Origin of the sequence: Salipiger bermudensis, assembly GCF_017309175.1 — a bacterium.
GTDB lineage: Bacteria > Pseudomonadota > Alphaproteobacteria > Rhodobacterales > Rhodobacteraceae > Salipiger > Salipiger bermudensis.
In genome coordinates this window covers 1-112,308 of record NZ_JAEKJV010000001.1, presented here as the reverse complement: position 1 = coordinate 112,308, position 112,308 = coordinate 1, and the positions used below count along the sequence as shown (strand labels likewise).

The following is a 112,308-nucleotide window of genomic DNA, read 5'->3' as shown; positions in this document are numbered from 1 at the left end:
GGTGCCGGGCGAGGTCTCGAAGGTGGTGATGACGGTCTGGCAGGGGCTCGGGCTGGTGATGTCTGGCCCAGTAATCTTTGGCCCTGTGATCTTTGGCATGTGTCTCCTCCGTTCCTGCCCCAGTCTGGCACGGAACCCGCCGGCGGCCAAAGCTTTCCACCACGGTCGGAAAATCGGTTCAGTCCTTTCGCATGACAGGCAGCGCCCGACCGATGCGCAACAGACACGCGAAACCGGGCGCCACCGTCGAAAAATGGCGCGCAATCCGCGCATCGCCCTGCTAGGTTGCCGGCAAACAACAAAGAGGCGGGCATGAGCAGACAGTCCCAGACCATCGACGAGTCGCTGCGCGAGGAGATCATCTCGCGCCCCGACATGATCCTCGACGATCGCGACCTGATGCAGGCGCTGATCGCCGCGAACGAGCGCGCGATGGGCGGCAACATCGTCGACCTGCGCGGCATCGCCATGGATCGGCTCGAGGCCCGGCTGGACCGGCTCGAGGACACCCATCGCAGCGTCATCGCAGCAGCCTACGAGAACCTCGCCGGCACCAACCAGATCCACCGCGCCATCCTGCGGATGCTCGACCCGCTCGAGTTCGAGCCGTTCCTGCGCGATCTCGGCGGCGAGGTGGCCGACATCCTGCGCGTCGATAGCGTCAAGCTGGTGCTCGAGTCGGTGCAGAACGACAGCGATCCGGCGATCCGCCGGCTGGGCGACGTGCTCTCGGTGGCCGAACCCGGCTTCATTGACGCCTTCCTCGCCGATGGCCGCAACCACGCGCCGAAGCGGCAGGTGACGTTGCGCCAGATGAGCGAGGGAGACCCGGCGATCTATGGCGAGAGCGCCTCGTGGATGCGCTCGGAAGCCTGCCTGCGGCTCGATTTCGGCCCCGGTCGCCTGCCCGGCCTGCTGGTCATGGGCTCGGAAGATCCGCATCTCTTCACCCCGCAGCAGGGCACCGACCTGCTGGCCTTTTTCGCCGGGGTGTTCGAACGCGCCATGCGGCGCTGGCTGGCGTGACGCTCGAGATCTCCCCGGCAGCGCGCGACGCGCTGGAGAGCTGGCTGACGGCGGCGCGCGCGCTCAAGGGCAATTCCGAGAACACCATCACCGCCTACCGCGCCGATGTGCTCGAGTTCATCGTCTTCCTGACCTCGCACCACGCCGAGCCGCAGGGGCTGGCGCCGCTGGCCCGCGTGACGACGCCCGACATGCGCGCCTTTCTTGCCCATCTGCGTGGTCAGGGCGTGGGCTCGCGCACCATGGCGCGCAAGCTCTCGGCGGTGAAGAGCTTCTACCGCTGGCTGGCCGAGCGTGAAGGCTTCGAGCCCACTGCAGTGATGATGGCCCGCGCGCCCAAGTTCCAGAAGAAGCTGCCGCGCCCGCTCGCCGAGGATGCCGCCAAGGCGATGATCGACACGGTCGAGATGCAGGCCGCCGACAGCTGGATCGGCGCCCGCGACGCGGCGGTGGTGACACTGCTCTACGGCTGCGGGCTGCGGATCTCCGAGGCGCTGGGGCTCAGGGGGCGCGACCTGCCTCTGGGCGAGAGCCTGCGCATCGTCGGCAAGGGCGGCAAGGAGCGCATCGTGCCGGTGCTGCCGATCGCACGGCGCGCGCTCGACACCTACCTGCGGCTCTGCCCCTATGATCCCGAGCCCGACGCGCCGGTGTTCCGCGGCAAGCGCGGCGGCGCGCTGAACCCGCGGCTGATCCAGAAGGTGACCGAGGCGGCGCGGTTGCAGCTTGGCCTGCCCGCCACCGCAACCCCGCACGCCATGCGCCACAGCTTCGCCACCCACTTGCTCGCCGCCGGCGGCGACCTTCGGGCGATCCAGGAGCTGCTGGGTCACGCGTCGCTGTCGACCACGCAGGCCTATACCTCGGTCGACGAGGTGCACCTGATGAAGGTCTACGCCGCGACCCACCCGAAGGCGGGCTGACCGGCGCCGGACGACACCGAAGCTCCGCACATCTTTCCGAAAAGATTTGCTCCTGTACGCGTCGCTGCCTAGGTTTCGCGACGAACCACCCCGGGGCGCCTCTCCGGGAACAGCAAGGAGCAGACCCATGAAACTGCTGAAGGCCGGCCCGTCGCCTTTTGTCCGCAAGGTGCTCGTCACCCTGCACGAGACCGACCAATACGACGCGGTCGAGCAGGTGCAGGTCACCGCCTCGCCGCTGACCCCCGATCCCAACCTGATCGCCGCCAACCCGGTGGGCAAGATCCCGGCGCTGATCCGTGACGACGGCCCGACCCTCTATGACAGCCGCGTCATCTGCCGCTTCCTCGACCATCGCGCCCAGACCGGGCTTTATCCGGAGGTCCGCCAGTTCGACACGCTGACGCTCGAGGCCACCGCCGACGGCATCATGGATGCCGCCGTCCTGATCGTCTACGAAGAGCGCTTCCGCCCGGCAGACAAGGTCTCGATGGAGTGGATCGAGGGGCAATGGGCCAAAGTATCGCGCGCGCTCGACGCGGTAAGCACGCGCTGGATGAGCCACCTGCACGGGCGCATCGACATCGGCCATATCGGCATGGCCTGCGCGTTGAGCTATCTTGATTTCCGCCATGACGCGCGCAAGTGGCGCACCGGTCGCGACGCATTGGCGGAATGGCATGCGGGCTTTGCCGCAAGGCCCTCGATGATCGCAACGGAACCGGACACGTAATGCCGCGCGGGCTTGCAACGGCCCGCGATGCTCCGTAAGCCACGGCAGTTTCCAAGACACGCGGGAGGATCCCAGCCATGCGGATGCGCGACACCTTCATCAAGCCCATGCACCCCGAGGGGCGCAAGTTCGTCGCGATCTTCGCCGCGATCACCCTGATCCTGTTCCTGATCTGGGAGCCGTTCGGCTGGATCGGCGTCGGTCTCACGGTCTGGTGCTACTACTTCTTCCGCGATCCCGACCGCGTCACCCCCGTCCGCCCCGGCCTCGTCATCAGCCCCGCCGATGGCGTGGTCTCGCTGATCGAGCCCGCCGTGCCGCCGGCCGAGCTCGGCATGGGCCCCGAGCCGCTGACCCGGGTCTCGGTCTTCATGTCGGTGTTCAACTGTCACGTGAACCGCGCACCGGTCGCCGGTGAGTTGGTCAAGCTCGCCTACCGCCCCGGCAAGTTCCTCAACGCCTCGCTCGACAAGGCCTCCGAGGACAACGAGCGCAACGCCCTGCGCCTGCGCATGCAGGACGGTCGCGAGATCGCGGTGGTGCAGATTGCCGGCCTCGTGGCGCGGCGCATCATGTGGTGGAAGAAAGAGGGCGACTGGCTCGACCGTGGCGAGCGCTTCGGCCTGATCCGCTTCGGTTCGCGGCTTGATGTCTACCTGCCCGAAGGCGTCGCCCCGCAGGTGCGCATCGGCCAGACCATGGTGGCCGGCGAGACGGTGATCGCCGACCTGACCAGCGGGGCCGGCGATGACCACTGATCCCGAGACCCCTTCCGAGCCCCGGCCCGAGGCGGAGGCCCCCCAAGGGCACCCGAGGGAGCCCGGCACCGAGAAGCTGACGATCATCCAGCTCCTGCCCAACATGCTGACGGTGGTGGCGATCTGCGCCGGCCTGACGGCGATCAAGCTCGGGCTGCAGGGCTCCTACACCTTCGCGGTGCAGCTGATCCTGCTGGCCGCGGTGCTCGACGGCATGGACGGGCGCCTCGCCCGCGCCCTCAAGTCCGAGAGCGGCATGGGCGCCGAGCTCGACAGCCTCGCGGATTTCCTCAATTTCGGCGTCGCGCCGGGGCTGCTGCTCTACACCTGGGCGCTCGAGGACAGCCGCGGCTTCGGCTGGCTCGCGGTGCTGGTCTTCGCGGTCTGCGCGGTGGTTCGCCTCGCGCGGTTCAACGTGCAGCGCAAGTCAGAGGACAAGAGCCACGACAACGCCTATTTCACCGGCGTCCCCTCCCCTGCCGGGGCGCTGCTGGTGATGCTGCCGATGTTCCTGAGCTTCGCGCTCGGTTCGGGCCCGTTCCTGCCGGACTTCGTGTTGGCGCTGTGGATGGTGGCGATGGGGCTGCTGATGATCAGCCGCATCCCGACCTGGTCGTTCAAGACCACCCGCATCCCGCGCAAGAACGCCAAGTTCTTTCTCGTGGCCGTCGCCTTCGCGCTGGCGGCCGCGGTGAGCTATGCGTGGATCACGCTGGTGCTGTTCTGCATCGGTTATATCGGCACCGTGATCGTGATGCTGCCGCGCAAGCCGCGCATCGGCACGGGCGACTAAGCGCCCCTTGCGGGCGAATGACGGGAAGGACAGGCGATGGCCAATCAGGATGAAGAGTGGGTCTATGACGAGGCCAGCGGCGAATGGCGCCCGGCCTCCGAGCTCGCAACGGCGAATGCGGTCGAGATCCGCGACGCCGCGGGCAACCTGCTGGCGGATGGCGATTCCGTGGTGCTGGTGAAGGATCTGAAGGTGAAGGGCGCCGGGCAGACGCTGAAGCAGGGCACGGTGATCCGCAGCATTCGCCTGACGGACAACCCCGACGAGATCGACTGCCGCCACGACACCATCAAGGGCCTCGTCCTGCGCACCGAGTTCGTCCGCAAGCGCTGAGGCCCCCGGCCCGGCGGCGCGCGGGAACAGACCCCAGCAACGAAAAAAGCGCCCCGAGGGGCGCTTTTGCGTTTCCAACCGAGGCCGTGATCAGAAGTTCAGCGACAGGCCGACGTTGATCGCGTTGGTCTTGATGTCGGTCTCGAGCGAGCCGCCGCCGTCGAGATCGGCCTCGTTGCTCGAATAGGTGAACTGGTACTCGCCAAAAATCGAGACCCGCTCGCTGATCGGGTAGCTGACGCCCGCCAGCAGCCGCACGGCGGGACCGGTCAGCTGGTAGCCGAAGGTCTTGTCGCCGCCGGTGGTCTCGACATCCACATGCGGGAAGGCGATGCCGAGGCCCGCGCCGGCATAGGGCGTCGCGGTGCCCCACTGCTCGGGCCAGCGCCGCATCGCGTTCAGCGTGAGCAGGTTGTGGCCGTCGGTGAACTCCATGCTGTCGAAACCGATCGCCTCGCGCTCGTCGTCGGGAGCATAGACCTTGGCATGGGTGAATTCGAGCGCCACGCCGAAGGTTTCAGAGCGCCACCACGTGCCGCGCAGACCGTAATAGGGCGGCATCTCGAAGCTCTTGCCGTCCCAGCCGATCAGGGCGTCGTAATCGCCGCCGCCGGGATAGTCGCCCGACACGCGGCTGTGCGGCGCGGTCTGCCAGCCCGAATAGATCGACAGTTCGTAATCCTGCGCTGCGGCCTGCGACGCCGCTGCTGCGGCGACGGAAAGTGTCGCTGTGAGAATCAGTGCTTTCATGGATGTGCTCCGCGCGCTTTGCATGGCTTCGGCGTCACATAGTCCTGCAGGCAAAGCGTTTCAATTGCGACAGATGCGCACTTTGGCACAATGTACGTTCATGATTGCTTTACGGACACATGACAGATCGCTAAACACGCGAGCGGAAAAGCCGTATCGGGACGCGGCTATCTAGCTATTATGGCCAGCAAAAGGCCGTGAGGAATGGAGATTACCCCGTGACACAAGCAGAAGATCACGAAGGCACTCGGAGGGACTTCCTCTACTATGCCACCGCCGGTGCGGGCGCCGTCACTGCCGGCGCAGCCGTCTGGCCGCTGGTCAACCAGATGAACCCGTCCGCCGACGTGCGCGCGCTGAGCACGATCCGCGTCGATGTCTCGGGCGTCGAGACCGGCACCCAGCTGACCGTTCAGTATCTCGGCAAGCCGGTGTTCATCCGCCGCCGCACCGAGGCCGAGATCGAGGCCGCGCAGGGCGTCGAGATGAGCGAACTGGTCGATCCGGTGGCGCGCAACCCAAACATCCCCGAAGGCGCTGACGCGACCGACGCCAACCGCGCGCTCGACGAGACCGGCGAATGGCTGGTGATGATGGGTGTCTGCACCCACCTCGGCTGCGTGCCGCTGGGCAATGCCGGCGAATACACCGCCGGTGGCGTCGGCGGCTGGTTCTGCCCCTGCCACGGCTCGCACTACGACACGGCCGGTCGCATCCGCAAAGGCCCCGCCCCGCAGAACCTCCCGGTTCCCACGGCGGAATTCGTCGAAGAAACCACCATTCTGCTGGGATAAGGGAGGCATCTAGATGTCGGGTATTCCGCACGACCATTACGAACCGAAGACCGGCCCCGAGCGCTGGCTGCACAAGCGCCTGCCGATCGTCGGACTTCTCTACGACACCATCATGATCCCCACGCCCAAGAACCTGAACTGGATGTGGATCTGGGGGATCGTCCTCACCTTCTGCCTGGCGCTGCAGATCATCACCGGCATCGTGCTGGTCATGCACTACACGCCGCACGTCGACATGGCCTTCGCCTCGATCGAGCACATCATGCGCGACGTGAACGGCGGCTACATGATCCGCTACCTGCACATGAACGGCGCCTCGCTGTTCTTCGTCGCGGTCTACCTGCACATCTTCCGTGGCCTCTACTACGGCTCCTACAAGAGCCCGCGCGAGGTCACCTGGATCATCGGCATGCTCATCTATCTGTGCATGATGGGCACCGCGTTCATGGGCTACGTTCTGCCCTGGGGCCAGATGTCGTTCTGGGGCGCCACGGTGATCACCGGCCTGTTCGGCGCGATCCCGTTCATCGGCGAGCCGATCCAGACCTGGCTGCTGGGCGGACCGGCGGTCGACAACGCCACGCTGAACCGCTTCTTCTCGCTGCACTACCTGCTGCCCTTCGTCATCGCGGCGCTGGTGGCGGTGCACATCTGGGCCTTCCACTCGACCGGCAACAACAACCCCACCGGTGTTGACGTCCGTCGCGGCTCCAAGGCCGAGGCCGAGAAGGACACGGTTCCGTTCTGGCCCTACTACGTCATCAAGGACCTGTTCGCGCTCGCGCTGATCCTCGCTGTGTTCTGGGCCATCGTCGGCTTCATGCCGAACTATCTCGGCCACCCCGACAACTACATCGAGGCCAACCCGCTCTCGACGCCCGCGCACATCGTTCCGGAATGGTACTTCCTGCCGTTTTACGCCATCCTGCGTGCCTTCACCTCGGAAGTCTGGGTCGTGCAGATCGCCTCGTTCCTTACGGGCGGCATCATCGACGCCAAGTTCTTCGGCGTGCTGGCCATGTTCGGGGCCATCATCGCCATGGCGCTGGCGCCCTGGCTCGACACCTCCTCGGTGCGCTCGGGCAAGTACCGCCCGCAGTTCAAGTGGTGGTTCTGGCTGCTGGTCATCGACTTCATCGCGCTGATGTGGCTCGGTGCCATGCCCGCCGAAGAGCCCTATGCCAGCTTCTCGCTGATCGGCTCGGCCTACTGGTTCGGCTACTTCTTCGTGATCCTGCCGCTGCTCGGCGTGTTCGAGAAGCCGCTGCCGCAACCCGCGACCATCGAGGAAGATTTCGAGGCCCATTACGGCAAGACCTCGGAAACCGGCTCCTCCGCCACGACCCCGGCAGAGTGAGACAGAAAGGACAGATGACCATGTTCAAGAAACTTGCCCTTTCGACCGCGATGGCCCTCGGCCTGGCCACCGGCGGCGCCTTTGCCGCCGGCGACATGGGCCATGTCGAGGATTACAGCTTCTCCTTCGAAGGCCCGTTCGGCGCCTTCGACCAGGACCAGCTGCAGCGCGGCCTGCAGGTCTATACCGAGGTCTGCTCGGCCTGCCACGGTCTTCGCTACGTGCCGTTCCGCACCCTCGGCGACGAGGGCGGCCCGCACTTCTCGGAAGACGAGGTGCGCGCCTACGCGGAGCAGAACTTCGAGATCTATGACGAAGAGCTCGAGGATTTCCGCCCGGCGATCCCGACCGACCACTTCCCGGTCAATGACGGCGTCGGCGCCCCCGACCTGTCGCTGATGGCAAAGGCGCGTGCGGGCTTCCACGGCCCCTACGGCACCGGCCTGAGCCAGCTCTTCAACGGCATGGGCGGCGCCGAGTACATCGCCTCGATCCTCACCGGCTACACCGGCGAAGAGAAGGTCGAGGCCGGCACCACCTTCTACGAGAACCACGCCTTCCCGGGCGGCTGGATCTCCATGGCCCCGCCGCTGATGGGCGAGGACGTGGAGTATAACGGCGGCCACCCGAACTCGCTCGAGAACGAGGCGAAGGACGTGGCGGCCTTCCTGATGTGGACGGCAGAGCCCAAGATGATGGCGCGCAAGCAGGCCGGTTTCGCCGGCGTGATCTTCCTCGCCGTGCTCTCGGTGCTGCTCTACCTCACCAACAAGCGCATCTGGCGCCCGATCAAGCACAAGCACGACTGATCGCGCCTGCCGCACAAAGAGAAAGCCCCGCGCATCGCGCGGGGCTTTTTTGTTGGCCGATAGAGCATCCGCAGGCGCCTGAGGCGCGCACCGCTCAGCGGCCGAGATAGCGCCGCAGCGCCTCCGGCGGCTCTTCGAACAGACGTGTCGTGGCCACCGGCGCCGCGGCCACGCCGTCGGCCACCAGAACCACCTCACCGGCAAAGCGCTTCGCATCCTCGGGATCGTGGCTGACCATCAACACCAGCGCCCCCAGCTCCTCGGCAACGCCGCGCACCAGATCCAGCATCTCACCCTTCAGCGCCGGCCCCAGCGCCGCGAAGGGCTCGTCGAGCGCGATGATCGGCCGGGCCTGCAACAGCACCCGCGCCAGCGCCGCCCGGCTCTGCTGCCCGCCCGAGAGCGCCCCGGGCTTGCGCCCGGCATAGCCCTGCAGCCCGACGCGGTCGAGCGCGCGCTCGATCTCGCGGCGATCCTTTGCCCGGAGCCGCCCGCCATCAGGCCGCAGCGCGAGCCCGAGATTGCGCGCGAGGTCGAGATGCGGGAACAGGTTGTTCTCCTGGAACAGCATCGCCACAGGGCGCCGATCCGGCGGCGCGGCAGTGATGTCGCGCCCCTGCCAAAGCAGCCGGCCCGCATCGGGACGGCGAAACCCGGCAATGAGATCGAGCAGCGTCGACTTGCCCGCGCCTGACGGGCCGATGACCGCCACGCGGCCACCGGGGGACAGGCTCAGATCCGCCGCGAGCGAGAACGCCCCGTCGCCGTAGCGTATGCCCTCAAGCGTCAGCATTGACCCGCCCTCCCCGGTCGAAAATCCAGAACGCGCCGAAGCTCAGCAGCAGCAGCAGCAGCGCCGCACCCGCCGCCGCCTGCATCTGGTAGGAGCCCATCAGCCGGTAGACCTGCAGCGGCAGCGTCGCACGGTCGGGATCGGCGAACAGCGCGATAACGCCGAGATCGCCCATCGACAGCGCCGCCGTCAGCCCCGCGGCAAAGCCCAGCGGCCGCCGAAGCCGCGGCAGAAAGACCAAACGCAGCCATGCCATCCGGCTCAGGCCCAAAGCCAGCGCCAGTCGGCCATAGTCTGCCCGCACCGCCTCGGCCTCCGGACGCAGGATGCGCAGCGCAAAGGGCAGCGCCACCAGCGCGTTCACCACCATGGTGACCGGCAGCGCCAGCGCGAACGGGTTCGCGTAAGGGCGCACGATCAGGAACAGCCCGGTCCCCAGCACCAGCGGCGAGAGCGCGATGCCCGCGAGCCCCACCAGCTCGCCGCCGCGCGTCGCCAGTGGCAACGCCCAAGCGATGCAGAGCGCCGTCGAGATCAGCGCCACGGTGATGGAATTGAACGCCGCTTCCCAGGTGCCCGGCCCCATCGCGGTCAGCCCCGGCAGACCGCGCAACGCCACCATCGCCAGCGGCGTGAGCAGGAACCCCGCCGCCAGTACGATCCACAGCCCGTCAGCGAGCCGCGCCAGCCGGCCCCGCCCGTCCCATCGCCGCGCCACCCGGTCGAGCCCGGCACCAAAGCCGCTGCCAGCGCCCAGCCGCAGCGCCACGAGCCCGGCCGTCAGCGCCAGCGCCAGCTGGATCACCGACAGCAGCGCCGCGCGCCCGAGGTCGAAATCGAACCGCACCGCCTGATAGATCGCCAACTCGACCGTGGTGGCCCGCGGCCCGCCCCCGAGCGTCAGCGCCACGGCAAAGCTCGACAGGCAAATGACGAAGATCACCGCAAATGCCCCCGGCGCGATGCGCAGCAGCATCGGTGCCTCGAGCACCCGGAACAGCGCCCAAGGCGACAGGCCCAGCGAAGCCGTCAGACGGAAGCGCTCGGCAGGGATCGCCAGCCAGCCCTGCAACAACAGCCGTACCGCCAGCGGCAGGTTGAAGAACACATGCGCGAGGATCACGCCGTGGATGCCATAGATCGTCATCTCCGGCAGCCCCAGCGCCCTGAGCGCAGCGTTTGCCAGCCCGTTCTGCCCGAACACCGCAATGAGCCCGAGCACGGCGACAATCACCGGCAGGATGAACGGCGCCCCCATCAGCGCCACCAGAGCGCCACGGCCGCGAAACCGCCGCCGCGCCAGTGCCCGCGCGACCGGCACCGCAAGGGCGACGCTCGCCCCCGCAGAGGCCAGAGCCTGCAGCAGCGTGAAGCGCAGCGCCTGCCAGTCGCCGGGGCCAAGATCGCCCCAGCCCCCGGCCCGCACCAGTACCGCCGCCACCGGCCCGAGCGTCAGCGCCGCCACCGCCAGACCGGCGAGCCAGGCGGCAGCAGAGCCCCGGCTCAGCGCGACAGCGCGCGACGCCATGCCTCAACCGCCTCATCGCGCAGCGCCGCCGCTTCCTCCTCGGAATAGAACAGCACTTCCTCGGGCAGCGCGAGCTCTTGGAACCCCTCCGGCCATTGCTCCCGCGGCAGCGCTGCCGGGAAGGACCAGTTGCCCGTGGCGATCATCTCCTGAAACGGTTCACTCAAGGTAAACGCGAGGAATTGATCCGCCAGTTCCGGCTGATCGGTGCTTGCCACCTTGGCGGCCAGCTCGACCATGAAGTAATGCCCCTCGGGGAAGATCGCGGCTTTCTTGGTCCGGTCGTCCTCGGCGATGATGTGATAGGCCGGGCTCGTGGTGTAGCTCATCACCATGTCGGCCTCGCCATCGGTGAACAGGCCATAGCTCTCGGACCAGCCCTTGGTCACCGTGAGGATCTTCGGCGCCAGCTTCTCCCACGCGGCCTCGGCACCATCGCCATAGACCGACTGCACCCAGAGCACCGTCGCCAAACCGGAGATCGAGCTGCGCGGGTCCTGGATCACGATCTTCAGATCATCGGGAGCCTCGAGCAGCGCGTCGAAGCTCTCCGGAGGCTCGGCCAGCCGCTCGGTGTTGTAGACGAAGGCGGTGTGGCCGTAATTGTAGGGCAGGAAGACATCGTCGTCCCAGTCGATCGGCAGCGTCAGAGGCGACAGGTCGACATTGTGCGGAGCAAACAGCCCGCTCTCGCGCGCCTGTTTGGTCACATCGGTATTGAGACCGAAGACCACGTCAGCCTCGGTGCGCGCGCCCTCGAGCAGGATGCGCGGCAGCAGGTCGCCGGGCTTGAACTGCAGGTCGCAGTCGCACTCGGCCTCGAACATCTCCTCGATCTTCGGGCCGGGGCCCCATTCCGAGACGACGTAGTCGCCGGCATAGACGGTGAGCACGGGGGTGTCTGCCAGCGCGGCGCTGGCGGTCAGAAGTCCCGCTGCAAAAGTGGTGGTGGCCTTCATGGCGTCCTCCAGACTTGCGGCGAGAGGGCAAGACTGGGCAGGATGCCGTCACCTTCCCTCCGCCGGTATCAACCGGTTCAGGTTCAACGGGTTCGCGTCATGCATCTCAGCCCGTGCGGGCACCCCGAGGTATCGCAAGACCTAGTCTTGCACGGGGGGCCTTGCAAGGTGAAATCCCTTGAGACGCCGCCGCCCCTGCCCTACAGGAAGCCGGGACAAAGGAGATCGCGCATGAGCATGAACACATTCGGCCACCTGTTCCGCGTCACCACATGGGGCGAAAGCCACGGGCCCGCGCTTGGTGCGACGGTCGATGGTTGCCCTCCGGGCGTTGCGGTGGACGAGGCGATGCTCCAGCACTGGCTCGACAAGCGCAAGCCGGGGCAGAACAAGTTCACCACCCAGCGGCGCGAGCCCGATGCGGTTCGCATCCTGTCGGGCGTGTTCGAGGGCCAGACCACCGGCACGCCGGTGCAGCTGATGATCGAAAACACCGACCAGCGGTCGAAGGACTATGGCGACATCGCCGAGAAGTTCCGCCCGGGTCACGCCGACATCACCTACTGGCAGAAATACGGCATCCGCGATTATCGCGGCGGCGGGCGCTCCTCCGCGCGCGAGACTGCCGCTCGGGTCGCGGCAGGCGGGCTGGCGCGCGCCGCGCTCGAGACGCTGGCGCCAGGGATCGAGATCACCGGCTACATGGTGCAGGTCGGCCCGCACCAGATCGACCGCAGCAAGATCGATTTCGCCCAGATCCCGCAGAACCCGTTCTGGACCCCGGATGCCGAGGCGGCAGAGACCTGGGCCGCCTATCTCGACGATTTGCGCAAGTCGGGCGACAGCGTCGGCGCGGTGATCGAGGTCGTCGCGCGCGGTGTGCCCGCCGGGCTCGGCGCGCCGGTCTATGGCAAGCTCGACACAGATCTCGCGGCGGCGGCGATGTCGATCAACGCCGTGAAGGCGGTGGAGATCGGCGAGGGCATGGCCTCGGCGGTGCTGCGCGGCTCGGAGAATGCCGACGAGATCAGCATGGGGCCGGATGGCCCGATCTACAGCTCGAACCATGCCGGCGGCATCCTTGGCGGGATCTCCACCGGGCAGGACATCGTGCTGCGTTTCGCGGTGAAGCCGACCTCGTCGATCCTCACGCCGCGGCGTACGATCACCAAGTCCGGCGAAGAGGCGGAAATCATCACCAAGGGCCGTCACGACCCTTGTGTCGGCATCCGGGCGGTGCCGGTGGGCGAGGCGATGGTGGCCTGCGTGCTCCTCGATCACCTTCTGCTGCACCGCGGTCAGGTCGGCGAGAACCGCGGAAAGATCGGCTGACACGGCCGAGCGGCCTCTGCGATCGGGAACGTCCGAAAAGCGGCGGCGGGGCCATCCGGTCTTTCTGGACGACCCCATCTTCTTCGGCAAACGAGTACCTGTCATGCCATCCACAGAAGCGCGTCGGTTCTGAGAGGATGGCTTTGCAGGAACGCTGCCCTGCAAGGCCGGGCCGCTCGGCCTCCTGACGGGGCGGACCGCAAGCGCCTCACCGCGTGCCCCCCCCGTGTGTCAGAATTCCTCCCACATCGTGGCATTGTCACCGACGGCGCGCTTCATGGGGGCCTCGCTTATCGCCGGCGGTGGCACCTCGAGTTCGCCGATTGGCGCGGTCACCGGCGTGACCTCTTCGAGGGCGCCGGTTTCGGCCCCCATGAACCGGTTGAGCTGCGACGTCAGGCGATCGGCCTCGCTGCTGAGTTGCTGGCTGGCAGAGCTCGTCTCGCCCACCATGGCGGCGTTTTGCTGGGTGACCTTGTCAAGCTCCGCGACCCCGACATTGATCTCCTGCAGACCCGCCGCCTGCTCCTTGGCGGCCGACGCGATCTCGCCCACCATGTCCGAGACCTCGGTCACGTAGCGCACGATATCCGACAGCGTCTCTCCGGTCTGCTCCACCAGCTGGCCGCCATCCTTGACCTGCTGCGAACTGTTCGAGACCAGAGCCTTGATCTCGCGGGCCGACTCGGAGGCCCGCTGCGCCAGAGAGCGCACCTCGGAGGCGACCACCGAGAAGCCCTTGCCGCTTTCTCCGGCGCGGGCGGCCTCGACCCCCGCGTTCAGCGCCAAGAGGTTCGTCTGGAAGGCGATGTCGTCGATCACCCCGATGATCTGCGTGATCTGATCCGAGGAAGCCGCGATCGAGCTCATCGCCGTCAGCGCCCGCTCCATCACCGCGCCGCCCTCTTCGGCGCGGCGGCGACCGGCCCCGGCGCGCTGGTCGGCCTCCTCGGCGCGCTCCGCTGCGGCGCGCACGCTGCTCGACATCTGCTCGAGCGCGGCGGCCGATTCCTCGAGCGTTGCGGCCTGCACCTCGGACCGGCGCGACATCTCGGTCGACATCGAGGACAGCTCCTGGGAATTGCGCTGCACCATGTCCGAAGAGTCGCGCAGGGACGAGATCAGATCTCCGATCTGCTCCGACAATTCGTTGAAGTCGCTACAGATCGCTTCGTAGCTCTCGCCAAGATCGGACCATTCCGAGGTGTCGAGCCGTGACTCGACCCGGCCTTGGGACAGCCCGCCCATCGCGGCGCCGAGCGCCCGAAACAAGGCGGTCCGACGCTCGTTGGTGACACGCTCGCGCGCGGCCTCGTCATCGCTTGCGCGGAGCTTGTCGCGCAGTTGCTCCAAGTTGCGGGCGATCATGCCCGCCTCGTCGCCATAGGCGGTGCCGCCGATCTCGGTATCGTAATCGCCCTCTGCGAGGCGGTCGACCGATGTGGCGGCGGTCTTGAAGGGTGTCGCCAACATGCGGCCGAAGATCACGACCAGAAGGAAGGAGATGGCTGTCACCCCTGCGAGCGACACCGCCAGCAGCCACTGGCTCTGCTCCACCGCGGCGACGGTCTCGTCTTCGGTCACCAGGGTCTGGGTGCGGACAACCTCCTGCATGTCGTCCACTTCGGCGATCACCGCGACCAGCCGCTCGTAGAGCGGCGTGACGTCGAGATCGGCAAAGGCCCGCTCCGCCCGGGTGCCGACGATGTCCCGCAGATCTGCCGAGAGAGCTGCGACATCGGCGCTCACCGCCGTAAAGCGCTCGTGGAAGTCGAGACGTCGGGCACGGTCCGACTCCGGCGCGTTGAACACGCCATCCGAGGCGGCGATGTCGCGGGTGACCTCTGCGAGGTTGCCGATCAAGCTGTCGAAGGCGCCCTCTTGTCCGGCATCGCTGCGCAGGAGATCGGCGCGAGCCTGCTCGAGATCCTCGCGCACCCAGGCGATCAGCTCGTTCTGCTTGATCACGTCGAAGGTGAAATGCACGTCCCGGGCAACGGTATTCTGCATGTTCCACGACAGAACGCCGCTGACCGCCAGAAGCAGCACGAACACCATGCCCAGGGCCAGGATCTGGATCCTGATGGAAAAACGTCTCATCACTGCCGCTATGCTCCTGTTCCAAACGCGCGCCGGGTGCGCCGGGACGTGAGCTAGCAGACAGGTGTAAACAAACCCTTCTAACGCGGCGGCCGCGCGGGCATTCGCGACAGCTGAACCGCGAGGATTCCGGCGGTGATGATCGCCACGCCGACCACATCCATCCGGCCCATCGGCTCACCCAGCAGAAGCGCCGCGATGGCGACACCGAAGAACGGGTTCAGAAAGTGGAAGGTGGCGGCGCGCGTGGCGCCGATGCGCTCGACCAGAAGCACCCAGACAAAGGTCGCCGCGACACCGGGAACCAGAACAGTGTAGGCGAAGGCCGCGATCAACGCCCACGACCATGTCACCTCGGGCTGCTCGAACGCCAGCGCCAGAGGCCAGAGCAGCGCGCTGCCCACCAGCATCTGCAGTCCCACGATCATCATCACATTGCCGCCACCGATGGCGCCGCGCACCGACATGGTCGCCACCGCCAGCGACAGCACACCCAGAACGCAGAGCATCACCCCGAACGGGTCAGCGCCGCCCTGCAGCCGCGCGCCCATGATCAGCGTCACGCCAAGCACCCCGGCCAGCAGGCCGCCATAGCCCACGGGGCGCAGCCGCTCGCCCAGCCAGATCCAGCTCACCAGCGCCACGATCAGCGGCATGGTGGAGGCAACGATCGAGGCCAGAGACGCCTCGATGGTCTGCATGGCAACGAAATTCAGGCCCAGGTACAGGGCGTTCTGGCACATGCCGAAGATGATTGTCGCGCGCCATTGGACCCGCGTCAGGCGCCAGCTCTGGCCCATCAGCCGTGCCAGCGCCACCGCCAGCAATCCCGAGATCAGGAAGCGCAGCGCAAGCGTGCCCAGCGGCGGGGCGGCACTGACGATGATACGGGCCGAGCTGAAGGCCGAGGACCACATGACCGCAAAGGCCAGCCCCATGAAGATCGCGCGCAGATCCATGAACATACTCCGTTTGCGCACCAATGACCTCAGCGCGCGACAGGGTCAATCCGATGGTCCGGACGTTCCGACCTGGCACTCTGCGGAATGACTGCCGGCAGCATCAGAGCCATGCCGTTCTGCATTCCGGTTTTATCCAGCGATTTCCGCCATGATGCGGGACCACTCCGCGAGCGTGTGTGGCGTCCATGTCGACGCAGGCACCACGTTGCCGCCGCGACCCAGATCAAAAGAGGCCCCGCTGCATGCGCAGTCGGGGCCAGTCAGTGCCTGCGAAGACAGGCACCGGCGGTGTTCTTGCGATTGTTCGGACTGCCTCAGTTCGGGCGGGCGGCCATCTCGGCGCGGATCTGCTGGCGCAGCACGTCGATCGGAACGACCTTGCCGTCCTTGCGGAAATGCCAGTAGGTCCAGCCGTTGCACGAGGGCGCGCCTTCGAGATGCGCGCCGACCTGATGGATCGAGCCTTTCACGTCGTCGCCCACAAGCGTCCCGTCAGCCCGCACCTTGGCGACCTTGCCATTGGCCGAGACCAGCATCTCGCCGGGGCGCAGCAGGCCGCGTTCGACCAGCTGGCCGAAGGGCACGCGCGGCTCGGCGCGCTTGGCCCGGGTCACCTCGAGCGAGGAGCGGTCATAGGCGCGCACATCGGCGATGCGGCGCTCGGCCACTTCGCGATAGGCCGCCTCGCGCTCGATGCCGATCCAGTCGCGGCCGAGCATCTTGGCCACCGCGCCGGTGGTGCCGGTGCCGAAGAACGGGTCGAGAACCACGTCGCCGGGGTTGGTCGAGCCCACGAGCACACGGTGCAGCAGACTTGCCGGCTTCTGCGTCGGGTGCGCCTTGTCGCCGTTGGCGTCCTTCAGCCGTTCGCCGCCGTTGCAGATCGGCAGAACCCAGTCCGAGCGCATCTGGATGCCCTCGTTCAGCGCCTTGAGCGCCTCGTAGTTGAAGGTGTACTTGGCGCCCTCGCCCTTCGACGCCCAGATCATGGTCTCGTGGGCGTTGGTGAAGCGCTTGCCGCGGAAGTTCGGCATCGGGTTGGACTTGCGCCAGATGACGTCGTTCAGGATCCAGTAGCCGGCATCCTGCAGCGCCGCGCCGACGCGGAAGATGTTGTGGTAGGAACCGATGACCCAGATCGCACCATTGGGCTTCAGCAGCCGCTTGGCGGCGGCGAGCCACTCACGGGTGAACCTGTCATAGACCTCGAACGACGCGAACTGATCCCAGTGATCGTCGACCGCGTCGACACGGCTGTTGTCGGGCCGGTGCAGATCACCCCGCAATTGCAGGTTATAGGGTGGATCGGCAAAGATCAGATCCACCGACTCCGCAGGCAGACTGTTCATCATTTCGATGCAGTCCCCGGCCAGAATCGTGTTGATAGGGAGCGCATCTGCGCTCTTCGGTTTGGTCATCGCGTTCATCTTTGCCTCAAGCCCTATGGTGCTTTTGCACTCGTTGGTTGGCCCTAATTTTGAGTCAAAGGTGATTCGCGGTCAATTTCTTTTTTGAATCAGTCACTTGTGAAATTAGCTTGCCACAAGATATTGTGTATCGGCTTGAAGGACCGCCTATGGTGAGGGGTCACTCCCAGATTTTGGAGCGCCTCCTTGTGCTTTTTCGACCCATAGCCGGCGTTGGTCTCCCAGCCGTAGCCGGGATGCTGTTGCGCCAAGTCCCGCATGAGGCGATCACGATAGCATTTTGCGACAACCGAGGCGGCAGCGATGCTGACCGAGCGCCCGTCCCCCTTGATGATCGGCGTGGCGTGGCAGGGCAGCTGCGGCGGGATGAAACGCCCGTCTACCAGCGCGTGTTGCGCAGGACGTTTCAGCCCGGTCACCGCCCGGTGCATGGCGAGAAGCGAGGCCTGCAGGATGTTGAGCTCGTCGATCTCTTCGACCGTCGCGACACCGATGCTGACCTCGGCACATTCATGCAGCCAGCCTGCCAGCCGCGCCCGGCGTTTCGCGCTGAGCTTCTTGGAGTCGTTTAGCCCGGGCGGGATGCAAAGCGGATCGAGCACCACCGCCGCGGCAACCACCGGGCCGGCAAGCGGGCCGCGGCCGACCTCGTCGACCCCGGCCACGCGCAAATTTTCTCCCCAGAGGGGCGTCTCGAACGAGTCGTCAGGTCCATCCATGCCGCCCATGAAGACCATGGGCAGCACGGGATCAAGGGCTCAGGCCTGCGGCGGCTGACCATTCGAGGCGGAAAGCCCGCCATCCACCGGAAGGTTCACACCGTTGACGAAGCGCGCGTCGTCCGAGGCGAGGAAGGCAATCACGTCGGCGATGTCCTCGGGCTCGGCCGGCCGGCCCAGCGGGATCCGCTCCATGAATTTCGCCACAAGCTCGTCATTCTCGAGCATGTCGCTGGTGAGCTCGGTCTTGGTGAAACTCGGGTTGACCGCGTTGACCCGCACGCCGCTGTTGCGTGCGTCGAGCGCCAGCGCCCGGGTCAGGTTGGTCACCGCGCCCTTGGCGGCGTTGTAGGCGTGCATATTCCAGTCGCCGCCGATGCCCGAGACCGACGAGGTCATCACCACGTTGCCTTTCGTGGCCTTGAGATCGCCCCAGAGCGCCTTGGTCAGGCGCCAGACACCGGTGACGTCGGTTTCCATGACCTCGGCAAAGCCGTCCTCGTCCACGTCTTCGATGCTGCCGGTGACGGCGGTGCCGGCGTTGTTGACCAGCACGTCGACCTGGCCAAAGGCCTCGCGTGCGGCCTTGGCAGCGGTCGCAACCCCCTCCATGGTGGACAGGTCGGCGGGCACCACCTTGGCCGAGGGGATGTCCTCCGCCACCTTGTCGAGCTTCGACTGGGTGCGCGAGACCAGCACCACGTTGGCGCCCTCGCGGCCGAACCGGCGAGCGGTGGCGGCGCCGATGCCAGAGCTCGCGCCGGTGACAATGACGGTCTTGTTTTCGAAACGGGTCATCACGTTGCCTTTCCTTTCAATCCTTTGGAAAGACAACGGAAGCTTTCGACCCTTCGTTCCGATGGAGTAGGCGCCATGCAATCCCTGCATGGCGCCCGGGCCATCCCTCAGCCGGCGGTCTGGAACCGGTGCGGGAAGGCCGTCCGTGTGACCGCGCCAAGCCCGGCCAGCGACAGCGCCATGATCGCGATCCAGCCGATCAGCGGGATCAGCGCGACCAGCGCCGCGATCACCGCCCCTGCCAGCGCTGCCAGCGCGCGGTGCTTCGCCTCTTGCGGAAAGCCCTGCCCGGCGAGCTTCAGCGCGGCCACCCCAAGCGCATAGGCGCCGACGATGTAGCCCGCGAGCCCGGCCAGAATGGCGAAGAACAGCGCCGCCGGGGTGAGCAGCAGACCGATCAGGGTCATCGCCAGCAGGATGCCCGCGCCGATCACCGTCGATTGCGCGATGAAGCCGGTGAGCAGCGTCCGGAACGGGTGGCCGAGCAGCTGCGCCCGCATGGCGGCGAATGTCTGCGGCATCAGCGCCGCGGCCGCCGCCGCAACCAGCGCCACGAGCAGCACGCCTATGCCGAAGCTGATGACAGCCTTCACCCCGGGCCAGAAGCCGCCCTCGCGGATCGGCTGCCACTCGCTGATCTCTTCCCGCTGGACCCTGTCCGCCGGAATCACGCTCTCGGGCACGATGATCTCGCCCGGGTCGTCCTCGTAGAGCGTCAGCGTGCCAGAGATCGCCGCATCGGGCCCGAAGCGCAGCTCCCGGGCACTCAGGGCAATGTCGCCGGTCACCGGCCCGTCGATCTCGACAAACTCACCGCCCGCCAGCAGCGTGCCCTCGATCGCCGCCGAGAGGGTGATCTCCGAGCCGAAGACCCGCAGGTTGCCGCCGATCGGCGCGGTCACATCGACCCGCTGGCCCGCCAGCGTGGCATTGCCCGTCACCGCGGCCCCGACCCGCACCTCCTGCCCCGCGGCATAGAGCCCCTGCCCCACCGGCCCGGACACAGTGACCCAGCGTCCGGCCATGTGCGCGCTGCCGGTAATCTCGGCCTCGAGCGTCACCCGCTCGCCGGCAAGGAACACGTCGGCGCCCCCGGGCTCCGACATCGCAGCGATCCGCCCGGCGATGAAACGGTCGCCGCCAAGGTCGAAACTCTCGGTCTTGTCCTGCGCCAGAGACGGCAATGCCGGCAGCAGAAACAGCAATAAAGTCAAAAGGAATACAGGTCTCGGCATCTCTCGCCCTCCGCAATCATCAAGGCGAGCGTAGCAGCGGCGGATGTCTGGCACTTTACGCAGGATCAAATTGCATCTTCCGCAACCAAGCCGTGCGCCAGACATGACAAAGGGCCCCGAGAGGGACCCTTTGCGTGCAACGAGGCACTTGGCAACCAAGATGGTCGCGGTGGCCTCCCGAGAGGGAGGCCGACCGGATTACATCATGCCGCCCATGCCGCCCATGCCGCCCATGTCGGGCATTGCTGCGGGGGCGTCTTTCTGCGGCTTGTCTGCAACCATCGCCTCGGTGGTGATGAGCAGGCCCGCGATCGAAGCAGCGTCTTCCAGAGCGGTGCGGACGACCTTTGCCGGGTCGATCACGCCGAACTTGAACATGTCGCCATATTCGTCGGTCTGGGCGTTGTAGCCGAACTTCAGATCTTCGCTTTCGCGGATCTTGCCAGCCACGACCGACCCGTCGACGCCCGCGTTCTGGGCGATCTGACGCAGCGGTGCTTCCAGAGCCTTGCGCACGATGGTGACACCGGCGTTCTGGTCGCTGTTGGCGCCTTCCAGGCCGTCGAGGGCCTTGGCACCCTGCACCAAGGCAACGCCGCCACCGACCACGATGCCTTCCTGAACGGCCGCGCGGGTCGCGTTCAGGGCGTCATCGACGCGGTCCTTGCGCTCTTTCACTTCCACTTCGGTCATGCCGCCGACGCGGATCACGGCAACACCGCCTGCCAGCTTGGCAACGCGCTCTTGCAGCTTCTCACGGTCGTAGTCCGAGGAGGTCTCTTCGATCTGGGTGCGGATCTGCGAAACGCGCGCCTCGATCTCTGCCTTCTCGCCGTGGCCGTCGACGATGGTGGTCTCGTCCTTGGTGATGGTCACGGTCTTGGCGGTGCCGAGCATGTCCATGGTCACGGACTCGAGCTTCATGCCGAGATCTTCCGAGATCACCTGGCCGCCGGTCAGGATCGCGATGTCCTGCAGCATGGCCTTGCGGCGGTCGCCGAAGCCCGGTGCCTTGACGGCTGCGATCTTGAGGCCGCCGCGCAACTTGTTGACCACGAGGGTCGCCAGCGCTTCGCCTTCGACGTCTTCCGCGATGATCAGCAGCGGCTTCTGCGACTGGATCACCTGCTCGAGCAGCGGCACGAGCGGCTGCAGCGACGAGAGTTTCTTCTCGTGCAGCAGGATCATGCAGTCGTCGAGCTCTGCAATCATCTTGTCGGCGTTGGTCACGAAGTAGGGCGACAGGTAGCCGCGATCGAACTGCATGCCTTCGACGACGTCGGTCTCGGTCTCGAGGCCCTTGTTCTCCTCGACGGTGATGACACCCTCGTTGCCGACCTTCTGCATCGCGTCGGCGATCTGACGGCCGATCTCGGCCTCGCCGTTTGCGGAGATGGTGCCGACCTGAGCAACTTCACCCGAGTCGTTGACCGGACGCGCAGCTGCCTTGATCGCTTCGACGACCTTGGCGGTTGCCAGGTCGATGCCGCGCTTGAGGTCCATCGGGTTCATGCCCGCTGCGACCGACTTCATGCCTTCCTTGACGATGGCCTGAGCCAGCACGGTGGCGGTGGTGGTGCCGTCGCCTGCTTCGTCGTTGGTGCGGGAAGCGACTTCCTTCACCATCTGGGCGCCCATGTTCTCGAACTTGTCTTCCAGTTCGATTTCCTTCGCCACGGACACACCGTCCTTGGTGATGCGCGGAGCGCCGAAGGATTTGTCGAGCACGACATTGCGGCCTTTCGGGCCGAGGGTCACCTTCACCGCGTCGGCGAGGATGTTCACACCCTTGAGCATGCGCGTGCGGGCGTCGGTATCGAACTTCACGTCCTTTGCAGACATCTGTCAGTTCTCCTGAATTCTGTTGGGAATAGGCGGGCGCACCCGCCGGTCAGTGCGTGGAAGCGGATCTCAGGCAGCAGCAGTGATGCCGAGAATGTCCGATTCCTTCATGATCAGCAGCTCTTCGCCATCGATCGAGACCTCGGTGCCCGACCACTTGCCGAACAGGACGCGGTCGCCTTCGGACACGGCCATCGAGATCAGTTCGCCGTTGTCCTTGCGTGCGCCTTCGCCACATGCGACCACGACGCCCTCGGCGGGCTTTTCCTTGGCGCTGTCGGGGATGATCAGACCACCTTTGGTCTTCTCGTCGCTCTCAACGCGGCGGACCAGCACGCGGTCATGAAGCGGTTTGAATGCCATCTTCGAGTACTCCTGGCTCAAAGTTTGTCCCAGTAACAGCCCCTTGCGGGGCCGTTAGCACTCACCTCTTCTGAGTGCTAATGGCGCATAGCTAGGGACCGTCGCGAGTCGTGTCAACGGGGCCGTCCGGAAAAATCGCCTCTCTCCGAACGTCTCCCGAGCCTCACCTATGAATGAATTCGCCGCACAAAAGCGGCTGCGCCGAAATTTGCCGATAGCGGGTCAAGGGCGGCGTCACGAAGGGCGACGTGCGGCGCAATCGGCATGGCATCCCGCCCCGATTCATGGAATGGTATACCAATCGACGCGCATTCGCGTCCCCCAGCCCAAGAGCCAGCCATGCCGATTCATCCCGCTGCATCCGTTCAGGTGCCGCACGCCGCCGCCCGTCCCGCCCCCGACAACATGAAGGGCATCCTGCTGATTACGCTGGGATTCCTCTTCTTCGGCGCAACCGACGCCATGGCCAAGCTGCTGACCACCGAGCTGCCGCCGCTGCAGGTCGTCTGGATGCGTCAGCTCGGGCTGTTCTCGGGTGTCGTCGTGATGCTGGCGATGCGCGGGTTTCAGGTGATGCGAACCCGGCATCCGGCGGCCCAGATCTCGCGGGGGGTGCTGGCGACCTGTTCGGCCACCTTTTTCATCCTCGCAGTGCAGCACGTGCCGCTGGCCGACGCCACCGCCGTGACCTTCATCGCGCCGTTCATCGTCACGGTCATCGGCGGGCTGTTCCTGAAGGAGCCGGTCGGCTGGCGCCGCTGGGCCGCCGTGGCGGTGGGCTTTCTCGGCATGATGATCGTGATCCGTCCCGGCATGGGCGTGTTCCACCCGGCGATCTTCCTCATCGTCGCCGCCGCCACCGCCTTTGCCACCCGCCAGATCCTGTCGCGGGTGCTCAGCGGCGACGACACCATCGCCACCACGGTCGCCTATACCTCGATCACATCGACAGCGCTGCTGACCCTGCCCATCCCCTTCGTCTGGGAGATGCCAACCGAGGGCTGGATCTGGCTCGTCGCCGCGGCGATGGCGCTCTGCGCCGCCACCGGCGAGATCTTCATCATCCGCGCGCTCGACGTGGCGCAGGCGGTGGTGGTCGCGCCGATGCAGTACTCGATGATCCTGTGGAGCACCCTCTACGGCTTCCTGCTGTTCGCCGACCTGCCCGACCTCTGGACGCTGGTCGGCTGTGCCATCATCGTGGCCTCGGGCCTCTACACGCTGAACCGCGAGCGCGTTGTCGCGCGGCGCCAGCGCAAGGCAGAACAGGCGCTGGCCGCCGAGGCCGCCGCCCGCACCGAAGAGATCTGAGCTACCAGCTATAGGCCCAGTGGGTGAGCCCGGCGCGGCCCGCCGCGCTGATCGCGTAGACGCCGGTCTCGACCTTGTCGAACCAGCCGTAGTGGTTGTCGCGCATGATCCGCGTGGCCTCCTTCACGCCGGTCGCCGAGACCACGTCGCGCCCCCGGCTGGCGCCATGCTCGGCCAGATGCGCGGCGCAGCGCAGCGCGTCCTGCCGGTAGCCGGTGACGATGCCGTGCCGGGTCGCGCCGCCGGCGTTCGGGTCGCCCTCGATGCGCTGGAACTCCCGCAGCAGCCGCGCCTGCTTGCGCTTGTTCTTGCGCGGCGCGTATGGCCCCGGATCGCACAGCACCTCGGCCCGGCCCTCCTTGACCACGATGAAGCCGAGCCCCAGCCGCCGGCACAGTGCGAGATTGTCCTTCAGCGCCCGCCGCGCGGTCCGCCCCGAGGGCTTGGGCACCGCGATATAGACCGCGTCGCTCACCGCCAGCCGCGCCACCGCCTGGTGAAACAGCGCCAGCGAGATCTTCAGCTTCAGCTCGACGATCACCGGCGGCTCCGGCCCACGCATCGCCACGAGATCGGCGGCGCCGACCTCGCCCTTCACCTCGTAGCCCTGCCCCGTCAGAAGCGCCTTCACCGGCGCGTAGAGTTCACTTTCCCGCTGCATGGCGCCGACAGTGGCCCCGCCGCTTGCCGCTGTCCATCCCCTGCCCTAGCCTGCGCCGAGCCTGTTGCCACGCCAGCCCGGAGACCCCATGCGCCTGATCTTTGCCGCCCTGCTCGGCCTCTCCCTCGCGCCCGCCGCCCATGCCGCCTGCGAGGGCACCGATCTGCGCGAGACCCTGAGCGCCGCCGAGCGGGCCCGGCTCGACGCAGAGCTCGACGCCATGCCCTACGCCACCGGCAATCACTGGCGGGCCGAGAAGGACGGCGAGGTCATTCACCTGATCGGCACCATGCACCTGAGCGATCCGCGCCTTGACGGCCCCGTCGACCGGCTGCGCCCCGTGATCGCCGAGGCCGGCGCGCTGCTGCTCGAGATGCCGCAGGCCGAACAGGCGCGGCTCATGCAGGCGATGACCGAGCGGCCCGAGCTCCTGCTACTGACCGAGACCACCCTGCCCGAGATCATGCCCGAGGATGACTGGCAGGCGCTTTCCGAGGCGGTCAGCGCCCGTGGCATCCCCGCGGTCATGGCATCCAAGTTCCGGCCTTGGTACCTGTCGATGATGCTGGCCATTCCGGCCTGTGCCCAAGCCGCGATGAAGGAGCAGAACGGGCTCGACGTGCGGCTCGAGGCACTGGCCGAGGCCGCCGGCGTGCCGACCCTGCCGCTGGAGCCTTTCGACACCGCCTTCGGTATCTTCAACGAGGCCCCGCTCGAGGAGCAGGTCGAGATGATGTCGCTGTCGCTCGCCACCGAGGATCAGGGCGCCGACGGCATGGCCACCACCGTCGCCGCCTATTTCGACGAGCGCCCCGGCGAGATGTGGGCGCTCTCGGGCATCCTGATGCAGCGCAGCGACCTGATCGCGCCGGAAGAGGTGCAAACCATGCTCGACGAGACCAACGAGGCCCTGCTGGCGCAGCGCAACCGCGACTGGCTGCCAGTGATCCTCGAGGCCGCCGCGACCACCGAAGGCCCGGTGATCGCCGCCTTCGGCGCCGCCCATCTGCCGGGGCACGCGGGCGTGGCACGGCTTCTGGAAGAAGACGGGTTCACGCTGACGCGCGAACCCTTCTGACATCAGGCAGCAAGCCCGCGCCCCTTGAGCAGCGCCTCGACTCCGGGCATCCGGCCGCGGAAGGCGGTGTAGAGGTCCTCCGCCTCCTGCGAGCCCCCCTTCGAGAGGATGAAGCGCTCGAGCTTCTCCGCTGTCGCCGGATCGAAGGCATCGCCGGCCTCCTCGAACGCGGCAAAGGCATCCGCGTCCATCACCTCGGACCACATGTAGCTATAGTAGCCGCTGGAATAGCCGTCGCCTGCGAAGACATGGGCGAAATGCGGCGTCGCGTGGCGCATGGTGATCGCCTGCGGCATGCCGATACCGCGCAGGATCTCGGCCTGCCGCGCCATCGGATCGCCCGGCGCCGTGCCGGAGTGGAACTCGAGGTCGACCAGCGCCGAGGCCACGTATTCCACGGTCTGGAACCCCATGTCGAAGGTGGCCGCCGCCAGCACCTTGTCGAGCAGCGCCTTGGGCATCGGCGCGCCGGTCTCGGCGTGGGTGGCAAACTCCTCGAGCACCCGCGGCACCTCGAGCCAGTGCTCGTAGAGCTGGCTCGGCAGCTCTACGAAATCGCGCGCCACCGACGTGCCCGAGACCGAGCCGAAGTCAACATCCGACAGGATCTGGTGCAGCGCGTGGCCGAACTCGTGGAACAGCGTGCGCGCGTCGTCATAGGACAGCAGCGCCGGCTTGCCCTTCGACGGCTTGGCGAAATTGCACACGTTGACCACGATCGGCGTCTCGATCTTGGGCCGCTTGGCCTGGCTGCGCATCGCCGAGCACCACGCCCCCGAGCGCTTTGACGCGCGTGCGAAGTAATCGCCGATGAACACCGCAAGATGCTGCCCGTCGCGCGTCACCTCCCAGGCCCGGCAATCGGGGTGGTAGAGCGCCACGTCGAGCGGCTTGAACTCCAGCCCGAAAAGCCGGTTGGCGCAGGTGAAGGCCGCCTCGATCATGCGCTCGAGCTGCAGGTAGGGCTTGAGCTCGGCCTCGTCGAGATCGTGCAGCGCGCGACGACGCTTCTCGGCATAGTAGCGCCAGTCCCAGGGCTGAAGCGCGTCGTTGATGCCATCCTCGCGCAGCATCTCCTCCATCTCGGCCGCATCTCGCAGCGCCTGCGCCCGGGCGGGCTCCCAGACCTGCATCAGCAGCTCGCGCACCCGGTCGGGCGTCCCGGCCATCTCGGTCTCGAGCTTGTAGGAGGCGAAATCGGCGTAACCCAGCAGCTTGGCGCGCTCCTCGCGCAGCGCCAGCACCTCCGCGGCGATGCTGCGGTTGTCGGTCTCGCCACCATTGGCGCCGCGCGCCGCCCAGGCCTCGAACGCGGTCTGCCGCAGATCCCGGCGCGGGCAGAATTGCAAAAACGGCGTGATCAGCGAGCGCGACAGCGTCACCACCGGCCCCTCCTGCCCAAGCGCCTCGCCGGCGGAGCGCGCCGCATCCACCACGAAGCCCGGCAGCCCCTCGAGATCGGCCTCCGACAGCGGCATGTACCACGCGGCCTCGTCCTTGAGCAGGTTCTGGGTGAACGCGGTTCCGAGCACCGCCAGCCGCGATTTCACCGCCGTCATGCGCTCCGCGTCTTCCCCCTCGAGCGCCGCGCCGGCGCGGACGAACCCGCGATGGGTGAGGTAGAGCACCCGCGCCTCCTCGTTCGACAGGCCCAGCTCCTCGCGCCGGGCCCAGAGATCGGCCACGCGCCCGAAGAGGCGCGCGTTGGCGTAGATCGCAGAGCTGTGCGCCGAGAGCTTCGGCGAGACGTCCCGCTGCAGCGCCTGCCGCGCGTCGTTGCTGTCGGCGCCGGCCACCGAGAAGAACACCGACAGCACCTTGTCGAGCGCCTCGCCGGCGCCTTCCATCGCAAGGATCGTGTTGGCAAAGCTCGCCGGCTCCGGGTTGTCCGCGATGGCCTCGATCTCGGCCAGATGCGCCGCCAGCGCCTGCTCGAAGGCGGGGGCGAAATCCTCGTCGGAGATACGGTCGAAGGGCGCGATCCGGAACGGCGTGTCCCAGTCGGCAAGCAGCGGGTTGGTCATGTACGGAACTCCTTTTGCCCCAAAGCTAAGGCCGCCCCGCCGCCACGACAATGCCCACAGACAACAATCCCGCCACCGCGGGACGCCCCCATCTTCTCTTCGTCAAAAACACTCCCACCGGAGGCAGCCCCCCCTGCCACCCGCGCGGCTCCCGCGAAACGCACAACGCAATAGACGGGGCGAACAAAGGCGCGCCCCCTCCGCCCCGCCGAACGCCCCTGGCTTCTCTTCGTCAAAAATACTCCCGCCGGAGGCATCCGACGCGGACACGCGCGCAGCGCCGGGTCGAAACGCCCCGCCCCGACAAACCGACGAGACCAAGCGCGCTGCCCGCGGCTCAGCCGCAGATCGGGCAGCCCTCACGCCGTTTCAACCCGATCTTCCGGGTCTCGCCCCAGAGCGCGTCATAGATCAGCATCTCGGCTAGCAGCGGCTGGCCCGCCCCGGCGATCAGCTTGACCGTCTCCACCGCCATCATCGCGCCCACCACGCCCGGCAGGGGACCCAGCACACCGGCCTCGGCGCAGGAGGGCGCCAACCCCGGCGCCGGGGCTTCAGGGAACAGGCACTGGTAGCAAGGCGTGCCCCTGGCGGGATCAAAGACCGAGAGCTGCCCCTCCCACTGGCTCAGCGCGCCAGAGACCAGCGGCTTGCCCGCCGCGACCGCTGCCCGGTTGCTCAGGTAGCGCGTCTCGAAATTGTCGGTGCCGTCGAGAATGACGTCATACTCGGCAAAAAGCAGCGCGGCGCTCTCCGCGTCGAGCCGCCGGTGATAGGGCCGCACCTCGACGTAGGGGTTCTGCGCCTCCATCGCCGCCTGCGCCGAGAACACCTTGGGCATGCCGATGCGGTCATCGGTGTGGATCACCTGCCGCTGCAGGTTGGCGTTCTCGACCACGTCGTCATCGACCACCCCGATGGTGCCGACCCCGGCGGCCGCGAGGTATTGCAGCGCCGGCGCGCCGAGGCCCCCGGCCCCGATCACCAGAACCTTGGCCTCGCGCAACGCCTTCTGCCCGGGTCCACCCAGCTCGCGCAGCACGATGTGGCGGGCGTAGCGCTCGAGCTCCGCCTCGCCGAACCGCCCCCGCTTCTCCGGCACAGCGGGTGCCCGCTCCTCCTCCTGCGCCACGGCCCGCGCCTTGACCCGGCGCAGCACCTGCGCATAGGCCAGCGCCAGCGCCGCGAAACCGCCGAGAATGGCCCAGAATGCCGGGCTCTCGCCGGTGGCCATGCGCAGCGGGTGGCCGTCGGGCAGCACCAGATGCAGCGCGAGAAGCGCCACGTAGAGCAGGCCCAGCATATAAAGCCGCGCCTGCCGCGAGGCGCCCATCAGCCGCCCCAGCCCCCAGATCGCCGCGGCGATGACGAGGACCAGAAGCATCAGGAGACGCCCGTCGAGCCGAAGCCGCCAGCGCCGCGCGCGGTCTCGGGCAGGGTCTCGACCAGATCGAAGCCCGCCTGCACCACCGGCGCAGCCACCATCTGCGCGATGCGGTCGCCATGGGCGATGGTGAAGGGCGCCTCGCCCGCATTCATCACGATCACGCCAAGCGGGCCGCGATAGTCGCTGTCGATGGTGCCGGGGCTGTTGGGCAGGGTGATGCCATGCTTCAGCGCCAGCCCCGAGCGTGGCCGGATCTGCACCTCCCAGCCTTCGGGGATCGCCAGCCGAAGTCCGGTGGGCACCAGCGCCCGCGCCCCCGGCGCCAGCACCACCTCGCCCCGGTCGGGCAGGTTGGCGCGCAGATCCGCGCCCGCCGCCCCCGAGGTCTCATAGCCCGGCAGACCCAGCGCCCGGTCGGCGCCCTCGTCCCACATCACTGCAATCGTCACCACGTCCGCATGTCCTCTTGGTCGTTCTGTCCCCGCGGGGACGTGTTCAGGATCGGGTCCGCCCCCGCGGGGACAGGGTCAGGCGCCCAGCGCCTCGGCAATCCGCGCCGCCAGCCGCTCGGCCACCGCGCGCTTGCCCATGCGCGGCCACGCCTCGGCGCCCGCGTCCGAGATCAGCACCACGGCGTTCTCGCTGCCGCCCATGATGCCCGTCGCCGGGCTGACGTCATTGGCGACGATCCAGTCGCAGCCCTTGCGCTGACGCTTGGCGGTGGCATGGGCCACCACGTCGTCGGTCTCGGCGGCAAAGCCCACAACAAGGCCGGGCCGTTCCTCGCCCAGTCCCGAGACCTCGGCAAGGATGTCGGGGTTCTCGGAGAACTCGAGCACCGGCAGCCGGCCCGCCTGTTTCTTGATCTTCGAGTTAGATGCCTGCGCCACGCGCCAATCCGCCACCGCGGCGGCGAACACGGCCGCCGCGACCGGCAGCGCGCCCAGCACCGCGGCGCGCATCTCGAGCGCGCTTTCGACCTCGATGACCTCGACCCCGGTGGGCCGGGCTTTCTCGGCCGGGCCGGTGACGAAGACCACCTCGGCGCCGAGATCGCGCAGCGCCTCGGCGATCGCCGTGCCCTGCGCGCCCGAGGAGCGGTTGGCGATATAGCGCACCGGGTCGATGGGCTCATGGGTGGGGCCGGAGGTGACCAGCACCCGCTGGCCCTTCAACGGGCCGTCCGCCAGCGCCCGCTCCACCGCCGCCACGATCTGCGGCACCTCGACCAGACGCCCCGGCCCGTATTCGCCGCAGGCCATGTCGCCCGCGTCGGGGCCGACCACGGTGACGCCGTCGCCCCTCAGGGTCGCGAGATTGCGCTGCGTGGCCGGGTGCTCCCACATCCGCACGTTCATGGCGGGGGCGATCATCACCGGCGTGTCGGTGGCCAAGAGCAGCGTCGACGCGAGATCGCCCGCAAAGCCGTGTGCCATCTTGGCCATCAGGTCCGCTGTGGCAGGTGCGACCAGCACCAGATCGGCCACGCGCGAGAGCTGGATATGGCCCATCTCGGCCTCGTCGGTCAAATCGAAGAGATCGGTATAGACCTTCTCGCCGGCCAGCGCGCTTACCGAAAGCGGGGTGACGAACTCGCGCGCCGACGGCGTCAGCACCGGCGTGACCGCGGCACCGCGCTCGCGCAGGCGGCGGATCAGCTCGAGCGCCTTGTAGGCCGCAATGCCGCCGCTGATGATGAGAAGAATTCGCTTGCCCGACAGCATCCCGCGCCACTCCCTTGCCCGTTACCTCTCCTGTTAAGGCGCGGGCGGGGAAAACTCAATTGGCCGGAGGCTCGGGGCTCTCGAAGGCCGCGCAGGGGTCGTCGCGCTCGACCGCCTCGGTTTCCTCCAGCAGATCGAAACGGCCATCTGGCGCATCGCGCCCGGCCTCGCCCTGCCCGAGCGCAGCTACAGCCACTTCGGGGGCAGCCATGGCAATGAGCGCAGGCGCGCCCCAGTCGGTGCGGGCATGGCCGTTCCCGGTGATGACGACCACCGGCGCGCCATGCATCGACAGTGCCTCGAGCGCGGTCTCGGCGAGCCGGGCGTCGCGCAGGCGCTGGATGCCGACCATCACCGGCAGCATGTCGGCCGGCAGCGCATCACAATGAGCGGCCATCTGCATCGCCTCGCGCTCGGCCTGCTGCTCCGGCGGCAAGCCTTCATCAAGCCCGTAGAACCCGGCACTCGGGCCGAAGACGCGGTCGAGCGGCTCGTTGCGGGCACGACGGGCTTCCTCGCGGGGCATCGCGGCACCAAAAATGGCGGCCTCGCCGGCCGCCTGGAAAATCGGGTAATACATCGAGAAGTCCGGCCAACCGGACTCGTCCCACGCGAGCCGATCGGCCAGCGCGGCTTCATCTGCCAGGTATTCCGGTTGAATCGACGCCGCCTGTTCGTTGGTCAGCATCTCGAACACCACGGCCACCGGCCGGATCTCGGCCACGAGCTCTGCCTGGCGGGCATGATGAGCGGGGTTGTCATGCACCTCGCCCAGAAACACCACCTGCGCTTCCTCCAGCCTCTGAGCGTCAGCCTCGCTCTCCTGCGACAGAGCCGCGGAGGCAACCAGGGTCAGGGAGAGAAGCGGGGCGCAGAGCTGGACAGATCGCATCATGCGAGGAACTGTGCCACCTCACGCGACTGGGCTTCAAGCGACTTCCGCATTTTCACGAAGGCGGCGGCCTCAAGTTGCCGGACCCGCTCTTTCGACAGGCCAAGCTCCTGCCCAAGGCTCTCGAGCGTGCGGGTCTCGTCGCGCAGCTTGCGCTCGCGCACGATGAAGCGTTCCCGGTCATTCAGCCCGGTCAACGCCACCACCAGCCACTCGCGCAGCTGATCGTTGTCGAGCTTGCCCTCGACCAGAGATGCGCTCTGCTCGCCGTCATCCTCAAGCGTGTCGATCCATTCGCGGCCATCCTCGTCGGTCGACTGCGTCGCATTGAGCGAAAAGTCCGAGCCCGAGAGGCGCCCGTCCATCATCTCGACATCGTGCAGCGGCACGCCCACTTCCTTGGCGATGGCAGCGTGCAGCGAGTGCCGCTCCAGCGCGCGACCCTCGGCCGCCGCCTCGCGCTCGAGCCGCGCCTGGACCCGGCGCATGTTGAAGAACAGCGATTTCTGAGAGGAGGTCGAGCCGGTGCGCACCATGGACCAGTTTCGCATCACATAGTCCTGGATGCTGGCCTTGATCCACCAGACCGCGTAGGTCGAGAAGCGCACGCCCCGATCGGGATCGAACTTGTCGGCGGCCTTCATCAGGCCAAGACCGGCCTCCTGGATCAGGTCGCCCATCGGCGCGCCGTATCGCTTGAACTTCGCCGCCATCGAGATCGCGAGCCGCATGTAGGCGTTGATCAGCCGATGCAATGCCGCCTCGTCGCGATGGTCGCGCCAGGCATAAGCAAGCTGCAACTCGGTTTCGGCGTCCAGAAGCTCGGCCTTCATCGCCTTGCGGGAGAGGGTCTGATCGTTGAAAGACTCGACTGCCATTCGGGTTCCCCATCGGTTTCTTGGACGGGCTGCCCCGCCGTCTCGCACACGCTTGTTCCTTAAGAACGCGACAAATCGGCAAATGGTTGCTGAGACAGACAGGATTTTTTGCCCGGCACGGGAACCGACGCGCAACATGGGGGGCCATGCGACGGTTCACGAGCTGCCGTGGTGCGCCCCGGCCGCTGATGCGACCTTGACGCTTATAACAGGATTTAGTCCTTCCGGGCGCTCTGCCCAGACAATCCAAGTAATTGAAAAATAATATCTTTACCCCACACGTCAGTCGCCCGGCGCGAAGGCCGAAGCGTGTTGGTCAGAACCTTGCCTGCCTCAAGGCATCGGGCTTACAACCCTAGAGAGAACCGACCATCACGTTTTTGCGAGCCCCGCGCGGGATCGCCTCGTATGAGCCCACCGAAAGGCCGCGCCTCGAGCGGCGAAATGCCAAGAGCCTTTCAACACCAGTGGCTGCGTTAACCTCTTGCTAACCAACTTTGCCCCATCTTCTCCCGATCTCAGAGGAAGGACCGCGCGTGACCGCCCATGCCTACACGGTGGCTTTCGAGGGCGTCGAGGCCCGCCCGGTAGAGGTGCAATGCGCGGTGAGCGCCGGCGTGCCGGCCTTTGCCATCGTGGGGCTGCCGGACAAGGCCGTCTCGGAGGCGCGTGAGCGGGTGCGCGCCGCGCTCACCGCCATGGCGATTGCCCTCCCCTCAAAGCGGATCACCGTGAACCTCTCGCCCGCCGACCTGCCCAAGGAGGGCTCGCATTTCGATCTTCCCATTGCGCTCGCCCTGCTTGCCGCGCTGGAAATTCTGCCCCGGGACGAGGTCGCGCGGACCATGGCGCTCGGGGAACTGGCGCTCGACGGCACGCTGGTGGCGGTGCCGGGCGCACTGCCCGCCGCGATGACCGCCGCCGAGGAAGAGCGCTCCCTGCTTTGCCCGCTCGCCTCGGGCTCGGAGGCCGCCTGGGTCGGGGCCTGCCGGGTGCTCGCCGCGGGCAGCCTGACAGAGGTGGTGCGCCATTACAGTGGCGCCGCCCCCATCGCCCCGGCGGACCCCGGCGAGCGGCCTGCCCCGACCAGTCATCGCGACCTGCGCGACGTCAAGGGACAGGAGCGCGCCAAGCGCGCGCTCGAGATCGCCGCCGCCGGTCGGCACCACCTGATCCTCGTCGGCACGCCGGGCTCAGGCAAATCGATGCTGGCCTCGCGCATGGCAGGCATCCTGCCGCCGCTCACCGCCCCAGAGGCGCTCGAGACCTCTATGATTCATTCGCTTGCCGGGCTGCTCGACGAAGGCGGCATCTCGCGGGCGCGACCCTATCGCGCGCCGCATCACACCGCCTCGATGGCGGCGATCATCGGCGGCGGGCGGCGGGCCAGCCCCGGCGAGGTCAGCCTCGCTCATAACGGCGTGCTCTTCATGGACGAATTCCCCGAATTCCCCCGCACCGTGCTCGAGACCCTGCGCCAGCCGATCGAGAGCGGCGAGGTCATGGTGTCGCGGGCCAACGCCCATGTGAGCTACCCCTGCCGCTTCCTGCTGGTCGCCGCCGCCAACCCCTGCCGCTGCGGCCACCTCACCGATCCGGCCCGCGCCTGCTCGCGCGCGCCGGCCTGCGGCGAGGATTATCTCGGGCGCATCTCGGGGCCGCTGATGGATCGCTTCGATCTGCGCATCGAGGTGCCGCCCGTCGCCTTCACCGATCTCGACTTGCCTGCCTCGGGCGACAGTTCGGCCATCGTGGCCGCGCGGGTCGAAGCGGCGCGTGCGCGACAGGCCGCGCGCTTTGCCGACCACCCCGGGCTGCGCACCAATGCCGATGCCGAGGGACAACTCCTCGAAGAGATCGCCGCGCCGGATGAAGAGAGCCGCACGCTGCTGCTGCGCGCCTCCGACCGCTTCGGCCTCTCGGCGCGGGGCTATCATCGCATCCTGCGCGTGGCGCGCACCATCGCCGATCTCGCCGGCGACGACACACTGCGCCGGCCACACGTGGCCGAGGCCCTGAGCTATCGGCTCGTTGCCGCGAGGCAGGACTGAGCGAAGCAGGCCGCGAGCCGCAGCGTGGCGCGCGCCTCGGGGATCCAGCCGTCGAAGACCGGCCACGCATGGGGCGCGTCGGGGGCTTCGTGCAGCGTGACCGCGCCACCCTGTTCGCGCAGGCGGGCCGCCATGCTGCGGGCGTCATCGGCGAGGATCTCGGTCGCGGAGTGACAGATCAGCACCGGTGGGCAGCCGGGAAAGCTGCCGTAGAGCGGCGAAATGCGCGGATCCTTCGGATCGGTCCCGGCCAGCACGATCTCACAGAGCTCCTCGATGCGGGCGACCGGCAGGAAGGGGTCAGCGGCCGCATTGTCGCGCAGGCTCGGGCCGGTCATGGCGAGATCGGTCCAGGGCGAGAAGGCAACGACCCCGGCCGGCGGCGTGCCCTCGGCGCAGAGCCGCGCCAGCAGCGCCAGCGCCAGCCCGCCCCCGGCGGAATCGCCAGCCAGAAGGATGCGTTCCGGCGGGTAGCCCAGCGCGAGACAGCGCCGCCACGCCGCGAGGGCCGCCTCGAAGGCGGCTGGAACCGGGGCGTGCTGTGCAAGAGGGTAGTCGGGCGCGCAGATCTCGATCCGCGCCAGTTTCGACAGCCGCGCGATCAACCCCTGATGGGTGGCGGGGCTGCCCGAGATGTAGCCGCCGCCATGGAAGTAGAGGATCAGCTTGCCAGGCAGGCAGGGGCCGGCGCTGATCCAGTGCAGCCCGCCCGGGCGCTCGATCCGGCGCAGGTAGGGCGGCTGGCGCAGCACCTGCGCCCCGAGACGGCGAAACTCGCGCTCCGCCGCGCCCGGACCCGCTGTCCGCGCCAGCCGCGGTTTGACCGCGAGGCGCAGAAACAGGTTGAGCGCGGCGAGCCGCCGGCTCATCCGCGCTTGGCTTCGATCGCCTGCCAGATCTTCCCGGCGACGTTGACGCCGTCGAACCGCTCGAGCTCTTGGATGCCCGTGGGCGAGGTCACGTTGATCTCGGTCAGCCAGTCGCCGATCACGTCGATGCCGACGAAAACCTGCCCCTTCTCACGCAGGACCGGGCCAATCTTGGCGCAGATCTCGCGGTCCCGCTCGGTCAGCTCGACCTTCTCGGGGCGGCCGCCCACATGCATGTTCGAGCGCACCTCGTTGGCCGCGGGCACGCGGTTGATCGCGCCCACCGGCTCGCCGTCGACGAGGATCACCCGCTTGTCGCCCTTGGTCACCGCCGGCAGGTATTTCTGCACGATCAGCGGCTCGCGCGAGAATCCGGTGAAGAGCTCGTAGAGCGAGCTCAGATTGCGATCGTTCTCATCGAGACGGAACACGCCCGCGCCGCCGTTGCCGTAGAGCGGCTTGAGGATGATGTCGCCGTGCTTGGCCTTGAACTCGCGGATGGTCTCGAGGTCCCGGGCGACGGTGGTGGGCGGCGTCAACTCGGGGAAATTGAGCACCAGCAGCTTTTCCGGCGAATTGCGCACCCAGAACGGATCGTTGACCACCAGCGTGTCGGGCACCAGCCGCTCGAGCAGGTGCGTGGTGGTGATGTAATGCATGTCGAAGGGCGGGTCTTGCCGCAGCCAGACCACATCGACCTCGGAAAGGTCGATCAGCTGCAGCGGCCCGAGCTCGGCATGGTCGCCCTGCACGCGCTTGACCTTGAGCGTACGCGCCCGCGCCATGATCCGCCCCTCTTGGAAGGAGAGGTGATCCGGCAGATAGTAATACAGTTCGTGCCCGCGCGCCTGAGCTTCCTCGGCCAGTCGAAACGTGCTGTCTGCGTTGATGTCGATCGGACCGATCGGGTCCATCTGAAAGGCGATCTTCATGGGCTCTCCCGCTCTGGCTTTCGCCATACATGGCCCAGAGACCGGGGACTGGCAATGCCCCCTCAGGGGCCGAGGGCGTTCTCGACGATGCGGATCATGCCCTGCTCGTTCATCAGCGCCACGTCGAAGCGCATCTCGGTGAGCGAGCCGCGCGGCTGGGTCCCGGCGAATTCTTCGCCGGCGCGCAGCAGGCGCGCAATCTGGCGGGAGGACAGGTGTTGCATCGCATGATCGAAGCTGCGGCTTTTCTTGACCTCGACAAAGATCAGCCCGTCGCCATCGTGCAGGATCAGGTCAATCTCGCCAGAGCGGCCTCGCCAGCGCTGTCCTGCCACCCGGTAGCCGCGGCGCTGGTAGTCCTGCGCCACCTGCGCTTCGGCCGACAGTCCAGCACGATGGCCCAGCGCACCGCGTTCAACGCGCCTGCGACGGCCCTGCCCATGGATTTGCTGCGCGTGTGGCTCTGGCAGCGCAGGCACGGGAGTGTGGAAATCGAAACTGAGCTGTTGGCCCATCACCGACATGGACGCCCCCTTCCCGGGGATCAATCCCCGCCTTCGGCCCTTTCCTTCGCGAGCGCCATGGCACGCTGGTAGACCGGGCGCCGTTTCACGCCGTACATGCCCGAGACCGCATCGGCGGCATCGCGCACAGACATCGTCAGCAGCGCCTCGGACAGCGAGTGGTCTAGATCAGATTCGCTAATATCCTCTGAATTCCCCTTGCCGATCAGCACCACGATCTCGCCCTTGGGCGTCGTCTCGGCATAGCTCTCGGCAAGTTCGGCAAGGCTGCCCTCGCGGCATTCCTCGAACCGTTTGGTGAGTTCGCGGCAGACCGCGGCGGGGCGGTCCGGTCCGAGCGCCGCGGTCGCGTCCGCCAGCATCGCCCCCAGCCGCTTGGGCGACTCGTAGAAGGCCAGCGTCGCGGGCACGGCGCGCAGCTCCTCAAGCGCCTTGCGACGCGCGCCGGAGGCGTTGGGAAGAAAGCCGCCGAACAGGAAACGGTCGGTCGGAAGACCCGCGATGGTCAGCGCAGCGATCACCGCCGAGGCGCCGGGCGCCGTGGTCACCGGCAGCCCCTCCTCGCGGGCCGCGCGCACCAGATCGAAGCCCGGATCAGAAATCATCGGCGTGCCGGCCTCGGAGGCATAGGCCACCGAGCGGCCCTCGGTCAGCGCCCCGAGCAGCTTCGGTCGCATCTTGCCACCGTTGTGATCGTGGTAGGCGAGCACCGTGCGATCCCCCAGCGGCACGCCGTGAATCTCGAGCAGCCGACGCAGACTGCGGGTGTCCTCGGCTGCCAGCACGTCGGCCTCGCGCAGAGTGTCGAGCGCGCGCAACGTGATGTCGCGCGCGTTGCCGATCGGGACCGCCACCATGTACAGTCCCGGCGCCAATCCGCGCCTTTCCGGATTCATCTCTGGACCCATCCCCTTGCTGGACTATGATCCCCCGTAAACCCACGCGGGCTTCAACCCGCGCCCATGATCGAGGGAGTTCACCACCATGTTCGCCGTTTTGTCCCGCGCCCGCAAGGCGCTCTGCACCGCTGCCGTCGTGGCGGGCGCAGGCCTCGTCACCGCCTGCGACGTCTCCACGATGACCGATCTCGGTGCGTCAAACAGCGGCGGCCCGCGAATCAACCCCAACGAGAGCGTGCGCGTGGCGCTGCTGGTGCCGCAGAGCGATTCCGGCGCCGCCAGCATCGCCCGCGATCTCGAGAACGCCGCGCGCCTCGCCATTGCCGATCTCGACGGGGTCAATATCGACCTCGCGGTCTATGACACCGCCGGCTCCGGCGCCACCGCCGCGGCGCAGGCACAGCGCGCGGTCGACGAAGGGGCCAAGATCATCCTCGGCCCGCTGCGCGGCGAGGTCGCCGTCGAGGCCAGCAAGGTGGTCGCCGACGAGGGCGTCAACGTGCTGGCCTTCTCGAACAACCCGTCGATCGCCGGCGGCAACCTCTTCGTGCTCGGACCGACCTTCGAGAACACCGCCGACCGGCTGATGCAGTACGGACGCGGCAATGGCCTGTCGAGCATCGCGATCCTGCATTCCGAGGATGTGCCCGGCCAGTTCGGCCGCAACGCCATCCAGCAGGCCGCCTCGCAGAACGGCGTGCGCGTCGCGACGGTGCAGCCCTACCCGCTCAGCGTCGAGGGCGTGACCGGCACCGCGCAGTCGATGGGTGACGTCGCCCGCAACTCGGGCGCGGATTCGGTCTTCATCACCACCGACGCCACCAACGCCGCCATGCCCCTGCTGCTGCAGGTGATGCCCGAGAACGGACTCGATCCGGCGGAATTCCAGTATGTCGGCCTGACCCGCTGGGACGTGAAGCCCGAGCTCTTCGCCTATCCGGGCGCCAACGGCGCTTGGTTCGCCCTGCCGAACCAGTCGATGCAGCGCAACTTCACCTCGCGCTACAGCGCCGCCTATGGCGAGAACCCGCACCCCCTCGCCGGTCTGGCCTTCGACGGCATCGCCGCCATCGGCGCGCTGGTGAAACAGGGCCGCGGTGACGCCCTCACCGGGCGCGCCCTGACGCAATCCGCTGGTTTCCAAGGCACGGGCGGTGTATTCCGCCTGAAAAGCGATGGCACCAACGAACGTGGTCTGGCCGTCGCGACAGTGCGCAACAACCAGATGGTGATCCTTGACCCTGCCCCCTCCAGCTTCTCCGGCGCAGGTTTCTGAAGACCTCATGCAAGCCCCGATGCCGGACGACCTGATCGCACCGGCATCGGAGATCTTCGACCTTCCCGCCCTTCGCGCCGAGCTCTTCACTCAGGTCGCCGAGGCCGAAACCGAAGCACAGGTGCGCGCCATCGTGGTGAAGCTCCTGTCCGAGGCCCGCGATCATGGCCGCGCCGTCATCGCCGATGCCTTCGCCGCCAAGCCACGCGCCGCCTTCCCCACCACCGAAGCCTATGCCTGGCTGACCGATGGCATCGTCCGGCTGGTCTTCGAGCTGGCGACCGTGCGGCTGCACCCGCTCAACACCCCCACCGAGGGCGAACGCCTGACGGTGATGGCGGTGGGCGGCTACGGCCGCAGCGAGATGGCGCCGGATTCCGATGTCGACCTTCTGTTCCTGACACCGTGGAAGATCACGCCCTGGGCCGAAAGCGTCATCGAGTCGATGCTCTACGTGCTGTGGGACCTGAAGCTGAAGGTGGGCCACGCCTCGCGCACGGTGAAGGACTGCCTGCGCCTCGGCGGCGAGGATTTCACCATCCGCACCGCGATGCTCGAGACCCGGTTCATCATCGGCCACGAACCGCTGGCCCGCGAGCTCGAGACCCGGCTCTGGGAAGACCTCTTCAAGGGCTCCGAGCGCGCCTTCGTGGCCGCCAAGCTCGAGGAGCGCGGCAATCGTCATCGCAAGCAGGGCCTGCGCTACGTGGTCGAGCCCAACGTCAAGGAAGGCAAGGGCGGGCTGCGCGACCTGCAGTCGCTCTACTGGATCACCAAGTACATCCATCACACCGACGACGCCGAGGAGCTGGTGCGCATCGGCGTCTTCCGGCGCGAGGAATACAATCTCTTCATGCGCGCCGAGGAGTTCCTCTGGGCAGTGCGCTGCCACCTGCATCTCGCTGCCGGGCGCGCGGTCGAGCAGCTGACCTTCGACATGCAGGTCGAAGTGGCGGAGCGCATGGGCTATGCCGACCGTGCCGGACGACGCGGTGTCGAGCTGTTCATGCAGGACTATTTCCGCCACGCCACCGCGGTGGGCGATCTGACGCGGATCTTCCTGACCGCGCTCGAGTCCGAGCATCAGAAGGACGCGCCGCTGCTGCTGCGCCTGTTCAAGCGTGGCCCGCAGGTCAAGGACGGCTACGAGGTGGTCAACAACCGCCTCGCCATCGCCGATGACGAGGCCTTCCTCGCCGACAAGCTGAACCTGCTGCGCTATTTCGAGGAAGGGCTGCGCACCGGCCTTCTGCTCCACCCGCACGGCATGCGGCTGATCAAGGCCAACCTGCACCTGATCGACGACGAGCTGCGCGGCGACAAGGAGGCGCGGCGGCTGTTCCTCGACCTGCTGCTCAAGCACGGCAATCCCGAGCGATCGCTGCGCCGGATGAACGAGCTTGGCGTCATCGGCGCCTTCATCCCCGAGTTCGAGCCCATCGTGGCGATGATGCAGTTCAACATGTATCATGCCTACACGGTCGACGAGCACACCATCCAGTGCATCGCCAATCTCAGCGAGATCGAGCATGGCGACCTTGTCGAGGAGCTGCCCGTCGCCTCGACGATCCTGCAGGAGGGCGTAAACCGCAAGGTGCTTTACGTTGCGCTGCTGCTGCATGACATCGGCAAGGGACGCGACGAGGATCACTCGGTGGTCGGGGCGCGCATCGCCCGCAAGGTGGCGCCGCGGCTGGGCCTGACCAAGGCGGAGTGCGCCACCGTCGAGTGGCTGGTGCGTTATCACCTGCTGATGTCGGACATGGCGCAGAAGCGCGACATCGCCGATCCGCGCACCGTGCGTGATTTTGCCAAGGCGGTGCAGACCAAGGAGCGGCTCGACCTGCTGACCGTGCTGACGGTCTGCGACATCCGCGGCGTCGGCCCGGGCGTGTGGAACAACTGGAAGGCGGCTCTCCTGCGGGCGCTCTACCGGCAGACCCGCCGCGCGCTCGAGGATGGCATGGAGGCGCTCAACCGCGAGAACCGCGGCGCCGAGGCCAAGAAGGCCCTGCGCGAAGAGCTCGCCGACTGGGACGCCAAGGATCTGCGGGCCGAGACCGCGCGGCATTACGATCCCTACTGGCAAGGGCTGCACGTCACAGCCCACAAGGTCTTTGCCGAGCTGCTGCGCGACATCGGCGACACCGAGATCCGCATCGACATCCATCCCGACGAGGATCGCGACGCGACGCGGGTCTGCTTTGCGCTGGCCGATCACCCGGGCATCTTCGCCCGGCTCGCGGGCGCACTGTCGCTGGTGGGCGCGAACGTGGTCGATGCGCGCACCTTCACATCGAAGGACGGCTATGCCACGGCGGCCTTCTGGATCCAGGATTCAGAGGGCTCGCCCTACGAGGAAAGCCGCATCCCGCGCCTGCGCTCCACCATCCGCAAGACGCTGATGGGCGAGGTCAAGCCGCGCGAGGCGATCCTGTCGCGGGGCAAGCTCAAGAAGCGCGAGAAGGCCTTCAACGTGCCGACCTCGATCGCCTTCGACAACGAGGGCTCGGAGATCTACACCATCATCGAGGTCGACACCCGCGACCGGCCCGGCCTGCTCTACGATCTGGCGCGGACCCTGTCGGAGAGCAATGTCTACATCTCCTCGGCAGTGATCGCGACCTATGGTGAGCAGGTGGTCGACACGTTCTACGTAAAGGACATGTTCGGACTGAAGTTCTACACCCCTTCGAAGCAGAAGACCCTCGAGCGTCGGCTACGCGCCGCGATGGAAGACGGCGCCGCGCGGATCGCCGGGAACTGATCCCGGGATTGAGGAAAATTCGTCCGAATTTTCTTGGGCCCCCCGCGACGCAGGTTTCACGACCGCGACAGTGGTGCACGCCGAAAACCTAGGAAGCGTCCTCGTCTCCGACGAACGCACAAGACGCGCCTGCTATTGGCGCGTTCTCGGTGCCGATGGTGGCTGCTCGTCACCCGTGGCCGGAGTAGGCTTTCGGGCAAAAACACATCGAAAATACTGAATTTTGCGCTACCATCGCGGTCTCTTTGGGAGGAGACAGAGATGAGAAAGACGATTGCGCTTGCCGCCATGCTGGCGGTCGCGCCGCTATCAGCGTGGGCCGAAGGCAAGACCCATCATGTGGCGTTCCACGTGGATCAAAACGATCCCCACGTACTGAACATGGCCCTGAACAATGCCAAGAACCTGACCCAGTATTACGCCGAGCAGGGCGACGAGGTGGTGATCGAGATGGTCACTTACGGGCCCGGGCTGCACATGCTGATCGAGGGCAAAACCCCGGTGAAGGATCGGATCGAGACACTTTCCCTCGAATTGCCGATCACCTTTTCGGCCTGTGGCAACACCATCGCCAATATCGAGAAGAAGACCGGCGCACCGGTGACCCTGCTCGAAGAGGCGCAGGTCGTGCCCTCCGGGGCCGCGCGGCTCGTCGAGCTGCAGGAAGAGGGGTATTCATACCTCCGGCCCTGAGGCCTTGCCCAGGAAAGCCGCCCGCCGCGTTCCGGCGCGGCGGGCTCATCGCTCCAGCAGATGAAGCAGTTGCGCTTCCGCCCGGCGAAGCCCGCTGACCTCCGGTGCCTCGCGCGACAATGTCGCCCGCGCGTCCGCCTCGCTCTCGGACAATGCGATCACGTCCGGATGGATGTAGGACTTGCGCGCGATGGCGGGCGTGTTGTGAAGACGCTCCGAGGCGGCCTCAGACATCGCCTTGATCGTCACGCGCTCGGCCTCAAGCGCGCATTTCAGCGCCGCCGCCGTGCCATTCCAGGTGCGGAAGGTCTTGGCCGTGAGCGCGTTGTTGCCCGTGCGGTCGGCGAGAAAGGCATTCACCTCTTCCGAGCGCACCGAATGCGGTGTCCCGTCCTCGTCGAGCCACGTGATCAGCTCGCGCCCCGGCAGGTCGTGCAGCCCGGTCATCACGCGCTCAAGCGTGCGGTCGCGCAAGGTGCTTTCAACCTTGTTGCCGCCCTTGCCGGTGAAGTTCAGCCTCAGCATCCCCCCCTCGAGCGTCATATGCGTGCCGCGCAGCGTGGTCGCGCCGTAGCTGCGGTTCTGCTTGGCATAATCGGCGTTGCCGACGCGGATGCCGGCCCGGTCGAGCAGCGCCAGCACCGCGGCCAGCGCAAAGGCCCGGTCGCCCGGGTCTCGGCCGCGCAGGTCCTCGAGGATGCGCCGCCGCAGCCCGGGCAGTGCATGGCCGAACTCGGCCAGATGTTCGAATTTCTGCCGTGCGCGATGTTCGGTCCAGTCGGGATGGTAGCGGTATTGCTTCCGCGCCCGCGCATCGCGGCCAGTGGCTTGGAGGTGGCCGTTCTCGCGCGGGCAGATCCACACCTTTTCGTAGGCTGGTGGCACCGCAAGCGCCTCGATCCGGCGCCGCTCGGGGCCACGCTCGATGCGGGTGCCGTCCGGCGCGATGTAGGAGAAGCCGCGCCCGCAGCGTCGGCGCGCAATGCCGGGGCGGTCATCAGGGTAGTAGACGAGATCGGGCGCGTTGGTCATGCGCCGAGAACGCCCCGCGGCCAGCGCCGGTTCCCCGACACCGCCGTGGCGCGGCTCACGTCACCGCGATGCGCTCCACCTCGCGGTCGGCGGGCTCACGCTGGGACGCATCGCGCCTCGCCCAGGGCACGTCGATGACGCAATGCAACCCGGTCGGGGTAAGCTCGCGCACGAGCTTGCCCTCGAGCTGCAGCTCGATCATCAGCCGCAGCAGGCTCGAGCCGAAGCCCGGCACGTCGAACCCTTCGCGATCAAGCGGACCGGCAACCGTCTCGATCCAGTCCAGATGCAGGCGGCCGTCGGTGACATCCCAGCTCACGTCGAGCGCCCCGCCCGCGTCCTTGAGCGCACCGTGCTTCGAGGCATTGGTCACCAGCTCGTGCACCACCATGCCGAGCATCTGGCATTCCTCCGAGCTCAGCACCACCGCAGGGCCGCTCATGCTCACCCTGATCTCTCCCCCGCCGGCATAAGGCGCAAGCTCCTGCGACAGCAGGCGGGAGAGGGCCACCGGCTCCCAGCGCTGATCGGCAAGCAACGAGTGGTTCTGCGCCAGCGCGCTCAGCCGGTCGATCAACTTGGCGCGCATCACTTCGGGCTCTTCGGGCCGCGCCAGCCGCACGATGCCCTGTACCACCGCAAGCAGGTTGCGCGAGCGATGATTGATCTCGTCCGACATCAGCCGTTCGCGTTCGGCGGCGCGGGCGCGGTCCATCAACGCCTTCATCCGCGACAGCACCTGCTCGACCGTCTCGAGCTCGAGATCGGTCCAGTGCCGCGCCTTGCAGGAATGCACGAAGAGGATCGCCTCGGTGCGCCCGTCCTCGACCCACGGCACCGCCAGCGCGGCCTCGCAGTTCAGGCTGTCGAGCACCGTCCGGTCGATGGCGGCGCGGGTCGGATCGGTGCCGTCGAGCCGGATCACGCGACCGTCGAGCAACTGCTGCCAGGCCGCGTCGAGGATCGGCGCGCGCGCCATCCCGGACGGCACAGGCGGCACACCTTCGGCCGCCCACTGCTCGATCACGGGCATCTTGGCGCGCAGCCCGTCCTGCACCCTTTCTCGCAGACCGACCCGGTCGACACCGAGATGCGCGCCCAGCATGGCGATCGAGCGCCGCCGAAGCTCGGCAAGGTCCGTCACGTTGCGGAACACATCGCTCAGCTCGAGCAGGAAACGGGTGTTTTCCTGCTGAAGAACCTGCCGCGTGGTCTCGTTGCCGGAGTTGAAGACGCCGCCGATGGAACCGTCATCGTCGCGGATCGGGGTGAAATTGTAGGTCCAGTAGGTCTCTTCCTCGACCCCGAAGCGGCGCATCGGCAGCATCTGGTCCCGGAAATAGACGCCTTCCCCGGTGCTGATCGCCTGGGCGAACTGCGGCTCGATGATGTGCCAGATGTCCGACCAGACCTCGGCGGCGGGTTCACCGAGACAGCCGGGGTGGCGCGGGCCGGGAATGTGCGACCAGCTGTCATTGTAGAGCAGGCGCAGCTCCGGCCCCCAGTAGATACAGGTCGGAAAGGCCGAGTTCAGCGCGATACCCAGCGCCGAGCGCAGCGCCGCTGGCCAGTCTTCGGACGGGCCAAGCGGATGCTCTGACCAGTCGAACTCGCGAATGCGGCGGGCCATCTCGCTGGGCCCGGAAAGGAAGGAATTCTTGTCAAAGTTCGGAGACTGACGGCGTAGCAACAAGTTCTCCAGTGTGAGGTCCGATGCCAGACCCATGCCGCCACGCGGCGGCATGGCTGGACTGAAACGATAGGGACAAGCGCATGTGCTTGCAAACGGTATCACTGTTCAGATCCAAGAAGTGAGCCACCTGCCCTGACGTGACGCACAGCCGGGTCTGATGCTCCGAGTACAACGAGATTACCTGCGACGCCCGAAACTTGGACGGCCTCCATATAGATTGAATTGCAAATCAATTTAAATATGCTAGATCGCGTGCATGACCACGCCCCCCTCCTCCCCTCGCTACCGGCTCGGAATCCGGTTCTCGCTGCTCGCCCGACGCTGGCGCCGAGCGCTCGACGCCCATCTTGCCGGCAACGGCCTGACCGATGCCACGTGGGTGCCGCTCGTGCATCTGGCCGAGACCGGCGGCGGCATTCCCCAAAAGGCGCTCGCCGCGCTGGTCGGCGTCGACGGCTCCAGCCTCGTGCGGGTGCTCGACATCCATGTGCGCGACGGCCTGATCGAGCGCCGCCCAGACCCCGATGACGGCCGCGCACGCCTGATCCACCTTACCGCCGCCGGAACGCAGCGCGTCGCCGAGATCCGCGCCGAGCTTGCCCGCGCCGAGGAAGAGCTGCTCGCCGATCTCAGCGATGCCGAGATCGAGACCATGCTGGCGCAGTTCGCCCGCATCGAGGCAAGGCTCGAGGCCCGGCAGGGAACCGACAGACAGGAGACCGACAGATGAGCACCACCGATCCCGCGCTTGAGCGCCCCCGCCGCATCGACGTCGCCCGCCACCTGCTGCGCGCGGACGCGCTGCGCGGCAGTCTGGCCTTTCAGGCACAGCCGTCCCTACGCAACTCCTGCCTCGCCGGGTTCCAGGCTGCGCTGACCGTGGCCATCGCCCTGCCGCTGTTTCACCTCTCGGCCTTCGCGCACCTGATCGGCTTTGCTGCGCTCGGGGCGCTGGTGGCACTGTTCGGCCGGTTCGAGGCCACCAAGGGGCGCAACCGCGTCGTGCTGCTGGCGGCGCTCTGCCAGGTCTCGGCAGTGCTGGCGATGTCGACCGCGAGCTGGCTCGGCGTGCCGCCGCTGCTTGAACTCTTGCTGCTGGCACTGGCCTGCGGGCTCTATTTCTTCATCGCCGTGACCGGGCGCTTCGGCCCGCCGGGCGCACTGATCTTCGTCTTCGCTGCGGGCGCCGCTCTGGCCCCTGTCGGATCGGGCGCCGAGGTGCTGGCGCGCGGCGCGGCCACCGGCGCCGTGGCGCTTCTCGCCTGGGCGATCTGCGGGCTGACCGAGTGGTTGCGCCACCTGCCCGACGAGACCCGCCGCTTCCCCAGCGAGGCCGCGCGACCGATGGGCCATCGCCTGACCGCATCGCTGCGCATCGTTCTGGGCGCCCTTATCGCGCTTCTGGTCAGCCATGCGCTCGGGGCCGATCACCCGGTCTGGGCCGCCATGGGCGCGTTGGCGGTGCTTCAGGGACCGCAGCTGCACATCAATTTCCACCGGGCGCTGCAACGCATGGCCGGCGCCGTGGTCGGCGCGACCTTCGCCTGGCTGATCCTGGTGCAGGAGCCTTCCGTCTGGACCATCATCGCGCTGCTATTCGCCCTGCAATTCGCAACCGAGCTGGTGATTGGCTCGAACTACGGGTTAGGGCAAGTCTTCATCACACCGATGGCGCTGCTGATGAGCCATCTCGCCGCGCCGGCGGCGGCCGGAGCCGGCATGGCCCCCGAGCGGGTGCTCGATACGCTGCTCGGCGCCAGCGTCGGCATCGCCCTCGCGATCCTGCTCTCGACACTGGATGACCGCCACCACGTCGCGGTCCGGCGCCGGCCCGGCTGATCCGCGGCCAAGGGCCAAGATTTTTCGTACGAAAAATCTTGCGCGCCCCGCGCTCAGAACAGCACCGGCGTTTCCTTGAGACAGGAGCCTGTCCTGGCCGCCACCACGGCCGGTGTCTTGCGGGCAGCGCCGGGCTCCAGCTCTCCCCGGAGCGCCATCAGGAGCCGGTGATGATCGCCCTTGTAGTCCACGATCTTTGCAAAACGGATATCAGCATCGCGCAGATAGGCCTTCCACGAGCCCGCCCGGACCTCGCGCGGCGTGTTCAGCCGCTCGGCCCCGTAGCCATTTTCATAGCATCGCTTCCCGAAAAGCACGGTCTGGTAAGTGTCATGCGTGAAGAGCTGCGCGCTTTCGAGGTCGTGCTGCGTCGGCAGCTGATATTGCCAGAGCTCGAGATTCTCCGCCAGCCGGTCGGTGATCTTCAGTTCTGTCCGGGCGTCGATCCAGTAGGCGCTGTCCTCGCGGTTGCCCATCCGGTAGTGCATGCAAATGAAATCCCGCACCTCTCCGTAAAGGTCATCGACGAGGCGGTTGAAGCGACGCCGGACGGGCGCCTCGTAATCCGTGCTCGGCATGTTGAAGAGCAGCATCCGGATGCTCTGGTCGATCATGTGGATCGCCGTCGATTCCAGCGGCTCGATGAAACCTCCCGACAGGCCCATCGCGATGCAGTTCTTCACCCAGGCCCGGCGCGAGCGCCCGATGCGCATCGGGATCACCCGCGGCTCCGAGCCGGGCGGGGCGGCAGCGCCGAGATGGGCGAGGAACTCGTCCCGGGCCTCGTCGTCGGTGCGGTGCGCCGACGAGAACACGTAGCCCGTGCCCACCCGGTTGAAGAGCGGCACGCTCCATGACCAGCCGGCGCCAAGCGCGGTGGAGCTGGTGAAGGGGGGAAGCTTCTCAGGGTTCGTGTGCGGAATCTGCAGCGCCATGGCGCGGTCGTTGCCAAGATAGTCGCTGTAATCCTCGAACGGCTCGTCCAGCGCCTCGCGGATGATCCGACCGCGAAAGCCGGTGCAGTCGATCACCAGTTCGACCGGATGCCGCCCGCGCTCGCGCAGCTGCAACGCCGCGACGTAGCCGCGCTCGTCAAGCTCGACATCATCGACATCGTCGAGGATGTGCTCGATGCCACGCTCGGTGCCGACCTCTGCCAGCAGCTTTGCGAAGGCCACGGCGTTGAGGTGATACGCGTAAGCCGGCTTGGGCATCGGGTCGGCCTTGGGGTCCTTGAACGAAAATGGCGCCTTGAAGGCCTTCGCCATGTGAGCATAGGGCGAGTAGCAACTGACATAGTCGCGCTTGCCCGCGCCGAAGGCATGGAAATGGTTGCCGATGCTCACCCCGTCGAGCGACGGCGCGTTGGAGAACGGGTTAAGGTAAGAGACGAGCTTTCCGCTGCGGTCGGTGTTCCAGTTCCGGAACATCACCCCGGTCTTGAAGGTCGCGTCGCAGCGGCGAAAGAAGGTGCGCTCGTCGAGCCCGATCTGGCGCAGCGTAAATGGCATCTGCGGCACCGTCGCCTCTCCCACGCCGACGGTCGGAATATTCGGAGACTCGATCAGCGTGATGCGGATCCGCTCGGCGCAGGCCCGCCTGAGATAGACCGCGGCCAGCCAGCCGGCGGTGCCTCCTCCCACGATGGTGATCGAACTCAGCGGTTGTCCCATGTCATGCTCCCCTGCACCCCGAGCGCCCCTCCTACGGCCGCTCCGTCCGTATCAGGATGGCATGGGACATCGCTCCGGGTCACGCGTCATGTTCCCGATCCCGACACTGGCACGAAAAACGCGCCCCGGCAGGACCGAGGCGCGTGCACTGGCGGCGGGGACATGGTCCCGATCATCGCGCGCCCAAGATTTTTCGTACGAAAAATCTTGGGCTGGCCCGCTCACTCGGCGACGCAATCGGCGAAGTACCGGGTCTGACCGTCCTCGCCCACTTCCGCAACAAGGCCGTGGATATCGGTCTCGAAGCCCGGGCACTCACGTGCAAACTCGCGGTTGAAGCGCAGGTAGTCGACGATCTTGGCGTTGAACACCTCGCCCGGGATCAGCAGCGGGATGCCCGGCGGGTAGGGCGTCACGAGGCTGGTGGTGATGCGCCCCTCGAGCTCGTCGATGCCCACCCGGTCGGTCTTGCGACGCGCGATATGCGAGAACGCCTCCGAGGGCGTCATCGCCGGGCGGTGATCGCTGAGATAGATCTCGGTCGAGAGCCGCGCCACGTCGTACTTGGCATACATCCGGTGCACGTGCTGGCAGAGATCGCGCAGCCCCATTTTCTCGTAGCGGGGCTGCTTGGCGCAAAACTCCGGCATCACCCGCCACAGCGGCTGGTTCTTGTCGAAATCGTCCTTGAACTGCTGCAACGCCGCGAGAAGCGTGTTCCAGCGGCCCTTGGTGATGCCGATGGTGAACATGATGAAGAAGCTGTAGAGGCCGGTCTTCTCGACCACCACGCCATGCTCGGTGAGGTATTTCGACACGATCGACGCCGGGATGCCGCTGTCGCCGAAATTGCCCTCGATATCGAGGCCGGGGGTGATGATCGTCGCCTTGATCGGGTCAAGCATGTTGAAGCCCGGCGCCATGTCGCCGAAGCCGTGCCAGCTGTCGCCGCCACCGGTCTCGAGCCCCTCGGCATCGGTCTTCTTGAGTTCCCAGTCGCGGGTGCGGCCGATGCCCTCCTCGGCAAGATCGTCCGGCCCCCAGACCTTGAACCACCATTCGTCGTCGCCGTACTCCTCGTCGACCTTGCGCATGGCCCGGCGGAAATCGAGCGCCTCGTCGAGGCTCTCCTCGACCAACGCGGTGCCTCCCGGCGGCTCCATCATCGCCGCCGCCACGTCGCAGCTCGCGATGATCGAGTATTGCGGACTGGTGGAGGTGTGCATCAGGTAGCTCTCGTTGAAGAGATGCCGGTCGAGCTTGGTGGTTTGGGAATCCTGCACCAGCACGTGGCTGGCCTGACTGATACCGGCAAGCAGCTTGTGCACCGACTGGGTGGCATAGGTCACCGATTTCTCGGTCCGCCCGCGCTTGCGGCCCATGGCGTGATAGGTGCCGTAGAACGGATGGAAGGCGGCATGCGGCAGCCAGGCCTCGTCGAAATGCAGGTTCTCGACCCAGCCGTCGAGCAGGCGCTTGATCTCTTCGGTGTTGTAGAGCACGCCGTCATAGGTCGACTGGGTCAGCGTCATGATGCGCGGCTGCACCGCCTCGGCGTCGTAGCCCTCGAGCAGCGGGTTGTCGCGGATCTTGGCCTTGATCGACTCAGGCTCGAACTCGGCGCGCGGGATTGGCCCGATGATGCCCCAATGGTTGCGGGTCGGGCGCAGGAAGACCGGGATCGCGCCGGTCATGATGATCGAGTGCAGGATCGACTTGTGGCAGTTGCGGTCAACCACCACCACGTCGCCCGGCGCCACGCTGTGATGCCAGACCATCTTGTTGCTGGTCGAGGTGCCGTTGGTCACGAAGAAGCAGTGATCGGCGTTGAAGATCCGCGCCGCGTTGCGCTCGGAAGCGCCGATGGCGCCGTTGTGATCGAGCAGCTGGCCCAGTTCCTCGACGGCGTTGCACACGTCGGCGCGCAGCATGTTCTCACCGTAGAACTGGTGGTACATTTGCCCGATCGGCGATTTCAGGAAGGCCACGCCCCCCGAGTGGCCGGGGCAGTGCCACGAGTAGGAGCCATCCTCGGCATAGTCGAGCAGCTCCTTGAAGAAGGGCGGCTGGATGCCTTCGAGATAGCTCTTCGCCTCGCGGATGATGTGCCGCGCGACGAATTCCGGCGTATCCTCGAACATGTGGATGAAGCCGTGCAGCTCGCGCAAGATGTCGTTGGGCAGGTGGCGCGAGGTCTTGGTCTCGCCATAGACATAGATCGGCACGTCGGCGTTCTTCCAGCGCACTTCCTCGATGAAGGTCCGCAGGTTGAGCACCGCCGGGTCGAGATCCGGGCCCGGGGTGAATTCCTCGTCGTCGATCGACAGCACGAAGGCGCTGGCCCGGCTCTGCTGCTGGGCGAACTGGCTCAGGTCGCTGTATCCGGTGACGCCCAGCACCTCGAAGCCCTCGCTTTCGATGGCGTCGGCCAGCGCCCGGATGCCCAGGCCCGAGGTGTTCTCGGAGCGGAAATCCTCATCGATGATGACGATGGGAAAACGGAATTTCATCTGCCTCTCCTCTCGGCCGGCATGACACTTGCCAACGTTGTTTCCGGCCCGGCCCGCCCCGTCAAGGGCCTGCGCGGGCTGCCTCCATACGGGGACGACAGCAGGACAGGCACGAAAGGCGCGCTCGGCGGAAGTTCTGATTTTCTGGGAACAAGTGGCAGCCCGTAGGGGAATCGAACCCCTCTTTCCAGGTTGAAAACCTGGCGTCCTAACCGATAGACGAACGGGCCACTCTGCGACGATCAGGTCGTCGACTTGCGCTTCGGTGGCAGCCCGTAGGGGAATCGAACCCCTCTTTCCAGGTTGAAAACCTGGCGTCCTAACCGATAGACGAACGGGCCAGAGCCGAAGCGTGACGCGGGTTTTAGGGAATTGCGTGCGCAGCCGCAAGCCCAATTTTCATATTTTTCTCTCATGCCTTCCGCCCCACCACGAGCGGAATATATGACTATTTTTCAAGCCCTTATGCCGAATTTCCTCAACCCTCCGCCGGCGCCGCATCCTCCAGTCGCATCTGCACCGAGCGCCGCCCGTTCCACTCGTTGATCTCGAGCCGACCGGCGACGTGGAATCGCCGCCCCCGGTGGTCGCAGAGCGCCTGCCCCAGCGGGCCGTCGAAGGCGCCGAAGCAGATCGCGTCGATCTTTGCCCCGAGCCCGTCACCGAACGAAACCTTGAGATGCCCCGAGCCCACCTGCTTGGCAAAGCCCACCTGCACGTCGGGCATGGCAAAGCGCGGCGCCGGCGCGCCGGCTCCGAACGGGCCGGCCTGCTCCATCTGCTCGCAGAGCTCGATATTGGCCGCGCCCGGCATCAGCAGTCCGTCGAGCTTCAGGTCGGCTGCCCCGCCCTGCCCCGCGCCCTGCTTCGCCAGGAGCTCGGAGAGCCGCTCCATCGCGGCCTCGAGCCCGTCCCGCGCCACCGTCAGGCCCGCGGCCATCTTGTGCCCTCCGCCCTTCAGCAGCAGACCATCCGCCGCCAGACGCTGAATGCTGGCGCCCAGATCGACGCCCGAGACCGAGCGGCCCGAGCCCTTGCCCTCGTCGCCGTCGAGGCCGATCACCACCGCCGGACGGTTGGTCAGCTCCTTCAGGCGCGAGGCGACGATGCCGACGACGCCCGGGTGCCAGCCCTCGCCCGCCGCCCAGACCAGCGGCGCGTCGAGCCCGCGCGCCTCGGCCTGCGCCAGCGCCGCGGCACGCACTGCCTCCTCGACCTCGCGGCGCTCGGTGTTGAGCTGGTCGAGCCGCGCCGCCAGCGCCTCACTCTCGTGCCGGTCGCGGCTGGCCAGCAGCCGGGCGCCGATATCGGCCTGCCCGATGCGACCGCCGGCATTGACCCGCGGCCCCAGCACGTAGCCCAGATGATATGAAGACGGCGCCGTGTCGAGCCGCGCCACGTCCGACAGCGCGACAAGCCCCGGCCGCGCGCGCCGCGCCATCACCGCAAGGCCCTGCCGCACCAGCGCCCGGTTGACGCCCTTGAGCGGCGCGACATCCGCCACCGTGGCCAGCGCCACGAGATCCAGCATCGCCATCAGGTCGGGCCCGCGCTGGCCTGCCTCGCGCATCTGCCGGCCGCACTCCACCAGCATCAGGAAGACCACGGCGGCCGCGCAAAGATGCGCCAGCGCGCCGTCCTCGTCCTGCCGGTTGGGGTTCACCACCGCCACGCAATCGGGCAGCGTCTCGCCGCCGAGGTGGTGGTCGAGCACCACCACGTCCGCCCCCTTCGCCGCGGCGATCGGCCCGTGCGAGAGCGTGCCGCAATCGACGCAGATGATCAGGTCATGCCCCGAGGCCAGCTTCTCCATCGCCGGCTCGTTCGGGCCGTAGCCCTCGTCGATGCGGTCGGGAATATAAAGCGTCGCGCCGAGCCCAAGCTGATGCAGCCAGTCGAGCAGCAGCGCCGCCGAGGTCCCGCCATCTACGTCGTAATCGGCGAACACCGCGATGCGCTCGCGCCGATTCACAGCCGCCAGAACCCGCGTGGCAGCGGTCTCCATGTCACGAAGCGAGCGCGGATCCGGCAGCAGGTCACGCAGCGTCGGCGCGAGATAGCCGGCCACCTCCGGCGCCTCGACCCCGAGGCGCGCCAGCACCTGGCACAGCCCGCGCGGCAGGTTGCTCTGCTGCGCCAGCGCTTCCGCCTGCCGCTCCTGCTCGACTCCCGGCCCGACCCAGCGGCGCCCGGTCAGCGATGCCTCGACCCCGAGATAGCTCATGCCCAATCGTTCCCCTCTGCCTGTCTCACGCCTGCCATAAAGCGAAAAAGCAGGGAACGGAACGCCGCCCCCTGCTTCTTCACGTTTGCAAATACTCACGTCACGGCATCAAAGCCGGGCATGGCGTCATTCGAACGGGTTGCGGTAGATCACCCGGCGGACCGAGCCGGTCTTCGAGCGCATCAGGATGGTCTCGGTGGTGATCCAGCCCGGTTCGCGCTTGATGCCCGACAGGATCGAGCCGTTGGTGACGCCGGTGGCAGCGAAGATCACGTCGGCGGTGACCATCTCGTCGCGCTTGTAGATCTTGTCGAGATCGGTGATTCCGGCCTTGGCGGCGCGACCGCGCTCGTCGTCGTTGCGGAACATCAGCTTGCCGTACATCTGGCCGCCCATGCACTTGAGAGCCGCCGCCGCCAGAACGCCTTCCGGCGCGCCGCCCGAGCCCATGTACATGTCGATGCCGGTCAGGTGCGCCTCGGCGCAGTGCATGACCCCGGCCACGTCGCCGTCGGTGATCAGGCGGATCGCCGCACCGGTGGAGCGGATCTCGGCGATCATCTCCTCGTGGCGCGGGCGCTCGAGCACGCAGCAGGTGATGTCGGTGGTCTTGCAGCCCTTGGCCGCGGCCAGCGCCTCGACCCGCTGGGTCGGGGTCATGTCGAGGGTGACGACATCCTCGTCAAAGCCCGGGCCGATGGCCAGCTTGTCCATGTAGACGTCGGGGGCGTGCAGCATCGAGCCGCGCGGCCCCATGGCGATCACGGTGAGCGCGTTGGGCATATCCTTGGCGGTCAGGGTGGTGCCTTCGAGCGGGTCGAGCGCGATGTCCACGCCCGGGCCCTCGCCGGTGCCGACCTCTTCGCCGATGTAGAGCATCGGCGCCTCGTCGCGCTCGCCCTCGCCGATCACCACGACGCCCTTGATGTCGAGCTTGTTGAGCTGGTCGCGCATCGCGTTCACGGCAGCCTGGTCGGCGGCCTTCTCGTCGCCATGGCCGATCAGCTTGGCTGACGCGATCGCGGCCTGTTCGGCCACGCGGGCCAGGCCCAGAGACAACATGCGGTCATTGAAATCCGTGGGGATCGACATGGAGAGGTCCTTTGAAATGACTGTCGCAAGGGGTGTAGCGCGCAGGCGAGACGAGTGGCAAGCCCGCAGGCGCTAACAGGGCCGGCGGCGCACCGCTCGGCTCAGTGTCGGGTCTTCACGGCAACGGATGGCGCCTCGAGCCTTGCGATGACGGCGCGGCTGCGCCACATGGGGCGGCATGAGCGATGTCTATTCCCCGCCCCAGGGCGAGATCCCGATCCTGCATGAGGACAGCGACCTTCTGGTCGTCGACAAGCCCGCGGGCCTGCTCTCGGTGCCCGGCAAGGGGCCGGAGCTGGCCGATTGCCTGATCGCGCGGCTCGAGCGCGCCTTCCCGACGGTGCGGCTGGTGCACCGGCTCGACCGCGACACCTCGGGTGTCATGGTTTTCGCGCTCACCGCCCACGCGCAGCGCCACCTCGGCCAGCAGTTCGAGACCCGCAAAACCCGCAAGACATATATCGCCCGCGTCGCCGGCAGGCTCGAACCGAAGACCGGCAGTGTGGATCTGCCGCTGATCGTCGACTGGCCGAACCGGCCGCTGCAGAAAGTCTGCCACGAGACCGGCAAGCCCGCGCTGACCGAGTACAAGGTGACCAAGGCCAGCGACGCCGAAAGCCGCGTCCGCCTGCACCCGGTCACCGGGCGCAGCCACCAGCTGCGGGTGCACATGCTGGCGCTCGGACATCCGATCATTGGCGACCCGCTCTACGCCCCCGAGACCGCAGCGGAGTATCCGCGCATGATGCTGCACGCCGAGGAACTGCGGCTGCACCACCCCGAAAGCGGCATCGGGGTGAAGTTCCGCGCCAAGGCCCCGTTCTGAGACGGCGCGCCCGGCGGTGCGGTTCGGGCTGTGAGTATTTATTGACGTAGAGAAGATCAGGGCAGTCCCGGAGGGGTGCCCTCGTCTGAAAGGAGCGACCCGGCGGGGAGGTCGGGCCGTGAGTATTTGTCAACGTAGAGAAGATAGGGGCTGCGCGAGGAGTCCGGAGGGGCGGACTGCGTGGCGGCGTGAGTGGCTTGGTCCGAAGAGATGATCAGGGCAGGCCCGGAGGGGGTGCCTTTTTCTGGGAGGCGAGGCCCGGCGGTGAAGCCGGGCCGTGAGTATTTTGGAACGTAGAGAAGATCAGGGCGCGGTGCGGGGCGGCGGCGGTGTGCTGCCGCCCCGAGCGAGGCTTATTCCGCGGCCCAGCCGCTGACCGCCTTGATCTCGAGGAAGTCGTGGATGCCGAGGAGGCCACCCTCGCGACCATTGCCCGACTGCTTCATGCCGCCGAAGGGCGCGCCGGGGGCACGGCTCTTGCCGTTCATCTCGACCATGCCCGACCGGAGCTGCCGCGCCAGACGGTGGCGGCGGTCGACATCCTGGCTCTGAACATAGTTCGTCAGGCCATAGGGCGTGTCATTGGCGACCTCGACCGCCTCGGCCTCGGTCTCGAACTTCATGATCGAGAGCACCGGGCCGAAGATCTCTTCGTTGGCGATGGTCATGTCCGGTGTCACGTCGGCGAACACGGTGGGGCGCACGTAGAAGCCCTTGTTGAAGCCCTCGGGACGGCCCGGGCCGCCGGCGACGAGCCGCGCGCCTTCCTTGATCCCGGTCTCGATCAGGCCCTGGATCTTCTCGTACTGGGTGGCGTTCACCACCGGACCGATATGCTTGCCATCCTCGGAGGGCGCGTTCACCGTGACGGTCTGTGCGACGGCGGCCGCCTCTTCGACCACGCGGTCGTAGATCGGCGCCTCGACCATCATCCGCGAAGGCGCGTTGCAGCTCTGGCCCGAGTTCTGCATCATATGCATCACGCCGCGCTTCACCGCGGTGTCGTCGGCATCGGCGAAGATCAGGTTGGCGCCCTTGCCCCCCAATTCAAGATGCACGCGCTTGAGCGTCTCGGCGGCGGTCCTGGAGATCGCACGGCCGGCGCGGGTCGAACCGGTGAAGCTTACCATGTCGACATCCGGATGCCCCGAGAGCTGCGTGCCGACGCCCGCGCCGTCACCGTTGACGAGGTTGAACACGCCCTTCGGGAAACCGGCCTCGTCCATGAACTCGGCGAAGAGCAGCGCCGAGAGCGGGCTCTCCTCTGAGGGTTTCAGCACCATTGTGCAGCCGGCAATCGCCGCCGCGCCGACCTTCAGCGTGATCTGGTTCATCGGCCAGTTCCACGGCGTGATCAGCGCGCAGACGCCTATTGCCTCGTGGATCATGTGGGTATCGGGATGCGCCTCCGAGAACGGCGCCTCGAAGTCGAATTCCTTGGCGGCGTTGACGAAGTTCTGCAGGTGAAACAGCCCTGCACCGACCTGGTTGGCGCGCGCCAGCGCGATCGGGGCGCCCATCTCGAGGCTCATGGCCTGCGCCAGTTCCTCGGCGCGGGACTTGTAGACTGCCAGCAGCTTCTCGACGAGCGCGATACGCTCGGCGGCGGTTGTCGCCATCCAGCCGGGCAGCGCGCGCTTGGCCGCGGCCACGGCAGCGTCGGTATCGGCCTGACCGCCGAGCGCGATGATCGCGCAGGCCTCTTCGGTCGCCGGATCGATCACCTCGTGGTCGCGCCCGTCAAGCGCCTCGGTCCACGCGCCGTCGATGTAGAACTGACGCTTCTCGATCATGGGAGTCTTCCTTCATTGAGATTTGATCAAATTTCCCCGTGGCGGCACTCTGTCACGCGTCCCGGCCCGCCGCAAGCGGGGGTCTTTACATCAAGCATCGAGGTAGTACGTAGAATGGAGACAGACCGTCCAAACCGGACGTCATGCGAAAGGAGAGTCCCATGGCACTGCGCATCAACGACGAGATTCCCAACCTCCACGTCGTCACCGACCTTGGCGAGTACGACCTGCACGACTGGATCGGCGACAGCTGGGCGATCCTGTTCTCGCACCCGAAGGACTTCACGCCTGTCTGCACCACCGAGTTCGGTGCCGTGGCGCAGCTGGCCGACGAATGGGCCAAGCGCGGCACCAAGGTAATGGGCATCTCGGTCGACGGCGTCGAGGAGCACAAGAAATGGAAGGGCGACATCGAGTCCACCTCCGGCGCCTCGGCGGGTTTCCCGATCGTGGCCGACGATGACCTGAAGCTGGCCAAGGCGCTCGACATGCTGCCCGCCGATGCCTACCTGCCCGACGGCCGCACCCCCGCCGACAGCGCCACCGTGCGCTCGGTCTTCATCATTGCGCCCAACAAGAAGGTGCAGCTGATGATGACCTACCCGATGTCGGTGGGCCGCAACTTCGCCGAGGTGCTGCGCGCCCTCGACGGCCTGCAGCGCACCTACGAGCAGCCGCTCGCCGTGCCCGCCAACTGGGAGACGGGCCAGGACGTGATCGTGGCGCTATCGCTCGATGACGCGGCGGCGGCCGACAAATACGGCGAGCTGGACATCAAGCTGCCCTACCTGCGCTACGCCAAGAACCCGGCCTGAGCCACCCGAATACGCTACCGCGGCACATGCGTCGCGGTAGCACCCAGCAGCGCGCATCGCGGGATCTGACATTCCGGCAACACCTTGCGCGCTGTGTTACGGCCCCCTCGGGCCTTTTCCCGATCTGCGATGATAGCCTTCCGTCACCCCGCCCGGCGCGCCACCTCGCGCGCGCAGAGCCGGGCGGTTCAGGCAGTCAGCAAGGTCAGGAAGGCACGGTCGGGATGCCTCTTCCCCGCAAGTTCCGCAGGGCGGCAATCGAGGCCACGGCGACATCCGGCGGCTTCTTTCGCGACTTCGACCGTCATTCCGCGGTGCATTTCCAACGCGGCAGCACCCTGGTCGTCACCTTCGACAACATGAAGAGCCGCGACATGCCGGTGCCGCGCTACCCGTGGGCATATCAGTTCGTCGCGAAACAGGGCCATTCGCATCTCGGCATAATGATGAAGCGGCGCAACGACTGGTTCCGGCACCGTCAGCTCTGCGATTTCTTCGACGAGCTGCGGGACAGCGGCTTCTTTGACCGCTTCGACAACGTGGTGTTCTACGGCAGCTCGATGGGCGGCTATGGCGCGCTCACCTATGCCAGCGCCTGCCCGCGCGCCCGGGCCATCGCGTTTTCGCCGCAGACCACGCTGTCGCCGGCGCTGGTGCCGTGGGAGCGCCGCTACGACAATGCGAGGCTACGGGGCGACTGGGACGAGCCGCGCTACGCCGACGCCGCCGTGACCACGCACCACCTGTGCGAGGCGCTGGTGTTCTACGACCCGAGCATGCCAGAGGACCGCCGCCATGCGGACCGGCTCACGGCGCGGGGCGTCGTCCACCTCCGCTGCCCGTTCGTCGGCCACAAGATCCCGCGCTATCTTGCATTCTGGGGGTTGCTCGGGACGGTGGTGCGAGAGGCGATCGACGGCACGCTGACCGACGCAGAGTTCTTCCGCATGATCCGGGTACGTCGGAACCACAAGAGCTATGTCCGGAGCGTGCTGGCCCGCGCGGTGGCGGCAGGCCACGTCCCGCTGGCGCGGCATGCGCTCGAGGGCTTTGCCTCGCGGAGACCCGATCTCCCCGCCGAGCGGCTGGCGCGACAGGTCGGCTTGGGGGCGGAGCTGCCGCGCTCGGGCGGGCGCGACACCACGACCTTGGATCACCGCCAGCGGGGTCGCGACCGGCGGGACTGACCGCCGCGGTACCATCAAAGGAAAACGCCCCCGAGGAGATCCGCGAGGGCGCTTTCGATGTCATCCCGGCCGTCGGGCGACCGGACACTCGCTCTCAGAGCGTCGGGTAGATCGGGAAGCTCTTGAGGAACTCGGTCACCTCACCGCGCACCTTGGCCTCGACCTCGGAATTGCCCTCTTCGCCATTGGCGGCGAGACCGTCGACCACCTCGATGATCCAGTCGGCGATCTGGCGGAACTCGTCCTCGCCAAAGCCGCGGGTGGTGCCCGCCGGCGACCCAAGACGGATGCCCGAGGTCACGGTCGGCTTTTCCGGATCGAACGGCACGCCGTTCTTGTTGCAGGTGATGTGCGCCCGGCCCAGAGCCTTCTCGGTGGCGTTGCCCTTCACGCCCTTGGGGCGCAGGTCGACCAGCACCACGTGGGTGTCGGTGCCGTGGGTCACGGTGTCGAGACCGCCCTTGATCAGCTGGTCCGACAGCGCCTGCGCATTGGCGATGACCTGCTTGGCATAGGTCTTGAACTCGGGCTTCAGCGCTTCGCCGAAGGCCACGGCCTTGCCGGCGATGACATGCATCAGCGGACCGCCCTGAATGCCCGGGAAGATCGCCGAGTTGACCTTCTTGGCGATGGCCTCGTCATTGGTGAGGATCATGCCGCCACGGGGACCGCGCAGGGTCTTGTGGGTGGTGGTGGTCACGACATGCGCGTGCGGGAACGGCGAGGGGTGCTCGCCCGCCGCCACGAGGCCGGCGAAGTGCGCCATGTCGACATGCAGGTAGGCGCCCACGCTGTCGGCGATCTCGCGCATCTTGGCGAAGTCGATCTGGCGCGGGATGGCCGAGCCGCCGGCGATGATCAGCTTGGGCTTGTGCTCGTTGGCCAGTTCCTGGACCTGGTCGTAGTCCAGCATGTTGTCCTGCTGACGCACGCCGTATTGCACGGCGTTGAACCACTTGCCCGACTGGTTCGGCTTGGCGCCGTGGGTCAGGTGGCCACCGGCGTCGAGCGACATGCCGAGGATGGTGTCGCCGGGCTGGATCAGCGCGGTGAACACGCCTTGGTTGGCCTGGCTGCCGGAGTTCGGCTGCACGTTGGCAAACTCGCAGCCGAAGAGCTCTTTGGCACGGTCGATGGCGAGGTTTTCGGCCACGTCGACCCAGTCACAGCCACCGTAGTAGCGGCGTCCGGGGTAACCTTCGGCGTATTTGTTGGTCATCACCGAGCCCTGCGCTTCCATAACGGCGCGGGAGACGATGTTCTCGGATGCGATCAGTTCGATCTCGTCGCGCTGACGGCCGAGTTCGCCGGTGATGGAGGCGAAAAGCTCGGGGTCGCGCTCGGAAAGCGACTGGGTGAAGAAGCCGTCATCGCGGTGCGGGGCGTTCATGAGGCAGGTCTCCGGTGTCATGGATTCGTCACGTGGCGCCTACGTAAAGGAAAGCGGCGCGCGCGCAAAGGGATCAAAGCGGCATTGTTCCGGTAGAGGGGCGACGGTACTGGCGGGTTCCGGGAAGTTGTGATTGTTTCGGAACGGCGTGACAGTCCAAGGAAACCCATGTCGCTGAAAATTGCCTTCTGCGCGTCCAACGCGCCCATCGCACAGGCCGCGCTGGCCGGGCTGACACGCCGCTACGGGAACCACGCCGAGGACGGCGCCGACGTGATCGTGGCGCTTGGCGGCGACGGCTTCATGCTGCACACGCTGCACCGCACCGAGGCGCTCGCGGTCCCGGTCTACGGCATGAACCGCGGCACCGTGGGCTTCCTGATGAACGAATATTCCGAGCACGCCTTCGAAGAGCGACTGGCCGCCGCCGAGGAGGCGGTGATCAACCCGCTCTCGATGCGCGCCCACCGCGCCGACGGCAGCGAGCACCGGGCGCTGGCGATCAACGAGGTGTCGCTGCTGCGCGCCGGCCCGCAGGCGGCGCGGCTGGCGATCTACGTCGATGGCAGGTTGCGCATGCCCGAGCTGGTCTGCGATGGCGCCCTGCTGGCAACCCCCGCCGGTTCCACCGCCTACAACTACTCGGCCCACGGCCCCATCCTGCCGATCGGCGCCGACGTTCTAGCGCTCACCGCCGTCGCCGCCTTCCGCCCCCGCCGCTGGCGCGGCGCCCTGCTGCCCAAGACCGCCGACGTGACCTTCGAAGTGCTCGAGCCCGAGAAGCGCCCGGTGATGGCCGAGGCCGACAGCCAGTCGGTGCGCGACGTGTTGCGGGTCGAGATCCGCTCGGAACCCAAGGTCGCGCACCGGGTGCTGTTCGATCCGGGCCACGGGCTCGAGGAGCGCCTTATCCGCGAACAATTTGTCTGATAGCTCGGAACTCCGGCCGCGCTAACGGCGTTTCTTGTCCGAACCCCGCGACGAGGCGGGACCAAGCCGAGACAAAGGAGAAACCCGATGAACTGGGATGTGATCCAAGGCAAATGGAAACAGCTGAAAGGTGAGGCGAAGTCCAAGTGGGGCGAGCTCACCGATGACGATCTCGACCGCGCCGAAGGCGACCGCGACAAGCTCGTGGGTGTTGTCCAGGAGCGCTACGGTCTGGCGAAGGACGAAGCAGAGCGCGAGGTCGACGAGTTCTACCACAAGCACGCCGCCTGATCCCTCTCAGGCGAGGCACGTAAGAAGGCCCCGGGGTTTCCCTCCCCCGGGGTCTTTCTTTTGTCGGGCGCTATGGTAGCTGTTGCAGGCAGGTCGCGGACGGGAGGCACAGGACCATGCTCACAGGCTTTCACCACGTGGCGGTGATCTGCGGCGACTACGCCCGCAGCAAGGCGTTCTACACCGAGCTGCTTGGGCTCGAGATCATCGCCGAGACCTATCGCGAGGCTCGCGACAGCTGGAAGCTTGACCTTGCCCTGCCCGGCGGCGGCCAGATCGAGCTGTTCAGCTTCCCCAACCCGCCCGACCGCCTTAACCATCCCGAGGCCAAGGGGCTGCGCCACCTTGCCTTCTCGGTCGCGGATGTGGAGGACGCGGCGCATCGGCTCGAGGCACAGGGCGTGGCGGTCGAACCAATCCGCACGGATGAGCTGACCGGCAAGCGCTTCACCTTTTTCGCCGATCCAGACGGGCTGCCGTTGGAGCTCTACGAGAGCTGAGACAAAAAACGCCCGCTGCGGGACAGCGGGCGTCTTGGTTGCCTGGTCAGGCGCAGAGCCAGATCACGCGGGTACCTTCTTGGCGTAACCCATGCCCTCGAGCGCCGTGCGGATTTCGTCGAGAATGACCGGATCGTCGATCGTCGCCGGCATCTTGAACTCTTCGCCATCGGCGATCTTGACCATGGTGGCGCGCAGGATCTTGCCCGAGCGGGTCTTGGGCAGGCGATCCACAACGGTGCAGAGCTTGAAGGCCGCAACCGGGCCGATCTGGTCACGCACCAGCTTGACGCATTCCTTGCAGACCTCTGCCTCGTCGCGATCCACACCGGAGCTGAGGCAGAGGAAGCCCATCGGCATCTGCCCCTTGAGCGCGTCCGAGACGCCGATCACCGCGCATTCGGCCACGTCCGGGTGCGAGGCCAGAACCTCCTCCATGGCGCCGGTCGACAGCCGGTGCCCCGCCACGTTGATGACGTCATCGGTGCGCGACATGATGTAGAGATAGCCATCCTCGTCCTTCATCCCCGCATCGCCGGTCTCGTAATAGCCGGGGAACTGGGTGAGGTAGGATTTCTTGAACCGCGCCTCGGCCTGCCACAGCGTCTGCAGCGTGCCCGGCGGCAGCGGCAGCTTGATGGCGATGGCGCCAAGCTCGCCCGCCGGCATCTCGTGGCCGCCCTCGTCGAGGATGCGCACGTCATAGCCCGGCATCGCGACCGACGGAGAGCCCAGCTTGACCGGAAGCTCCTCGATGCCGATCGGGTTGGCGGCGATGCCCCAGCCGGTCTCGGTCTGCCACCAGTGGTCGATGACCGGTACGTTCAGGTGTTTCTGCGCCCATTCGATGGTGCTCGGGTCCGCCCGCTCGCCGGCGAGGAACAGCGCCTGCAGGTCGTGCAGCTTGTAGCGCTTGATCCATTCACCATCGGGATCGGCGCGACGGATGGCGCGCAGCGCGGTCGGTGCGGTGAAGAAGCTCTTCACCCGGTGGTTTTGGATGATGCGCCAGAAAACGCCGGCGTGGGGCGTCCCGATGGGCTTGCCCTCGAAGACGATGGTCTGCGCGCCGGTGATCAGCGGGCCATAGCAGATGTAGCTGTGCCCCACGACCCAACCCACGTCCGAGGCGGCCCAGAAACGATCACCCGCCTCGATGTTGTAGATGTTCTTCATCGTCCATTGCAGCGCGACGAGATGCCCCGCGGTTGAACGCACGACACCCTTGGGCTGGCCCGTGGTGCCGGAGGTATAGAGGATATAGGCCGGATGATTGCCCTCGACCGGCACGCACTCGGCCGGCTTCACGCCATACTGGAAGCCATGCCATGAGAAGTCGCGCCCCTCGATCAGCTTGGCCACCTCCTGCTCGCGCTGGAACACCACGCAGAATTCCGGCTTGTGGGTCGATTGCTCGATCGCCTCGTCGAGCAGCGGCTTGTAATGCACCACACGGCCCGGCTCGAGACCGCAGCTCGACGCGATGATCGCCTTGGGCGTGCAATCGTCGATACGCACCGCCAATTCATGCGCGGCAAAGCCGCCGAACACCACCGAGTGCACCGCGCCGAGACGGGCGCAGGCCAGCATCGCCTCGAGCGCCTCGGGGATCATCGGCATGTAGATGATGACCCGGTCGCCCTTTTCGACGCCGCGCATCTTCAGCGCACCGGCCAGTGAGGCAACGCGGTCGCGCAGCTCTGAGTAGGTGATGCCCTTGCTTGAGTGGGTGATCGGGCTTTCATGCATGATGGCGATCTCGTCGCCGCGCCCGGCCTCGACATGGCGGTCCACTGCGTTCCAGCAGGTGTTGACCATGCCGTCCGAGAACCATTCGTACATGTCGCCGCCCTTGTCGAAGAGCGCCTTCGACGGCGGCTTGTCCCAGTCGATCGCCTCAGCGGCCTCCATCCAGAACCCCTCCGGGTCGGATTTCCAGGCCTCGTACACGTCCTTGTAGCCCATGGGGAAAGCTCCTCCTCTCGCCTTTGGGTATTTTGATTAGGCACGCGATATGCATGGAGCAAGTATGTTACCGCCAAGCATGACACAAAACCGCAGGTGATTTGCAAAAAACCGCCCTCGGGAGGGCGGACAATTTGCAAATACGCAAATTTTGAGGACTGCGCTGCGAAGTCATGGCGATTTTGCAAACTCCATTCGCAGCAAAACGTTTGCAGGCCAATAAATATCAAATATAAATATTTGTCAGCGCTTATGACCTTTTCAGAATCGTCCAAACCATAAGAACTGCCTCATTTCGGCCTCAATTCACGATTTCCAAGGGCGAAACATACATTCGAAACACTCAATTAACTTTGGAAACCTACCGAAGATCAAAAAATATCATTTTAAAACAACGATATCTCTCAAAATGCGAGTTTCCTTACTCGAATATCAAATTGATAGCACAATTGAGTCGCTCAATAGGGGATGAGAGATCTCCAGAGCGGCAAAACCCGCCATGCATCTCCCGCAGTAACGAGGTCCGGCCCTCCGCGACAAGGGTTGGAAACAGGAGAGTAAAACATGGCGCAGAGCGCTCTTATACAGGCCTCCCTCCCCGGCACACCACTCACGGCGGGGGCTCATCCCGGCCCCCGCCAGCCCAAGGGACACTCGACACCGCAACGGCCGGCACCCGAGCGCCGGACCGACAAGACTAGCGGGGCCTGAGCGCCATGGCCCTGCTCTCTGTCGACCTGCTCACAAATTCGACCTTCACCTATGACGATGGCAACGCCAATGACGGCGACACCGTCCAGATCACGGCGCTTGGCGACAGCCTGCTGATCGTCGATGGCGTAACCCTCACGATCACCTCGATCGCCGGCGTCAACGCCGGGGCCTCCCCGACCTTCCGGGCGATCAACGGCGGCGACCTGACCATCGATAACGGCCTGCTCGACGCCTCGCTGCTCAACGGCTTCACATTCGAGGTCTTCGACAACAGCGCCATGACCCTGGACGCCTCGACACTGAGCCTCGGCATCGTCAACGGCCTGCTGAACAGCTACGACGTCGCCTATTCGGGCCCCTTCGGCACCGGCACCTTCACCTACGATCCGCCGACCTTGTCGGTTCTCGGCATCCAGCCGGTGAATTTCAACACCACCGGGATGCAGGCCACCGACCAGTTCATCGTCGATGGCCGCACCATCGAACTTGACGAATCGAGCCCCGGCGATCCCAGCAGCGCCTATGACGGCAGTGTCCTGCACCTGACGGTCGATGGCGGGCTGCTGAGCCAGAGCGTCAATATCGATGTCCCGATGACTGCGGCCGAGGCCTCGGAGTTCTTCACGAACCAGGCCACGCTGCTCAACGGCGACACCTTCACCTTCCCGGGCGTGGCTCTGGCCTGCCTGACCACCGGAACACCCGTTGCCACGCTGGCGGGCGATGTTGCGGTGGAAAACCTCCGCGCAGGGCACCGCGTCCTGACGATGGACAACGGCTACCAGCCGATCCGCTGGATCGGATGCCGCCATCTCGAGGAGGAGGATCTGGAACGCAATCCCGAACTGCGCCCCATCCGGATCCGTGCAAATGCTCTGGGAAAGGGGCGGCCCGAACGCGACATCGTGGTCTCGCCCCAGCACCGTGTGCTTGTCTCCAATGCGGTCGCCGAGCGCATGTTCGGCCAGAAGGAGGTTCTGATCGCCGCAAAGCACCTGCTGTCTCTCGACGGCATCAACATCGCCGAGGAAATCGCCTCGGTGACCTACTGGCACTTCTTCTTCGATCAGCACCAGATCGTCTTCTCGAACGGGGCCGCGACGGAAAGCCTCTATCTCGGGAGTGAATCGATCAAGGCGCTGCCGGCGGAGGCGCGCCGGGAGATCCTGACCCTGTTCCCCGACATAGACCAGTATCTCTCGGCCCGCCCCCTGGTCTCAGGCCGGCGCGCCCGCAAGCTCTCGGAGCGGATCTCGAAGAACCGCAAGCTGCTGGTAGACCACTGAGCGCGCGCCCTGGCCCCCACCGGGGCGCGCGTTTCAGCCTCAGCCGTAGCTGGCGACCGGCGTGCCGGCGATGGCCGCCATGTTCAGCAGGCCGCGCGAGGTGATCGAGGGGGTCACGATATGCGCCCGGTTGCCGAGCCCCATGAGGATCGGCCCCACCTCCAGACCACCCGCCTTGAGACGCAGGATGTTGCGCACGCCGCTGGCCGCATCCGCCTGCGCGAAGATCAGCACATTAGCCGCGCCCTCGAGCCGGTTTTCCGGCATCAGGCGGTCGCGCAGCTCGGGGTCGAGCGCGCTGTCCACGTGCATCTCGCCCTCGTACATGAAATCACGCGGCTGGCTGTCGAGGATATCGAGCGCGGCGCGGATGCGCGGACCGGACCCATCGGACTGGTTGCCGAATTGCGAGCGCGAGCACAGCGCGATCTTTGGCGCCAGGCCGAAGCGGCGCACGTGGCGCGCGGCGCCGATCACCGTCTGGGCGATCTGCTCGGGAGAGGGCTCGGTCCAGACCTGCGTGTCGCCAAGGAAGAGCGGGCCGTCCTCGAGGATCATCATCGACAGCGCGCCCTGAGGCATGTGACCTTCGTTGCCCAGCACCTGGCTGATGTAGTTCAGGTGCCAGCGATACTCGCCGAAGGTGCCGCAGATCATGCTGTCGGCCTCGCCGCGATGCACCATGATGGCGGCGATTGCGGTGGTGTTGGTGCGCAGGATGGCACGGGCCAGGTCCGGCGTCACCCCGCGGCGCGCCATGAGCCGGTGATAGGTCTCCCAGTATTCTCGGTAGCGCGGGTCGTTGTTCGGGTCGACGACGTGGAAGTCGCGGCCCGGACGGATCTCGAGGCCCATGCGCTCACAGCGGGTCTCGAGCACGTCGGGACGCCCGATCAGGATCGGCTGCTCGGTGGTCTCCTCGAGAATGGCCTGCGCGGCGCGCAGCACGCGCTCGTCCTCTCCTTCCGAGAACACGATGGAGCGCGAGGCGGTGCGGGCGGCCTCGAAGACCGGACGCATGAGCAGCGCCGACTTGAACACCGATGCGTTGAGATGATCCTTGTAGGCCTGCAGATCCTCGAGCGGGCGCGTCGCCACGCCCGACTCCATCGCGGCCTTGGCCACAGCCGAGGACACCACGCCCGACAGGCGCGGATCGAAGGGCTTGGGGATCAGGTAGTCGCGCCCGAAGGTCAGCTGCTCGCCGTGATAGGCCGCCGCCGCCTCGGCCGAGGTGGTGGCCCGCGCCAGCGCCGCGATACCCTCGACGCAGGCCACGGCCATGTCGTCGTTGATCTCGGTCGCGCCGACGTCGAGTGCGCCGCGGAAGATGAACGGGAAACACAGGACGTTGTTGACCTGGTTCGGGAAGTCGCTGCGCCCGGTGGCGATGATCGCGTCCGGTGCCACCGCGCGCACCGCGTCCGGCATGATCTCGGGCGTCGGGTTGGCGAGGCCGAAGACGATGGGCTGCGCGGTCATGCGCTGCACATGCTCGGGCTTGAGCACGCCGGGACCGGAGAGGCCGAGGAACATGTCGGCGCCGTCGATCACCTCGTCGAGGGTGCGCTTGTCGCTCTTCTGCGCAAACGCCGCCTTCTGCGGGTTCATGTCCTCTTCCCGACCTTCGTACACAAGGCCATGGATGTCGCAGAGCCAGACATTCTCGCGCTTCACCCCGAGCTTGAGCAGCATGTTGAGACAGGCGATGCCCGCCGCGCCACCGCCGGTGGAGACGATCTTGATATCCTCGAAATTCTTGCCCGCCACGTGCAGCGCGTTGAACGCCGCGGCGCCGACGACGATGGCCGTGCCATGCTGGTCGTCATGGAAGACGGGGATGTTCATGCGCTCGCGGCAGATCTTCTCGACGATGAAGCAGTCCGGCGCCTTGATATCTTCGAGGTTGATCGCGCCGAAGGTCGGCTCCATGGCGCAGACGATCTCGGCCAGCTTCTCGGGATCGGGCTGGTTCAGCTCGATGTCGAAGCAGTCGATATTGGCGAATTTCTTGAACAGGACAGCCTTGCCCTCCATCACCGGCTTGGAGGCCAGCGGGCCGATATTGCCGAGCCCCAGCACCGCGGTGCCGTTCGACACCACCGCCACGAGGTTGCCACGGGCGGTGTAGCGCGCGGCGTTGGCCGGGTCGGCCTTGATCTCGAGGCAGGCCTCGGCGACGCCGGGAGAATAGGCGCGGCTCAGGTCGCGACCGTTCGCCAGGGGCTTGGTCGCCCTGATCTCGAGTTTCCCGGGCTTGGGGTTCTCGTGATAGAACAGCGCCGCCTGGCGCAGACTTTCCTGTGTGGTGTCCGACATGACCCGCCTTCCTCCCGAAAAGTAGTTTAACACTGAACAATCAGTCGCCAGCGGGATAGCAGGAGTAGCGCGAGGCGTAAACGAAAATCGCCTCCGGGTCCGCGCGGCCCCGGGCAAAGAGGCGCGTCCACAGGATGGAAAAACAGCCCCTCAGAGCCAGTGGGTCACAGCCCTGAACAGGGATGACGACATCCCAGAGCCGTGGCTGACCTGACCGGTAAAGGCCTATGTAGGGGGAGAATTCCGCTCAGTACACCACGGCTTCGAGCAGCTCGATCCGATGCTCGGCCTGCTGCACCGTCAGGTCGGTATGGACAGGCTCACCGGCCCGTTCCGAAAGTTCGCGCAGACGCTCTTCCTGGGTGGCGCTCATCGGCTGGCGCGGGTCCGGCGGCACGTCAAGGGCGGCGTCGATCTGGGCGGGGCGGGTCATCGCGTTCATTTGATCATATCCTCTCGTTTGCGTGACCAACGCGACCTCCCGCGCACGGGTTCCACTGGTTGCGCAAACGCTTGCGCCACCTTTGCAGGCGCGGCATTTCCGCAGGTGACAAGACGGCGCTCGCCACCTATAACCCGCGCCAAATTCCGATCCGCACCCAAGGAGCTAATTTTCCATGACCACTCTGGTTTTCGGCCACAAATCCCCCGACACCGACAGCACCGGCAGCCCGATCATCTGGTCGTGGTACCTCAACGAGGTGAAGGGCGAGAGCGCCAAGCCCGTGCTTCTGGGCGAGCCCAACACCGAAGCGGCCTTCATGCTCGAGCACTGGGGCCTCGACAAGCCCGAGATCATCGCGGATGTCGAAGCCGACGCGCCGGTCGTGATCGTCGACACCAACAACCCCGCCGAGCTGCCCGCCTCGATCAACGATGCGGACATTCGCGGCATCATCGACCACCACAAGCTGGTCGGCGGCCTCGAGACCAAGGGTCCGATCGACATCACCGTGCGCCCGCTGGCCTGCACCGCAACCATCATGGTCGACCTGATGGGCGGCGACGTGGCCAAGATGCCCGATGCCATCAAGGGCGCCGCGCTGACCTGCATCCTGTCGGACACTCTGGAATTCCGCTCGCCGACCACCACCGCGCATGACCGCGCCGTGGCCGAGACGCTGGCCGCCGATCTCGACCTCGACATCTCCGAGTTTGCAGCCCAGATGTTCGCCGCCAAGTCCGACGTCTCGGCCTTCTCCGATGCCGAGCTGATCCGCATGGACAGCAAGGAATATGCCGTCGACGGCACCAAGTTCCGCGTCTCCGTGCTCGAGACCACCGCGCCCGAGATCCCGCTCGACCGCAAGGCCAGCCTGATGGAGAGCTTCAAGACCGTCGCCGCCGAGGATGGCGTCGACGAGGTGCTGCTCTTCGTGGTCGACATCATCAAGGAAGAGGCCACGCTGCTGGTCCCCAACGACCTGGTCAAGACCGTGGCCGAGAAGAGCTTCGGCGCCACCGTCGAGGGCGACACCGTGGTGCTGCCGGGCGTGATGAGCCGCAAGAAGCAGATCATCCCGAACCTCAAGGTCTGATCCCTTCCCTTGTGACGCGATCAGAGGGGCGCCCTTGCCGGGGCGCCCCTTTTTCGTGCCCTGTCATCGGCTTGCCATGCAACCCTGCCACAGGCTCTGGTCAATCGGGCCGCGCTGAGACAAGCTCGCCCGACAATGAGAGCGCCCCAGACGAGCCCGAAATGACCTGTGACACGATCCAGATCGCCAGCGACGCCCTGACCGCCACCATCGCGCCGCTTGGCGCCGAGATGCAGAGCCTGCGGACAAGCGCCGGCGCCGACCTGCTCTGGCATGGCGACCCGACCTGGTGGAAGGGCCGCGCCCCGATCCTCTTCCCCATCGTCGGCAAGGCAGCCGATGACCGCATCGCCGTTGGCGCGCACGACGCCGAGATGCGCCAGCACGGGTTTGCCCGCCGCAGCACTTTCGCGCTCGAAAGCCGTTCCGACACCGCCTGCCGCCATCTGCTGCAGGACAGCGACGAGACCCGCGCGCTCTACCCTTTCGCCTTCGAGATCGCCGTCACGCACGCGCTCGCGAGCGCCACGCTCTCCGTCAGTGTCGAGATCACCAATCGCGACAGCCGCCCCATGCCCTTCGGCTTCGGCTTCCACCCGGCTTTTGTCTGGCCCCTGCCCGGCGCCGAGAGCCGCCCCCACGAGATCCGGCTCGACAATGGCGCCGAGCCCGCCATGGCCCGGCTGCGCGATGGCCTGCTGCCGCCCGAGCGCCTGCCCTCACCCTTCACCGCGGGACAGCTGACGCTCGACCCCGCGCAGTTCGAGGCTGACGCGATGATCTTCCCCGAAGGCGCGGGCCGCGGCCTCACCTACGGCGTGCCCGGCGGCCCCGAGCTGGCCTTCGCCTTCGACAACCTGCCCAACTTCGCGCTCTGGCAGCCGCCCGGCGCGCCCTTCCTCTGCGTCGAGCCCTGGCACGGCATGGCCGCCGCGCACGGCGCTACGGCGCAGATCGCCGACCGCCCCTTCAGCCTGAGCCTGCCGCCCCAGGAGACCGCCCGCTTCGGCTACAGTCTCACCGCCCGGCTCTGACAGGGCATCGGGACTGGCCAAGCCCGCCCCCGCAGCCTACCTAGGGCGCGACCCGAGCACATGCATATAAGGTGACCCATGTCCCAGATCATCGAAGCCCTGTCCGACGTCTCGCAGAACTACGAGGCGCTGTTCGTCGACCTCTGGGGCTGCGTCCATAACGGCGTCACCGCCTATCCCGAGGCCTGCGCCGCGCTGCAGGCCTACCGCAAGGCGGGCGGCATCGTCGTGCTGGTGACCAACTCGCCGCGCACCCGCGTCGAGGTCGCCAAGCAGCTGGTGAAGTTCGGCGTGCCCGACGACGCCTGGGACACCATCGCCACCTCCGGCGACAGCGCCCGCGCCGCGATGTTCCAGGGCACGGTGGGCGAGAAGGTCTATTTCATCGGCATAGAGGAGGAGAAGACCTTCTTCGAGCCGCTCCACCTGATCAAGGAGCCGATCAAGGTCACCTGCGTGCCGCTCGAAGAGGCCGAGGGCATCGTCTGCACCGGCCCGTTCGACTCCAGCGCCGATCCTGCCGAGATGCGACCGCAGTTTCTCTACGCCAAGCAGAAGGGGCTCAAGCTGCTCTGCGCCAACCCCGACATCGTCGTGGATCGCGGGCACCGCCGCGAGTGGTGCGCCGGCGCACTGGCGGCGCTCTACACCGAGATGGGCGGCGAGAGCCTCTATTTCGGCAAGCCCCACCCGCCGATCTACGATCTCGCCCGCCGCCGCCTGCACGAGATCGCCCCCGAGATCGGCGACAGCGCCATCCTCGCCATCGGCGACGGCGTGCGCACCGACATCCAGGGCGCGTTGGGCGAGGACATCGATTCGCTGTTCATCACCGGCGGGCTCGCCGCCGAGGAAACCCGCACCGAAGCCCAACCCCACGCCGAGGCGCTTCTCGACTTCCTCGCCAGGGAAGGCATGACCCCGACCTACTCGATCGGCTTCCTGCGCTGAGGCGCCCCTCTCTTTCCGGCCCGAGACACAAGGGCGCGCCGCGATCGCACGGCGCGCCCTTTTTGCCGTGTGCAACGTCGCGCCGCACGGTTCTTTGGTCGAAACCGGGCGAAACGCCCTTGATTTTCTGCGTCCGCAAAGTAATAAAGTTACTCAAGCGGCGTTTTTGGCCGCATCTTTGTTACCGGGCCGAAAATCATGGAGGCTGAGATGTACGATAACTTCCCGCGTGGAACCATCTGCATCGAGGATATCGAGATGGGGATGACCCGCCACCTGCGCAAACAGGTGACCGACCGCGACATCGAGCTCTTTGCCGAGGTCTCCACCGACCGCAACCCGGTGCATCTCGACGACGCCTATGCCCATGACACGATCTTCGAGGGGCGCATCGCCCATGGCATGCTGACCGCCGGGCTGATCTCGGCGGTGATCGGCGAGCAGCTTCCCGGCCACGGCACGATCTATCTCGGCCAGACTCTCAAGTTCCTCGGCCCCGTGCGGCCGGGCGACACGGTCTATGCCGAGGTCAAGGTGGTCGATATCGACCATTCGAAGCGCCGCGTCACGCTCGACTGCCACTGCTCCGTCGATGGCAAGAAGGTGCTCGCCGGCGAGGCCAAGGTGCTCGCCCCCTCGCGCAAGTTCGACTGAGGCCCCCCGCGCGACGACGGTCGCGCGCCTCCCCTTACTGGCTGGCCCCGCTTCGACCTTCCGACCGCGGACACTCCGACCTTCTCTGGTTCGACAAATACCTCGGGGTGAATTGGCCGCAGGCCAAGAGGGGGCAGAGCCCCCTCCCCTCTTACCACTCCCCCACGCCGGGACAACGCTCAGCCCGCATCGCCCTCTGCCGCCAGCAGCGCCGCGAGCCCGGCGCGGTAATCCGGGTAATAGAGCCTCACACCAAGCTCTTCCTTGATGCGGCGGTTCGAGACCCGCTTGCTCTCGGCATAGAAGCTGCGCGCCATGGCGCCCATCTCGGCGCTCTCGAAGGGTTCTTCCGGCGGCGGCGTGACGCCGAGCAGCTCCGCGGCGTGCAGGATGACCTCCTGAGGCGGCGCCGGATCGTCGTCGCAGAGGTTGTAGATTGCGCCGGGATCGGGCTGGCGGATCGAGGCCTCGAGCACCTGCGCGATGTCCTCCACGTGTATGCGCGAGAACACCTGCCCCGGCTTCACGATGCGCCGCGCGGTGCCGGCGCGCACCTTGGCGAAGGGGCCGCGGCCGGGACCGTAGATGCCGGCAAGGCGAAAGATGTGCAGCGGAAGATCGGGAATGGCCCGCCAGGCATCCTCGGCGGCCAGCCGCATCGCCCCGCGCCGCGTGCCGGGCGTCAGCGGGGTGTCCTCATCGACCCAACCGCCACCATGGTCGCCATAGACACCGGTCGTGGAGAGGTATCCGACCCAGTCGAGCTGTGCCGCGCGTTCGGCCATGGCCGGGCCGCAAAGGCGCAAGGACGGGTCGCCGTCACTGTCCGGCCCGGCGGAGATCAGCACATGGCTCACCCGCCCCAGCGCCTCTTCCACGGCCATGCGATCCCAGAGCAGCGGCACGACGCCCTCTGCCCGGAACCGCTCCGCCTTGGCCGGGTCGCGGGTGGTGCCGATCACCGTCCAGCCCTGCGGCAGCAATTGACGCGCCAGCGCCTGCGCCGAGTAGCCATGTCCGAGCGAGAGAAGTCTCTTTGTCATGCATCCAAGGTGAGATCTGCCGCCACAATATGCAAGCGCTCAGCGTTGAGCGGTGCGCCGCGCATCGTCTGCCCCGAGGATGGGCAAGGCCGCCGCAAAGCGCTAATCACACATCAGCCCGTACAAGAGAGGTGTCCCATGCCGAGTCTGTCCCGCCGTGCCATGATGGTGCTGCTGTTCGGCGGGCTTGCCGGCTGCGGCGCCCGCCGCGATGAGCCTGTGTCCCGCAACCACAACCCGCCGCTCTATCCCAACGAGACGCCGCAGCTGCGCACCCAGATCAACCGCTGGTCCGATCATTACGAGGTCCCGCGCGCGCTCGTGCACCGGTTGGCCATCCGCGAGAGCACCCATAACCCGGCCGCCCGCAATGGCCCCTATTACGGGTTGCTGCAAATCCTGCCGCAGACGGCCCGCACCATGGGCTTCCGCGGCGCGCCGTCTGACCTGCTGAACGCCGATACCAACCTGCAATACGGGGTGAAGTACCTGCGTGGGGCATGGCTTCTGTCTGACGGCAGCCATGATGCGGCGATCGGGTGGTACGCGCGGGGCTACTACTACGAGGCCAAGCGCCGCGGTATGCTGGTCGAGACCGGGCTGCGGCCCGCCTGATCCCCTCACCCACCGCCGTCATGTGACCGCCCGCAGCATCGCGGTGTTGGACTGGATGATGGTGTTCAGCTCGACGATCCGGGCCAGCCGCGCTTCGATCTCGTCCTGCCCGGCATCCAGCTGATCGACGATCCCCGACAGCGAATCGCCCGAGCCGTTGAGCGCCGCGCTCTCGATCTTGCACATCATCCGGGTCGAGCTGAGCCCGGTCACGTAGCGCTTCATGTCGAGCACACTGCGGCCCAGTCGGGTCGCCTCGCTCTCGACCACCTTGAGCGCCTCTCCGGCGCTCTTGCGGAACATCTTGGCCTCGGCCTGCAGGGTGTCGCGATCCTCGATCAGTGCAGTGATGTCCGGCGCGCTCTTCATGTCTTCCTCGAAGAGTGACGACATCTCCCGCTGCATGATTGCCGCGCAGACGAGGAACTGGCCACGCTCGATGGTTTCTCGCATGCGGACATAGGTGCTGTCCTTACCCTCGACGAATCCCTTCACCCAGCTTGCCATCTCGTCGAGCATGGAGCCGTAATTGACCGAAATCGCGCTGATCGGGCCGCCGGCATTCTCCAGCCGCGAGGCGAGGATACGCATGTTCATCGGCACCGTCCGGATCATCTTGATGATCTCGGTCATGCGGTCGGTCTCTTCCCGGATCTGCGCGATGGTGCGGACCATGGTAAGGAAACGCTGCTGCTGCGGATCCAGCGTCAGCCCGCTGCGCTTGGCGCGATCCTCGAGCTCGAGCGAGAGCGCCGCCGACATGTAGGCATCGTAATCCTCGTAGCCGAGCTCGGGCAGGCGGGCGAGCAGCGTCTCCGCGCTGCGCGCGGCAGAAACGCCCTCCTCGAGTTCCGCGTGGCGCAGATCGGCATAAAGCTCCTTCACCGTGGAGAACAACTCTGTATGCGGCTTGATCCGCACCGAGAGATAGCCCCCCGGGATCGGCCAGGCCACCGCGAGCACCCAGTAGTAGCGCCCGTCCTTGGACTTGTTCTTGACGTAGGCGGCGACCTCCTTGCCGGATTTCAGCCGATCCCAGTAGAGGTGAAACACGCCCTTGGGCATGTCGGGATGGCGCACGAGCTTGTGTGGCGCACCTTTCAGTTCCTCCCAGCCAAAGCCCGAGATACGCCGGAAGATGCTGTTGCCCTCGATGATGATCCCGCGCTCGTCGGTGCGGGAATAGAACATGCACGATGCCTCGAACGGGACCTCGCCCATGCCGCTGCGGCTTTGGGTGACGAGCTGGGAATCATGCTGGGTCATCGGTGCCTCGTGCCTCAGGACGCAATCGCCCCGACCATGCACGCAGCACCCTTTCCAAAAGCTGAACGCGGGCGCTTTTGACGCCCGCGTTCCGCATTTTTCGTCGCTGGTGCCCGGGTCAGCCCGGGCTCATGCCACGCAGCCGTTCGGAGCGGCGGCGCAGCAGCTCGACCGTGCTCAGCAACAGGATCGAGATGCCCACGAGGATCGTCGCCGCGGCGAGGATGGTGGGCGAGATCTGCTCGCGCAGGCCGGTGAACATCTGCCACGGCAGGGTCTGCAGCTCGGCCGAACCGATGAACAGCACCACCACGACCTCGTCGAAGGAGGTGATGAAGGCGAACAGACCGCCCGAGATCACGCCGGGCAGGATCAGCGGCATCTGCACCCGGAAGAAGGTGGTGACCGGATCGGCGCCCATGTTGGCCGCGGCACGGGTCAGCGAGCGGTCGAAGCCCACCAGCGTCGCGGTCACCGTGATGATCACGAAGGGAATGCCCAGCACCGCATGCGCCAGCACGACGCCCCAGTAGGTGCCGACGATGCCGATCTTCGAGTAGAAGAAGTACATGCCGGTGGCCGAGATGATCAGCGGCACGATCATCGGCGAGATCAGGATCGCCATGATGGCGCGCTTGCCGGGCACGTGGCTCTGGCTCAGGCCGATGGCCGCCAGCGTGCCGAGCGAGACCGAGATCAGCGTGGCCACGGGCGCGATCAGAAGCGAGTTCTTCACCGCGCGGGTCCATTCCGGGTTGGTCAGGAAGTCGCGGTAGTGCTTCAGCGAGTAGCCTTCCGGATCGAAGCGCAGCATCTCCGGGGTGAAGGTGAAGAAGTCCTCGGCGTTGAACGACAGCGGCATCACCACGAGGATCGGCGTGATGAGGAACACGAAGATGGCGCCGCAGATCACCCGGAAGGAATAGTGCCACAGCACCTGCCCGGGGGTGAGATAGGGCACCAGCTTCTCGCGGTAGCGGCCAAAGCCGACCCAGTAGGAGAACCAGCCGAAGAACCACGCGAAGAGCGCGCCGACCACGAGGCCGGGCAGACCGCCAAGACCGTAGCCGACCGCCGCGAAGATCGCGATCAGCCCCCAGCGCGCGGGCTTTTCCTTGCTCTCGCCAAGAACCGAGACCGCAAGGAAGCCGATCGCGGCCATGATGATCGCGCCGGCCACGATGCCCAGAAGGCTCGAGCCGTTGGCCGCGCCGACGAAGATGCCGGCGAAGGCCCCTGCCGCCGCGAGCACCGGCAGGGTGAAGGAGAGAGGTTTCTCTTCCACGGGTGTGAGGATCACGTCGTTCATTGCCTTACCCCAGCTTCACGTTGTCGATGCCGACGATGCGGTCGTAGGCCCAGTAGAGCAGCAGGACCACCGCCAGCAGGATCGTACCCAGCGCGGCCGCGAGGCCCCAGTTGAGCGAGGACGAGATGTGGTAGGCGATCCGGTTCGAAATGAACGTACCGGTGGTGCCGCCGACGATCTCGGGGGTGATGTAGTAGCCGATCGACAGGATGAAGACGAGGATCGAGCCCGCCCCGATACCCGGGATCGACTGCGGGAAATAGACCCGCCAGAAGGTCGTCCAGTTGGTGGCGCCGAGCGATTTCGCGGCCCGGACGTAGGACGGCGGGATCGTCGACATCACCGAGTACATCGGCAGGATCATGAACGGCAGCAGGATGTGGGTCATGGCCACGATGGTGCCGAACTGGTTGTTGATCATGGTCAGGCGCTGCTCGTCGGCCACCAGTCCGATCCAGACCAGCACGTCGTTGATCACACCCTGCTGCTGAAGCATCACCTTCCAGGCCGAGGTCCGTACCAGCAGCGACGTCCAGAACGGCAGCAGCACGAGGATCATCAGAAGGTTGGCGGTGCGCATCGGCAGGTTCGACAGGATGTAGGCCACCGGGTAGCCCAGCAGGATGCAGCTGAGGGTGATGACCAGCGACATGAACAGCGTGCGCTTGAACAGCAGCATGTAGATCTGCTCGTTCTCGGGTCGCGCCTCGGCGCCGTCCGGCGTCAGCTGCATGTCGATCGAATTGAGGAAGTAGCCCGAGGTATAGTTGGGGCTATAGAGCTTGATGGTGCGCCAGATTGGCGGCTCGATCCAGTCCTCGTCGATCTCCTCGAACCCGTCAATGAAGGCGACGGTCTCGAACTCGGGGCGGGCCACGAGCGCGGCCGCGGCCTGAAGCATGTCTGCGCGCGGACCGGAATAGGACGACACGTCGCCGGATGCGAGATCTTGGTAGAGGGCGGTGTGTACCGCCGACCAGGGCTCTTCCTCGAGCAGGTTGTCCTCTTCCACGCGCTGGGTGAAGTCGGCGAAGATGGCATATTGCGCGGCGCTGCGCGGCAGGATCTCGTCGATGCCCTCCCGCAGCTCGAAACGCGGCTGCCTGCCCTCTTCGTCCGCCGCCCATTCCTGCTGTTCGGCAAGCCAGTCGGGATCGCCCATCAACTCGATCCAGGGCAGCGGCTCGTCCCAGTTCTCGTCGAGATCCTCAAACTGGTCCTGGTAGACCTCGCCGATGTCGTCGAGCCCGCGGCCCGACTTGCGGAACAGCGAGGAGGCGCCGGTCAGCTCGTAGTTCAGACGCGAGCCGAGGCGGGTGTGGATGCGCTGCTCGGCAGCGATATACAGGTCGTAATAGGCGGCCTCGAAAGCCTCCTCGGGGGGCAGGTCCTGCCCGTCCCACGCGCCCAGCACCTCGGTGGTGCGCGGCATCGTGTCCGAGACGATCTGGTTCTCGACCGAGCGGAACAGCATGTCTGCGATTGGCGCGATGAAGGACACCAGCACGAAGATCAGCAGCGGCGCGATCAGCATCAACGCCCGCAGCTTCTGTCTCCGCAGCGCCCGCGACAGGCTCTTCTTAAGCGGTTTTCCGTCGGCGGCCAGCATCGGGCCGGAGGTCTTGTTGGCCTGACGCAGCGCATTGTCTGGCGTCGGCCCGTCGAATTTGTCTGGCCCTGTGGCGTCGCTCATGCGGATGTGGTCCCCGTTGGATCTGCGTCTTTGATGCGCATTTGATTTTCTAGGGTGGAAGGGGGCCAGGCGGCCCCCTTCCCTGTCAGATCAGCCGGAGCGCTTATTGCGCCAGCCAGGACTGGAACTTGGCGTCGATGTCATCGCGGTAGTCCGCCCAGAACTCGTAGTTGTAGAGCAGGGTGTTTTCCGCGTTGGCCGGATCGGTCGGCATGTGCGGCGCCATTTCGATGCCGAGCTCCGCGTGCTCTCCGACCAGCGGTGCCGAGGACTGACGCGCCGGACCGTAGGAGATGTACTTGGCCTGGTCGGCCAGACGCTGGGTGTCGGTGGCGAACATGACGAAGTCCTTCACCCGTGCGAGGCTCTCGTCGGAGAGGCCGGTCGGAATGATCCAGCCATCGAGGTCGAACACCTGCATGTCCCAGAGCATGCCCACCGGCTGGTCCTGCTCCTCGATCACCGAGAACAGACGGCCGTTGTAGGTCGAGCCCATGATGACTTCGCCGTCGGCGAGCAGCTGCGGCGTGTCGGCGCCGGCGGACCACCACACGGTCTCGTCCTTGATGGAGTCGAGCTTGGCGAGCGCGCGGTCCTGACCTTCCGGGGTCTCAAGAACGTCGTAGATCTCGTCCTTGGCGACGCCGTCACAGTACAGCGCCCACTCCATGTTGTTGATCGGACGGCGCTCGAGAGCGCGCTTGCCCGGGTAGGCCTCGAGGTCGAACAGCGCGCAGATGTCGGTCGGCGCGGTGTCGCCCACGAGGTCGGTGCGGTAGCCGACGGTGGTCGAATAGACGATCTGCGGGATGAAGCAGTCGGACACGATCAGGTCGCCGAAATCGTCCTCGGCGGAGGTGCCGTCGTCGCCTTCGGCGAGCAGGTCCTCGGGGTCGTATTCCATCGCCAGGCCTTCGTCGCACAGGCGGATGGCGTCGGCCGCCACCACGTCGACGAGATCCCAGGTGATGTTGCCGGCTTCGTTCATGGCACGCAGACGCGCCACGGCTTCGTTCGAGCTCTCATCCCACGAGACGCTCACGTCCGGGTGCATCTCGAGATAGGGCTTCACATAAGCTTCGTCCTGGCTGCGCTGGTAAGCGCCGCCCCAGGACACAAGCGTCATGCTGTCGGCCATATCCTGTGCAGCCACCGCGCCGGCGGACACGGTCAGCGCCGTCGAGGCCAGAAGCGTCTTGGTCAGTTTCATAGGTAACTCCCTTTTCAACCCGTCATTTTATGAGGACGACGCCCGGGTTGCGGCACCGACCTCGTGGAGAATGCCGCCGCGGCGAGGATCCGCAGATCCGCCGCGGCCGCAATTCACAATCTACTGCGCGTCGAGCGCGCGGCAATCCTCGGGCAACCAGCCGATGGTGACATCCTCGCCCGGCTTGAGCCGCACCTGGTCGGGGCGGTTGCGCGTCTTGATGACGAAATCCTCGTTGCCGGCGACGCTCAGCCGCGTCCGGAAAATATCGCCCATGTAGATGAATTCCTTCACCTTTGCCTTGAGCGCGTGGGCACCCTCGCCAAGCTCGGGATTGACCTCGACCCGTTCGGGCCGGATCGAGACGCGGGTGCGTTCGCCAACCTTGCTGACGTTGACCGGCATGGCGTCGATCATCTCGCCACCGTCGAGCTGGACCGTGCAGCGACCGCCGCTGATCTCCTTGACCACACCCTCAAGCGTGTTGTTCTCGCCGATGAACTGCGCGACGAAGCTGTTCTGCGGCGCCTCGTAAAGCTCGTCTGGCGGTGCCAGCTGCTGGATGCGGCCATCGTCGAACACGGCGACGCGGTCCGACATGGTCAGCGCCTCGGTCTGGTCGTGGGTCACGTAGACCACGGTGATGCCCAGACGGTGCGCCAGGTCGGTGATCTCGAACTGCATCTTCTCGCGAAGCTGCTTGTCGAGCGCGCCGAGCGGCTCGTCCATGAGCACCAGCTCGGGCTCGAACACCAGAGCGCGCGCCAGCGCGATCCGCTGCTGCTGACCGCCCGAAAGCTGCGCCGGACGGCGGCCCCCGAAGGCCCCCATCTCGACCATGTCGAGCGCGCGCATCACCTTCTTCTCCCGCTCGGACTTGCCGATCTTGCGCACTTCCAGAGGGAAGGACAGGTTCTCGGCAACGGTCATGTGGGGGAAGAGCGCGTAGTTCTGGAAGACCATCCCGATGCCGCGCTTGTGAGGCGGGATGTTGTTGATGCTGACCCCGTCGAGCTTGATCTCGCCATGTGTGGCGGTCTCGAACCCGGCCAGCATCATCAGGCAGGTTGTCTTGCCCGATCCGGACGGCCCGAGCATGGTCAGGAACTCGCCCTTTGGCATGTTGAGGTTCAGGTCTTTGACGACGAGTGTCTCGCCATCATAGCTTTTCTGAACACGTTCAAAGGCGACGAACGCGTCGCTTGTCCCGGTAACTGGCAAATCCGGCTCCCCGTTGATGTCTCGCGGATTGTCCCCGCTGTCTTGTGGGTCAAACTAAACCGCGTCCGACCACGTCTTGCAACCGCATAGACGCGAGAGAAAGCCTAGCCCCGGCAACACGGGAGATCCGGTACCGAAAGCGGCACTTTGCAGCCAAAAACGCCACCCTGGCAGCCGACGCCGGTACATTTGACTTCGCTCTTCGAGATGCCTTACGCTACGGAACCCACCCACCCGGGGGTGCCCTTTCTGCCATTTTCCGGAATTCCGGCGCGGTTAGCGCCCACAAGTGCACAACTTCTGACCACCCGCGCGGAATTTCAGCGCCACCATCCCATGAGCGACGCGTGATGTCGGTTTTTGACAGCCACAGTTGTGCACAACTGTCTAGCTGGGGCGAAGACCACCCCCGGAGACCGCCCATGGACCAGCACCGATTCCAGAAAGACCTGCCCTTCTCCGAGGCCGAGTATGAACGACGTCTCGCCAAGACCCGCGCCGCCATGGAAAAGGCCGGCGTTGAGGTTCTGCTGGTCACCGACCCGTCGAACATGGCCTGGCTCACCGCCTATGACGGCTGGTCGTTCTACGTGCATCAGGGCGTGTTGGTGTTCCACGATGCCGACCCAATCTGGTGGGGCCGCAACCAGGACACCAATGGTGCCGTGCGCACCGTCTGGATGGGCGACGACCGGGTCATTGGCTATGCCGACAACTACGTGCAGTCGACCGAGCGCCACCCGATGGAAGACCTCGCCCAGCGCCTGATCGGCATGGGGCTCGAGGGCGCGCGGCTCGGCGTCGAGATGGAGAATTACTACTTTTCCGCCAAGGCCTTCATGGCGCTGGCCGACAGCCTGCCCACCGCCACCATCGTCGACGCCACCGCGCTGGTGAACTGGCAGCGCAACATCAAGTCCGCCGAAGAGATCGCCTTCATGCGCAAGGCGGCGCGAATCTCGGAAAAGATCGTCGACGGCCTGCTCGAGCGGGTCGAGCCCGGCGTGCCGAAGAACGAGGTGGTGGCCGAGATCCAGCGTGACGCCATCCTCGGCGTGGGCGACGACTGGGGCGACTACGCCGCCATCGTGCCGCTGCTGCCCTCGGGCTCGGATGCCGCCGCCCCGCACCTGACCTGGGACGGTCGGCCGTTCAAGAAGGGCGAGGCCACCTTCTTCGAGATCTCCGGCTGTTACCGCCGCTATCACGCGCCGCTTTGCCGGACGATCTTTCTCGGCCAGCCGCCCGACCTGTTCCTCGCCGCGGAGGACGCGCTGGTCGAAGGGCTCGAGGCCGGGCTCCAGGCCGCCCGCGCCGGCAACCGCGCCTGCGACATCGCCAACGCGCTGGCCGCGCCGCTCGAGCGCGCCGGGATCGAGCGCGGCGCCCGCTGCGGCTATCCCATCGGCCTGTCCTACCCTCCGGACTGGGGCGAGCGCACCATCTCGCTGCGCGCCGAGGACGAGACCATCCTGCAGCCCGGCATGACCTTCCACTTCATGCCCGGCCTGTGGATGTCGGACTGGGGCCTGGAAATCACCGAATCGATCCTGATCACCGAAGACGGGGCGGCGGAATGCTTCTGCGACCGTCCCCGCCAGATGTTCGTCAAAGCCTGAGGAGCCAACCATGCTGAAAGAGACCGAAGCGATTCTCGCCGACCTCATCTCCTTCCCCACCGTGTCGAGCGACAGCAATCTCGACATGATGGCTTGGATGGCGAACTGGCTGGAACATCATGGCGCGAAGGTCGAGCTCTTCGCCGACGCCAGCGGCGCCAAGGCCAACATGTTCGCCACCATCGGCCCCGACGTGCCGGGCGGCGTGGTGCTGTCGGGCCATTCCGACGTGGTGCCGGTAACCGACCAGGTCTGGCACTCCAACCCGTTCCACCTGACCGAGCGCGACGACCTGTTGCTCGGCCGCGGTGCCTGCGACATGAAAGGCTTCATCGCCGCCGCCATCGCCATGGCCGATCCGCTGTCGCAGACACCGCTGAAGCGCCCGGTACACCTGTGCTTCACCCATGACGAAGAGGTCGGCTGCATGGGCGCCCGCGCCCTGGTGCCCGAGCTCGAGCGCCGCGGCTACGCGCCACGGATGGCCATCGTGGGTGAGCCGACCGACATGAAGATCATCGAGGGCCACAAGGGCTGCTGCGAATACACCTGCCGCTTCCACGGGCTCGAAGGGCACGGCTCGGCCCCCGCACGCGGCGTCAACGCGGTGGAATACGCGGTGCGCTACGTCACCCAGCTGATGAGCCTGGCCGAGCAACTCAAGACCCGGGTGCCGGCCAATTCGCGCTTCGATCCGCCCTGGACCACGGTCAATGTGGGCCGACTCTATGGTGGCGTGGCGCACAACGTCATCCCCGGCTTCGCCGAGGTCGACTGGGAGATGCGCCCGGTGCAGTCGGGCGACGCGCATTTCGTCAAGGATGCGCTGGAAGCTTATGTCGAAACCGAGCTGCTCCCGGCGATGCGCAAGGTGAACCCGGAGGCCCGCATCGAGACCCAGGTGATCGGCGAGGTCGCCGGGCTCGAGCCGATGTCCGACAACGCCGCCCGTGATCTGGTGGCGCAGCTCACCGGCAATGATGACTGCGGCGTGGTGCCGTTCAGCACCGAGGGCGGCCTGTTCCAGGAAATGGGCATGTCGGTGGTGATCTGCGGCCCGGGCTCGATCGCGCAGGCCCACAAGCCGGACGAGTTCGTCTCGCGCCAGCAGCTGTCGCAATGCCTGACCATGCTGGAGGGCATCGGGCGGAGCGTCGCCGCGTGAGCACCGCCGCGGCGCGCCACCAGCGCCTGCATTCAGAACTGCGCGAGCGCATCTGCCTGCTCGACTACCCGCCAGGCACCAAGCTCTCGGAAGAGGCGCTGGCGGCCGAGTTCGGCACCTCGCGCACGCCGCTGCGCCGGGTGCTGGCGCGGCTCGAAGACGAGGGGCTGGTGGAAAGCCGCCACGGCATCGGCACGCTGGTCACCGATGTCGACATGGCACTGATGGCGCAGGTCTACGATCTGCGCCTGCACCTGGCCGCGCTGGCAGGCCAGCTCGACCCGCTGCCGGTGACCGCCGGGGTGATGGCCGAGATCCGCGAGTTCGTTACCCGCGGCGAGGTGCTGCTCGCCGCCCCCGATCCGCGCGCCTTCGCCGCGCTCAACAGCGCCTACCACCGCTTCGGCCTGTCGCTCACCGGCAACGCCCCCCTGCGCGAGACCGCGGCCCGGCTCTACTACCTCACCGCCCGGATCTGGCTGACCTCGATCCCGCGCATGAACCTGACCTCGGAATGCGCCATCTTCCTCGGCGAGATGCGCGAGACCGAGACCGCTCTCGCAGCCGGAGACACCGCCGCCGCCGCCCTGATCCGCCGCGCCCACATCTCGATGAGCGTTCACCGCATGACCCGCTGAGCCACCACTGCCATACCGCCCCCTGCTTCTCTGGTTCAAAAATACCTCGGGGGAGTCGCAGCTCCGCTGCGGCGGGGGCAGAGCCCCCCTCACCGCTCTGCAAGTGGCGCAACGCTCCGCACAGCTTCGCGCGCCCGGCTTTGCCAGCCCTTCAACGGTGCGACGCTTCAAGCAGCGCAGCCCCCCAAGCTTCTTCTGGCCAGAAATATCCCGGGGGAGGCCGCGGCACGCGGACGGGGGCGGCGCCCCCATCCCCCCCTCTCCAACCTGCCAAGGCGTCAGGACATCGCCCGAACTACAGCGAATCCTCGACCCGGAACCCCTGCGGGATTCCGTCCTGCCCGTTCAGCATAAGGTCCGCCATCACCCAGGCCACCTTCGGCGCCATGCCGAAGCCGATCTTGAAGCCGCCATTGGCGATGAAATGCCCCTCCCGCCCGGGCCAGCCCCCGAGCATCGGCGCCCGGCTCTTTGCACGGGGCCTCACTCCGGCCCAGCGCTCGACCACTTCGGCACCATGCAGGAGCGGCATCGCCGTCACCGCGCGCTCGACCAGCGCCTCGCATTGATCGTCGCAGGAGGACGAGTCGTCGAAGTCGCGCTCCGAAGTCGAGCCGATCGCCACGGTGCCATCGTGATGCGGCACGATGTGCAGCCCGCCGGCAAAGACCTGGGGCGCATCGCCAGCATCGAACCGCAGCAGCGCCGACTGGCCCTTCACGCCCGCGCCCACCGGCTTGCCCAAGGCCTCCGAGAGCGCGATCAGCCCCTGCCAACCGGTGGCCCAAAGCACCTGCCCGGCATCCTCGGCCTCGCGCACCACCTCGACACCCATCGCGGACAGCGCCGCCGCCAGCGCCGCCGAGGCGCGCCGCGGCGACATGCAGGCGCTGAGCGTGTCGCGGATCAGCCAGCCCGTGGGGGTCAGCGGCGCGAAGGGCCCGGCCTCCTCGGCGGGGATCACCTCCCAGACCGCGGCTTCGCCCCAGAGCGCACGCGCCGTGATCTCGCGTCCGCGCGCCAGCTCCAGCCCCTTGTCGTCGGCCACCGGCTGCAGCCGTCCGCTGCGGGCGTAGTCGGGCGAGACGCCGCCCACCGCCTCGACCTCGGCCCAGAAGGCTTCGGCCATCAACAGGCTCTCGAGCTGGAACGCCTTCTTCGGGTTCCAGTTCTCCGGCACGTGCGGGGCCAGCGCGCCGACGATGCCGCCGCTTGATCCGGCCCCCGGACCGTACGGGTCGACGACCTGGACCGTTGCCCCGGCCCGGGCGCAGGCCCAGGCGATCGAGAGGCCGAAGATCCCTGCCCCGCGCACTGTCACGTCGATGCTTGCCATTCGTCTGCCCTCCGGTCATGGTCGCGCCAGTTCTAGGACAGACCATCATGACGAACCAGCCCGACGCCCCTCTCTGGCGCGACGGCGAGGTGCCGGTGTCGCCGCGCTTCGACGATCCGTATTTCTCGCTCGAGAACGGCCTCGCCGAGACCCGACATACCTTCCTCGCCGGCAATGATCTTCCCGCCCGTTTCCGCGACGGCCTTCACGTGGCCGAGCTGGGCTTCGGCACCGGGCTCAACCTGCTCGCCACGCTGCAGATCTGGCGCCAGAGCGGCACCGCCGGGACGCTCCATTTCACCAGCTTCGAGGCCTTCCCGATGACCGGCGCGGACATGATCCGCGCCCAGTCGGCGTTTCCCGAGCTGTCCGCCATCGCCGATGAGTTGGCGCCGTTCTGGCGCGACGGGGCGCGCGAGATCGACCTGCCCGACCTGCGCTTCCGCATGGTGGAAGGCGATGCCCGCACCGCCCTGCCCGCATGGGAGGGCAAGGCGGATGCGTGGTTCCTCGACGGCTTCTCGCCGGCCAAGAACCCCGAGCTCTGGGGCGCGGACCTGATGGAAGAGGTCGGCCGTCACACTGCGCCGGGCGGTACCATTGCCACCTACACCGCAGCCGGCCACGTGCGCCGCGCACTCGAGGCGGCAGGGTTTGCAGTCGCCCGTGTGCCCGGCTATGGCCGCAAACGACACATGACGCGCGCGGAGCTGGCCTGATGGCGGAACAGAACACCAAATTCGGCATCTGGCTGATGGTCCTGACGACCTTCGTCTTTGCCCTTCAGGACGGCATCTCTCGGCACCTGTCGGACAGCTACAACGTCTACATGGTGGTGATGATCCGCTACTGGTTCTTCGCCGCCTTCGTCATGGCCATCGCCGGGCGGCAGGCGGGCGGTTTGAAGGCCGCCGCCGCCACCACGCAGCCGTGGCTGCAGATCTTCCGCGGCGTGCTGCTGGTGGCCGAGATCTGGGTGATGATCACCGCCTTCGTGCTGCTGGGCCTCACCGAGAGCCACGCCGTCTTCACCGCCTACCCGCTGCTCGTGGCGGCGCTGTCGGGGCCAATCCTCGGCGAGAAGGTCGGCTGGCGACGCTGGTCGGCCATTGGCGTCGGCTTCATCGGGGTCGTCATCATCCTGCAGCCCTCGGGCGGTGTGTTCTCGCCTCACGCCGCCGTGCCACTGGTGGCGGCGCTGATGTTCGCGCTCTACGGATTGCTGACCCGCTACGTGGCCCGGCGCGACACCGCGGCGACCTCGTTCTTCTGGACCGGGGTTTCGGGCGCGGTGACCGCAACGCTGGTGGGCGCGTGGTTCTGGGAGCCGATGAGCGCACCGGACTGGGGCTGGATGGCGCTGCTCTGCATCACCGGCGCCAGCGGACACTACACGCTGATCAAGTGTTACGAGGTGGCCGAGGCCTCGGCGGTTCAGCCCTTCGCCTACCTGCAGCTGGTCTTCGCCTCGGCCCTCGGCATGACCGTGTTCAACGAGACGCTGCGGCCCAACGTGGCGATGGGCGCGGTGATCATCGTGGCGGCGGGGCTGTTCACCCTCTGGCGCGAGCGGGTGAAGCGCTAGGCGCCTCGGGCGGCGGGGCCTTGATGGCCATCGGGCGGCCAAGGTTGTGAAGGTCGGCGATCTTCTTTTGGGCGATGAGCGCGGGGCCTTATTCATGGCCTGACGCCAGCACCGGCAGCGTTAGAAGCGCCTCCCGGACGGACAAAAGAAAAGCCCCGCGCACTGCGCGGGGCTTCGTCCTGTCCGGAACAGGTCGGTCGCGATCACATACGCGAGGCGACGTTTTCCCAGTTCACCAGGTTGTCGAGGAAGTTGGCCAGGTAGGCCGGGCGCTTGTTGCGGAAGTCGATGTAGTAGGAGTGCTCCCACACGTCGCAGCCCAGCAGAGCGGTCTGGCCGAAGCACAGCGGGTTCACGCCGTTCTCGGTCTTGGTGATCTTCAGGCCGCCATCGGCGTCCTTGACCAGCCATGCCCAGCCCGAGCCGAACTGGCCGGCGCCGGCTGCCGAGAAATCTTCCTTGAACTTGTCGACCGAGCCGAAGCTCTCTTTCAGGGCCGCTTCAAGCTCGGACGGCATGGCGTTGTCGCCGGAGCCCATCATTTCCCAGAACTGGGTGTGATTCCAGTGCTGCGAGGCGTTGTTGAACAGGCCCGATTGCGCCACGGCGCCAGCTTCGTAAGTGCCTTTCACGATCTCTTCCAGCGACTTGTCCGCCCACTCGGTGCCGTCGATCAGCTTGTTCAGCGTGGTGACGTAGGTGTTGTGGTGGATGTCGTGGTGATACTCGAGCGTCTCCTTGGACATGCCCTTGGAGGCAAGCGCGTCGTGTGCGTAGGGGAGATCGGGAAGTTCGAAAGCCATGGTGTTACCCTCTTGGTCCGAGTGAATTTGTATACCATTCCTAGACCCACGTTCAGCGAGGTCAAGGAGTGTCATGGTTTAAACGTGCGATGACGCGTCCTGTTCCGAAATCGCCTCGCGCGTGTGGTGGTGCACCTCTCCGCCGGGCTCAGCTGCCAGCGACAGCACCTGGAAGGCGTAGTCGGCTACCGAGCGGAACACGAAGACCTGCGCTTCGCTCGCGCTGCGCAGCCAGTAGCCCGCCGCCACCTGCGCCAGCCGTGAGCGCCGGACCATGCCGGGGGTGAAGGCGTCCGGCGAGATGTCGGCCGGCGTCACCTTGGAGAGCACGTCGCGCAGATGCGGGCCGCGCAGCCGGAACTGGGCGCGGGCGTCAGAGACATCGGTGATGGCGATGAACCAGCCCTCGAACGTGGAGTTCAGCCGCGCGAGCATCTCCGGCACCGCATCATAGGGCAGCAGCAGCAGAAGCTCGTCAGGCGCCATCCAGAACAGCGCCCGGTCGCCCTCCTCCACCGCCGAGAGCGGCTCGGGGACGCCGAGGCCCAGCAGCTCGCCAAGCTTCGCGCGGTAATCGTCCGAGACCTCGCAGCGCAGGGAGATCTGGCCCTGCGGCGGCAGGGCCTCGATCGAGATCAGGCCCTCGGAACGGGCGCCCGCCATCGGTGCCATCACATCAGACATCCTGTTTCTCCCCTTTCGGATCAAAGAACACCGGGCTCACGATCTTCGCCTCGACGGTGGTCAGCTCGTCGCGGGTCTCGTCCTGTGTCTCGGCGGTGAACGAGAGCACCTCGCCCATACGGTCGGGCCCGTGTTCGACCAGCCCCATGGCGATGCCCTTGTTCAGCGTCGGCGAGAAGTAGGTCGAGGTCACGCGGCCTTGCGTGTTGCGCTGGCCATTGGCGTTCTTGCCCGCCGCGATGGCATAGGCGCCATCAGGCAGCACCGAGCCGTCGAGTGTCTCGAGCCCGACCAGCTGCCAGCGGCCATCGCGCGCCATGTCGGGGCGCTGCTGCGCGCGCTTTCCAAGGAAGTCCTCTTTCTTCTTCGAGATCGCCCAGTGCAGGCCAAGATCCTGCGGGATCACCGTGCCGTCGCTCTCGTCGCCGATCATGATGAAGCCCTTCTCGGCCCGCATCACGTGCAGCGCCTCGGTGCCGTAGGGGGTGATGTTCCACTCGGCCCCGGCCTCGAGCAGCTTGCCCCAGAAGGCGCGGCCGCGATTGGCCGGCACCGCGATCTCGTAGGACAGCTCGCCCGAGAACGAGATGCGGTAGACCCGCACCGGGGTGTCGGCGAGCCTGCCATCCGCCCAGGTCATGAACGGCATCGCCTCTTTTGCGACATCCATGCCGCCGAGCTTTTCCAGAAGCTTGCGGGCATTGGGGCCGACCACGGCGATCTGGGCATATTGCTCGGTCAGGTTGGCGGTGTAGACCTTCCAGTCCCACCACTCGCATTGCAGCCAGTCCTCCATGTGGGCATGGACGTGATCGGCACCGCCCGAGGTGGTGTGGCACAGCCAGCTGTCCTCGGAGAGCCGCACCACGACACCGTCATCCATCAGGAAGCCGTTCTCGTTGCACATGAGGCCGTAGCGGCATTTGCCCACCGGCAGGGTCGACATCATGTTGGTATACATCATGTCGAGGAACCGGCCCGCGTCAGGCCCCTTCACGAGGATCTTGCCCAGTGTCGAGGCGTCGAGCAGGCCGAGGCTCTCGCGCGTGGCGCTGATCTCGCGGTTGACGGCGGCGTGACGGCTTTCGCCCGGGCGCGGGTAGCAATAGGGCCGGCGCCACTGGCCGACGATCTCCCACGCCGCGTTGTTGGCCTCGTGCCAGTCCTGCATCGGGGTGCGGCGCAGCGGCTGGAACACCGCGTCTCGCGCCTCGCCGGCGATGGCGCCGAAGCTGATCGGCGTGTAGGGCGGGCGGAAGGTGGTGGTGCCTGTCTGCGGGATGGGCGCGCCGAGCGCATCGGACAGGATCGCCAGACCGTTGATGTTGCTGAGCTTGCCCTGATCCGTGGCCATGCCGAGCGTGGTGTAGCGCTTGGCGTGCTCGACGCTTTCATAGCCCTCGCGCGCGGCGAGCTGGACGTCGGACACCTTCACGTCGTTCTGATAGTCGAGAAAGGCCTTCATGCGCAGATCGGCGCGGGCGCCCTGCGGCATCAGCCAGACTGGCAGCAGCGGTGCTTCCGCGGTGCTCTCGGCCTTCGGCACCGGGCTTTCCTCGAAGCCCCGGCCCAGCGCCTCGACAGCCGCCTTGCCGGCGCCGTCGGCGCAGGCCAGCGCCTCCTGCAGCCCGAGATGGCCATTCGCCGATCCCGCGGCGATGACAAAGGGCCTGCCGTCGGCGCCGGTGGGCGCGCGGGAGGGATCGGGGCGAAAGAAGGCGCCGTCGGCGTCCCATGTCAGCTTGCCGCCGCAATGGGACCAGAGATGCACCACCGGCGACCAACCGCCGGACATCGCCACCGCGTCGCACGCGATCTCCTCGAGCATCGAGCCGCCGCCGGCCTGATCACAGATCGCCACGCCGGTGACCCGGGCGCCGCCCAGCACCTTGGAGATGCCGCGGGCAGGCTCGACCCGGATGCCCAGGTCGCGCGCCTCCTGCATCAGCGCGCCGCCCCCCATCGGACGGGCGTCGAGGATCGCCGGCACGTCGAGGCCGCTCTGCTTGAGCAGGATCGCGGTGCGATAGGCGTCGTCATTGTTGGTGACCACCACGGTGCGGTCGCCGGGGGCGACGCCGTAATTGACCACGTAATCGCGCACGGCAGAGGCCAGCATCACGCCCGGCACGTCATTGCCGGCAAAGCTCAGCGGGCGCTCGATGGCGCCGGTGGCGGTGACGATCTGTTTGGCGCGGATGCGCCAGAGCCGATGCCGCGGCCCCTGCGCGCCCGGCCTGTGGTCGGTGACGCGCTCATAGCCCAGCGCGTAGCCGTGATCGTAAACGCCTGCCCCCATGCAGCGCAGCCTCAGCCGGACATTGTCCATCGCCTCGAGCTCGGCGACGGTCTGCGCGACCCATGCCTCGGGGGCGAGTCCCTCGATGGTGCCGCCGTCGACCGGCGCTCGGCCGCCCCAATGAGCGGCCTGCTCCATGAGCAGCACCTGAACCCCGGCCTGCGCGGCGTTGCGCGCCGCCTGCAGCCCGGCCACGCCACCGCCGACGATCAGCACGTCGGTATGGGCATGGAAATGCTCGTAGCGGTCGGCGTCACGCACCTCCGGGTGCGGCGCCTTGCCGAGACCGGCGGATTGCCGGATCACCGGCTCGTAGACGTATTTCCAGAACGACCGCGGCCAAAGGAACGTCTTGTAGTAGAACCCGGCCGGCAGGAAGCGCGCGAGCTTGGCGTTGATCTCGCCCACGTCGAAGGCGAGGCTCGGCCAGTGGTTCTGGCTCTCGGCCACCAACCCGTCGAAGAGCTCGGTGGTGGTGGCGCGCTGGTCCGGCTCGAACCGCGCCCCCTGCCCCAGCCCCACAAGCGCGTTCGGCTCCTCGGCACCGGACGCGACGATGCCGCGCGGGCGGTGGTACTTGAAGCTTCGGCCCACCAGAAGCTGGTCTCCGGCGAGCAGGGCCGAGGCCAGCGTGTCGCCCTCGAAGCCGGTGAAGCGGCGGCCGTTGAAGGTGAAGCCGATCTGTTTGCCGCGATCGGTGAAGCGGCCGCCCGTGGCGAGACGCGTGCTCATGCCCAAGCTCCCGAGATGTTGCGAGCGGGGGCGGGGGCTGTCTGCCCCCTCGCGCGCCGGGGCGCGCTCCCCCCGAGGATATTTTCGGCCAGAAGAAACATCAGAGCGCCTCTGCCCAGCCCGGGTGACGGGCGGTGATGCGGTCGACGATCTCCTGCGGCGGCGCATAGGTCTGGGCCGCGTAGGTGCCGTAGACCTCCATGGTGACGCTGTCGCGCGCGGCGAGGAACCACTTTCCACAGCCATAGGCGTGGCGCCAGCGCTCGAGCACGACCCCGCGCGGGTTGTCGCGGGTGAAGAGATAGGTCTCGAGCGCCGCGTCGGAACTGCCGGGGCCTTCGCGTTTCAGATGCGCCTCGCCGCCGGGGGCGAGCTCGATCTCGGCGGCGTCGACGCCGCAGCAGGGGCAGTGGAGGATCAGCATGCGAAGGCTCCTTTTGCGACACCGCGGGGCAGCGGCGGCGCGATGCCCCCTGCCCTAGAGGTCGTCGAGATTTTCCAGGGCATTGGCGGCATTGTCGAGCGCCGAGGCGCCACCTTCTGTCGGCACCGGGACCCGAACGCCGATGCCCGGCGATCCGGTCGCGCCGGGGGCAAGCAATGTGTAGAGCAGCACGGCGAGAACCACCGAGAGCACCACGGCGAAGAGGACGGGCGCGAGGCGACGGCCGGTGGCGCGCCGCAGGGCGGGACGATCTGACATTCGGGCGCTCCTTCGCTGCCTGAGGATGTCAGTCGAACGCGTGTCACGCGCCGGGCGTTCCGTCCCGGCCACGCCGCATCCTGCGCCCATTCCCGCGCCAGCTGCGCAAAAGACGGGCAGATTCGCGGATTTTCATGCTGAGCCGGCGCGATCCCGGGTCGGATCACGTTGTTTTCTCGTTCGGCCCCTAGATTGGTCCCGAGGCAACAAGAACGAGAAACTCCATGAGCAGGCTGACCACCCTTACACTCACGAGCCACCGCGGCCGGGACTACCCGGTCGAGCTGTTCTCTCCCGACACCGGTTTCACCGATACCGGCGCGGTCTATCTCTACCTCAAGCTGCCCGAGGGCCGCTCGCGGCAGGTTCAGGTGTTCTATGTCGGTGAGACCTGCGCGCTCGACGCGCAGCTGGCCGAGGACCGTCGCCCCGGCGGCCCTTGGGAACGCGCCGAGGCACTCGGCTTCGACGCCATCGGCGGGCTGGCACTGGCCCGCCCCGAGGATCGGGCGATGATCGCGGCCGAGTTCATCCACAGCTGGCGCCCGCCCTGCAATGACGGCCACGGCGCGCTGGCCGGGCTCGCAGGCCTCGCCGCCCCCGCGCCGTTCCGCATGAAGCGGGCGATGGTCGGCAAGTAACACCACCGGGAAAGGATCGCGCGGGGCGGTCAATGCGCCACCCCCGCCGCGACGCTCTCGTCGATGAAGCGGCCCTCGCGGAAGCGGTCGAGGCCGAACTCGGCGGTCAGCGGCGAGTGTCCCTTGGCCATGAGCTCGGCAAAGCCCCAGCCCGAGCCGGGGATCGCCTTGAAGCCGCCGGTGCCCCACCCGCAATTGATGAAACAGCCCTCGAGCGGGGTCTTCGACAGGATCGGCGAGCGGTCGCCGGTCACGTCGACGATGCCGCCCCATTGCCTCAGCATCTTGAGTCGCGAGATCATCGGGAAGGTCTCGACCAGAGCCCGCACCGTCTCCTCGATGTGCTGGAAACTGCCGCGCTGGGTGTAGTTGATGTACCCGTCGGTGCCGCCGCCGATCACCATCTCGCCCTTGTCGGACTGGCTCATGTAGCCGTGCACCGTGTTGGCCATGACGACCACGTCCATGCAGGGCTTGATCGGCTCGCTGACCAGCGCCTGCAGCGACACGCTCTCGAGCGGCAGCCGGAAGCCGGCCTTCTCGGCCAGCACGCCGGAATGGCCCGCCACCACGATGCCGAGCTTGTTGCACGAGATCTCTCCGAGCGAGGTCTCGACCCCGGTGACCTTGCCGCCGGTCTGGCGCACCGCGGTGACCTCGCAGCCCTGCAGGATGTCCATGCCCATGTCGGAGCAGGCGCGGGCGTAACCCCAGGCCACCGCATCGTGGCGCGCGGTGCCGGCGCGGGCTTGCCAGAGCGCGCCCAGAACCGGGTAGCGGGGCCCGTCGATGTTCATGATCGGGCAGAGCCGCTTGACCTCGCGCGGCGAGATCATCTCGGTGTCGATGCCCTGCAGGCGGTTGGCATGCGCGGTGCGCTGGTAGCCGCGCAGCTCGTGCTCGGTCTGCGCCAGCATCATCACGCCGCGGGGCGAGAACATGACGTTGTAGTTGAGATCCTGGCTCAGCCCCTCGTAGAGCGAGCGCGCCTTCTCGTAGAGCGCCGCGGACGGATCCTGAAGGTAGTTCGAGCGGATGATCGTGGTGTTGCGCCCGGTATTGCCGCCGCCGAGCCAGCCCTTCTCGAGGATTGCCACGTTGCGGATGCCGAAATTCTTCCCGAGGTAATAGGCAGTGGCGAGCCCGTGCCCGCCGGCGCCGACGATGATCACGTCGTAATGCGTTTTCGGCTTGGGCTTGCCCCAGGCACGGCCCCAGCCGGTGTGGTAGCGGGCCGCCTCGCGGGCGATGGCAAATGCGGAATAACGCTTCATCAATCCTCGAATCCGGGGCGCGGCAATGCCCCTGTACGACCAAGATCAGCACGGGAGGCGCCCCGACCGCAACCACATCGACGCCTTCGTGACCCGCCACCGGCAATCCGTCGCGCCCTTGAGGCCTTTTTTCCTGCGCCCGCTGCCTATACATGAGGGGCGGACAAAGGGACGGAGACAGCATTGACCCTCTTCTGGATCGTGGCGGGCGCGGTGGTGCTCGTGGTAGCGGCGCTGCTGGTGATGGCACTTCTGCGCGGCGAGCGTGCAACCGGGCCGGCCGAGGCCTATGACCTGCAGGTCTATCGCGACCAACTGCGCGAGATCGAGCGCGACGCGGCCCGTGGCACCATCGCGCCGGAAGAGGCGGAGCGACTGAAGACCGAGGTCTCGCGCCGCATTCTCGCCGCCGATGCGCGGATCCAGGGCGGTGCGGCGTCGGCCAGCCGCGGCAGCGGTCCCGGCAAGGTGATGGCGGCGGTGATCGTGCTGGCGCTGATCGGTGGCAGTTCCCTGCTCTACCTGCGGCTCGGCGCGCCGGGCTATGGCGATCTCGGCCTCCAGGCCCGCATCTCGGCGGCGCAGGAGGCACGGGCCAACCGTCCCTCGCAGGACGAGGCCGAGGCCCAGCTCCCGGCCCAGCCGCCGGTCGAGGCGCCGGAGGACTACCTCGCTCTGGTCGAGCGCCTGCGCACGGCGGTCACCGAACGCCCCGACGACATCCAGGGCCACATTCTGCTGGCCCGCTCCGAGGCGGCGCTCGGCAATTATGCCAAGGCCTACGCCGCGCAACGCCGGCTGATCTCGCTCAAGGGCGACAGCGTCAGCGCCAAGGATTACGCCGATCTTGCCGACATGCTGGTGCTCGCCGCCGGTGGCTACGTCTCGCCCGAGGCCGAGCAGGCGCTCGACGAGGTGATGCGTCGCGATCCCGACAACGGCGTGGCGCGCTATTATGGCGGACTGATGATGGCGCAGACCGGTCGCCCCGACACCGCCTTCCGGATCTGGGACAAGCTGCTGCGCGAAGGCCCCGCCGATGCCCCCTGGGCCGAGCCGATCCGCGAGCAGATCCCCGATCTCGCCTATGCCGCCGGCGTCAACGACTACGAGCTTCCTGCCGCTCCCGGCGCACCGGCCCTCGCCGGCCCCGGCGCGGCGGATGTCGAGGCCGCCTCCGAGCTCAGCGACGAGGACCGCCAGCAGATGATCGAGGGCATGGTCGACCGGCTCGGCGCCCGCCTCGCCGAACAAGGCGGCTCGCCCCAGGAATGGGGCCAGCTTCTCGGCGCGCTCGGTGTGCTCGGCCGCACCGAACAGGCTGCCGCGATCTGGCAGGAGGCCCAGGCGATCTTCGCAGCCCAGCCCGACGCGCTCGCCATCGTCCGCGCCGGGGCCGCCCGCGCCGGTGTCGTGGAATGACGCCCCCGTCTTCTCTGGTTCAAAAATACCTCGGGGGAGTCGCCCTCGGGCGACGGGGGCAGCGCCCCCTCCGACGCAACGAAAGCCACCTGCGATGATCCATGACGAGATCGAAGACTTCGCCGCCGCCCTGCCCCGCGACCGCGCCCTGGCCGGGCTCGACCTCGGCACCAAGACCATCGGCGTGGCGGTGTCCGACCGTCTGCTCACCGTCGCCACCCCGCTCGAGACGGTGAAGCGCAAGAAGTTCACCCTCGACGCCGAGCGCCTGCTCGAGATCCTCGCAAAGCGCGAGATCGGCGGCGTGGTGCTCGGGCTGCCGCGCAACATGGACGGCTCCGAGGGCCCGCGTTGCCAGTCGACCCGCGCCTTCGCGCGCAACTTCTCGCGGCTCTGGGACGGGCCGGTCACTTTCTGGGACGAGCGCCTCTCCACGGTCGCGGCAGAGCGCGCCCTGCTCGAGGCCGACACCTCGCGCGCCAAACGCGCCGAGCTCATCGACCATGTCGCCGCCTCCTACATCCTGCAGGGCGCGCTCGACCGGCTGCGCCACCTGAGGGCAAACGGATGAGCGATGATGTCTGGAAGCGCGACGAGATCGAAAGCCCCTGTATCAAGATCTGCGTCATCCACCCGGAAAGCCGGCTCTGCACCGGCTGCCTGCGCAGCATCGACGAGATCACCGCGTGGTCGCGGATGAGCCCCGACGCGCGCCGCGCGGTGATGCAGGAGTTGCCTTCCCGCGCCCCGCGGATCAGCAAGCGCCGCGGCGGCCGAGAGGGACGCCGCGGCTGAGGCTCACGCGCCCCGCACGATGATGTCGTCCGGCTGGATCTCCTCGGCGGTCTGGACGAAGATCGAGTAGGTCTGGCCGCCCGCGGTCAGCGCGATCTCCGTCAAGCTCCTGCCGTAGACTTCGCTGAAGGCCGGCTCGCCGATGACCAGCTCCGCGTCCTCGAGGTCCGGCCCCGGGACATCGAACAGGATCGCGTCCTCGCCGGGCAGGAAATCCAGCACCACCCCCGACATGCTGCGGTCCCCGGTCAGGTCGCCGACGAACAGGTCGCTGCCGGCCCCGCCATAGATCTCGATGCCCTCCGCCAGGATGACATCGTCGCCGGCATCGCCGCTGACATAGCCACCGGCACCGACATCGATGGTGTCGTTGCCCTCGCCACCCGAGGCGTAGATCGACGCGTCGATCCCGGTCTCGCCTGCCACGATCAGGTCGTCCCCCTCGCCCCCGAGCGCGTCGACATAGGCCTCCTCGTCGGTGAGGTAGATCGCGATCGTGTCGTTGCCCTGATCGCCCGAGACCTGCGCGTTGCTGTTGTCGACCAGCATCAGGTCATCCCCCAGCCCGCCATAGACCTCGTTGAAGGGCAGCTCGTCACCGCTTTCTTCGCTGATCACGATGGTGTCGTTGCCCTCGTCGCCCCAGGCGCGGTCGCCGCCAAGCCCGGTCTCGATCAGGTCGTCCCCCGCGCCGCCCTGGATCAGATCCGGCCCGACCCCGCCACGCAGGAGGTCGTTGCCGTCTTGGCCATCGATCTCGTCGGCGCCCGCATTGCCCGCAAGGAAGTCGTGGCCGTCGCCGCCCAGAAGCGTGTCGTTGCCATCGTTGCCACGTACCCAGTCGGGGCCGCCAAGCGCGTCGATGAGGTCGTTGCCAGCGCCTCCCTCGACGGAGTCGGCATTTTCGGTGAGCACCGCGGTGTCGTCATCGTCGCCGAGCGTGCCGACGATCGGCTCTTCGGGATCCGTCTCCGGCGCATCCGAGTCGTCATCACCACCACCGTCACCGCTGCCAATCAGCGAAATTCCCAAGACACCAAGCGAAAGAAGCAAAAGAACTTCGAGCATTTTCAAATCCCTGTCCCGACCGAATTTCGGCCAGAGATCACGTTAACGAGATTTCTTCACACTGCGCCAGATTTTTCATCAGCGTCGATCAATCGACGCGACAATCACGCGATCCGGGCCGGATCACGTCATTTCTCTCCACATTATCAAGACGCTGTTCAGAAGAACGACTTGCGCAGCATGTTGGCGGCCACCACCAGAATGAACACCGCAAAGGACCGGCGCAGGGTCTTCTCGTCGACCGCGTGGGCAAGCTTCGCGCCAAGCGGCGCGGTGATCAGGGTCATCGAGATGGCGATGAAGAAAGCGCCGAGATTGACCGATCCAAGCGTCAGCGGCGGTCGCACCTCTGCGGGCACCGGCACGAAGAGGAAGGCCAGCACCGAGGGCAGCGCGATCAGCAGGCCGAAGCCCGCGGCGGTGGCCACGGCGCGGTGCATCGGCACCGAGCACAGGGTCATCATCGGCACCCCGAAGCTGCCGCCCCCGATCCCCATCAGCACCGACAGGAAGCCCACGACCGGCGACAGCAGCGCCCGCATCCCGCCGCCCGGCATGGCGCCCGAGAGCCGCCAGTCGCGGCGCCCGAAGGCAAAGTAGAGACCGATGAAGATGGCGATGCAGCCGAACAGCGCCTGCAGGAAATCCGAGCGCAGCCGGGCCGCGGTCAGCACCCCGATCAGCGCGCCGATGGCGATGCCCGGCGCCCAGGCGCGCAGGATGCCCCACTCGACCGCGCCCTTCTTGTTGTGCGACAGCACCGAGCGGATCGAGGTGACGATGATCGTCGCCAGCGAGGTGGCAAGGCAGATCTGCATCACCTGTGGGCTGCCATAGCCGATGGTCTCGAAGGTGAAGAGAAAGGCCGGCACCAGAACGATGCCCCCGCCCACGCCCAGAAGCCCCGCGATCAGCCCGGCAAAGGCGCTGGTGACGACAAGCAGCCCGACAAGGGGCAGCAGCGTGGCAATGTCCGGCATGGGGGAGATCCTTGATCTGGTATACCAGCGGCTTAGTCCCCCACCGCCGCGCGTGCAAGCCTTGCGCCGATGCGCGAAGCTCAGGCGGCCGCTGGCACCCGCGACAGCGCCTCTTCGACCAGCTCCGGCCCGGCGCCGTCGCGCGTGGCGCCCTCGGACAGCACCCGGCGCCACTGCCGCGCTCCCGGTCGCCCGGCAAAGAGGCCCAGCATGTGCCGGGTGATCTGGTGCAGCCTGCCGCCGCTGGCGAGGTGGCGCTCGATATAGGGCAGCATCGCCTGCACCGCCTCTTCAGGGGACACCGGCCCGACCGCCTCGCCATAGATCCGGGCATCGGCATTGGCGAGGATGTCCCAAGGCTGGTGATAGGCGGCGCGCCCGATCATCACGCCGTCGAGCCCGTCGGCGAGCAGCGCCTCGGCGGTATCGAGATCTGTGATGCCGCCGTTGATCGACACGTGCAACTGCGGGAAGGCCCGCTTCATCTCGCGCACGATCTCGTAATCGAGCGGCGGGATATCGCGGTTTTCCTTGGGGCTCAGCCCCTGCAGCCAGGCCTTGCGGGCGTGGATCACCACGCGCTCGCAGCCCGCGCCCGAGATCTTCTCGAGGAAGTCGGGCAGCACGTCGCGCGGCTCCTGCTCGTCGACGCCGATGCGGCACTTGACGGTGACGTCGATCTTCACCGCCTCGCGCATAGCGGCGACGCAGTCCGCGACGAGCTCCGGCGACCGCATCAGCACAGCGCCGAACGTGCCCGATTGCACCCTGTCCGACGGGCAGCCACAATTGAGATCGACCTGATCATAGCCCGCCTGCTCGCCAAGCGTCGCCGCCCGCGCGAGCTCCTCCGGATCCGACCCGCCAAGCTGCAGCGCGACAGGATGCTCCTCAGGGTTATAGTCGAGCAGATGCAGCGCCCCGCCGCGCACGAGCGCCGGGGCCGTGACCATCTCGGAATAAAGCAGTGCCCTCCGCGACAGCAGCCGGTGCAGATAACGGCAGTGCCGGTCGGTCCAATCCATCATGGGGGCCACGCTTAACCGCGCAGCCCTTCGGACGTCCGAACCCCCTTGTTTTTCTGGCTCTGCGCTCATGATCACCTGACCGATCTTCCTCGATTTATGGGCCTTTTGCCCCCGTTTTTCGGGGTGGTGCAACAGAATGTTGCACCGGACCCGAATTGTTGCACCGCTCTCCGCCTCCTCCGGAGCCTCGCCTCTTCACCGAGAAGGCGAGGGCTCCGCCGGGTGCGCCGGCAGGAGATATCGAACCCTGGACAAAGTTCCGTCCGGCGCGCGCCGCCCGGTTCGATCTCCCGAACATCGGCAACAAATTCCCGAAAGGAGACCCGAATGGGTACCATCATGCAGCGCCGGAAGAAAGACGGCGCAACGAGCTACACGGCGGTGATCCGCAAGAAGAAGGGCGGCAAGGTCGTTTTGACTCTGTCGGAGACCTTCAAGAATGAGACGGCCGCGGCGCGGTGGATGCGCAAGACAGAACGCGCCCTGTCAGAAAAAGGGGCGCTTGATCGCGCCGTCGCCGCGCAGCATCGCACGACGTGGGCGGACGTGATCGGCGACTATTGTGACGCGTCGCCGGAAGGCTTCGGCAAGACCAAGACGGCAAATCTCGCCTATCTCCAACGCCTCGAGTTCGGCAAGCTGGCGGTAGACGACACCGACAATCACGACTTCTTCCGCTTGGGGCAGGATCTTCTGAATGGCGTTCAGGCTCCACCGGCAGACCCGCAAGCTGATTGTCCTGAGCACTACATTCTGAAGCCTCGCAAGCCTCAGACAGTAAACAGCTACATGGCTACCCTGCGCACGGTCGTCTGTTACGGCGGGCCGATCAGCAATATCGACATGCCGATCGGTGCCTTCGAGGTCGCGATAAGGACCCTGAAGCATCAGCGCATGATCGGCCGCTCTGCGACGCGCAATCGGCGGCCCACGCTGGACGAACTCGACAGGCTGTTGACCTACTTTCACGACAGCTATCGGGCCGATCGTCGGCGCGTGCCGATGCACAAGGTGATCGGCGCTGCAATCACCCTTGGCCACCGCCAGGAAGCCCTGTGCCGGATACCTTGGAGTGACCTCAATGAAGAAAAGGCACGCCTCATCATTCGAGACATGAAGCACCCGCGCGAGACTCAAGGCAACGATGTCGAAACCTGGGTGACGGAAGAGGGCATGAAGATGATCATGTCGATGCCCCGCAAGAAGGACCGGGTCTTCCCCTACAGCCCGGACACGATCAGCCGCCTCTTCACGGAAGCATGCCAGATCCTCGGGATCGAGGACCTCCACTACCATGATCTCCGCCACGAAGCGATCTCACGCTTCTTCGAAGTAGGACTCAGCGGCGGGAGCCGTGAGATCATCATGAAATACACGGGCCACTCTCCGGATGGCAGCCTGTCCCGCTACATTCATGTCGAGCAGGTCGGCGACAAATACGCCGACTGGCAATGGTGGCCGATCTTGTTTGCTCCGCTCTGACGTTGGGACTGGGCGCGGCGGACAGTGCTCCGGGCGCCCTACCCTGACCTCGCGTCGACGGAAGAATTTCCGTGCTGACTCTCAGGGAACCAGTTCCTTGCGATGGAACACTCATCTCCCGCCTCCCGCCGAAATTCTCCTGCCACCGCCGACCTATCGGCAGCCGACTATGTCCGGTTGCTGCATCCAACGGGGAGCATCGGAAAAGTCTCCTTCGTGATGATCCGAAGCCGGGACGAGGCTATTACGCGCACGTATTCGGCCGAGACCGCGCCGATTATCGCGGAGTCGCTTCTTGACGAAAGCACCTATCTGACACTCAACCGATTCAACGGCCCACGGGATGGCGGCCGTCTGGCGCAGATCAACGCCCTCTATCTGGATCTCGATGTGCACCGCCTTCCGGGCAGCAACCAGCCCCACGAGCACTGGATCGAAAAGCTGCATATGGAGCTCGATGCCAAGAGCATCCCTCGTCCGTCAGTTCTGACCTTCACCGGCCGAGGACTCGCAGCAATCTGGTTGATTGACCCGCTCCCCAAGGAGGCGCGACCCCGATGGAGCGCATGCCTCAGCTGCCTGATTGGCCTGTTCAAGCACCTGGGCGCGGATAGTGCGTGCAGCGATGTAGCGAGAGTGTTTCGGGTCCCCGGCACCACCAACCTGAAGACGGGTCAAGAGGTACGGACGGTCGACGGGACTCTTCGCCGATACGGGTTCGACGATCTTGCAGACCGGATCTTCGAGGCCGCCGACCGTCCGACACGTCGCCAGCTCTCGAACCGGAAAGCTGAGCAAGCTGGAAAACCCCGATCTGGCGAGCCTCGTGGACTCGCCTCCCGCAAGCGTTTCGCAATGATCTCAAGCGATCTCGACAAGATCGTGAGCCACTGGGGAGGACATGTTCCCGAAGGCAAGCGCAACACGTTCCTCCACCTGGTCGCAACCTGCCTGACGCACACAGCCTCGGAGGCCGACATTGAAGATCAAGTTCTCAGGACCGCCGCCAGCGCCACGCCAGACCTTTCCGAGCGCGAAGTGGTCGGGATCATCAGGAGCGCCGAGAGACAAGCCCAGAAGGCCTGTTCGTCGACGCCTGTGCTCGACGGACGGCTGCACTACTCTGGCGCGCGGATTGCGGAATTGCTGGAGATCTCGGATGACGTCGCACGGACTCTGGGACTCGAGCAGGTTTTCTCCAAGGAGGAGCGCGCCCGCCGCAAGGCATCGCGCGAGAAAGAGCGACGCATGGCTTCGGGGGCAACATCACGGGAAGAATGGCTCTCGCAGAACTCGGCATCGCGAAAGCAACCCTGGAAGGCGGCCGGCATGTCGCGCACGAAATGGTATGAACTGGGCCTGCACAACGCGCTTCGGCCGACGTGAATGTTGCCGGACAGGTCCGTGCCCGCTCCAAGGGCGTAAGCCCCGCCGCAGGCCAAGGCCTGGAGCCCGTCTCCAGGCCACATGGCCCCTGTTCCAGAAAAAACCCAACCGCGCCCGACCGTCCGACCAACCCGCGAAACCACCAGACGACAACCAGTCAAGGGGTCTTGCTCACCGAAAACGCGGGGAAAATCAGCGCAATCTATTGCATTACGCAGTAAGTCCAGAAATTCTGAAGGCGAATAGAGATCGCGAGTAATCAACCAGGATGACCAGTCAGAATTTCGATCACCTGAAGGACATTGATCGCCCCTTGGCAATTCTGGCAACTCACGCCGAGAAATACTTTGTCGACGATGCAAACACGGCCCTGATAAAGACCCGACAGTTCGCCGAACGTATGGCCAGAGTTGTCGCCGAGAACGCCGGAGCGGACACCTCCGTCGACGACACGTTCGCCGACATGCTCCGAAGTATCCGGCGCGACGACTTGGTGCCGGCCGAGATCCTCGATATTCTCCACAGACTGCGTATCGACGGAAACGCAGCAGTCCATGGCCACGATGGCGAACGCCGGATGGCCTTCGAGGCGATCAAGCTGTGCCATCGTCTTGGCGTCTGGCTTCGCGCTTCGGCGACGCGTCAGCCACGGCTGACCATGCCTTTCATTCCGCCTAGGCTGGCGGAGGGCGATGCGCCCGATCTCAAAGAGCAAGTGGCGGCTCTGAGGTCAGAACTGGAGACGAGGTCAGCAGAGGCCGCCCGGCTCGCCGACGAGGCGGATAGTGCGAGAAGCGCCGCCTTGGATGCCGAGGATCGCGCGCGCCTCGCCGAAGAAGAAAGCGCGATATATGCCGAACTGGCCGAGGAGGCCGAACGACGGGCGACTAAGCCCGTGGAGCGCGTTAAGGCGCAGATGTTCATCAAGGCCGCTTTCGACTCGGCCAAAGACATGGACTTCGATGAAGCCGACACACGCCTACTGGTCGACGAGCAGCTCCGCCAGGCGGGATGGGATGCGGACAGCGCGACGCTGCGGTATTACAAAGGCACACGGCCCGAGAAAAACCGAAACATGGCCATCGCCGAGTGGCCGACATCCTCGGGTCCGGCGGACTACGCTCTCTTCGCCGGCCGGACATTGGTCGGCCTCGTGGAGGCGAAGCGCAAACGCAAGAACGTGATGTCTGCGGTCGATGTCCAGGCGACGCGGTATTCGCAAGATATCCAGCCTGAGACGAGTTTCGACTTCGCGGGTGGACCTTGGGATGGCCACAAGGCACCTTTCATCTTCGCCACCAACGGTCGGAGTTTCTATCCGGCGATGGCGACGCAAAGCGGGATCTGGTTCCGGGATACACGCGACGCGACGAATGCATCCCGGGCCTTGGAAGGGTGGTTCACGCCTAAGGGCCTCGTCGAGCGGCTCGAGGTCGACCGTCGCGCCGCGGAAAAGGAGCTCGAGGACAAGCCCTTCAATTTCGGCTTCGACCTGCGCCCCTACCAGAAAAAGGCGATCAAGGCCGTCGAGAAGTGTGTTTCCGAAGGTCAGCGGGAAATGCTCATCGCGATGGCCACAGGCACCGGCAAGACCAAGTTGGCCATCGCCATGATCTACCGCCTCCTTGAGGCCAAGCGCTTCCTGCGCGTCTGTTTCGTCGTCGACCGCAGTGCCCTCGGCGAACAGGCAGAAAGCGCTTTCGAGACAACGCGTATGGTCGGCGCGAAGACGTTCTCCGAGATCTTCGGCCTCCGCGGCCTTGAGGAACAAGACATCGACCGAGACGCGAAGATTCACATCTGCACCGTCCAGAGCCTCGTGAAGCGTGTGCTCGAGCGAGAGCCCGGGGACAGGCCCCCGGTCGACCAATACGACCTGATCCTGATTGACGAGTGCCACCGAGGCTACCTGCTCGACCGCGAGATGAGCGAGGCCGAAACGACCTTCCGGGATCAGAACGACTACGTGTCAAAATACCGGCGCGTGGTCGAGTATTTCGATGCCGTGAAGGTCGGGCTTACGGCGACGCCGGCCCTTCACACCGCGCAAATTTTCGGGGATCCGATCTACCGCTATAGCTACCGTGAGGCCGTTATCGACGGCTGGTTGATCGATCACGATCCACCGCATCTGATCAAGACGGCCCTCAGCGAAGCGGGCATCACGATCGAGGCGGGAGAAACCATCGATGTGCTCGACCCGCGCACGGGCGAAATCGACACCGCGACGCTCCCAGATCAGCTGGATTTCACCGTCGAGCACTTCAACCGGAAGGTGCGTGCGCCGAAATTCAACCAGGTGGTCGCCGCGGAAATTGCGCGACGGATCGACATCATGTCCCCCGATGCCGGCAAGACGCTGGTCTTCGCCACTTCCGACGATCACGCCGACGAGGTCGTCCAGTATCTGCGGCAGGCCTACCGAGACGAGGGCCTCGAGATCCGCGATGACATGATCCAGAAGATTACCGGATCGGTCGACAAGCCTGGCAAGCTGATCTTGAAATACAAGAACGAAGCCGACCCGAGGATCGCCGTGACGGTCGATCTGCTAACGACGGGTATCGATGTCCCGTCGATCACCAACCTCGTCTTCCTTCGCCGGGTAAATTCGCGGATTCTCTACGACCAGATGGTCGGCCGGGCGACCCGCAAGTGCGACGAGATCGGCAAGGAAGCCTTCCAGATCTACGATGCGGTAGACCTCTATCCGAACCTCCAGGCCATGACAGAGATGCGCCCCGTCGTGGTCGACCCGAAGGTCTCTTTCGAAACCCTGTTCGATGGCTTCGATAACGCTGAGGATCCCGATCACCAAGAGGAAATTCTCGACCAGATCATCGTCAAGCTGTCCCGCAAGGTCCGACGCATGAACGCGGAGATCCGGGAGCAATACACCGCCCAAGCGGGCGAGACGCCGGAGGAGACACTCGATCGTCTCCGGACCGGCCCCGCACCCGAGGTCCGACAATGGACCCAGGCGCGTCCGGGGCTTGGCCAGTTCTTCGACTTCAAAGGCGACCGTGGGGCCCCGCCCATCATTCCCATCTACACCGGCGACGACACCGTCACCGGTGTCACGCGTGGGTATGGCGAGGGCGTCCGCCCTGCGGACTTCATCGACGCTTTCCAGACCTTCGTGCGGGACAATGCCAACAAGATCGACGCCCTCAACCTCGTCGTCACGCGTCCCCGCGACCTGACCCGCGAGAGCCTGCGTGAGCTAAGACTGGCCCTCGACGCGCGCCACTTCACGGAGAGCGCCCTGCGCACCGCATGGCGGGATCGCACGAACGAGGACATCGCCGCCTCCATCATCGGCTTCATCCGCCAGGCGGCCCTCGGCGATCCCTTGATCCCCTATGCCGACCGCGTCGATGCGGCCATCAGGAAGGTTGCATCGACTCACGATCTCGACGATGTCCAACGACGCTGGCTCGATCGGATCGGAGACGAGATGAAGAGCCAGGTCGTCATCGACCGTCAGGCCTTCGATGACCCGCCCTTCGCACAGCAGGGCGGCTATAGACGCCTCAACAAGATCTTCGGGGGTGAGCTCGACACCATCCTCGAAGAGATAAGAATCGAGACATGGGAGCCCGCCGCATGAGCGCCACGCAGGACATCGTCGCCAAGCTCTGGAAACTCTGTGACGTCCTCCGCGACGACGGCGTGACCTATTCCGAATACGTCACGGAGCTCACCTTCCTCCTCTTCCTCAAGATGATGGCCGAGACCGGGCAAGAGCGTCGCATCCCCGAGGAATACCGCTGGGACACGCTGGCGAAGCGCGAGGGGCTGGACCAGCTCACCCACTACAAGCACCTCCTGACCTCGCTCGGCGACCCTGACGAGCGTGACGCCGAAGGCAAGCCCAAGGCGGCCAAGGACCCGCTCGTCCTCGCCATCTTCGAGAATGCCCAGACCCGCCTGCGCAAGCCAGCCAACCTCAAGAGCCTGACCACCGCCATCGAAGACCTCGACTGGTTCGATGCGCGCGAGGAGGGCCTGGGCGACCTCTACGAGGGACTCCTCCAGAAGAACGCCGAGGACAAGAAATCCGGCGCCGGGCAATATTTTACGCCGCGCCCGCTGATCGACAGCATCATCCGCCTGACCAAGCCGCAGCTGGGCGAGCGCATCCAGGATCCTGCGGCCGGGACAGGCGGCTTCATCGTCGCCGCGCATCGGCGCGTCTACGAAGAGAACAACGAACTCTACGGCCTGCCCGAGGGCGCCGCCGAGAAGCAGATCCGCGACTGCTACACCCTCGCCGAGCTCGTCCCCGACACGCACCGCCTCTGCCTCATGAACATCATGCTCCACGGCATCGAGGGCGACGCGCAGTCCATGGACACGCTGACGGACGAGGGCGCGGGCCTGCCCAAGGCCGACCTCATCTTGTCCAACCCGCCCTTCGGCACCAAGAAGGGCGGCGGGCGGCCGCAGCGGGGCGACTTCTCGACCACCGCCGGCACATCGAACAAGCAGCTGGCCTTCGTCGAGCATATCATCCGCGGCCTCGCCCCCGGGGGCCGCGCCGCCGTCGTGGTGCCCGATAATGTCCTCTTCGAGGATGGCACAGGCCGGGCCCTGCGCCGGATGCTGATGGGCTGGTGCGACCTGCACACCATCCTGCGCCTGCCCACCGGCATCTTCTACGCCCAGGGGGTCAAGACCAACGTCATCTTCTTCACCCGCAACGCGGACCGCAGCGAGAGCGGCGGGACAGAGGCCGTCTGGGTCTACGACATGCGCGCAGGCGCGCCCTCCTACGGCAAGACGCGCCCCCTGCGGGCCGAGGACTTCGCCGACTTCGAGGCGGCTTACGGCGATGATCCTCATGGCCGCGCCGAGCGGCAGGACCAGGGCGAGGAAGGCCGTTTCCGCCGGTTCACCCGCGACGACATCGAGAAGCGTGGCGACAACCTCGACATCTCCTGGCTGCGCGAGGGCGAGGAAGAGGCCGAGGACGGTCTGACCGACCCCGACGACATCACCGCGGCCATCCTCGGCCACCTGCGTGAAGCCACGCGCGAAATCGAGGCCCTGGTGCTGGAACTGGAAGGCGAGGAAGAGGACGCCCCGGCTGCGGTGGCGGCGGAATGAGTGAACTACCTCAAGGCTGGACGACCACAACACTCGCCGAGAGCGGCGAGTGGATCGGTGGGGGCACGCCGAGCAAGAGCAAGGCTGCATTCTGGACGGACGGTTCGATCCCTTGGGTCTCACCCAAGGACATGAAACGCCTTCGCATCGACAACGCAGAGGATCACATTACCGATGCCGCAGTCGCAGGATCCTCGGTCAAGCCTGTGCCGAAAGGCGCTGTCATGGTGGTCACCCGAAGTGGTATTCTGGCTCATTCAGTTCCGGTGGCTATCGCAGACGTAGATGTGACCGTGAACCAAGACTTGAAGGCTATCGCGCCGTATAAGGCAGTCGACTCCGAATACCTTCTGTTGTCTCTCCGGGCCCTGGAAGACCATTTTCTGTCAACTTGCCGTAAGCACGGCACTACAGTCGCCAGTTTGGATACTGATCGACTGAAGAAAACGGATCTTCCGCTTCCCCCACTCCCTGAGCAGCGGCGGATCGTGGCGAAGCTGGACCGGCTCTCGGCGCGCTCGGCCGCCGCGCGCGACCAGCTCGCCCGCACCACCAAACTCGCCACCCGCGCCAAGCAGGCGATTTTGACGAGGGCGTTCCGTGGTGGCGTATCTTCAAAGGATCATGGCGACTACGGTGACCGTAAAGACATCGATACCCCATTCGCGATCCCGACTTCATGGAGTTGGAAAACTGCTGAAGAGCTATGCGAATGGATCACCAAAGGAACTACACCCAAACGCGATGAACAGCATGCCGGAAACGGTGATGTGCCTTTCATCAAGGTATACAACCTGACCTTCGATGGCTCATTGGATTTCACAAAGGAACCGACTTTCGTCGGCAGACAGATCCACGATGGCTTTCTGAAGCGTTCCAAAGTTTTCCCCGGCGATATTCTGATGAACATCGTGGGGCCTCCGCTCGGGAAGGTCGCAATCGTTCCGGACACTCATCCTGAATGGAACATGAACCAAGCAATCGCTGTGTTCCGCGCGAAGGACGAGATCCTCCCGGCATTCTTGGCCAAGTGGCTGCTCAGTGAGGCTTATCTTTCTTGGGCGACAGCGCTGTCTAAGGCAACCGCTGGACAGAGGAACCTCACGCTCGAAATCTGTCGCAGGTCACCGGTGCCAGTGCCGCCACTGGATGAACAGCGCGAAATCGTCCGCCGCATCGAAGCCGCCTTCGCCCGCATCGACCGGATGACCGAGGAGGCCAGCCGCGGCGCGCATCTCCTCGACCGGCTCGACGAGCGCCTGCTGGCCAAGGCCTTCCGCGGAGAGCTCGTCCCCCAGGACCCCGAGGACGAACCCGCCGAAGCCCTCCTCACCCGCATCCGCGAAGCCCGCGCCGCCGCCCCGAAGGTTAAGCGCGGGCGCAAGGCAAAGCTTTGAAATAATATAGAAAAGGAATACGCCTCGGTTTTATGCGAAGCCGTTTCCTGATAAGCGGGTGGTCCAAGAAAAAGGAGTTCATTCTTGCCCACAACGACGACCATTCCGTTCATTGAAATGCGGAAATTCTACCATCAAGAAATCCACTGCCCTTTCTGCGGTAAGGATCCGGAGAGAGATATGCGCGATGGCGGCGAATTCGCCCCTTGCGAGCACACGCTCCTGATGTCCCACAGCGAGTTTTGGATCTACCTGTCGGACCGCGCCGAAAAGAGTCTGAGCGCAAACGGAATTTCTGCGGAACGCAACGACGGTGACGTGATGTTCACCAAGCCTGACGACGAGGACCTCGACTACGATGATGTATTCGCGGCCATCGAGGCTGACGAGGCTGTCGGTTTCCATCGCATCGTCGGTCCTCCCGCCATGGAATCCACTTGGATCGCCTTCGCGCCAGTTTCCGAATAGGGTGCATCGTTGAGCAAGGAGTTTCGCAGCGCGCCGCTGACCGAGTCAGCCTTGAAACCGGATGTCCTGCGTATCACGATCACGCCGTTCATCCGGGACCTGCCAACGGACGCCATCGGCGGCTCGACAAGGCAGGAAGCTGCGGATCGCCCGCTAACCCTGCATTGGCGAGAGTTGAGCACGCAGGCCGACATTCCGACCAAGAAGGACGATCGCTCGACGTTCCGAGGGTTCCTTCGCCATCGTGGCGAGCTCACAAGACGCATGTTCGAAGATTCAAAGGCCGAACCGGGCGATGTCGTGGTGTTCGAACAACTCGGTTCCCACGAGTTTCGTCTTCACATCGAGAAGTCTGACGGCACCCGTGTTTCGGGCAACATGCCGGTCACCGGTGAGAGAGAGCGGATCCGGAAGTGGGCGCTTCGCGAGACCCGCCCTGATCAGCAGGCGTTCCGGCGAAAGGTCGCGGAACGAGATGGCCTGGAATGCGCGATCACCGGCTGTTCGATCCCCGAGATCCTCGATGCCGCCCATCTCGATCCGCGGGCGCCAGGCGGGTCAGATGACCCGGCGAATGGGATAATCCTGCGTGCAGACATCCACCGTCTCTTCGACGCAGGTCTGCTGTCCATTGACGCGGCTGGCATTGTCTCGATCAGCACCGTTGTGACCGACCCCGAGTATCGCCGCCTTCAACACGCGGCCGCCTCGACCGGCGCGGATCTTGCCAATCTCGCAGCCCGCGCATTTGCTACCACCGGCGCGTAGATTTTTTCGTTCCCAGATTTTTTGCCTAAGTAGAAAAGATCCATCTCCTCAGCACCACCCCGTCGGGGTGGTAGCGCGAGGTAACGGTATTACCGGCGCTTACCATTACCAAAATGGGAGCCGGACATGGCCCAAAAGAAGAACAACACGTCCCTTGAAAAGCAGATCCGCGACGCGATCCAACAGCTGACCGCCGACGGCAAGCCGGTCACGAACCAAGCGGTGCGCGACATTCTCGGCGGCGGATCGTTTAGGGACACCTCGCCGAAGGTGAAGCAGATCACGGCGGAGATCGCGGCGAAGGAACAGGCGGCGCGGGCCGCCCCGGAGATGCCCGAGGATTTTCGCGATGCCGCAGCCGCGATGTGGCAGATGTCCTGGGAACTCGCCGACGAGATCGCCGCATCGGACCGTCGGGCGCATGCCGCCGAACTCGAGAGCCTCAAAGGCGAAGTCGCCGAGGCGCTCGCGAACTGTGCGCTGGTGGAGGACGAGCGGGACGACGCGGAGATGCGGGCCCAGGACCTGGAAAAGAGGCTCGACGACGCTCGGGCCACTCTGCACGACGCGCAGCTTGAAATCGCGCGCCTCGACGGGCGTCTGATGGAGCGCGAGAAAGACATCGTCAGTCGGGTGAAGTGGCCGAAGGCGCCTCACACGACCGAGCACCCGACCGATGATGCTGAAGGCACGCCGCCGGTGACCAAGGACGACACCCAGCTGGACATGTTTCCCAACGAAAAGCCTGGCAAGGAGAAACCCGACGATCCCGAGCCCATCGCGGCCGAATAACATCGCTCAGGATGTCCGCCGTGATACGAGTTCAGAGAACCGCAGGCGGACTCGTTCTGGTCGACCGGGCGGCACTCCGCCCGGCGGCTGCTCCCAACAATGCCCCCGGGTGATCCTATCGGACGAGTTGGCGGACCCGAACCTTGCGTTTCACCCGTATCGGCTTCGGCGGCGTATCGGTGTGCAGGTGGGCGCGATCCTTGCTTAGGGCCTTCGCGGGATCATGGCGCCCGGTTTCAAGATCCAGACCGCGCTGCCTCGCCTCGTGGAAAAGCAACCTGACGCCTGTCGCGTAAGTGCCCTGCAGCGCACCATCGCCGTCGCCGTCAGTCAACAGATATGCGTCCTGTGTCGCGCAGAAGCAGTTCGAGAGGGATGCGTTGGTCATATCGTCCAGCTCGCGCTGCAGCGCTCTTCTGTTCGGATGCTTCGGAATGCTCCAAGCGCCCGGGAAGGCATCGGCCGTCTTCTCGGCCGCCGGGTCCTCGCCGCGCTCGAGCGCGTCGACGACGAACTGTACGGGTTTCGGCACCCAGTCTCTCATGGAACTCACGACCTTCGCGAGAGCTCGGGATCTCCAGTTGAAAAGGGCTTCGGACCGATCTACCTCCACCTCCCGGTTTTCGACCTGCGCCTGGTTCGTCCGAGCCTTCTCCAATATCGTTTCAGCGACCTCCTCCCTTCTTTCGACAGAAGCCTGCATCTGGGTCACCGACGCCAGTTTCTTTGCGAACTTCACGACGACATCGAAAGCCGGCTGAACTCGCCGCGCGAGTTGATTGCGGTCTTTCGGGTCGGAGGGCGCGTTCGGGCCGAATTTCAGTCCTTCCGACTTCGCCGAGGTCGCAGGCCTGTATGCGATCTTCTCGTCGAGAACTGCAGCGGTGCCCGCGTCGATCGCCTCTGCTTTCTGCTCCGCCGTCGCGGTTACGACCTTCGCGCGTTCGAGTTCATCGGTGATGCGCGCCTCGGCATTTTCGAGTTCTTTGCGCCGTTGCTCGTCCTCGGCCCGGAGCCTCGCCGTCTCCTTCGCCCGCTTGTAGTCCGACGTGTTCAGGCGCTCACGTGATAGTGCCCCATAGCGTGGTGTAGGAATCCGCGAGCGTCGCCACATGCGACGCTGGCGGTCACCGTCGATCTTCGGAGAAGGTTCGGGTTGCGACACCTGAAACCTGAGACGGAGATGACGATGACCGACGACAGAATGGCTCTGATGGAGCT

99 protein-coding genes, 2 tRNA genes and 1 riboswitch (1 of these 102 only partly in view) are annotated in these 112,308 nt (G+C 66.3%); of the genes, 47 read left to right on the top strand and 54 right to left on the bottom strand.

All coding sequences use genetic code 11. The features are described 5' to 3' along the window. Positions 1-99 carry the 5' portion of an antibiotic biosynthesis monooxygenase family protein gene (locus JF542_RS00505; protein WP_207074352.1) on the bottom strand. Its footprint begins 252 nt before the window's first position, so only the first 99 of its 351 coding nucleotides appear in the window; it begins with the start codon at positions 97-99; its stop codon lies off the left edge, out of view. 213 nt (positions 100-312) lie between these two features. Here JF542_RS00505 and JF542_RS00500 point away from each other — a divergent pair, with 213 nt between their 5' ends. From JF542_RS00500 to JF542_RS00475, 6 genes are all read left to right on the top strand, one after another. Then, positions 313-1,026 carry a DUF484 family protein gene (locus JF542_RS00500; protein ID WP_007792873.1) on the top strand — a complete coding sequence of 238 codons (714 nt, stop codon included), beginning with the start codon at positions 313-315 and terminating at the stop codon, positions 1,024-1,026. Continuing rightward, the gene (locus JF542_RS00495; protein ID WP_207074351.1) at positions 1,023-1,949 is read left to right on the top strand and encodes a tyrosine recombinase XerC; all 927 of its coding nucleotides are present in this window, start codon (positions 1,023-1,025) and stop codon (positions 1,947-1,949) included. The genes JF542_RS00500 and JF542_RS00495 overlap by 4 nt, the downstream gene beginning before the upstream one ends. A 127-nt stretch (positions 1,950-2,076) precedes the next feature. Continuing rightward, positions 2,077-2,682, top strand: a complete 606-nt coding sequence (locus JF542_RS00490; protein WP_207074350.1) for a glutathione S-transferase — start codon at positions 2,077-2,079, stop codon at positions 2,680-2,682. A 77-nt stretch (positions 2,683-2,759) separates the two neighbouring features. Then, a complete protein-coding gene (locus JF542_RS00485; protein WP_007792878.1) occupies positions 2,760-3,440 on the top strand; it encodes a phosphatidylserine decarboxylase in 681 nt (226 codons plus the stop codon). Beyond that, entirely contained in the window at positions 3,430-4,233 is an 804-nt protein-coding gene (pssA, locus tag JF542_RS00480; RefSeq protein ID WP_404817557.1) for a CDP-diacylglycerol--serine O-phosphatidyltransferase, read from the top strand. The genes JF542_RS00485 and pssA overlap by 11 nt, the downstream gene beginning before the upstream one ends. A gap of 36 nt (positions 4,234-4,269) precedes the next feature. After that, positions 4,270-4,566, top strand: a complete 297-nt coding sequence (locus tag JF542_RS00475; protein ID WP_207074349.1) for an alkylphosphonate utilization protein — start codon at positions 4,270-4,272, stop codon at positions 4,564-4,566. Positions 4,567-4,656: 90 nt separating this feature from the next. Here JF542_RS00475 and JF542_RS00470 read toward each other — a convergent pair whose 3' ends face one another. Then, entirely contained in the window at positions 4,657-5,316 is a 660-nt protein-coding gene (locus tag JF542_RS00470) for an outer membrane protein (RefSeq protein ID WP_007792887.1), read from the bottom strand. A 218-nt stretch (positions 5,317-5,534) separates the two neighbouring features. Between JF542_RS00470 and petA the strand changes: the two genes are divergently transcribed. From petA to JF542_RS00455, 3 genes are read left to right on the top strand one after another with little or no spacing between them, the layout of a single operon-like run. Then, positions 5,535-6,110: a ubiquinol-cytochrome c reductase iron-sulfur subunit gene (petA, locus tag JF542_RS00465; protein ID WP_007792890.1), complete on the top strand. Its 576-nt coding sequence runs from the start codon at positions 5,535-5,537 to the stop codon at positions 6,108-6,110. Between the two features lie 13 nt (positions 6,111-6,123). Beyond that, entirely contained in the window at positions 6,124-7,467 is a 1,344-nt protein-coding gene (gene petB, locus JF542_RS00460) for a cytochrome b (RefSeq protein ID WP_007792892.1), read from the top strand. A gap of 20 nt (positions 7,468-7,487) precedes the next feature. Then, the gene (locus JF542_RS00455) at positions 7,488-8,276 is read left to right on the top strand and encodes a cytochrome c1 (RefSeq protein ID WP_040545024.1); all 789 of its coding nucleotides are present in this window, start codon (positions 7,488-7,490) and stop codon (positions 8,274-8,276) included. A gap of 94 nt (positions 8,277-8,370) precedes the next feature. Here JF542_RS00455 and JF542_RS00450 read toward each other — a convergent pair whose 3' ends face one another. From JF542_RS00450 to JF542_RS00440, 3 genes are read right to left on the bottom strand one after another with little or no spacing between them, the layout of a single operon-like run. Further along, the gene (locus JF542_RS00450; protein WP_207074348.1) at positions 8,371-9,069 is read right to left on the bottom strand and encodes a thiamine ABC transporter ATP-binding protein; all 699 of its coding nucleotides are present in this window, start codon (positions 9,067-9,069) and stop codon (positions 8,371-8,373) included. Continuing rightward, on the bottom strand, positions 9,056-10,597 hold the full coding sequence (locus JF542_RS00445; protein WP_207074347.1) for a thiamine/thiamine pyrophosphate ABC transporter permease ThiP: 1,542 nt from the start codon (positions 10,595-10,597) through the stop codon (positions 9,056-9,058). The genes JF542_RS00450 and JF542_RS00445 overlap by 14 nt, the downstream gene beginning before the upstream one ends. Beyond that, complete coding sequence (locus JF542_RS00440) at positions 10,573-11,556, bottom strand: thiamine ABC transporter substrate-binding protein (protein WP_207074346.1); 984 nt, start codon at positions 11,554-11,556, stop codon at positions 10,573-10,575. Before JF542_RS00440 ends, JF542_RS00445 begins: the two co-directional genes overlap by 25 nt. Before the next feature lie 37 nt (positions 11,557-11,593). Next, a riboswitch (TPP riboswitch) is annotated at positions 11,594-11,693 on the bottom strand. A 94-nt stretch (positions 11,694-11,787) separates the two neighbouring features. Here JF542_RS00440 and aroC point away from each other — a divergent pair. Next, positions 11,788-12,888 (top strand): chorismate synthase, encoded by a 1,101-nt coding sequence (aroC, locus tag JF542_RS00435; RefSeq protein ID WP_007792907.1) that lies wholly within the window; start codon positions 11,788-11,790, stop codon positions 12,886-12,888. Positions 12,889-13,119: 231 nt separating this feature from the next. On the opposite strand, the gene JF542_RS00430 is transcribed toward aroC, so the two are convergent. From JF542_RS00430 to JF542_RS00395, 8 genes are all read right to left on the bottom strand, one after another. After that, positions 13,120-14,988 (bottom strand): methyl-accepting chemotaxis protein, encoded by a 1,869-nt coding sequence (locus tag JF542_RS00430; protein ID WP_207074345.1) that lies wholly within the window; start codon positions 14,986-14,988, stop codon positions 13,120-13,122. Positions 14,989-15,068: 80 nt separating this feature from the next. After that, positions 15,069-15,947: a DMT family transporter gene (locus JF542_RS00425; RefSeq protein WP_207074344.1), complete on the bottom strand. Its 879-nt coding sequence runs from the start codon at positions 15,945-15,947 to the stop codon at positions 15,069-15,071. Between the two features lie 317 nt (positions 15,948-16,264). After that, the gene (locus JF542_RS00420; protein WP_040544294.1) at positions 16,265-17,377 is read right to left on the bottom strand and encodes a site-specific DNA-methyltransferase; all 1,113 of its coding nucleotides are present in this window, start codon (positions 17,375-17,377) and stop codon (positions 16,265-16,267) included. A gap of 89 nt (positions 17,378-17,466) precedes the next feature. Then, positions 17,467-18,114, bottom strand: coding sequence for a ribonuclease HII (locus tag JF542_RS00415; RefSeq protein ID WP_007792920.1), 648 nt, complete (start codon positions 18,112-18,114; stop codon positions 17,467-17,469). Between the two features lie 21 nt (positions 18,115-18,135). Beyond that, positions 18,136-18,894 (bottom strand): meso-2,3-butanediol dehydrogenase, encoded by a 759-nt coding sequence (budC, locus tag JF542_RS00410; protein ID WP_207074343.1) that lies wholly within the window; start codon positions 18,892-18,894, stop codon positions 18,136-18,138. Positions 18,895-19,001: 107 nt separating this feature from the next. Continuing rightward, positions 19,002-20,129, bottom strand: a complete 1,128-nt coding sequence (locus tag JF542_RS00405; protein ID WP_242533534.1) for a DUF8173 domain-containing protein — start codon at positions 20,127-20,129, stop codon at positions 19,002-19,004. Positions 20,130-20,327: 198 nt separating this feature from the next. Beyond that, positions 20,328-21,971: a chaperonin GroEL gene (gene groL / locus JF542_RS00400; protein WP_007792929.1), complete on the bottom strand. Its 1,644-nt coding sequence runs from the start codon at positions 21,969-21,971 to the stop codon at positions 20,328-20,330. 69 nt (positions 21,972-22,040) lie between these two features. Beyond that, positions 22,041-22,334 (bottom strand): co-chaperone GroES, encoded by a 294-nt coding sequence (locus JF542_RS00395; RefSeq protein WP_007792931.1) that lies wholly within the window; start codon positions 22,332-22,334, stop codon positions 22,041-22,043. Positions 22,335-22,673: 339 nt separating this feature from the next. Between JF542_RS00395 and JF542_RS00390 the strand changes: the two genes are divergently transcribed. Next, positions 22,674-23,645 carry a DMT family transporter gene (locus tag JF542_RS00390; RefSeq protein ID WP_007792934.1) on the top strand — a complete coding sequence of 324 codons (972 nt, stop codon included), beginning with the start codon at positions 22,674-22,676 and terminating at the stop codon, positions 23,643-23,645. 1 nt (position 23,646) lies between these two features. Here the strand turns inward: JF542_RS00390 and JF542_RS00385 are convergent, their stop codons facing one another. Further along, entirely contained in the window at positions 23,647-24,306 is a 660-nt protein-coding gene (locus JF542_RS00385) for a DUF2161 domain-containing phosphodiesterase (RefSeq protein WP_207074342.1), read from the bottom strand. 88 nt (positions 24,307-24,394) lie between these two features. Here JF542_RS00385 and JF542_RS00380 point away from each other — a divergent pair, with 88 nt between their 5' ends. Then, a complete protein-coding gene (locus JF542_RS00380; RefSeq protein ID WP_207074341.1) occupies positions 24,395-25,384 on the top strand; it encodes a TraB/GumN family protein in 990 nt (329 codons plus the stop codon). A 2-nt stretch (positions 25,385-25,386) separates the two neighbouring features. On the opposite strand, the gene JF542_RS00375 is transcribed toward JF542_RS00380, so the two are convergent. The 6 genes from JF542_RS00375 to JF542_RS00350 all read right to left on the bottom strand — a co-directional run bounded on the left by JF542_RS00375 (position 25,387) and on the right by JF542_RS00350 (position 32,289). Then, positions 25,387-27,408 (bottom strand): M3 family metallopeptidase, encoded by a 2,022-nt coding sequence (locus JF542_RS00375; RefSeq protein WP_207074340.1) that lies wholly within the window; start codon positions 27,406-27,408, stop codon positions 25,387-25,389. Between the two features lie 337 nt (positions 27,409-27,745). Continuing rightward, entirely contained in the window at positions 27,746-28,792 is a 1,047-nt protein-coding gene (locus JF542_RS00370) for a HesA/MoeB/ThiF family protein (RefSeq protein ID WP_207074339.1), read from the bottom strand. After that, a complete protein-coding gene (gene dut, locus JF542_RS00365) occupies positions 28,792-29,229 on the bottom strand; it encodes a dUTP diphosphatase (RefSeq protein WP_242533550.1) in 438 nt (145 codons plus the stop codon). Before dut ends, JF542_RS00370 begins: the two co-directional genes overlap by 1 nt. Positions 29,230-29,322: 93 nt before the next feature. After that, entirely contained in the window at positions 29,323-30,519 is a 1,197-nt protein-coding gene (gene coaBC, locus JF542_RS00360) for a bifunctional phosphopantothenoylcysteine decarboxylase/phosphopantothenate--cysteine ligase CoaBC (protein WP_207074337.1), read from the bottom strand. A 55-nt stretch (positions 30,520-30,574) separates the two neighbouring features. Beyond that, complete coding sequence (locus JF542_RS00355) at positions 30,575-31,414, bottom strand: ChaN family lipoprotein (protein ID WP_207074336.1); 840 nt, start codon at positions 31,412-31,414, stop codon at positions 30,575-30,577. Then, positions 31,411-32,289 (bottom strand): RNA polymerase factor sigma-32, encoded by an 879-nt coding sequence (locus JF542_RS00350; RefSeq protein ID WP_007792951.1) that lies wholly within the window; start codon positions 32,287-32,289, stop codon positions 31,411-31,413. The genes JF542_RS00355 and JF542_RS00350 overlap by 4 nt, the downstream gene beginning before the upstream one ends. Before the next feature lie 536 nt (positions 32,290-32,825). On the opposite strand from JF542_RS00350, the gene JF542_RS00345 reads away from it, so the two are divergent. After that, positions 32,826-34,340, top strand: a complete 1,515-nt coding sequence (locus tag JF542_RS00345) for a YifB family Mg chelatase-like AAA ATPase (RefSeq protein ID WP_207074335.1) — start codon at positions 32,826-32,828, stop codon at positions 34,338-34,340. On the opposite strand, the gene JF542_RS00340 is transcribed toward JF542_RS00345, so the two are convergent. The 4 genes from JF542_RS00340 to rsmI all read right to left on the bottom strand — a co-directional run bounded on the left by JF542_RS00340 (position 34,310) and on the right by rsmI (position 37,561). Next, the gene (locus JF542_RS00340; RefSeq protein WP_207074334.1) at positions 34,310-35,209 is read right to left on the bottom strand and encodes an alpha/beta hydrolase fold domain-containing protein; all 900 of its coding nucleotides are present in this window, start codon (positions 35,207-35,209) and stop codon (positions 34,310-34,312) included. The genes JF542_RS00345 and JF542_RS00340 overlap by 31 nt on opposite strands. Next, complete coding sequence (gene gshB / locus JF542_RS00335) at positions 35,206-36,141, bottom strand: glutathione synthase (protein ID WP_207074333.1); 936 nt, start codon at positions 36,139-36,141, stop codon at positions 35,206-35,208. The genes JF542_RS00340 and gshB overlap by 4 nt, the downstream gene beginning before the upstream one ends. Positions 36,142-36,203: 62 nt before the next feature. Next, positions 36,204-36,665, bottom strand: a complete 462-nt coding sequence (locus JF542_RS00330) for a YraN family protein (RefSeq protein WP_207074332.1) — start codon at positions 36,663-36,665, stop codon at positions 36,204-36,206. A gap of 20 nt (positions 36,666-36,685) precedes the next feature. Further along, the gene (rsmI, locus tag JF542_RS00325) at positions 36,686-37,561 is read right to left on the bottom strand and encodes a 16S rRNA (cytidine(1402)-2'-O)-methyltransferase (RefSeq protein WP_207074331.1); all 876 of its coding nucleotides are present in this window, start codon (positions 37,559-37,561) and stop codon (positions 36,686-36,688) included. 88 nt (positions 37,562-37,649) lie between these two features. On the opposite strand from rsmI, the gene JF542_RS00320 reads away from it, so the two are divergent. The 3 genes from JF542_RS00320 to JF542_RS00310 all read left to right on the top strand — a co-directional run bounded on the left by JF542_RS00320 (position 37,650) and on the right by JF542_RS00310 (position 42,300). After that, a complete protein-coding gene (locus tag JF542_RS00320) occupies positions 37,650-38,840 on the top strand; it encodes a penicillin-binding protein activator (RefSeq protein ID WP_207074330.1) in 1,191 nt (396 codons plus the stop codon). A gap of 7 nt (positions 38,841-38,847) precedes the next feature. Beyond that, a complete protein-coding gene (locus tag JF542_RS00315) occupies positions 38,848-41,607 on the top strand; it encodes a [protein-PII] uridylyltransferase (RefSeq protein WP_242533533.1) in 2,760 nt (919 codons plus the stop codon). Positions 41,608-41,868: 261 nt separating this feature from the next. After that, entirely contained in the window at positions 41,869-42,300 is a 432-nt protein-coding gene (locus JF542_RS00310) for a DsrE family protein (protein ID WP_207074329.1), read from the top strand. Positions 42,301-42,345: 45 nt separating this feature from the next. On the opposite strand, the gene JF542_RS00305 is transcribed toward JF542_RS00310, so the two are convergent. Both JF542_RS00305 and JF542_RS00300 read right to left on the bottom strand, forming a co-directional pair. Next, positions 42,346-43,332, bottom strand: coding sequence for a DNA topoisomerase IB (locus JF542_RS00305; RefSeq protein ID WP_207074328.1), 987 nt, complete (start codon positions 43,330-43,332; stop codon positions 42,346-42,348). A 55-nt stretch (positions 43,333-43,387) separates the two neighbouring features. Continuing rightward, a complete protein-coding gene (locus JF542_RS00300; protein ID WP_207074327.1) occupies positions 43,388-44,962 on the bottom strand; it encodes a sensor histidine kinase in 1,575 nt (524 codons plus the stop codon). Positions 44,963-45,281: 319 nt separating this feature from the next. Between JF542_RS00300 and JF542_RS00295 the strand changes: the two genes are divergently transcribed. Both JF542_RS00295 and JF542_RS00290 read left to right on the top strand, forming a co-directional pair. After that, the gene (locus JF542_RS00295; protein WP_207074326.1) at positions 45,282-45,755 is read left to right on the top strand and encodes a MarR family winged helix-turn-helix transcriptional regulator; all 474 of its coding nucleotides are present in this window, start codon (positions 45,282-45,284) and stop codon (positions 45,753-45,755) included. Then, positions 45,752-46,864, top strand: a complete 1,113-nt coding sequence (locus JF542_RS00290) for an FUSC family protein (protein WP_207074325.1) — start codon at positions 45,752-45,754, stop codon at positions 46,862-46,864. Before JF542_RS00295 ends, JF542_RS00290 begins: the two co-directional genes overlap by 4 nt. A 53-nt stretch (positions 46,865-46,917) precedes the next feature. Here the strand turns inward: JF542_RS00290 and JF542_RS00285 are convergent, their stop codons facing one another. The 6 genes from JF542_RS00285 to glpX all read right to left on the bottom strand — a co-directional run bounded on the left by JF542_RS00285 (position 46,918) and on the right by glpX (position 54,363). Beyond that, positions 46,918-48,537, bottom strand: coding sequence for a tryptophan halogenase family protein (locus JF542_RS00285; RefSeq protein ID WP_207074324.1), 1,620 nt, complete (start codon positions 48,535-48,537; stop codon positions 46,918-46,920). A 221-nt stretch (positions 48,538-48,758) separates the two neighbouring features. Beyond that, positions 48,759-51,047, bottom strand: a complete 2,289-nt coding sequence (locus JF542_RS00280) for an arginine/lysine/ornithine decarboxylase (RefSeq protein WP_207074323.1) — start codon at positions 51,045-51,047, stop codon at positions 48,759-48,761. Positions 51,048-51,202: 155 nt separating this feature from the next. Next, positions 51,203-51,277: transfer RNA gene (locus tag JF542_RS00275), tRNA-Glu, on the bottom strand. Positions 51,278-51,313: 36 nt separating this feature from the next. Next, positions 51,314-51,388: transfer RNA gene (locus tag JF542_RS00270), tRNA-Glu, on the bottom strand. 137 nt (positions 51,389-51,525) lie between these two features. After that, a complete protein-coding gene (recJ, locus tag JF542_RS00265; protein WP_207074322.1) occupies positions 51,526-53,271 on the bottom strand; it encodes a single-stranded-DNA-specific exonuclease RecJ in 1,746 nt (581 codons plus the stop codon). A 126-nt stretch (positions 53,272-53,397) separates the two neighbouring features. Then, positions 53,398-54,363: a class II fructose-bisphosphatase gene (glpX, locus tag JF542_RS00260; RefSeq protein ID WP_207074321.1), complete on the bottom strand. Its 966-nt coding sequence runs from the start codon at positions 54,361-54,363 to the stop codon at positions 53,398-53,400. Positions 54,364-54,541: 178 nt separating this feature from the next. Here glpX and JF542_RS00255 point away from each other — a divergent pair, with 178 nt between their 5' ends. After that, entirely contained in the window at positions 54,542-55,189 is a 648-nt protein-coding gene (locus JF542_RS00255) for an RluA family pseudouridine synthase (protein WP_207074320.1), read from the top strand. 353 nt (positions 55,190-55,542) lie between these two features. Here JF542_RS00255 and JF542_RS00250 read toward each other — a convergent pair whose 3' ends face one another. Further along, complete coding sequence (locus tag JF542_RS00250) at positions 55,543-56,982, bottom strand: aldehyde dehydrogenase family protein (RefSeq protein WP_207074319.1); 1,440 nt, start codon at positions 56,980-56,982, stop codon at positions 55,543-55,545. 161 nt (positions 56,983-57,143) lie between these two features. Here JF542_RS00250 and JF542_RS00245 point away from each other — a divergent pair, with 161 nt between their 5' ends. Beyond that, positions 57,144-57,797: a peroxiredoxin gene (locus JF542_RS00245; protein ID WP_007793003.1), complete on the top strand. Its 654-nt coding sequence runs from the start codon at positions 57,144-57,146 to the stop codon at positions 57,795-57,797. Positions 57,798-58,021: 224 nt separating this feature from the next. Continuing rightward, positions 58,022-58,984, top strand: a complete 963-nt coding sequence (locus JF542_RS00240; RefSeq protein ID WP_207074318.1) for an alpha/beta hydrolase — start codon at positions 58,022-58,024, stop codon at positions 58,982-58,984. Positions 58,985-59,078: 94 nt separating this feature from the next. Here the strand turns inward: JF542_RS00240 and glyA are convergent, their stop codons facing one another. After that, a complete protein-coding gene (gene glyA / locus JF542_RS00235) occupies positions 59,079-60,374 on the bottom strand; it encodes a serine hydroxymethyltransferase (protein ID WP_207074317.1) in 1,296 nt (431 codons plus the stop codon). A gap of 168 nt (positions 60,375-60,542) precedes the next feature. On the opposite strand from glyA, the gene JF542_RS00230 reads away from it, so the two are divergent. The 3 genes from JF542_RS00230 to gloA2 all read left to right on the top strand — a co-directional run bounded on the left by JF542_RS00230 (position 60,543) and on the right by gloA2 (position 62,095). Further along, positions 60,543-61,304 carry an NAD kinase gene (locus tag JF542_RS00230; protein ID WP_007793013.1) on the top strand — a complete coding sequence of 254 codons (762 nt, stop codon included), beginning with the start codon at positions 60,543-60,545 and terminating at the stop codon, positions 61,302-61,304. Positions 61,305-61,391: 87 nt separating this feature from the next. Further along, positions 61,392-61,595: a CsbD family protein gene (locus JF542_RS00225; RefSeq protein WP_007793017.1), complete on the top strand. Its 204-nt coding sequence runs from the start codon at positions 61,392-61,394 to the stop codon at positions 61,593-61,595. 116 nt (positions 61,596-61,711) lie between these two features. Then, positions 61,712-62,095, top strand: coding sequence for an SMU1112c/YaeR family gloxylase I-like metalloprotein (gene gloA2 / locus JF542_RS00220; protein ID WP_207074316.1), 384 nt, complete (start codon positions 61,712-61,714; stop codon positions 62,093-62,095). A 63-nt stretch (positions 62,096-62,158) separates the two neighbouring features. Here gloA2 and JF542_RS00215 read toward each other — a convergent pair whose 3' ends face one another. Further along, on the bottom strand, positions 62,159-64,060 hold the full coding sequence (locus JF542_RS00215; RefSeq protein ID WP_007793023.1) for a propionyl-CoA synthetase: 1,902 nt from the start codon (positions 64,058-64,060) through the stop codon (positions 62,159-62,161). A gap of 716 nt (positions 64,061-64,776) precedes the next feature. On the opposite strand from JF542_RS00215, the gene JF542_RS24355 reads away from it, so the two are divergent. Continuing rightward, positions 64,777-66,060, top strand: coding sequence for a Hint domain-containing protein (locus JF542_RS24355; protein WP_224888280.1), 1,284 nt, complete (start codon positions 64,777-64,779; stop codon positions 66,058-66,060). 39 nt (positions 66,061-66,099) lie between these two features. Here the strand turns inward: JF542_RS24355 and JF542_RS00205 are convergent, their stop codons facing one another. Both JF542_RS00205 and JF542_RS00200 read right to left on the bottom strand, forming a co-directional pair. After that, positions 66,100-68,379: an NADP-dependent malic enzyme gene (locus tag JF542_RS00205; protein ID WP_207074315.1), complete on the bottom strand. Its 2,280-nt coding sequence runs from the start codon at positions 68,377-68,379 to the stop codon at positions 66,100-66,102. Positions 68,380-68,626: 247 nt separating this feature from the next. Further along, a complete protein-coding gene (locus tag JF542_RS00200) occupies positions 68,627-68,821 on the bottom strand; it encodes a DUF3072 domain-containing protein (RefSeq protein ID WP_007793032.1) in 195 nt (64 codons plus the stop codon). Positions 68,822-68,996: 175 nt separating this feature from the next. Here JF542_RS00200 and JF542_RS00195 point away from each other — a divergent pair, with 175 nt between their 5' ends. From JF542_RS00195 to JF542_RS00180, 4 genes are all read left to right on the top strand, one after another. Next, the gene (locus JF542_RS00195; protein ID WP_007793035.1) at positions 68,997-69,917 is read left to right on the top strand and encodes a manganese-dependent inorganic pyrophosphatase; all 921 of its coding nucleotides are present in this window, start codon (positions 68,997-68,999) and stop codon (positions 69,915-69,917) included. Positions 69,918-70,078: 161 nt separating this feature from the next. After that, positions 70,079-70,951 carry an aldose 1-epimerase family protein gene (locus tag JF542_RS00190; protein WP_207074314.1) on the top strand — a complete coding sequence of 291 codons (873 nt, stop codon included), beginning with the start codon at positions 70,079-70,081 and terminating at the stop codon, positions 70,949-70,951. A gap of 78 nt (positions 70,952-71,029) precedes the next feature. After that, the gene (locus JF542_RS00185) at positions 71,030-71,902 is read left to right on the top strand and encodes a TIGR01459 family HAD-type hydrolase (RefSeq protein ID WP_007793040.1); all 873 of its coding nucleotides are present in this window, start codon (positions 71,030-71,032) and stop codon (positions 71,900-71,902) included. A 210-nt stretch (positions 71,903-72,112) separates the two neighbouring features. Next, a complete protein-coding gene (locus JF542_RS00180) occupies positions 72,113-72,556 on the top strand; it encodes a MaoC family dehydratase (protein ID WP_207074313.1) in 444 nt (147 codons plus the stop codon). A 179-nt stretch (positions 72,557-72,735) separates the two neighbouring features. Here the strand turns inward: JF542_RS00180 and JF542_RS00175 are convergent, their stop codons facing one another. Beyond that, on the bottom strand, positions 72,736-73,599 hold the full coding sequence (locus JF542_RS00175; protein ID WP_207074312.1) for an SDR family oxidoreductase: 864 nt from the start codon (positions 73,597-73,599) through the stop codon (positions 72,736-72,738). Between the two features lie 138 nt (positions 73,600-73,737). On the opposite strand from JF542_RS00175, the gene JF542_RS00170 reads away from it, so the two are divergent. After that, positions 73,738-74,214, top strand: coding sequence for a lytic transglycosylase domain-containing protein (locus JF542_RS00170; RefSeq protein ID WP_007793048.1), 477 nt, complete (start codon positions 73,738-73,740; stop codon positions 74,212-74,214). A gap of 18 nt (positions 74,215-74,232) precedes the next feature. On the opposite strand, the gene JF542_RS00165 is transcribed toward JF542_RS00170, so the two are convergent. The 5 genes from JF542_RS00165 to JF542_RS00145 form a co-directional block, all read right to left on the bottom strand. Beyond that, the gene (locus JF542_RS00165) at positions 74,233-75,480 is read right to left on the bottom strand and encodes a PAS domain-containing protein (RefSeq protein ID WP_007793050.1); all 1,248 of its coding nucleotides are present in this window, start codon (positions 75,478-75,480) and stop codon (positions 74,233-74,235) included. Positions 75,481-75,598: 118 nt separating this feature from the next. After that, positions 75,599-76,789, bottom strand: a complete 1,191-nt coding sequence (locus JF542_RS00160) for an ABC transporter permease (protein WP_007793052.1) — start codon at positions 76,787-76,789, stop codon at positions 75,599-75,601. Positions 76,790-76,793: 4 nt separating this feature from the next. Then, positions 76,794-78,482, bottom strand: coding sequence for an ABC transporter permease (locus JF542_RS00155; protein WP_207074311.1), 1,689 nt, complete (start codon positions 78,480-78,482; stop codon positions 76,794-76,796). Positions 78,483-78,585: 103 nt separating this feature from the next. After that, positions 78,586-79,692, bottom strand: a complete 1,107-nt coding sequence (locus JF542_RS00150; RefSeq protein WP_007793065.1) for an extracellular solute-binding protein — start codon at positions 79,690-79,692, stop codon at positions 78,586-78,588. A 120-nt stretch (positions 79,693-79,812) separates the two neighbouring features. Continuing rightward, the gene (locus JF542_RS00145; protein WP_207074310.1) at positions 79,813-80,913 is read right to left on the bottom strand and encodes an ABC transporter ATP-binding protein; all 1,101 of its coding nucleotides are present in this window, start codon (positions 80,911-80,913) and stop codon (positions 79,813-79,815) included. A gap of 422 nt (positions 80,914-81,335) precedes the next feature. Here JF542_RS00145 and JF542_RS00140 point away from each other — a divergent pair, with 422 nt between their 5' ends. The 3 genes from JF542_RS00140 to JF542_RS00130 are packed head-to-tail and all read left to right on the top strand — an operon-like array spanning position 81,336 to position 84,335. Next, on the top strand, positions 81,336-82,532 hold the full coding sequence (locus tag JF542_RS00140; RefSeq protein WP_207074309.1) for a M24 family metallopeptidase: 1,197 nt from the start codon (positions 81,336-81,338) through the stop codon (positions 82,530-82,532). Positions 82,533-82,542: 10 nt separating this feature from the next. Continuing rightward, complete coding sequence (argE, locus tag JF542_RS00135; RefSeq protein WP_007793072.1) at positions 82,543-83,697, top strand: acetylornithine deacetylase; 1,155 nt, start codon at positions 82,543-82,545, stop codon at positions 83,695-83,697. After that, positions 83,694-84,335 (top strand): GntR family transcriptional regulator, encoded by a 642-nt coding sequence (locus JF542_RS00130; protein ID WP_207074308.1) that lies wholly within the window; start codon positions 83,694-83,696, stop codon positions 84,333-84,335. Before argE ends, JF542_RS00130 begins: the two co-directional genes overlap by 4 nt. Before the next feature lie 295 nt (positions 84,336-84,630). On the opposite strand, the gene JF542_RS00125 is transcribed toward JF542_RS00130, so the two are convergent. Further along, positions 84,631-85,671, bottom strand: a complete 1,041-nt coding sequence (locus JF542_RS00125; protein ID WP_207074307.1) for an NAD(P)/FAD-dependent oxidoreductase — start codon at positions 85,669-85,671, stop codon at positions 84,631-84,633. A gap of 47 nt (positions 85,672-85,718) precedes the next feature. Here JF542_RS00125 and mnmC2 point away from each other — a divergent pair, with 47 nt between their 5' ends. Together mnmC2 and JF542_RS00115 are read left to right on the top strand one after the other, a co-directional pair. Then, positions 85,719-86,390 (top strand): tRNA (5-methylaminomethyl-2-thiouridine)(34)-methyltransferase MnmC2, encoded by a 672-nt coding sequence (gene mnmC2, locus JF542_RS00120; protein WP_207074306.1) that lies wholly within the window; start codon positions 85,719-85,721, stop codon positions 86,388-86,390. Next, positions 86,390-87,256: a DMT family transporter gene (locus JF542_RS00115; RefSeq protein WP_007793084.1), complete on the top strand. Its 867-nt coding sequence runs from the start codon at positions 86,390-86,392 to the stop codon at positions 87,254-87,256. Before mnmC2 ends, JF542_RS00115 begins: the two co-directional genes overlap by 1 nt. A gap of 203 nt (positions 87,257-87,459) precedes the next feature. Here the strand turns inward: JF542_RS00115 and JF542_RS00110 are convergent, their stop codons facing one another. The 5 genes from JF542_RS00110 to JF542_RS00090 all read right to left on the bottom strand — a co-directional run bounded on the left by JF542_RS00110 (position 87,460) and on the right by JF542_RS00090 (position 92,477). Next, positions 87,460-88,059 (bottom strand): superoxide dismutase, encoded by a 600-nt coding sequence (locus JF542_RS00110; RefSeq protein WP_007793087.1) that lies wholly within the window; start codon positions 88,057-88,059, stop codon positions 87,460-87,462. 78 nt (positions 88,060-88,137) lie between these two features. Next, positions 88,138-88,743 carry a sarcosine oxidase subunit gamma gene (locus JF542_RS00105; protein WP_207074305.1) on the bottom strand — a complete coding sequence of 202 codons (606 nt, stop codon included), beginning with the start codon at positions 88,741-88,743 and terminating at the stop codon, positions 88,138-88,140. Next, positions 88,736-91,774: a sarcosine oxidase subunit alpha family protein gene (locus tag JF542_RS00100; protein ID WP_207074304.1), complete on the bottom strand. Its 3,039-nt coding sequence runs from the start codon at positions 91,772-91,774 to the stop codon at positions 88,736-88,738. The genes JF542_RS00105 and JF542_RS00100 overlap by 8 nt, the downstream gene beginning before the upstream one ends. Before the next feature lie 100 nt (positions 91,775-91,874). Further along, positions 91,875-92,198: a sarcosine oxidase subunit delta gene (locus JF542_RS00095; RefSeq protein ID WP_207074303.1), complete on the bottom strand. Its 324-nt coding sequence runs from the start codon at positions 92,196-92,198 to the stop codon at positions 91,875-91,877. A gap of 54 nt (positions 92,199-92,252) precedes the next feature. Then, positions 92,253-92,477 carry a hypothetical protein gene (locus JF542_RS00090; RefSeq protein ID WP_207074302.1) on the bottom strand — a complete coding sequence of 75 codons (225 nt, stop codon included), beginning with the start codon at positions 92,475-92,477 and terminating at the stop codon, positions 92,253-92,255. A 224-nt stretch (positions 92,478-92,701) separates the two neighbouring features. Between JF542_RS00090 and JF542_RS00085 the strand changes: the two genes are divergently transcribed. Then, entirely contained in the window at positions 92,702-93,118 is a 417-nt protein-coding gene (locus JF542_RS00085) for a hypothetical protein (protein ID WP_207074301.1), read from the top strand. Positions 93,119-93,147: 29 nt separating this feature from the next. Here JF542_RS00085 and JF542_RS00080 read toward each other — a convergent pair whose 3' ends face one another. Beyond that, entirely contained in the window at positions 93,148-94,392 is a 1,245-nt protein-coding gene (locus JF542_RS00080) for a sarcosine oxidase subunit beta family protein (protein ID WP_007793106.1), read from the bottom strand. A gap of 183 nt (positions 94,393-94,575) precedes the next feature. On the opposite strand from JF542_RS00080, the gene ccmI reads away from it, so the two are divergent. The 3 genes from ccmI (at position 94,576) to JF542_RS00065 (ending at position 96,609) form a co-directional block, all read left to right on the top strand. Beyond that, positions 94,576-95,814 carry a c-type cytochrome biogenesis protein CcmI gene (ccmI, locus tag JF542_RS00075; RefSeq protein WP_007793109.1) on the top strand — a complete coding sequence of 413 codons (1,239 nt, stop codon included), beginning with the start codon at positions 94,576-94,578 and terminating at the stop codon, positions 95,812-95,814. 94 nt (positions 95,815-95,908) lie between these two features. After that, positions 95,909-96,385 carry a Holliday junction resolvase RuvX gene (ruvX, locus tag JF542_RS00070; RefSeq protein WP_207074300.1) on the top strand — a complete coding sequence of 159 codons (477 nt, stop codon included), beginning with the start codon at positions 95,909-95,911 and terminating at the stop codon, positions 96,383-96,385. Then, complete coding sequence (locus JF542_RS00065; RefSeq protein ID WP_007793115.1) at positions 96,382-96,609, top strand: DUF1289 domain-containing protein; 228 nt, start codon at positions 96,382-96,384, stop codon at positions 96,607-96,609. Before ruvX ends, JF542_RS00065 begins: the two co-directional genes overlap by 4 nt. A gap of 3 nt (positions 96,610-96,612) precedes the next feature. On the opposite strand, the gene JF542_RS00060 is transcribed toward JF542_RS00065, so the two are convergent. The 3 genes from JF542_RS00060 to dusA all read right to left on the bottom strand — a co-directional run bounded on the left by JF542_RS00060 (position 96,613) and on the right by dusA (position 99,754). Then, positions 96,613-97,677, bottom strand: a complete 1,065-nt coding sequence (locus JF542_RS00060) for a calcium-binding protein (RefSeq protein WP_207074299.1) — start codon at positions 97,675-97,677, stop codon at positions 96,613-96,615. 158 nt (positions 97,678-97,835) lie between these two features. Continuing rightward, on the bottom strand, positions 97,836-98,657 hold the full coding sequence (locus JF542_RS00055) for a sulfite exporter TauE/SafE family protein (protein ID WP_007793121.1): 822 nt from the start codon (positions 98,655-98,657) through the stop codon (positions 97,836-97,838). 80 nt (positions 98,658-98,737) lie between these two features. Continuing rightward, positions 98,738-99,754 (bottom strand): tRNA dihydrouridine(20/20a) synthase DusA, encoded by a 1,017-nt coding sequence (gene dusA / locus JF542_RS00050; protein WP_207074298.1) that lies wholly within the window; start codon positions 99,752-99,754, stop codon positions 98,738-98,740. A gap of 258 nt (positions 99,755-100,012) precedes the next feature. On the opposite strand from dusA, the gene JF542_RS00045 reads away from it, so the two are divergent. The 8 genes from JF542_RS00045 (at position 100,013) to JF542_RS00010 (ending at position 111,087) form a co-directional block, all read left to right on the top strand. Next, complete coding sequence (locus tag JF542_RS00045) at positions 100,013-101,167, top strand: tyrosine-type recombinase/integrase (RefSeq protein ID WP_207074297.1); 1,155 nt, start codon at positions 100,013-100,015, stop codon at positions 101,165-101,167. A gap of 102 nt (positions 101,168-101,269) precedes the next feature. Continuing rightward, positions 101,270-102,553, top strand: a complete 1,284-nt coding sequence (locus JF542_RS00040) for a hypothetical protein (RefSeq protein WP_207074296.1) — start codon at positions 101,270-101,272, stop codon at positions 102,551-102,553. Between the two features lie 268 nt (positions 102,554-102,821). Next, positions 102,822-106,163 carry a type I restriction-modification system endonuclease gene (hsdR, locus tag JF542_RS00035; protein WP_207074295.1) on the top strand — a complete coding sequence of 1,114 codons (3,342 nt, stop codon included), beginning with the start codon at positions 102,822-102,824 and terminating at the stop codon, positions 106,161-106,163. Further along, positions 106,160-107,662 carry a class I SAM-dependent DNA methyltransferase gene (locus tag JF542_RS00030; protein ID WP_207074294.1) on the top strand — a complete coding sequence of 501 codons (1,503 nt, stop codon included), beginning with the start codon at positions 106,160-106,162 and terminating at the stop codon, positions 107,660-107,662. Before hsdR ends, JF542_RS00030 begins: the two co-directional genes overlap by 4 nt. Then, positions 107,659-109,059, top strand: coding sequence for a restriction endonuclease subunit S (locus JF542_RS00025; protein ID WP_207074293.1), 1,401 nt, complete (start codon positions 107,659-107,661; stop codon positions 109,057-109,059). The genes JF542_RS00030 and JF542_RS00025 overlap by 4 nt, the downstream gene beginning before the upstream one ends. Before the next feature lie 84 nt (positions 109,060-109,143). After that, positions 109,144-109,527: a hypothetical protein gene (locus JF542_RS00020; RefSeq protein ID WP_207074292.1), complete on the top strand. Its 384-nt coding sequence runs from the start codon at positions 109,144-109,146 to the stop codon at positions 109,525-109,527. A gap of 9 nt (positions 109,528-109,536) precedes the next feature. Next, a complete protein-coding gene (locus JF542_RS00015) occupies positions 109,537-110,295 on the top strand; it encodes an HNH endonuclease (protein ID WP_207074291.1) in 759 nt (252 codons plus the stop codon). A 126-nt stretch (positions 110,296-110,421) separates the two neighbouring features. After that, the gene (locus JF542_RS00010; RefSeq protein ID WP_207074290.1) at positions 110,422-111,087 is read left to right on the top strand and encodes a DNA-binding protein; all 666 of its coding nucleotides are present in this window, start codon (positions 110,422-110,424) and stop codon (positions 111,085-111,087) included. A gap of 115 nt (positions 111,088-111,202) precedes the next feature. Here JF542_RS00010 and JF542_RS00005 read toward each other — a convergent pair. Beyond that, positions 111,203-112,308: hypothetical protein (locus JF542_RS00005; RefSeq protein ID WP_207074289.1), on the bottom strand; the 1,106-nt coding region annotated here is incomplete at its 5' end.

What these genes read in the sequence shown, in the direction of transcription:
- JF542_RS00500 (WP_007792873.1), top strand. Translation starts at nt 313, where the DNA reads ATGAGCAGACAGTCCCAGACCATCGACGAGTCGCTGCGCGAGGAGATC.
- JF542_RS00490 (WP_207074350.1), top strand. Translation starts at nt 2,077, where the DNA reads ATGAAACTGCTGAAGGCCGGCCCGTCGCCTTTTGTCCGCAAGGTGCTC.
- JF542_RS00485 (WP_007792878.1), top strand. Translation starts at nt 2,760, where the DNA reads ATGCGGATGCGCGACACCTTCATCAAGCCCATGCACCCCGAGGGGCGC.
- pssA (WP_404817557.1), top strand. Translation starts at nt 3,430, where the DNA reads ATGACCACTGATCCCGAGACCCCTTCCGAGCCCCGGCCCGAGGCGGAG.
- JF542_RS00475 (WP_207074349.1), top strand. Translation starts at nt 4,270, where the DNA reads ATGGCCAATCAGGATGAAGAGTGGGTCTATGACGAGGCCAGCGGCGAA.
- JF542_RS00470 (WP_007792887.1), bottom strand. Translation starts at nt 5,316, where the DNA reads ATGAAAGCACTGATTCTCACAGCGACACTTTCCGTCGCCGCAGCAGCG.
- petB (WP_007792892.1), top strand. Translation starts at nt 6,124, where the DNA reads ATGTCGGGTATTCCGCACGACCATTACGAACCGAAGACCGGCCCCGAG.
- JF542_RS00455 (WP_040545024.1), top strand. Translation starts at nt 7,488, where the DNA reads ATGTTCAAGAAACTTGCCCTTTCGACCGCGATGGCCCTCGGCCTGGCC.
- JF542_RS00450 (WP_207074348.1), bottom strand. Translation starts at nt 9,069, where the DNA reads ATGCTGACGCTTGAGGGCATACGCTACGGCGACGGGGCGTTCTCGCTC.
- JF542_RS00445 (WP_207074347.1), bottom strand. Translation starts at nt 10,597, where the DNA reads ATGGCGTCGCGCGCTGTCGCGCTGAGCCGGGGCTCTGCTGCCGCCTGG.
- JF542_RS00440 (WP_207074346.1), bottom strand. Translation starts at nt 11,556, where the DNA reads ATGAAGGCCACCACCACTTTTGCAGCGGGACTTCTGACCGCCAGCGCC.
- aroC (WP_007792907.1), top strand. Translation starts at nt 11,788, where the DNA reads ATGAGCATGAACACATTCGGCCACCTGTTCCGCGTCACCACATGGGGC.
- JF542_RS00430 (WP_207074345.1), bottom strand. Translation starts at nt 14,988, where the DNA reads ATGAGACGTTTTTCCATCAGGATCCAGATCCTGGCCCTGGGCATGGTG.
- JF542_RS00425 (WP_207074344.1), bottom strand. Translation starts at nt 15,947, where the DNA reads ATGGATCTGCGCGCGATCTTCATGGGGCTGGCCTTTGCGGTCATGTGG.
- JF542_RS00420 (WP_040544294.1), bottom strand. Translation starts at nt 17,377, where the DNA reads ATGAACGCGATGACCAAACCGAAGAGCGCAGATGCGCTCCCTATCAAC.
- JF542_RS00415 (WP_007792920.1), bottom strand. Translation starts at nt 18,114, where the DNA reads ATGGTCTTCATGGGCGGCATGGATGGACCTGACGACTCGTTCGAGACG.
- budC (WP_207074343.1), bottom strand. Translation starts at nt 18,894, where the DNA reads ATGACCCGTTTCGAAAACAAGACCGTCATTGTCACCGGCGCGAGCTCT.
- JF542_RS00405 (WP_242533534.1), bottom strand. Translation starts at nt 20,129, where the DNA reads ATGCCGAGACCTGTATTCCTTTTGACTTTATTGCTGTTTCTGCTGCCG.
- groL (WP_007792929.1), bottom strand. Translation starts at nt 21,971, where the DNA reads ATGTCTGCAAAGGACGTGAAGTTCGATACCGACGCCCGCACGCGCATG.
- JF542_RS00395 (WP_007792931.1), bottom strand. Translation starts at nt 22,334, where the DNA reads ATGGCATTCAAACCGCTTCATGACCGCGTGCTGGTCCGCCGCGTTGAG.
- JF542_RS00390 (WP_007792934.1), top strand. Translation starts at nt 22,674, where the DNA reads ATGCCGATTCATCCCGCTGCATCCGTTCAGGTGCCGCACGCCGCCGCC.
- JF542_RS00385 (WP_207074342.1), bottom strand. Translation starts at nt 24,306, where the DNA reads ATGCAGCGGGAAAGTGAACTCTACGCGCCGGTGAAGGCGCTTCTGACG.
- JF542_RS00380 (WP_207074341.1), top strand. Translation starts at nt 24,395, where the DNA reads ATGCGCCTGATCTTTGCCGCCCTGCTCGGCCTCTCCCTCGCGCCCGCC.
- JF542_RS00375 (WP_207074340.1), bottom strand. Translation starts at nt 27,408, where the DNA reads ATGACCAACCCGCTGCTTGCCGACTGGGACACGCCGTTCCGGATCGCG.
- JF542_RS00370 (WP_207074339.1), bottom strand. Translation starts at nt 28,792, where the DNA reads ATGCTTCTGGTCCTCGTCATCGCCGCGGCGATCTGGGGGCTGGGGCGG.
- dut (WP_242533550.1), bottom strand. Translation starts at nt 29,229, where the DNA reads ATGTGGGACGAGGGCGCCGACCGGGCGCTGGGTCTGCCGGGCTATGAG.
- coaBC (WP_207074337.1), bottom strand. Translation starts at nt 30,519, where the DNA reads ATGCTGTCGGGCAAGCGAATTCTTCTCATCATCAGCGGCGGCATTGCG.
- JF542_RS00355 (WP_207074336.1), bottom strand. Translation starts at nt 31,414, where the DNA reads ATGATGCGATCTGTCCAGCTCTGCGCCCCGCTTCTCTCCCTGACCCTG.
- JF542_RS00350 (WP_007792951.1), bottom strand. Translation starts at nt 32,289, where the DNA reads ATGGCAGTCGAGTCTTTCAACGATCAGACCCTCTCCCGCAAGGCGATG.
- JF542_RS00340 (WP_207074334.1), bottom strand. Translation starts at nt 35,209, where the DNA reads ATGAGCCGGCGGCTCGCCGCGCTCAACCTGTTTCTGCGCCTCGCGGTC.
- gshB (WP_207074333.1), bottom strand. Translation starts at nt 36,141, where the DNA reads ATGAAGATCGCCTTTCAGATGGACCCGATCGGTCCGATCGACATCAAC.
- JF542_RS00330 (WP_207074332.1), bottom strand. Translation starts at nt 36,665, where the DNA reads ATGTCGGTGATGGGCCAACAGCTCAGTTTCGATTTCCACACTCCCGTG.
- rsmI (WP_207074331.1), bottom strand. Translation starts at nt 37,561, where the DNA reads ATGAATCCGGAAAGGCGCGGATTGGCGCCGGGACTGTACATGGTGGCG.
- JF542_RS00320 (WP_207074330.1), top strand. Translation starts at nt 37,650, where the DNA reads ATGTTCGCCGTTTTGTCCCGCGCCCGCAAGGCGCTCTGCACCGCTGCC.
- JF542_RS00315 (WP_242533533.1), top strand. Translation starts at nt 38,848, where the DNA reads ATGCAAGCCCCGATGCCGGACGACCTGATCGCACCGGCATCGGAGATC.
- JF542_RS00310 (WP_207074329.1), top strand. Translation starts at nt 41,869, where the DNA reads ATGAGAAAGACGATTGCGCTTGCCGCCATGCTGGCGGTCGCGCCGCTA.
- JF542_RS00305 (WP_207074328.1), bottom strand. Translation starts at nt 43,332, where the DNA reads ATGACCAACGCGCCCGATCTCGTCTACTACCCTGATGACCGCCCCGGC.
- JF542_RS00300 (WP_207074327.1), bottom strand. Translation starts at nt 44,962, where the DNA reads ATGGCCCGCCGCATTCGCGAGTTCGACTGGTCAGAGCATCCGCTTGGC.
- JF542_RS00295 (WP_207074326.1), top strand. Translation starts at nt 45,282, where the DNA reads ATGACCACGCCCCCCTCCTCCCCTCGCTACCGGCTCGGAATCCGGTTC.
- JF542_RS00290 (WP_207074325.1), top strand. Translation starts at nt 45,752, where the DNA reads ATGAGCACCACCGATCCCGCGCTTGAGCGCCCCCGCCGCATCGACGTC.
- JF542_RS00285 (WP_207074324.1), bottom strand. Translation starts at nt 48,537, where the DNA reads ATGGGACAACCGCTGAGTTCGATCACCATCGTGGGAGGAGGCACCGCC.
- JF542_RS00280 (WP_207074323.1), bottom strand. Translation starts at nt 51,047, where the DNA reads ATGAAATTCCGTTTTCCCATCGTCATCATCGATGAGGATTTCCGCTCC.
- recJ (WP_207074322.1), bottom strand. Translation starts at nt 53,271, where the DNA reads ATGAGCTATCTCGGGGTCGAGGCATCGCTGACCGGGCGCCGCTGGGTC.
- glpX (WP_207074321.1), bottom strand. Translation starts at nt 54,363, where the DNA reads ATGTCGATCCCCACGGATTTCAATGACCGCATGTTGTCTCTGGGCCTG.
- JF542_RS00255 (WP_207074320.1), top strand. Translation starts at nt 54,542, where the DNA reads ATGAGCGATGTCTATTCCCCGCCCCAGGGCGAGATCCCGATCCTGCAT.
- JF542_RS00250 (WP_207074319.1), bottom strand. Translation starts at nt 56,982, where the DNA reads ATGATCGAGAAGCGTCAGTTCTACATCGACGGCGCGTGGACCGAGGCG.
- JF542_RS00245 (WP_007793003.1), top strand. Translation starts at nt 57,144, where the DNA reads ATGGCACTGCGCATCAACGACGAGATTCCCAACCTCCACGTCGTCACC.
- JF542_RS00240 (WP_207074318.1), top strand. Translation starts at nt 58,022, where the DNA reads ATGCCTCTTCCCCGCAAGTTCCGCAGGGCGGCAATCGAGGCCACGGCG.
- glyA (WP_207074317.1), bottom strand. Translation starts at nt 60,374, where the DNA reads ATGAACGCCCCGCACCGCGATGACGGCTTCTTCACCCAGTCGCTTTCC.
- JF542_RS00230 (WP_007793013.1), top strand. Translation starts at nt 60,543, where the DNA reads ATGTCGCTGAAAATTGCCTTCTGCGCGTCCAACGCGCCCATCGCACAG.
- JF542_RS00225 (WP_007793017.1), top strand. Translation starts at nt 61,392, where the DNA reads ATGAACTGGGATGTGATCCAAGGCAAATGGAAACAGCTGAAAGGTGAG.
- gloA2 (WP_207074316.1), top strand. Translation starts at nt 61,712, where the DNA reads ATGCTCACAGGCTTTCACCACGTGGCGGTGATCTGCGGCGACTACGCC.
- JF542_RS00215 (WP_007793023.1), bottom strand. Translation starts at nt 64,060, where the DNA reads ATGGGCTACAAGGACGTGTACGAGGCCTGGAAATCCGACCCGGAGGGG.
- JF542_RS24355 (WP_224888280.1), top strand. Translation starts at nt 64,777, where the DNA reads ATGGCCCTGCTCTCTGTCGACCTGCTCACAAATTCGACCTTCACCTAT.
- JF542_RS00205 (WP_207074315.1), bottom strand. Translation starts at nt 68,379, where the DNA reads ATGTCGGACACCACACAGGAAAGTCTGCGCCAGGCGGCGCTGTTCTAT.
- JF542_RS00200 (WP_007793032.1), bottom strand. Translation starts at nt 68,821, where the DNA reads ATGAACGCGATGACCCGCCCCGCCCAGATCGACGCCGCCCTTGACGTG.
- JF542_RS00195 (WP_007793035.1), top strand. Translation starts at nt 68,997, where the DNA reads ATGACCACTCTGGTTTTCGGCCACAAATCCCCCGACACCGACAGCACC.
- JF542_RS00190 (WP_207074314.1), top strand. Translation starts at nt 70,079, where the DNA reads ATGACCTGTGACACGATCCAGATCGCCAGCGACGCCCTGACCGCCACC.
- JF542_RS00185 (WP_007793040.1), top strand. Translation starts at nt 71,030, where the DNA reads ATGTCCCAGATCATCGAAGCCCTGTCCGACGTCTCGCAGAACTACGAG.
- JF542_RS00180 (WP_207074313.1), top strand. Translation starts at nt 72,113, where the DNA reads ATGTACGATAACTTCCCGCGTGGAACCATCTGCATCGAGGATATCGAG.
- JF542_RS00175 (WP_207074312.1), bottom strand. Translation starts at nt 73,599, where the DNA reads ATGACAAAGAGACTTCTCTCGCTCGGACATGGCTACTCGGCGCAGGCG.
- JF542_RS00170 (WP_007793048.1), top strand. Translation starts at nt 73,738, where the DNA reads ATGCCGAGTCTGTCCCGCCGTGCCATGATGGTGCTGCTGTTCGGCGGG.
- JF542_RS00165 (WP_007793050.1), bottom strand. Translation starts at nt 75,480, where the DNA reads ATGACCCAGCATGATTCCCAGCTCGTCACCCAAAGCCGCAGCGGCATG.
- JF542_RS00160 (WP_007793052.1), bottom strand. Translation starts at nt 76,789, where the DNA reads ATGAACGACGTGATCCTCACACCCGTGGAAGAGAAACCTCTCTCCTTC.
- JF542_RS00155 (WP_207074311.1), bottom strand. Translation starts at nt 78,482, where the DNA reads ATGAGCGACGCCACAGGGCCAGACAAATTCGACGGGCCGACGCCAGAC.
- JF542_RS00150 (WP_007793065.1), bottom strand. Translation starts at nt 79,692, where the DNA reads ATGAAACTGACCAAGACGCTTCTGGCCTCGACGGCGCTGACCGTGTCC.
- JF542_RS00140 (WP_207074309.1), top strand. Translation starts at nt 81,336, where the DNA reads ATGGACCAGCACCGATTCCAGAAAGACCTGCCCTTCTCCGAGGCCGAG.
- argE (WP_007793072.1), top strand. Translation starts at nt 82,543, where the DNA reads ATGCTGAAAGAGACCGAAGCGATTCTCGCCGACCTCATCTCCTTCCCC.
- JF542_RS00125 (WP_207074307.1), bottom strand. Translation starts at nt 85,671, where the DNA reads ATGGCAAGCATCGACGTGACAGTGCGCGGGGCAGGGATCTTCGGCCTC.
- mnmC2 (WP_207074306.1), top strand. Translation starts at nt 85,719, where the DNA reads ATGACGAACCAGCCCGACGCCCCTCTCTGGCGCGACGGCGAGGTGCCG.
- JF542_RS00115 (WP_007793084.1), top strand. Translation starts at nt 86,390, where the DNA reads ATGGCGGAACAGAACACCAAATTCGGCATCTGGCTGATGGTCCTGACG.
- JF542_RS00110 (WP_007793087.1), bottom strand. Translation starts at nt 88,059, where the DNA reads ATGGCTTTCGAACTTCCCGATCTCCCCTACGCACACGACGCGCTTGCC.
- JF542_RS00105 (WP_207074305.1), bottom strand. Translation starts at nt 88,743, where the DNA reads ATGTCTGATGTGATGGCACCGATGGCGGGCGCCCGTTCCGAGGGCCTG.
- JF542_RS00100 (WP_207074304.1), bottom strand. Translation starts at nt 91,774, where the DNA reads ATGAGCACGCGTCTCGCCACGGGCGGCCGCTTCACCGATCGCGGCAAA.
- JF542_RS00095 (WP_207074303.1), bottom strand. Translation starts at nt 92,198, where the DNA reads ATGCTGATCCTCCACTGCCCCTGCTGCGGCGTCGACGCCGCCGAGATC.
- JF542_RS00090 (WP_207074302.1), bottom strand. Translation starts at nt 92,477, where the DNA reads ATGTCAGATCGTCCCGCCCTGCGGCGCGCCACCGGCCGTCGCCTCGCG.
- JF542_RS00085 (WP_207074301.1), top strand. Translation starts at nt 92,702, where the DNA reads ATGAGCAGGCTGACCACCCTTACACTCACGAGCCACCGCGGCCGGGAC.
- JF542_RS00080 (WP_007793106.1), bottom strand. Translation starts at nt 94,392, where the DNA reads ATGAAGCGTTATTCCGCATTTGCCATCGCCCGCGAGGCGGCCCGCTAC.
- ruvX (WP_207074300.1), top strand. Translation starts at nt 95,909, where the DNA reads ATGATCCATGACGAGATCGAAGACTTCGCCGCCGCCCTGCCCCGCGAC.
- JF542_RS00065 (WP_007793115.1), top strand. Translation starts at nt 96,382, where the DNA reads ATGAGCGATGATGTCTGGAAGCGCGACGAGATCGAAAGCCCCTGTATC.
- JF542_RS00060 (WP_207074299.1), bottom strand. Translation starts at nt 97,677, where the DNA reads ATGCTCGAAGTTCTTTTGCTTCTTTCGCTTGGTGTCTTGGGAATTTCG.
- JF542_RS00055 (WP_007793121.1), bottom strand. Translation starts at nt 98,657, where the DNA reads ATGCCGGACATTGCCACGCTGCTGCCCCTTGTCGGGCTGCTTGTCGTC.
- dusA (WP_207074298.1), bottom strand. Translation starts at nt 99,754, where the DNA reads ATGAGCGCAGAGCCAGAAAAACAAGGGGGTTCGGACGTCCGAAGGGCT.
- JF542_RS00045 (WP_207074297.1), top strand. Translation starts at nt 100,013, where the DNA reads ATGGGTACCATCATGCAGCGCCGGAAGAAAGACGGCGCAACGAGCTAC.
- JF542_RS00040 (WP_207074296.1), top strand. Translation starts at nt 101,270, where the DNA reads ATGGAACACTCATCTCCCGCCTCCCGCCGAAATTCTCCTGCCACCGCC.
- hsdR (WP_207074295.1), top strand. Translation starts at nt 102,822, where the DNA reads ATGACCAGTCAGAATTTCGATCACCTGAAGGACATTGATCGCCCCTTG.
- JF542_RS00030 (WP_207074294.1), top strand. Translation starts at nt 106,160, where the DNA reads ATGAGCGCCACGCAGGACATCGTCGCCAAGCTCTGGAAACTCTGTGAC.
- JF542_RS00025 (WP_207074293.1), top strand. Translation starts at nt 107,659, where the DNA reads ATGAGTGAACTACCTCAAGGCTGGACGACCACAACACTCGCCGAGAGC.
- JF542_RS00010 (WP_207074290.1), top strand. Translation starts at nt 110,422, where the DNA reads ATGGCCCAAAAGAAGAACAACACGTCCCTTGAAAAGCAGATCCGCGAC.